The sequence below is a fragment of the Phormidium sp. FACHB-1136 genome (assembly GCF_014697375.1).
Taxonomy (GTDB): domain Bacteria; phylum Cyanobacteriota; class Cyanobacteriia; order Phormidesmidales; family Phormidesmidaceae; genus Nodosilinea.
In genome coordinates, this window is the sequence record NZ_JACJRS010000007.1 from 1 (window position 1) to 92,488 (window position 92,488).

A 92,488-nucleotide genomic window follows, 5' to 3' on the forward strand; every position below is an offset into this window, starting at 1 on the left:
TAGCCCAGGCATTGAACGCCTCCACCCACCCGTGGGAATCTACGGCCAACGACGTTCGGCGAAACGTAGAGTAGGACGGCATCGGTTGGGCCTCCGCTAACCCGAGACGTTCTCGCAGGTCATCGGCATACAACGCCGCAAAGTCTGCCAGGGGACGATAGCCCCGATAGCCGCACAAGAAGCCCACCACACTCACCATCAGGAGCATCCACAACGGATGACGCCGTCCCCGGAGATGGCGATGATCTGGAATTTGTTTTAATTGTTCTATGAGGGCCATGGGTTGAGGATCCGAATAACATCTCAACCCATCCTCATTTTTCTTTGCTGGTATGAAACCACCCTGCTTCTTAAGGGGGGCTAGGGGGGATCAGCCATCACTTCACCCAAACGGTTTTCGTATTGACAAACTCCAGGATGCCCTCGCGGCCCAGTTCGCGCCCATAGCCGGATCGTTTGATGCCGCCAAAGGGCAAACGCGGGTCGGATTTGACAAAGCTGTTGATGAACACCGCCCCCGCCTCTAGCTCGTTGATCAGGCGCTCCTGTTCGGTAGGATCTTGGCTCCAGCCGCTGGCTCCCAGCCCCAAAGGAGTAGAGTTGGCGATTTGGATGGCCTCGTCCAAGCTGGACACCCGGAACACCAAGGCCACGGGGCCAAAGAATTCCTCCTGATCTGCCGGAGTGCCGGAGGGAATGTGGGTCAAAATCGTGGGCGGGAACCAGTTGCCGCCTTGGAATTCGGCGGGTAGGGTGGCTTTCAAGGCCGCTACATTGCCGCCGATCAGCGCCGTTGCCCCCTGGTCTAGGCAAGCCTTCACCTGCTGCTCCAGTTCCTCGCAAATGGAGGGGGTCGCCAATGGCCCCACGGTGATGCCCTCGGCCATGGGGTCGCCCACGGTCAACGCCGCGAACTTGTCCCGCAGACCCGCTTCAAAGGCGTCAGCAATGGCTTCATGGACGAGGAACCGTTTGGCGGCAATGCAGGACTGGCCATTGTTCAACATCCGGGCGGTGGCGGCGGCGGCAATGGCTTCGTCTAAATTGGCGCTGGGCATCACCACAAAGGGATCGGTGCCCCCCAGTTCCAGCACGGTCTTTTTGATTTGCCGCCCACAGGCCGACGCCAAACTGGCTCCAGCGGGTTCGCTCCCGGTCAATGCCGCCGCTTTGATGCGGTCGTCAGCCACCAGTTTTTCAATGCGGGAGGCTCCCATCAGCAGAGTTTGGAACGCCCCCGTCGGAAAGCCCGCCTTTTGAAACACCTCCTCAATGGCCAAGGCGCACTGGGGCACATTGGAAGCGTGCTTCAGCAGCCCCACATTCCCCGCCATCAGTGCCGGAGCCGCAAAGCGAAACACCTGCCAAAAGGGGAAATTCCAGGGCATCACCGCCAGAATCGCCCCCAAGGGCTGGTAGCGTACCAAACTGCGGCTGGCGTCAGTACTAGCGGGCACATCGGCCAAAAAGGCTTCTGCGTGATCAGCGTAGAACCGACAGACCCAGGCGCTTTTTTCCACCTCGGCCACCGCTGCCGCTAGGGGCTTGCCCATTTCCAGGGTCATCAGCTTGGCGTAGGCTTGTTTGTTCGTCTCCAAAACCGTCGCCGCCCCCCGCATCCATTCGGCCCGCTGGCTGAAAGGGGTGTGGCGATAGGTCAAAAATGTTTCTGCCGCCTGGACGAGTTTGGAATCCAGGTCAACATCGCTAATTTCATCGAAAACTTGAATGGTGGCTCCGGTGGTTGGATTTGTGCTGGCAATTCCCATCCTTCGACCTCTGAAGTAGTGCGTGGTGAAGTCGGCAACCCGGCATTGAACGATTCCCCGGCAATCGGCGACCCATCGCAGCGCATCCAGACCCAAAAGACGACAGGGGAATCCCCCAAAGGCTTGGCCCCGGCAGCGCCACAGTTGGCGGGTTCTGCCTGGTAGGTTCAATGGTTAGCCGTCAACCTCTCGTGTGTCTCTCAAAAATAACTGTGCCTAAAGACACCGTTTTCCCCTATCCATCGTAGATCGGGACTTTACCAACTCGTGTTAAGCAATGATGACGGAAATTACGGAAAATCCACGAGATTTGGGCCGTTCAAAGTTTTGTATACAACCTGAGAACCCTTGCCAAGTACCCATTAGGCCCGTTGCCGCAGGGCTAACCCGGGCGATGGCCCTGGCTAAAATTAGTTCAGATCGAACGACCAAAAGCCAACGGCTCAGCCCTTTGGGTTACCTGGCCTAGGCTGAGGTAGAGGTGAGGCTGAGGTCGGGACGAAGGCTTTCGGCTCCGCGTAGGTAGGCGTGGGTGATGGCGGGGTGAACGATGGGCAACTGCACATGGAGCAGCACCCGAATGCAGTAGGGCAAGCTGCCTTCGACATACATATGTTGAACATCTAGGAGGGCCACACTATCCCAGCCCGGACGGCGACGGGCCACGGCGGCGGGGAAGATGGCGTCGAGGTCTCGCGTGACGGAAAAGGTGGCGCTGATGATGCAAGAGGGATCAAGCTGGTTGCGGGTTTCCAGGACATCCAGAAGCTCCGTTACCGCCTCTGCCATGGCTGCTTCGGTGTTCTCTGTTACGGTCACCGCTCCCCGAATTGCCCAGGTTCGCCAGTCCACGCCCTATCCTCCAGGATGTCAAAGTAAAGTCAATGTCAGTTTATTAAAGTCGCTGATTGCGCTGATTGCGCCGATGGGGCTGCGCCCCACCCACCCTAAGGGATGGAGTTGGTGCAGGCCCAGCGCTCATATTAGCGAATCTTTCTGTTCCCCATCCTACCAAGGGGCGTCCTCACTTAGGCTAGGGGCGGTAGAGCCACAGGGGTAGGCCGTTGGTGGACTGCTCAAAGGCGATCCAGTCGAGGGTGGCGCTGAGGGTGCTGGGGGCAATTCCGGCGGCAGCTAGGGCGGGGGGAATTTTCAGGGCTTGGCCTTCGCTGCTGCCAGGGAAAAACCTTCGCAGACCTCCCTTTTTCTCGCCGAGGGTGATGCATTCGGCCTTGTCGGGGTCGAGGCCCACCAGTTCGGCTGTCCAGCGGCGGGCCTCTTCTTCGCTGCCTAGGCGGTCTACCACCCCCAAGGCGAGGGCTTGTTCCCCGGTAAAAATTCGGCCATCGGCAAAGTTACGCACGGTCTCTTCGCTGAGGCGGCGGGCTTCGGCGACGGTTTTCACAAACTGGCCATAGCTCACGTCGATCAGATCTTGCAGGATGTTTTTTTCCTCGTCCGTGAGTTCTCGGTCGAAGGCCAGAATGTCTTTATACGGCCCCGACTTGATCACCTTAAACGACACCCCTATCCGTTCCAGCAGGCGTTCTAGGTTGTTGCCGCGCAAAATCACCCCAATGCTGCCCGTGATGGTACCGGGATTGGCCATGATGTGATTGGCTCCCATGCCGATGTAGACGCCCCCAGAGGCAGAGATATTGCCAAAGCTGGCGACGATTTTGACCTTTTCCTGTAAACGGCGCAGGGCGGTGTAGATTTCCTGGGAGTCGCCCACGGTGCCGCCCGGACTATCGATACGCAGTAGCAGGGCCGGAAACTTACGCTCCTCAACCATTTTTAGGGCTTCGAGCGCCCGCTTACGGGTAGCGGCACCAATCGCGCCGTTAACTTCCAGGCGGGCAATGGACTTGCGGGAACGGGGAGGAATCGGCCAAATCATAGCAGTGTAGAAGGAAGGGATGGAGGGACTGAACCCAGTCCGGAAGGTCGGAATTACGAGCCGGAAGGTCAAAAGACTACGATGTATTGTAGCTAACTTAACAATCCCCTGGGCGACGCTCTGAAAGGCTAGGAGCGGGTTACGGCATCCACCGCAGAACTGCGTTAAGCTTTGCTCCAGACACTTGGACACAATTCTACATAGTTTGTAACCCATAGTTTGTAACCAGTTGTCCAGCGCCATTTGTCCCCACTCTAAAAGATTCGCCTGATTTGCCCATGGACTCCTCCCCCTCCGCTCAGCCCGCCCCCCGCCATCCGATCCTGTTGATTGCCCCCTTCTTTCTGTGGGGCACCGCCATGGTGGCGATGAAGGGAGCCATGCCCCATACCACGCCCTTCTTCATGGCCGGAATGCGCATGGTGCCAGCGGGGCTGCTAGTGTTGCTGGTCAGTTTGTGGCTGGGGCGTCCCCAACGGCTGAGCGGCAAGGCTTGGCTGTGGATTGCCCTATTTGCCCTGGTGGATGGCACCCTGTTCCAGGGCTTTCTGGCGTCGGGGTTGCAGCGCACCGGGGCGGGGCTGGGGTCGGTGATGATCGACTCTCAACCCCTGGCGGTGGCGGTGATGGCGCGGGGGCTGTTTGGCGAACACATCGGTGCCCTGGGTTGGATTGGCCTGCTGTGGGGCATTGCGGGTATTAGCTTACTGGGTCTGCCCGATGAATGGATTTTCGCCCTCGTCCATGGCAATACCGACTGGCTGACGGCGGGCACGGCCCTAGATACTCTGCTGCAAGGGGGAGAATGGCTGATGCTGCTAGCGGCCCTCTCCATGGCCACGGGCACAATTTTAATTCGCTACATCTGTCGCCATGCCGATGCGGTGGTGGCTACGGGCTGGCACATGGTGCTGGGGGGCATTCCCCTCTTTGGTCTTTCCGCCTTCACCGAAACCCAGTCTTGGCAGGGGCTCACCGGAATGGACTGGGCCGCTATCGCCTATTCCACCCTCTTCGGCAGCGCCATCGCCTACGGTATTTTCTTTTTTCTGGCCTCCAAGGGCAACCTCACCAGCCTCAGTGCCCTCACCTTTTTAACCCCCGTGTTTGCCCTATGTTTTGGCAATCTGTTCTTGGGGGAAACGCTCTCCTTGTTACAATGGCTGGGGGTAAGCTTTACCCTGGTCAGCATCTATTTGATTAACCGCCGCGAATCCCTCACCCAGCGTCTTCGGCAGTGGCTCTTGGCCTGGGAAGCGAGTCCGACCGGCACCGCTGGATCGGATTAGGGGCTTGTTCAAAAAGCGGCACAGCAGCCAACTCAGTTGCACAGCAATGGGGCCACAATGGCTCAACTATCCCAGTCGTGGGTTAACTTAGGGTCATCTAGTTCCTTGGGGCATCTTCCTCAGTACGACGTTCCCCTAATCGCTGTTGAATATGGGCAGGGCAAAGGCCATCAAAATTCGCTGGATTAAGGGCCTGTTCTCCCTTGGGATGGGGCCTGCGGTGGTATTCGGGGGCACGGCCATAGATGCGGCCTGGGGTCAGGGTAGGGTTTTGATCCAAACCGCCCAAGCGGAGGCCCCCACCCCCGTGATCCCCCCTTCTAACCCGGTGCTCCTAGGGCCAGGGGCCAATTCTCCGGGGGTGAACCTTCTACAACAGCAGCTCACGCAGCTCGGGTTTTACTCTGGCCCCATAGACGGGAATTACAACACCGCCACCCAGGAGGCCGTGAAGGCCTTTCAAGCCAGTGCGGGGCTGACGATGACAGGCTGGCTCGATAACAACACCTGGGAGCGCATGAGTACGCCCAAGTTGTTGTCTGCCGCCACCCCCACCCCCACCCAGACGGAGGTACCCGCGCTGATTACCTCCAGTGCCCCTGTCCAACCATCGGCGGTAACCCCACCCCCCGCTGATCCATCCGGTGAAACTCCACCCGCCCCATCCCCCACGCCGGACGCCACCGATCCCGCCACCGATACGGAGACCAGCCCTAGACGACGATTCCGTCGGTTCTTGGCCTTGCCCTTGGCGGGAATCGCCCTAGTCGGGATCGGGTGGGGTATAAAGCGCCTAGGCCGTGGTACTTCAGCAGGTCAAGAGATCCCGGAGCCAGCGGTTTCCGGCACGGTTCTCGCCCCTGTTGATGGAGATGTTTATGGCGGAGGGAGGGCTGAGAATGACCATGTAGCCCACGACTCGGCGTTAGAGGCCATCCTAGATTTAGCTTCAGATTATCCATCCCCAGACCAGACCAATTTAGACCAGGTTGCCCCAGAGGACTTCCATGGGGCAAATTCGGGGGGTTTGGCCGACCGACCGACCGACTCCTTATCCCTGGCGGTGTCCCAGCGGGCAGCGGGTAATCTCTCAGCCTCCCAGCCCGAAGTGGCTCGTTTATCCCCGGTTAACATCGTCAGCACCCTAGTGGGCGAACTGAGTAGCACCGATGCCGCCGTGCGCCGACGGGCGATCTGGGAACTGGGCCAGCGGGGCAATTCCACCGCCATTCAGCCCCTAGTGAACGGCCTCATGGTGGCAGATTCCCAGGAAAAGAGCCTCATTTTTGCTGCCCTAGCAGAAATTGGGAACCGCAGCCTTCAGCCCATCCAGCGAGCCTGGGTGCTCGGTCTGCAAGACAGCAGCCCAGAGGTGCGAAAAAATGCCATCCGTGATCTCAGCCGACTCCACGATGCGCTAGGGCAGGTTCGCCCCCTGTTGATCCACGCGACCCAGGATCCCGACCCGGAGGTGCAGTCCACCGCTCAGTGGGCCTTAGGGCAGTGGGATCGTGCTATCCCCCCCTCCTTGGGCCCCTCCGCAGCAGAAAGACCTTACCCAAAAGATTCCCTGCACCCGTGAGAGCCTGAGATGAAAGCTATGGGAGTTCCTAGGTCAGTTCCTTGGGGTATCGCCTCTTTCTATGCCACCCTTGGGGCGGTTTGTCGGGTATCGTTTTCTCAGGCTGTGTTCATGGGAAGGAAGAGGCAATGTCTCGGTCTCGGCTACGTTTGTTGTTGATGTCTACCCCCGTGGGGCCATTAGGTTCGGGCTTGGGGGGTGGGGTAGAACTCAGGCTCTTAAACCTCAGCCAGGAACTACGGCGGCGCGGCCATGGGGTAACGGTGGTGGCCCCAGCGGGGTCGGTCTTGGCCGATGTGCCCGTGGTCGGTATCCCAGGCCAACCCCAGCCCACCGCCCACACCCGCGACCGGAGTGATCCCATGGTTCTCCCGCCGAACAGCGTGTTGGGAAATATGTGGGACTATGGACGACAACACCAGGGCCAGTTTGATTTAATCGTCAATTTTGCCTACGATTGGCTGCCCTTTTACCTCACCTCTTTTTTTAAGACCCCCGTGGCCCACTTCGTCACCATGGGTTCCCTCAGTGACGCTCTAGATGACGCAGTACAGCAGGTGGCAGATCGGTTTCCGGGTCGCCTAGGAGCCTCCACCCGCGCCCAGGTAGAGACCTTTGGCTGTGGCGATGCCTTTACGTTACTCAGCAGTGCCATCAACCTAGATCGCTACCAGTTTTGTCCCACCCCTGGCGAGGCGCTGGCTTGGTCAGGGCGCATTTCGCCAGAAAAGGGGCTGGAGGATGCCCTGGCGGCGGCGGAGATTGCCCAGGTTCCCCTCAAGATTCTGGGCAAGCTAGAGGACGAAGCCTATTGGCAGCACCTATGTCAGCGGTTTCCCCAGGCCGAAGCCAGCTATCTTGGCTTTTTGTCCACCCACGATCTTCAGACCGTCCTAGGCCAGTGCCGCGCCCTCGTGATGACTCACCGCTGGGTAGAAGCCTTTGGCAACGTGGCCATTGAGGCGCTAGCCTGCAGGGTGCCTGTGATCACCTATGACCGGGGTGGCCCCGCCGAAATTGTGCAGCCAGGATCCACGGGCTGGCTCGTTCCCCCCGACGATGTTGCCGCCCTCGCCGCCGCCATCCAGCGCATCGATGACCTGGATCGATCCGCCTGTCGCCGTCAGGCCGAGGCCGAATACTCCCTCCCCGCCCTAGGGGATCGCTTTGAAGCTTGGTTTAATCGCATTCTCCACCGCTCTTAAAGGAGTTTCGCTAACACCGCCGCCCAGATCAGCACCAGCACCTCCGTCCATTCCACCGTGGCTCCGTAGGTATCTCCGGTGTGGCCCCCCAATCGACGCTGGAACCAAGCCCCCACCAGGATGGCCAACGCCAACCCCCCACCCCAGACCCCCAACGCCAAGGCCATCTGATCAGGCCAGAGCCAACCCCACAGCGCCCCCGTCAGCAGACTTGCCCCCAGCCCACCTAGCAACGCCCAGGGTAGCCGTAGGTGAGGCTTATGGAAGGCTCCCTTTCCGGTGGCCTTGAGGTAGGGATAGCGGGCGATGGCCACCACCTGGCCCCACCGTCCCCACAGGGCCGCGAGGAGAATCCCCCCCGGACGCCCCACCGTTAACTCCGCCAGGGCCAGGGTTTTGAGCCCCAGAATGGCGATGGCCACCATCACCCCAAAGGCTCCACTGTGGCTATCGGCCATCACCGCCAGTCGCCGATCACGATCCTGCACCGCGAGACCATCGGCGGTATCCATCGCGCCATCCAAGTGCAGTCCCCCCGTCAGCCCCAGCCACAGCCCCACCACCAGGGCACTGCGGAACAAGGCCGTCAAACCCAATGTCTCTAGAGCCCAGTCCACCCCAGCCAGCCCCACGCCCAACCCCACGCCGACCCACGGAGCCAACGCCGCAATGCCCTCAAACTGCGGCACCCACCCACGAGGCAGGGGCAAGATGGTGTAGAACAAAATCGCCCCGCCCAACTGTGCCCACAGACGGGCTAGGGCCGTGGCCATTGAGCAAAACCAAGGCGACAAGGGCAACACTCCAATAGGACGGGGTGACCTAATAACGGGATGATCTACAACCGGGTGGCCAAGGATCCCCAACCACCCAAACCAGGGCACCCGATCCGCGATCCCCCGCCCTGGTATGACGAAATATTTCAGTACCACGATGGCCGTGCGGATCGTCTACCAGAATTCGCCTGGGATGCGGCTTTAGCCCCAGATTACCGCTTCCTGGCTCCAGGAAACGCCAGATTAGAACTGATCAGGACAGATCATTCCTAGGAATATCGAGTATCGTGGATGTAGAGCGTCGGGAGCAACCATTACTCGACCTGCTCCACGGATTGCCGTAGCGTGGTTAAAAATCTATGAATCACGAGCGTGTTAGAGACCTAGGCACCCTCGCACCCTGTCTAGTAGACACGGGCATGGTTGTGAATAAGGCGGATATGCTTAGGTTGCTGCAAGATCTTGGCCAAGTCAGCTATAGCCACCTGGAAGATGGCCTTGTCCTCTCCGCTGACCAAGGGCTGATCATGGAAGTCTTTGCCGATCCCCAGCAGGCCACGCTCGTCGCCAACCATACGCTCTACATCAACGTTCACAGCTTTGACTACCTCGAAATGGGGAAAACCAACGGCGATCAAAGCCATTTTGACCTTGTTCAGGACAACCGACGGCTGCGCCTAGTGCCCTTGTCCGACCCCATGAAGGATCATATGACCCGCACCGTCAACACCGCCGCCCTGGAAGCCATGGTGGCCGATGCGCTCTCAGCCAGTTGGGACGCCTGCCTAGACGACGACCGCAACTTTTTTGACTAATGTGAAACCCGATTTGTTTCCCTAACTCGTTTCCTAGGGTTTGCCTAGAAATTTAAGCGAACGGTGAAATGAAATCGTCCTCCCCAGAATCTTGATTGGCAATGCGGTTAGATTGTACCGAAGGTTTCAAAAAACGGATCACTTTTTTGCCGTTATTTTTGAACTGACATTTTTGACCTGATAGTTGAAGATGATCCACCTTGAGCCAGACGACCCGCCGTTGGATCTGGGATCTCTTATCCTAAATCCGGCTGGCTTACCCACGGTATCAGCGGACGAGGAGACCTCTGGCTTATTTGATGACACGCCCTATAGCAGTTTCCTAGTGGACGAGGTACGCCTCAATAAGCTCAACAGCCTGATAACAAGGGGCTTAAGCCCCTTGCCTGTACTTCGCTGGCATGAGAACCGCTAGAGGGCGAAGAAGTCAGCAAAAATTTTCTCGCCTACCTCATTGAGGCGCACTTCCAGGTTATCCAAGAATTCGTGGAGACCCTGTTGAGTAATTTCGTCGATGGTGAGATAGTCCAGCTCTGAACGCAGCCGACCTAGGGCACGGTCGCTATCGGTGCGCCAAGTGCCGGGGGGGGTGCCCGAAATTTCGTGGAGCGACCGCTCGGCCTGGAGCAGACAAAACAGGATGGATCGGGGAAATTCGCGGTTCAAAATCAGAAATTCCGTCACCCCACGGGGGGTAATGCGATACTGGCGCTTGCGATACATTTCGTAGGCGCTAGCGGACTTGAGCAGGGCAATCCATTGCAGGTCATCGAGGGAAGACCCCACATCGGTGACGGCGGGCAGCAGAATGTAATACTTCACATCGAGGATGCGCCCGGTTTTGTCGGCCCGCTCTAGCAATCGCCCCAACTGACCAAAGTGCCAACCTTCGGTGTGGGCCATGGTGGCCTCCATCACCCCGGCAAACAGGTGGCTGGCCATTTTCACCTGCGGAAAAAAGTGGTGCAGTTCTGAGATCAGCCCCCCATCGGCGGCTTCCGTCACCATCAGGTAAAAGTCGTTCACCTGCTCCCACATTTCCGAAGAAATCACCTCCCGCACCGAGCGAGCATTTTCTCGCGCCGACCGCAAACAGGAAATAATCGAGTTGGGATATTCCCGATCAAAGGTAAGAAATTTGAGGATATTCTCCGCCGTAGCCTCACCGTAGCGCTGCCGAAAGAACTCCTGATCCCCCGTGGTAATCACAATCGGCTCCCACTGCTGCTCCATACCGACGGGGGCATCCAACAGCAAATTTAGGTTCACATCCACGAAACGGGCCACATTTTCCGCCCGCTCCACGTAGCGGTTCATCCAGTAGATGGAATCGGCAACTCGACTGAGCATGGGCAGCAATCACCAGAACGCAGCAGCTTGACCATGGGGATCGATGCAGGGAAAGCCCCCGGCTAGCCTTCAGTATAGGGGCAGATCGGGCGGTGGCAATAGGGCATGGGATTGGGTTTTGGAGAAGGGCACTGGCAAGAGTTGCCCAGGCATGACCAAGACACCACCATGTTCTATTTTTCTAGCCACCCTCCATAATGACGATGACCCAGCAATACTAAGGACAACCACGATGATCGGTGTACGCACCATTACCACAGTCATGGCGAAGGACGGCCAGGAATCTGCCCTCAAAGCCCTAATGCTTGAGGTAGCGGAACTGGCTCGTCAAGAGCCTGGGTGTTTGCGCTACGACCTCTGGCAGGGCCACGCCAATCCTGCCGAGTTCACGGCCATTGGTGAATGGCAAGACGAGATAGCCTTCCAAACCTACTACCGATCCGCCTACCTAGAGGAACTAATGCGGGAAATTCCCGACATCATCGCCCATCCCCTGGATGTGCAGTGGTACGTTCCCGTGGGATAACCCCTAGGATCTAAAATAAGCCTGCCTCTAGGCGTTGGGCTTCTTCCAGTTTGTGTTGCAATCGGTCGCGGCCCGCTGGGGAATGATCGATGGGCACGGTTTCCAACAGGGCCGGAAAGGTGAGACCACCCCAGTCAGCGGAGAGGTAGCAGGAGACCTCTGCCCGCTGGAGCCAGACCCGTTGGCTGGGTTCGTGCCAGATGAACTGACTGCTGGGGCCAAGGGCAATGGCGGCGAGGGTGGGTTGGCTGGGGCAAGCGAGGGCGTCTGGCCCATGAAAGGAAGGGGCGAGGTAGCCGGGAAGGGGGACAGGCTGGAAGGGCACTCGGTAGTCGTGGGCCTGCACCCCTAGGCGAGTGGCCTCCACGGCAATACCCTCCACGCCAACGGCAAACAGCAAATGGTGCCTAAACTCGGCACTGGGAAAGCCCACCGAACGCAGGGCCGAGGGCAGATCATCGCGGTTCACCCCCGCCGCCAGCATCGCCCCTGTCAGCATCAACCGCTGAAAACCGGGCACGTCCCATTCGTCAATCAGTCGATGGGCGCGGGCTTCGGCATAGATCGCCGCCAGGGCTTGGGCACGGGGGGCGGCAGCGACATCAACGGCTAGGAGTTCCTGCACATTCAGAGTTTCCTGGGCATAGGCGCGGAGGGTGGCGGGAGCCCCCCCATAGACGGAAATATCGGGAGCTTCCCGGAGGTAAATAGCTAAACTGCGACGAAAGGCGATGTAGCGCGGATCGTAGGGGTCGGCGGGGGCCAGGGCTTGGTCTAAAATGTCGGCCAGTTGAGCTTGGAAGCCAATCGCCTGCTTGATAGTAGCGCTAACACTGATGTCCTCGTCGCTCTGCACCATGGCGGCATAGAGCGCCTCCTGGAGGACGGCTCCGGCGGTGGCTGCTTGGTGGTAATCCTGGACAAGGGCCAGGGCGTCCTCGGCTTGGGGTGCCAGAGGCGGAAGTTGCTGACCCAGCCAGTCCCAAAAGGCTGGACTGAGGCCGTAGTCGCGCAGGAGGGCAAACACCAGGGAATCGGCGGGCGTGGTTTGGCCTTCCCCCCGCAACCATTCCTTCAGCAGGGCGCGGGCATTGGTATAGGCGGCTGGTAGAGAGTAGCCCGCCTTTTCACTGCGTGACACCAACACCGATAAAATATTGCCGCCATTCAGGTGGGCTGCTGCCGAGGGCGTTAGGGTTTCGCCAAGACCCAAATCTCCGGTGGCGATGCCTTCGGCCAGAGCCAGGGCGAGGGGGCGAGGGTGCTGGGTAGCTAAGGCGCGAAGCTGATCGGTGAGGGCGGTGCGGAGGGTCTGCTTTTGGCGTTCATTGTCAACGATGCGTTCCGCCAGGGTGCGCACCTCCGGGCTATAGATGCCCTGGCTGGGAAACTGCACAATGCCGAGGGCGAGGGCAATGGCCCCTTCTTCGGCTCCGTAGGTAACGTTGGGCAATTTTGAGAGCACTTCCGGTGTACTGGCCAAGCGACGGCTGTCTAACTGTGTACTTTGCTCCAAATGTTTCACCACCCCAAACCGCAGCCATTGCCCCAATGGCCCTGTTTGGGCAAAGAAGGGCCGCAACACCATTTGCTTCATAGACAAATCCTGTTCGTCTTGCCAGAACGACCCCACAGTACCTGCCCCGCTGGTGATGGGGGTGGCCTGGGGAGTGCGCAGTAGCGGGTCATGGAGGGTACGCAGGGAGTGATCCAGCATCCACAGGGCCTCGCCCGGATCTAGCCCTGCCGCTCGACTGGACTCAATATAGATGGGCAGGAAATAGTCTAAAAAGAAGCGGTCGGTGTCAAAGCGTTGCCCCCGTCGAAAGTCTTCCAGCTTTCCCTTTTCCAAATCCGCTGCAATGGCAGTGACATACGGCCCCGTCTGCAAAAACCAGAAAAACTTGCGATCCAGCCCTGGGGAAAGGGTCGTGGCAAACCTAGCCCTAGCCCTGTTGTAGGCCGACTCCGACAGGGGCGGAACCACGGTACCATCCCGCAGGGTAAACCAAGCCCCATTGCCGCGAAAGTTGTAGCTAGCCCCCTCAATTAAGGAAATCCGCCGCCGCAGGGGCAGCCCCTGCATGGCCATACCCACTGCCGTTGCGATGAAGTTTGGATCCAGGGGCAGGGCCAAGGATCCCGCTGGAGGGTCGCCCGTCGTCCACAGTTCGAGGGCTGGGTCTTGCCATGGCCCCGTTAGGCGCAGGGCACCCTCAAAGGTTTGGCCCGGAGCCAGGGGCAGCGGTTGGCCGATCAACTGTTCTAGGGCGGCACTGTCGATAGTCGGCACCTGTGCCACTAAGTCGTAGCCCGTGGCCACTCCCGCCGTCCCATCCACCGAGAGGGACAACTCCCCCAGTTGCAGCTTAGTATCGTGGAGGGTGACTTGCTGCCCCTGAAACCAGAGGGTGCTACGCCAGTTCAGCGGTTCGGCCACCTGCCCCAGTTGCCCCTGGCCCGCCTGGGCAATCACCATCCCCTGCACTTCCAAATGCTTCATATCCGGCTGGTTTTGCACCGTTAGTGGCAGGGTAACGGCTAGATTACCGTTCAGCACCCCCGTTTTCAGGGTGAAGGGGGCAGGCAGGAGCCAGTTGGTGCCCGTCATCGGCAAATTTGCCCCCCTAGCCGTCAGGGACAGCCGCCGATGCCCCCGGCCATCAGCGGGATGAACACCGCCAGACAGTTCAACATAACCAGGGCCATGCTGTCCCGACAGATCCACAGCCAAGGGCTGATTTCCCCCAAACTCCCCCGCCTGTACCGCACCGTTAAGTCCCTCAAACACCAAGGGCGGATGGGCCATATCGGGCATCTGGCTGCTTACGGTCAGGCGACCATCCTCTACGCGCAGGGACGATACCCGCTGGGCGAGACTTGACGTTTCCCCTCTGTTCTGCACCGTCCATTCAGCCCATCCTTGCCGAGATAGGGTTGGCCATGCCCCATCCTGCCGCTGCACCACCGCCACTTGGGGCCGCACCAGCGTGACTGTCACCTGGGGCCATTGCCCCCGCCGTCCGGCTTGGCCATCAATACCCAAAATGATTCCGTCAATGACCACCGAAGAGGGATCGCGATCCGTGGGAGGAAGATGAACCTGGCCCCAATGCAACCCACGCTGGGAAATGCGTCGCACCCCAGCCAACTCCACAGGTCGTTGCAGTCGATCCGCCAGCCGTTGCTCTGTTTTAGACCGCAGATTTTCCAGTAGCCAAGATCCACCCACAATTCCCGACGCCAGCACCACAAGACCCAGCCACCCAGCCACGGTTTTAGTTCGCCGTGATCGCATTCGCTCCCAAAATCTAGGAGGGCTAGATCTTTTTGGTACTCTTGAACTATTTGTTTTTCGGGAGTCTGCTACCACCTGAGAGGGCGATGTCTGGTGGCTTGAAGGGGCCAAAGAATCGGTGGAGTCAGTCGGCTTAGGCATTATCGACGAGGCTGTTAAGTGGTGAAGTTCAGATTCTCTTAAGGACTTTTTGATGTCCTTTTCGTAATATTCTTATGCTAATTTGAAGGGTATTGATAATAATGGTAGTTGTAAACCGTATCAAAGTGGCAATGTTGACATTGTGGTCGCTAACTGGCAATTAGCTCACAGAGGAATGACACTTAGATTCACTCCTCTCGTCACAGGTCTTTTCGCCGATCTCCCTGAGGCAGACATCTATCCATTCCTGTCTCAAGGAAGGCGTCTCATCGGTTTTAGTATCGGCAATCATACCCGCTACATCTGGTCAGCGCTGCCGAACCTTGCGTAGCGACTATTGTATGGTTCCGTGCGTTCCTATGGTCGATTCCAACCATCTACTTCGCAAGATTCTTGGTCGGTCTTGCAAAAAAATGATGCGTTGTTTGTCGCGTAATTCTTGAAAAGGAACGGTTTTTATGGCTGCATTTACTCGGTCTACATCTACACGGTTCCAATCTGATCCTTGGCTTAAAAGAGGGTTGGCTGGGGTTGTGAGTTTAGTTGTTCTAAGTCCCATGGTTGGGGCTTTTGCACAATTGACCGCCCCTCCATCCCATGACGATCTTCGTGAGTACCAAGGCGAGGTAGGCAGTTGTCGGCGCGTTAACGCGGCGGAGGTGTTGGTCTATTCCACCTCAGACCTAGAGAGGGCACCCGGCACTCAAATCGGTGCATTGACTGGCGGAACCTATGTTCACCTAACTGGCATTGTGCGACAGGTCGGCAATGACAAAATTGTGCAGGTCTATCGAGCGGATGGTGGGAGGCTGTCTAACCAGCCCGTTGGCTGGGTGGCGGCGAATCGGCTGGCCCCATGCCCCTAAACAGGCGGAGTTCTCTTGCATCTATCGGTTGACAGGTTGAAATATGGGGCAAGGGATTGGGATGTATCGACCTTGCCCCCATGTTTCTACCGTGATTAGGAGAGCTTGAGGACGGCCATGAAGGCTTCCTGGGGTACATCCACGGTGCCGATGGCTTTGAGGCGTTTTTTACCCTTGGCTTGCTTTTGCAGTAGTTTCTTCTTGCGGGAAATATCGCCCCCGTAGCACTTGGCGAGTACGTCCTTGCGCAGGGCTGGGATGCTTTCGCTGGCCACCACTCGGCTACCAATGGCGGCCTGGATGGGAATTTTGAACTGGTGGCGGGGGATCAGTTCCTTGAGTTTTTCCACCAGGGCTTTGCCCACGTAGTAAGCCTTGTCGCGGTGGACGATGGAGGCGAGGGAATCCACCTGGTCGCCGTTGATCAGAATATCCAATCGCACCAGATGGTTTTCGCGGTAGCCAATTAGGTGGTACTCCATGCTGGCGTAGCCCTTGGTGCGGGATTTCATTTGGTCGAAGAAGTCCGTTACCACCTCAGCCAGGGGCACCTCATAGATCAGGGTGGTGCGGCCCTGGGCTAGGTATTTCATGTCTTTGAATTCGCCCCGGCGGCCTTGGCACAGTTCCATCAGCGTCCCCACGTACTCTTCGGGGGTAATCATGTCGAGCTGGACGTAGGGTTCTTCGATTTTTTCGCGGGCCTGGGGGTCGGGCAGGGTGCTGGGGTTGTCAATTTCGAGCACTTCGCCCTGGATGGTGGTGACTCGGTAAATTACCGAGGGGGCGGTGGTGATGAGATCTAGGTTGTATTCCCGCTCTAGGCGTTCCTGCACAATTTCCATGTGCAACAGGCCCAAGAAGCCGCAGCGGAAGCCAAACCCCATGGCGCTGGAGGTTTCGGGTTCGTATTGCAAGGCCGCATCGCTGAGACGTAGTTTTTCTAGGGCTTCCCGCAGTTCCTCAAACTGATCCGATGCCGTGGGAAAGAGGCCGCAGAACACCATAGGTTTAGCCTCGGCATAACCGGGCAGGGCTTCGGTGGCGGGGTTTTGCACCAGGGTGATGGTGTCGCCCACGCGGGCATCTTCCACGGCTTTAATCGAGGCGGCGAAATACCCCACTTCCCCGGCATGGAGTTGATCGACCTTGACTTGACCGGGGGCCAACACGCCTAGTTCATCAACTTCGTACTCCTTGCCGGAGGCCATCAGCCGCACTTTGTCCTTGTGGCGAATGGTGCCGTCCATCACCCGGAAGTAGACGATGACGCCGCGATAGGGGTCGTAGTAGCTGTCGAAGATTAGCGCCCGTAGGGGTTCTTCCACGGTGTCTTGGGGCGGCGGTACGAGGTAAACGATGGACTCCAAAATCTCATCAATGCCGATTCCCTCCTTGGCGGAGGCCAGGATCGCCCCACTGCAATCGAGGCCGATGATCTCTTCAATTTCGGCTTTGATGCGTTCTGGATCGGCACCGGGCAGGTCAATTTTGTTCAGCACCGGGATGATTTCCAGGTTGTTTTCCAAGGCCAGATAAACATTGGCTAGGGTTTGGGCCTCTACCCCCTGGGAGGCATCCACCACTAGCAGCGCCCCTTCGCAGGCGATTAGCGACCGGGACACTTCGTAGGAAAAATCGACGTGGCCCGGAGTGTCGATTAAATTCAGGATGTAGTCTTTGCCGTCCTGGGCCTTGTAGTTCATGCGGGCAGCCTGGAGCTTAATGGTGATGCCCCGTTCCCGCTCCAGATCCATGCTGTCGAGGAACTGCTCTTTCATTTCGCGGTCGCTGACGGTGCCCGTGCGCTGCAACAGCCGATCCGCCAGGGTCGATTTGCCGTGGTCAATGTGGGCAATAATCGAGAAATTACGAATCTGAGAGACGGGAACCTCTGTCATAAAAGGCGTACCAGGGGGATAAGGGATTCTGTAGGCTTTACCTATTGTAATGGTATCTTCCCGTCCTTCGTTGCCCCGGTTCGGACGAAGGACTTGTCCCGCAATAGGGCGACTAAACAGGGACACTAGACAGGGATACCAGAGACCATGGGGATCGTGGGAACATGGCCCTTCCTTTCGTCGCTAATTGTCAGCCCTTGCCTACTCAGGGCCATGGGATGCCGTTGCCTGTCCGGGGACGGATTAAACTAGAACCATGAGTGAACCCTTTATTGCCGCGATGGCAGCCCACGGAACTATGGAAGACGTTGCGTCCCCCGTTGCACCCAACCCCAACGATAAGGTTGAACTTTCAGTGCAGCTTGATCGAGAATTGTTGGATCAGGTGAAACACCTGACCTCCGACCCCGCTAAGGTGATTGAGGTGGCCCTACGTCAATGGCTCCGGGGCGACCGCCGTTCGGAAGACGACCTGGTGCGCACCCTGCCCCGCAACCCTACGGTGCCCCCCAAGGGTGAATGGAACGACTAGGCTGGAATCCCTAGGCCGGACTTTGTAGTCCGGAATGTCATGGCGTTGTATTGCCCCACCCTCAGTCCCCATGAGTGCTTCCCACGGTTCCCCCTTTCCGCCCGCCTCCGATCTCCCCGCCCATGCCCCGGTAGACAGGCCCACGGCCACCCTGGGGCCGATTTGGGTGGTGGTCTTAACGCCGGGGGGAACCGTGGTTTCGGTGCAGGCGCTAGGCCAGGAAACGGTGCCCAAGGGGCTAACGCAGCACTGGATAGGCTGCACTCTCACCGAAATGGTGGCTTTTAGCGAGGCCAACGCCCTCTCCCCTCTTCTTTCATACCCAGACCAACATTCATCCAGCCCCAAAACGCTGGTGGGACGCTGTCCCCTAGGAGCCTATAGCCTGGAGGCGACCTGGGTTTTTCAGCCCTTGCTCACCCCCGATGGCCAGGGGCAATGGATCATCGCCACCGCCTACTGGGCCGACTCTCCCCTATGGCAAGAGGCCATGGCCGAGGAATCGCCGCCCCTAGCGGAGGGGCTTGTCCCGGCCATGGATGTCTCCCAGGCTGGCCCCCTGGCCCAACTGCAATCCTACGCCCCTCGCCTCAACCAAATCACCCGCAACGTGCGCTGGACGCTGGATTTAGACACGATTCAGCGGCAGACCGTGGAGGGGTTGGGGGATCTCTTCCAGGCGGATCGCTGCCTGATTTGCACCGTGCCCGCTGCCGCCTCGGCTCTGGTGGCGGCGGAGTACCTTCTGCGGCCCGATTGGCCCCAGTGGCGAGGGCAACCCCTACCCCCCAGCGAACAGGGCCATCTAGAACGGGCGGCGCAGTATGCCGGGGCCATCCTCGACCCCGTTAGCCCGGAGGGCATGGCCCAGATGGCCGCCGAGGGGGAGGATATCGTCAGTGGGAATCAGGCGTCGGTGCTGGCGGTGGCCACCCGATACCAGAACCAAATCAACGGGTTTATTCTGATTTACGACGCGAACGGTCGCCCCTGGACGGGGGTGGAGCTGGGGTTGATCACTGATTTGGCCGATCAGGTGGGAACGGCCATCGCCCATGCCCAGCGGTTTGCCGAAAGCCATGCCCTCGCCATTAAGCTGCAACAGGCCAACGCCAGCCTGCTAGAGAAGCAGCGCGAATTTCAGGAGGCCCGTCGCCAAGCGGAGGAAGCTCGTCAGCAGGCCGAGGAAGCCTCCCGGCTGAAGAGCGAATTTCTGGCCAATACCTCTCACGAATTGAGAACGCCCCTAAATGGCATCATCGGCTTTTTGAAGCTGGTGCTCGATGGCATGGCCGATGACCCCGAAGAACAGCAGGACTTTTTACAAGAGGCCCACAAATCCGCCATTCACCTGCTGGAACTCATCAACGATGTGTTGGATATTGCCAAGATTGAAGCGGGCAAAATGCAGATTGATATGAGGCCCGTCAACCTCAAGGAACTGCTGGCCAACGTGGAAAACTTTGCCCGTCCTTTGGCGGAACAAAAGGGGCTGGAATTCAAGATGTTACTGCCCGCCACCCGCGACGAAATTACCCTCAACGGCAACTATCAACGGCTGCTGCAAGTCCTCCTCAATCTGGTGGGCAATGCTGTGAAATTCACCCACGAAGGCACCATCACCATCCAGGCCGAAGTAAAACCCCAGAAGGCCGAATATCAAGGCAACACCTGGCCCGGAACCGTTAAAATCAGCGTCATTGATACCGGAATTGGTGTCTCCCTCGAAAAGCAAGATCGCCTGTTTCAATCCTTTAGTCAGGTGGATGGCGAACGCACTCGCCAGTATGGCGGCACCGGGCTAGGGCTGGCTATTTCCCAGCGTTTAGTGGAAGCCATGGGCGGCACCGTTCACTTCATTAGCATGGGCGAAGGGCTGGGTTCTACGGTCACCTTCACCGCCCTGCTCTACCAAGCCCCCGTGATGATCGACAAAGACCCGGTGTATCCCGCCAACTAAGGGGATGTTTAGCCCCACCTTGCCCAGGCTCGCCGTTGTCTATACCTGCCTTGCCCATGCCCCTCTTATTCAGCGCCTCTCCGCCAGAGGCGACCACGACCGAACCCGACCCAACGGTTACCCAAGACGCGATGCAAACCGCCCTTGCCCTCGCCCAAGGTCTGGTGCAAGCCCTGGATGACGCCCTCGCCCAGGCCGGAAATGGGGTGATGGCCCCCTGCCAGCCCTGGCTAGAACCCCTCACCGCCAGCGTGGGGCAGGTGGTTGCCCCCGTGGCCAATCATCCGTTTATGCAGGGGTTAACGCTGGTGCCGGGATTGCGGTGGTTGCTGGCGGCCTTGGGCCAGGTGAATGTCAACCAGGTGCGCCAGGGGGTAGACGACCTGCGCCGCACCCAACCCCAGGCCGATAGACGCGCCCTGGCCCGCCAGGTGATGGCCGATACCACCCTCAAGGCGGCTGGAGTGGGCCTCGCCACTAACCTGGCCCCACCGTTGGCCATTCTCCTGTCCTGGGTGGATGTGGGAGCCGTGGCCGCCCTGCAAGCTACTATGATCTACCGCATCGCCGCCATCTATGGCTATTCCCCAGAGGACAGCGAGCGGCGGGGAGAGGTGTTTACCGTGTGGCTGCTTTCGGCCTCGGCGTCGGGGCTGGTGAAATCGGGCCTGGGGCTGGTTGAAACCCTGCCCTGGCTAGGGACTGCCGTGGGCGTGGCCACCGATGCCACCCTGATCTACAGCGTTGGCTATTGGGCCTGCCGCTACTACGAAACCAAACAGACTCAACCCACCGAAGTTACGGTTTATACCCAATCCGAGTGAGATCACCCCGATTCCTGACCCCAAACACCGTAGGGGTGAGGTCTCCTTGCCCCTATCCCTAAAACCGCCACTATGGCCCACCCGCCACGCTAATCCACCCATAAATATCCGCATTATCCGTTGGGGACTGGACCTCATCGGTAGCCCGATTGCGGCGAAAGGTGGGGGACTTGCCCACGGCCCACACCTGGGGGGACTGGCTGGCTTTGCTAGAACCGAGTTGACTAGAACCGAGTTGGCCAGTGTCGGGTTTGCCAAAGTTGAATGTTCTGGGGCTGGATGGGTCGGGGCTGGGTTTGATAAAGATAGCGCCCCCCTTACCCTGGCCTAGGTTGGCCCCGTCGCCGCCGATGGCTTCGTTGTGCTCAAAGACGGTGTTGTGCAGCATCAGCCGCCCCGCTTTGAGGAAGATAGCGCCGCCCAGCCCACCGCCACCACCGCCGAGGCCCACCGCGCCATCCCCACCACCAAAGCCGCCCAGCCCCGGAGTGCCTGGGGTTCCGGCCATGCCGAAGTAGCCACCCTCACCGCCGAACCCCCCGGCCCCGCCGCCACCGCCAAAGCCGCCGTTGCCGCCGTTGCCGCCCTGCCCGCCATTGCCACCGTTGGCCGTGGGAGCTTCGGCATTACCGCCCCGGCCACCGTTGCCCGCATTGCCCACGCCGCCTAAGCCACCACCACCGCTGAAGGCCGCTGTGCCCAGGGTGCCTAGGTCGCCCCAGGGGCCACTGCCGCCGAAGATGCCCACGCCGCCGTTGCCACCATCGCCACCGTTGCCACCATTGCCGCCCTCCGTGCCGCCGTTGCCGCCGTTGCCGCCGTTGCCCGCATTGCCCAACCCCCCAAAGCCGCCACCCCCCGCAAAGGCAATGGTGCCAATGCCGCCTACGCCAATGCCGTTTACCCCTGCCATTGCGCCCCGGTTGGCCTTCACCCGGTTGTCCAGGCTGTCGATACTGAGCCCCTTGGGGGCCACAGGCAGGGTATCCACCTGGTGAATGCCGATGCCGTTGACCCCGGCAATGGCCCCCCGGTTGAGGGTGTAGCGCTGCTTTTCCAAACGCAGGGCGGTGTCTTGGGCGTCTTGGCGGGGCAGGCTATTGCCGCCCACGGCCTGGTTATCGACAAATCGCACGGTGGACAGGGTGACGCTCCCGTCGTTGATCAGCAAGCCGCCCCCCAGCCCGGCACTGCCGCCCGCCCCATCCAGCCCGTCATCGCCGCTGGCCAGACCGTTGGCCACCGTCAAGTTTTGTAGGGTCACCTCACCCTGATTCACCACCAAAACTCGGTGGGCCTTTTCGCCGCTTAGTACATCGTCGTCGTTGCCCACTAGGAACAGATTTCCGGCAATGGGGGGCAGGGGGGCTTCGAGGGCGATGATGCCGCTGACGGTTTCTAGGGAAATACGGTCGTCTTCAGGGGTGCGGTTGGCCTGGAGGATGGCCTCCCTCAGGGTGCCGGGGCCATGGTCGGCGGTGGAGGTCACGGTAATCTGCTTCAGCAGCATGGGCCAGGTGTCCAATCCTGGGAGGGGAGGGGTGTCTACCGTGCCCCGGTGTCGTTCGAGCCCACCGTTGCCACCCAACAGCGCAGGGCCGATGGGGGTACTCGACGCCGCCACATCCACCGCCAACAGGTCGCGCCAGGTGTCTAGGAACGTCCCACCCGATGCCCCTAGGGCCACCTCGCAGCCGTAGATCAACAGGTCGGCCTGGGGTTGTAAGGCACTGCGCCAGGGTTGCAGGTCGGCTCGGTGTTGGCGCAACCAATCGCTATTGATGTCGGTATGGCTGAGATAGAGATGACCGGGCTGACCGTGGGCCATCAAGTGGAGGGCCGATAGATGATGGTAGGGGCGCAGGGCTTGGGCAATGGCCACCAAGGCTTGACCGGGGGGCGCATCCACCACCACCATCCGCTGATGGGGAGCTAGGGGTAATGCCATGGCAGCCTGGGCCAAAGCCGCATCCACAATCACCAGTTCAGCAATGGGCCGTTCAGAAGTCGCCGGATCCGACACGGGGCGTTCAGCCATGGCCGGACTAGCGAGCCCCAAGGTTCCCCCCAATAGCGTGCCCCCTAGAGCTAGCGCTAGGATCAGCCCTGGGAATAAGCGCACCAGCCCCCTCGCCGTAAAACCCGCCCACCACCGCCAGCCGGAGAAGATCCTAGGCTGAATGAGCGTTGCTTGCCTCCCCATAGCGGCCCCAATCCAAATCATGGCCTAGATAAAATCACGGCCTAAATCATAGTCGTTCCTGGCCTTGGTGTCTGCTCAGGTTGATCAATGGCCATCGATCCGTAGCGGTCGAACCATGACTAGAGCTATGGCCCAACGGGATCCCAAGGCTCCCATGACGGTGTAGTGTCAGCAATTCTTGCTGAATAGTGGCCATGCCTCCAGACTGCCCCATAGTGCGTTGTGCTACGGGATGCCGACTATCATAATCAAGATGGCTCTCGGATCGAATTACCCAGCCGCCCATGTCCCCATCGGTCTACATCCTTATTCCTGTCCACAACCGTAAGGCGGTCACACTAACCTGCCTAGAAACTCTCCAGCACCATGGCGATCTAGATCGCTACCATGCGGTGGTGATTGACGACGGTTCTACCGATGGCACCGCTGAGGCCATTCAGACCCAATTTCCCCAAGTCACGATTCTCAAGGGCGATGGCAATCTATGGTGGACGGGGGCTATTCGTATAGGCATGGAATATGCCTATGAACAAGGAGCCGACTATTTTATTTGGCTCAACGATGACACCTTACCCCTAGCAGGAACCTTGCCCCAACTTGTGAATCACTGCACCCAAGCCCCCAGACGGCTCGCCACCGCACAATGCTACGCCGACGATGCCCTCATTCAACCCACCTATGGCGGGCGACGGGTGCAGGGTAAATCAATTCAATTCCTCGCTGCCAACCTTACAGATGTGTTGGATTGCGATGTGTGTAGCGGGAACTTGGTCTGTCTGCCGCGATCTGTCGTTGATGTAGTGGGATATCCTCCCGGACAACAGGTACCCCAAACTTGGGGAGATGTGGTCTATATCTGGTGGGCCAAACAGGCAAAATTCCAGGTGCAGGTGCTAGGCTTTGCTGTTGCCCTTTGCCCGATAAATCTCCTCGAGGAAGGGTGGATCTCTAGTCCTATTCCCATGCCTCAGCGGTGGAAACAACTGCGATCACCCAAATCCAGCATTTATCCTCCGGCCTACTGGTTCTATTGCCGCCAAGTGTATGGATGGTGGGGGATAGTTCCCTTTGGGCAGGTTTACCTCAAACTTGTGTTGTTCACGCTACTGCAATGGATAATTCCCCAGGCATGGATGGCCCAGGCCAAACAAATTAAGGACAAGCGGTTCCAGCCCAATGCCCAGCCAGGGCCTTTTCACCCGTGAGCCTAGGGCAATTCATCATGATTTACTTTCTTACTGTTAATTACTACTCAACCGATTTGATCAAAAAACTCATTACTACTCTTCAGATAGGCATTGCTAGCCCCTACGAATTTTTGATTGTTAATAACTCACCAAAGGAGTCCACTATTCATCAACTAGGAAGAGATAACATCCGGGTCATTGAAGCAGGGGCTAATCTTGGTTTTGGTCAAGGCTGCAACCTCGGTATTCGTGATGTATGGGAACGAGATCGGCAGGGGCTTGTGTGGTTGATAAACCCCGATGCCACGCTAGACCAAGGCGCTGACAAGCACATTCAGAAGTGTTTTTTAGAAGATCCAACCATCGCCATTTTAGGAACCAAGATTCGATCTAGTGAGGATAAGATTTGGTTCGCTGAGGGTACATTCAATCCCTGGACAGGTTCTCTAAAGCACCGAAGTCGAGCTACTCATTCAGATCAGAATTCATCATTAACTAGATCTGTTCAGTGGGTGACAGGTTGTAGCTTAATTATTAATCTTGGTCAGTTTCAAAAAAAACCCGAATTTGATAAAGGCTATTTTCTCTATTCCGAAGACGCTGACTTTTGCCTGAGGTATGCCAAGCAGGGATACTCTATAAAAGTTACAAATAAGGTGTTAGTCAGTCACGATGTTTCTTCTATTATTAGACGCAATATTGTATTTATGTATAAAAACTATACGTTTGGACGATTATTGCTGATAAAAAAACATGGTACAACATTGGGATTGCTAGTCTATTTTGCATATAGCCTCATTGTCGCCATTATCTATTTACCTATTAAAAACGATCAAGCAAAGGGGCGTTTGCAAGGGATAGACCAGTTTTTGCAGTTAGAAAAACTGGTCGAATCTTAAGAACCTAGCACCCTGCCTTGCCTATGTACCTATCACAGGTTGAGTGAGGATACATCAAACCCCAAATACCCCCTGGGGGTGATCAGCCAATCCTGGTGTTGGCGGGTGCTTTGGTTGCCAATGAGCACTACGGTGAGCATGTCGATGGGGGCGCTGAGCAGGTCGCCTAGGGTGGTGAGGTGGATTTCCTGGTCGGGTCGATAGACCGATTTGACGACGGCCACCGGGGTTTGGGGGGAACGGTGGGCCATGAGAATCTGCTGGGCGGTGCCGATTTGGTGGGTGCGGGTTTTGGATTTGGGGTTGTAGAGGGCGATGACGAAATCTGCCTGGGCTGCGGCTTCCAGCCGTTTTACAATCATTTCCCAAGGGGTGAGCAGGTCGCTGAGGCTGATGGCGCAGAAATCGTGCATCAGGGGTGCCCCCACTTGGGCGGCGGCGGCTTGGAGCGCGGAAATGCCGGGGAATACCTCTACGGCGGGACTTTGGCCATCCCAGCCCGTGGCCCGTAACTGCTCGAACACCAGCCCCGCCATGCCATAGATGCCACAATCCCCAGAGGACACCACCGCCACCGATAACCCCCATCGCGCCAGGTCGATGGCCCGCTCGGCCCGCTGCCGTTCCTGGGTGATGGGCCAGGGTTCCACGATTTGCCCCGGACGACAAAGGGGCCGAATTTGGTCGATATACAGCCCATAGCCGATGATGGCATCTGCCCGCACGATGGCCTGTTTGGCGGCTGGGGTGATTTGGTCGAGCCGACCGGGGCCACTGCCGACGAGGAAAAGCTGTCCGTCCCGTCCGGTATATTCCCGTTCTGCCTGGGCCACAGCCACGGTGACGGCTCCCGGTTCGCCTTCTAGGCGCATCACCTGTTTAGGAACTCGCAACTGGCCCCGATCTGCGGCCACAATGGCCGCTGCCTCTGCCACGCTGGGGGTTTGCACCGCCGCATCCACCACTGCCGAAGGGTTCGGTACGGGGATGTCCTTCAGGTCATCGGCTGAAAAGCACCGTAAAGGCCAGCGCCGAGATTCGCACAGTTCCACTAATCCCACTTCATCGGCCTTCAAATCCAACGACGCGACCCCGGCGATGGCTTCCAAAACTAACCCATGGGCCTGAAAGACTTGCTCGATGGCGGTTGCAATCACCCGACGAGGGGTGCCCCGTTCGCAGCCGACCCCTACCCACAACACCCTGGGGTGCCACTGGGCCATAGGGCCGTTGTCGCTAGCCTCAAGGGAAGGCTGGTTGGGGCTGATCCACAGACGGGCAGGGGGGAGGGAAGACGCGGGGAGGGGGGAGGGGGAGAGGGGATCGGCGGGGTGGGTGAAGATAAAGGGGTGATCGGCGGGTAAATGATCGCGCCAGAGGGTGGTGCCGCTGTCTTGGCAGATTTCGATGGACTGGCCCTGGGCAAAGGCGGCGCTCACTGCTGTCCAGTCGCCGCAGCCTTTGGCCCATCCGAAGGGGATACCCAGTTGGTCGATACCCTGAAAGTGCTTGGCCTGGGAGGCTCCGGTAATGACGGCTTCGGCGTCTAGCAGTTGGCTAATTTGGCGAGTGAGGCCATCGGCTCCGCCCTGGTGCCCGCCGCAGAGGCTAATCACCTGTCGGCCCGTTTCCTCGACCACCACCACCGCCGGATCGGTGGCCTTGTCTTGCAAGAGGGGTGCAATCAGCCGCACCACCGCCCCCGTGGCTAGGGCAAAAATGAGGCCAGATTGGTTGGGCCAAAGGTGTTCTACCACATCCCGCAGTGGCCCCTCGTAGGTTTGTAGCTGGTGCTGAACCGGATCTAAATCCGCCGCCAGGGTTTCCGCTAGAGAGGTGGAGATCCACAGCTTGGCCGGGAGGGCTGCACAGATTGGCATGAGAGTTTTGACGCCCGCAGGGGTGGTGGCAATGGCGGCAATGCTAGACACAGTAAGCCCTCTCCAAAGCTACTGATTCTACCATTCCTCATTTCTTTGCGGATTCCTTAATCCTGCGCCCAGCCCTTGGCTCGGTCTACGGCCCGCAGCCATTGGTGGAAATGGTCTTGGGCCTGGGCCTGCCCCGCACCGGGTTCAAAGACGCGGTCGATGGGGCGGCTGTTGACCAGGGCATGGTAATCGTCCCAGAACCCCACGGCGAGGCCAGCGGCAAAGGCGGCTCCCTGGGCGGTCACGTCTAGCACCTGGGGCCGTTCCACGGGAATGCCCAGCACATCGGCCTGGAGTTGCATGAGGAAATCGTTGTTGCAGGCTCCGCCGTCTACCTTGAGCTGGCGAATGGGGGTACCGGAGTCTTGGTTGACTGCATCCACCACCTCTTTCACTTCGTAGGCAATGGCTTCCAGGACGGCCCGCACCAAATGTTCGCGCTTGGTGCCGCCCGTCAGCCCTAGGAAGGCTCCCCTGGCGCTCATGTCCCAGTGGGGGGCACCGAGGCCGCTGAGGGCAGGGACAAAATAAACGCCGCCGTTGTCGGGCACAGCCTGGGCCAGAATCTCGGTTTCTGTGGCGCTGGAAATGACCTGAATGCCGTCCCGAAGCCATTGAATACAGGCTCCGGCGGTGAACATGCTGCCTTCGATGGCATAGCCCAGATGGGGCTGTTTGGCATTAGGCTGGGTCGTTGACCAGGCCACGGTGGAGAGGAGTTGATGCTGGGAGCGGACGATGGTATCCCCGGTGTGGGCCACGAGGAACGCCCCGGTGCCGTAGGTGCATTTCAGCAGGCCAGGGCGGTCGCAGCCGTGGCCGTAGAGAGCCGCCTGTTGGTCGCCCAAAATGGCCGCTACGGGAATTTTCACCCCCAGCAGATCGGGATCGGTATAGCCAAACAGGCCAACGCTGGGGCCAATGCGCGGCATCAGGTGGGGCGGAATGCCGAAGAGATCCAATAGGGTGTCATCCCACTGGCCGCTGGTGATGTTGAGCAGCATGGTGCGGCTGGCGTTGCTGTGGTCGGTGGCATGAACTTGACGCCCGGTGAGGTTCCACAGCACCCAACTATCCACGGTTCCGGCCAGCACTTGGTCAAAGTCTACGGGGGGATCGGCCTCTTTTTTAGCCTGCTCTAGCATCCAAGCCAGTTTGGTGGCCGAAAAGTAGGCATCTAGCACCAGGCCCGTGCGCTCGTAAATCTCCTCGGCCTTACCCGCCTCTCGCAGGGCGTTGCACAGGGGGGCGGTGCGCCGATCCTGCCAGACAATGGCGTTGGATAGGGGTCGTCCGGTGGTGCTATCCCACAGCAGGCAGGTTTCCCGCTGCACGGTCAGGCCAATGGCAGCAATGTCCTTCGGGGTGAGTTCGGCCTTAGAAATGGCTGACCCCATGGCCCAGTCGATTTCGTCCCAAATTTCCCGCGCATTGTGCTCCACCCATCCGGGCTGCGGGTAGTACTGGGTCAATTCTCGGTAGGCTTGGCCCACAATGGTGCCGTCACGATCAAAGATAATCGCTCGGTTGCCCGTGGTTCCCAAGTCTAGGGCCATGATGTAGTTTGCGGTCATGGTTTCAGTATGGTGAGGGGTCGCTAGGGTGGCAGTGCATGGCGACGTTGATTACGCTACACAGGCCCATGGAGACGCCCAGAGAAGTGGGCCATCTCCGCACTGACTGTTAGGCCACTGTAGCAAACCACCCCCACCCTCACCCCTGCCCTAGGGGAGACATCCTACCCCTCTGGGGTTCGGTTAAAAAACTCAATGTCGGGCAGACGCGGATCTTGCACCATGCCTAACCCCTGGAAGTTCCAGCGACTGAGGAGGGGCTTGAGGTTGCTAGGGGTGATGGCTTCCACCGCGAACTGATCGCTCAGATCAGGGGCATGGGCACTGAGATAGCTCAAGGCGTCGTAGTCAGCGCTGAAGACCAGCAAAAAACCAGTCTGTGGGCCGATGGACGGCACTGCCGGATCGGGACTACGCAGACGAGCCGCCAGATAACGGCCATCGGCACGGGATCGAAGTAGGTAGTAGATCGGGGACACGGGGATAGGGGATAGGGACTAGGGGACAGGGACTAGAGGGGGGCTGGATAGAGGTGCAGGGCTTGGGAGACAAGGGCGGGCGGTAGGGCAACCGGATCGGCGGCGACAGGGGCATTCCCAGGGGTATCCCCACGGTGGCGAAACAGGGCCGTAAACCCTCCGGCCCCCACCCCCGATTGGGGCCACAGCCGATAGCAGGGAAAGTCTGCTAGGGGCGAGGCATGGTCAGCCAGACTGGGGACGGCCACCGCCTCAAACTGGGGGAAATGTTTGAGCAGCCATGCCCCTACCTGCTCGTTTTCTTCGGGGGAAAAGGTGCAGGTCATATAGGCTAGGTAGCCCCCGATGGCCACCGTTTGGGCCGCATGGCCGAGGATACGTTTCTGGCGGCTGGCGTTTTTCTTGATCGTCACTGGATGAAAACAGCCCAGTGCCCTATCGCCCTTGGCCAGCAACGACTGACCACTACAGGGGGCATCCACCAGCACCACCGAAGCCGATTGGGGCAGGTGTTCGGCCCAAACCTGGGGATCAACCTGGAACACCAGGCTATCCATCGCCCCACAGCGCTTGAGGTTGGCAATCAAAATCCTCACCCGCTTGCGAATTACCTCATTGCACCAAAGCTGCCGGGGTTGAAGTTGTTGCCAAGCCAGCAAACTTTTGCCCCCTGGTGCCGCACAGAAATCGAGCACTAACCCCACGGGGTGGGGAATGGCCTCCAACACCGCCGCCGCAAACACCGAAGCCATATCCAAACAGTAATAGGCTCCGGCCTGGTGAAGGGGATGCTGGCCAGGGCGCTGATCCGGCAGGAGGCGATCTACACCAGGGGGCTGCCAGGACAGGGCGGAGGCCAGGGCAAAGGGGAGGTCAGCAGGGCGGGGTTGCGTCCACAGAATCGCCTGGGGAAACGCCTGGGGTTGGGTGAGCGCGGCCACAAACTCAGCCTGCTGATCCGCTGGGTCAAACAGCCGCTGGCTGAGCTTGATCAGTAGCTTGGACGGGGACACCGATGGCGGCGGGGGCTGGGGAGACTTAGGCACGACATCACACACCGAGGGAAGGTTTACCCATCCTAACGCCTCCTCGAAATCCCTCTTCAGGCCCCCTCGAAATCCCTCCTTAACACCCCTTTCCCCGTTAGCAGCGGATACAATTTGGGCACCCTAGAACTAGTGTGCGCTTCGGCGACGCTGGCCCATCTATGCTTTTCCGATTGTTCTACTTTGGAGATCAAGGCTATGGTTGTGACCCATGCTCGGCATCGTTTGGTAACCCGCAGCGACTTTGACGGTCTCGTGTGTGCGGTGTTGATGAAGGAACTGGAGCTAATCGACGACATCCTGTTTGTCCATCCTAAGGATATGCAGGACGGCAAAGTGGCCGTCACCGCCAACGACATCACCACCAACCTGCCCTACGTGGAAGGGGTTCACCTCGCCTTCGACCACCACGCCAGCGAAACGGTGCGCAACCAAGGGCAGCGCGACAACCACATCATCGATCCCAATGCCCCCTCTGCCGCCCGTGTCGTCTACGACTACTATGGCGGGGCCGAGCGCTTTCCCACCCTCTCCCAGGACATGATGGTGGCGGTGGACAAGGCCGATTCTGCTCAGTTTTCGATGGAAGACGTGCTGGATCCCCAGGGCTGGAGTCTGCTGAACTTTTTGATGGATGCCCGCACGGGGTTGGGTCGCTTCCGGGACTTTCGGGTCTCCAACTACACCCTGATGATGGAACTGATCGACTACTGCAAAGCCCACACCATCGACGAAATTTTGGCCCTACCCGATGTGAAGGAACGGGTGGATTTGTATTTTGAGCAAGCACCCAAATTTAAGGATCAACTCCAGCGTTGCGCCACTGTCCACAACAACCTAGTGGTGCTCGACCTGCGCCAGGAGGAAGTGATCCATGCGGGCAATCGGTTTATGATCTATGCCCTCTTCCCCGACTGCAACATCTCCATCCATGTGATGTGGGGGCTGAAGCAGCAAAATACTGTCTTCGCCACGGGCAAATCCATCTTCAACCGCACCTCCAACACCAACATCGGCGAACTCATGCTGGAATACGGCGGCGGTGGCCATGTGAATGCGGGCACCTGCCAAGTCGCCAACGACCAAGCCGAAACCGTCCTGCAAGAACTGATCACCCGCATCACCACCGACGGCTAGGATTTCCGGCATCCCATTCCGTAGGGGCGAGGTCTCCTCGCCCTACCGAACGCCTCGCCCTGCCGAACTACTACAACTTCGCCCTCAATTCTGCCTTGATGCGACTCAGAATTGAGGCTTCGTCAAGACTATCCAGAATATGGCGTACCACGGCCTTTGGCCCCTCTGGCCCCCAGGAAGCTCCGTTGGTGAGGTAGGTTTTGGTCACCTGGCCCAGGCCGTAGGTAGACAATCCTGCCACGGCGGCCTGGGTGATGGCGACGGGGATGTAGGGCGCAAGGGACAGCCCCCCGGTGGCAATGGCGGATACCCCCAGCAATCCTTTCAACGAACTCAGTCCCACGGTCACCACCAGTTCGCTGAGGGTGATGCCGCCCAGGCCGATGGCGATTTGCTTGAGCAGTTGGAAGGCCGCCGTTTGGGTCATGGGCAGGCCGTAGATGCGGGAGAGGGTGAGAATCAGCGACACGTCGATAATTGCCCCGCTGATCAGGTCGGCCATGGTGATGGGGTTCAAGGCCACGGCCACGGCGGTAATCATCACCCCATTCCAGATGGTGTCGTCGGCGATGCGGTCGCAAATTTGCCGCTTGCGTTCCACAATCTCTGCGCTCACCGATTCCGCATAGAGCAGCGTATTCAGCGCCACTAGGGCTTTACCTTCGCGATGCAGAATGTCCAAAATCTTCAGCTTGAGGGCGTCCACCTGGGGCGTTCCCCGCACGGTTTCGTAGGTCACTTGGCCATCCGCTTGGGTCACCGCCTGCACCACCAGGGGCGAGGCCGCCGCCATCACGATCTCGTCGGGCGAAATCAAATCCTTCAGCCGTTGGTCGCAGAGGGTGTCGTAGATCTGCTGGCGATCCGTCTCCGGGTATTGATCCACCTTGTTAAACACCAGCAGGATGGGCTTGCTGGCCTGCCGCAGGGCATGGAGCGCTTCGTACTCCACCCGCGTAATGTCCCCAGCAATCACAAACAAAATTAAATCCACCTGCTCAGCGATGCGCTGGGCCAGAGCGGCGCGTTCCTTCCCCGCCACCTCATCCAGTCCCGGCGTGTCGATCAGCTCAATGCGCGACTGGCCGACGCTGTTCAGCGACACCCGTAGCAAATCCGGCGTGTCCTCGTCCAAACTATCCCATAGACTATCCCGACTCACCGACCACCGCGCCCCCTCCACCACCTGCGTCACCCCGTGGGTGGGGCCAGTGGTAAATACCTCCGCCCCCAGCAGCGCATTCAGCAACGACGACTTGCCCCGCCCCACCAAGCCAAACACCGCTATGTGAACGACGGTATTTTCCAGCTTATCCAGCAAGCCGCTGAGGCTGTTGATCGCCTCATCCAGCCCGGTACGCTCCCGCGAGGTCAGGTTCAGCCGCCGCACCAAATCCCGCAGCGCCACCTGGGCACGGCGATAGTTGAGGTCATCTTGCAGGTCTTGAAAGTCCCCCACAATCGTGCCCAATTCCTGCTCCACTTCCTCCCAGGTGGGAGGGGCGGCGGGTGGCGGCGGCAAGGGGCGACGGGGGGATTTGGGGGATGGGGGGGAGATGGGGGGATGGGGGGATGGGGCCGCAGGGGACGCTATCCAGGTGAGAGCGGCCTCTACGTCGTCCCAGGTTGAGTCATCTAAGTGGCTGTCGTCCCAGGGGTGGCTGTCGTCCCAGGGATGGAGATCGCTGGCTAGGACAATGGCCGAACTGGACTGGGTGTCGGCATTGGCGGCAGGGGCACTGGGGGATGATTCACTCCGAAACGCCTCACTCAGACATGGTTCGCTGGGGGACGATTCGCTCGAAGACGGTTGGCTAGGGGACAGTTCGCTGGAAGCCATGGGCCTATGGTGTGATAACCCGAACCTTCAGCATAGCGAAGGCTATCGGAGCCTAGCCGAGGAAATCTCTGGGGGATAACCGGAATTTATGGCTGTTCTGATGAATCCCTTAGCAATGGATGAGAGAATAGGTCAGAAAAGAGGGCTAGGGCGATCTTGGCCCCATCGTGCTTAATTTTCGCCAAAATCGTCTTTACGGGTCGGATTTAGCTGCAATATCAGGATAGTATGCGCACCATGGGCAGTATCGAGTTCAAAACACCGGGCCAACAGGCGGTCTACTACCGGATTTTGCCCTGGATGCACGATTTATTCGGGGAATCGCTGGTGGTGTTCGAGGATGAGCCCCTGTTCATCGTCAACTTAGGGTCGGCGGTGGCCTCCACGCGGGTCATCCCCTGGCACGAAGACGAAACCCTAATCACCACCCGCGCCTACGTGGTCACCGATATCCACCTCACCCCAGAACTGAGCTACTACCTAATGCGCGAAAACAACGGCATCTACTTTGGCCGATTCGCCTACGATGCCGAAAACGACATCGTGTTTGAACACAGCCTGGTAGGAGAGGGCTGTGATCGCACCGAACTCAACCATTCTGTCACCACCGTCATCCGCATTGCCGACAACTACGATGATGAAATTGTGGCCCGATGGGGTGGCAAACGCGCCCTCGACCGCTGGGCCTCCTGAGGTTGGATCAACGAGAACCGCCTATCCTTCGATTATCGCGCCCAATGGATGGTGCGCCTTTCCACCAGGGCAAAGCAGCCGTAGAGCAAAATCCCCATCGCCGCTAGGGACAAAATGGCTAAAAAGGCGAGGGCCACATTGAAGTTGGCGCTGGCAGACACAATCACATAGCCAATCCCCCGATCCGAGGCCACGGTTTCGGAAATCACCGACCCGATAAACGCCTGGGAAATCGCGACCTTGAGGGAGGCAAACAGATAGGGCAAGGAATGGGGAAAGCCTACTTTCTGGAAAATTTCCCAACGACTGGCCCCTAGGGATCGCAACACGTCCTGCATTTCGGGCTCCACAGTGGCCAACCCCGCCGCCACATTCACCACAATCGGGAAAAAGGCCAGGGTGAAGGCGGTGATGATGGCCGGAATGGCCCCAATGCCAAACCAAATGGCCAACAGCGGCACCAGGGCCACCTTGGGGATAGTGTTGAAGCCCACCAGCAGCGGATACAGTACCAGGTAGGCTAGTCGGGAGTAGCCAATTAAAAAGCCCAGGACCACGCCCAAGCCCAGACCCAGGAAAAATCCGGCCAGAGTCGTGCTGAGGGTGGTGAGGCTATGTTTCCAGATGGTGCCCCCATAGCTTTGGGCCGCTTCCCACACATCGCTGGGGGCGGGTAGTAAAAACTGAGGCACCTGAAAGATTCGGGTGATGGCTTCCCAAAGAATCAGCAGCAGCGCCGTGGCGACAGCGGGCAGCACGTAGGCGGCCTGTTTGCGCTGGAGATAGCGGTTAAAGGACTGGCTGAAGGACAACAGGAACGACGGCACGGACTTCAAACTCCCTTCTCCTGATCGGGTGATCAGCTACGATGTTAAGGGATGATAACCTCACGAAACCGCTCAGGGCGGACAATCCTTAACCAGGGGAATCAGTCGGCTGGTCGCCTCCTGCACGAAGGCTTTGAGGAGAACATCCCGCTGATTCAGGCGAAACTGATCCTCGATGACCGCCCCCATGCCGCCATCGCCCCAGGTTTGGTTGTGCCGAAAGTATTCCACAAAACTTTTGCCTGCAATGCGGGTGAGGTACGCGCCGCTAGCGCCCTTCAAGGCCCGTCCAGCGACAGCGGTGGCCAAGTTCAGTTGCAGTCCCAGGGACAGCAAATCCACCGTCCCTTTCACCAATCCCAGCCCAGTCAGGGTTTTGGCGAGGGAAAGGGCTAGGGTCTTGCCTTCCTCTAGGCTCACCTCACCGCCATAGACGCGGCTGAGGTCTACTACCATTTGGGCGTTGATGGCAGCGGTGGCTAAAAAGTCAAATCCCGGCAGGGGAGCGAGGGCAATGGCTCCAGCTCCTAGCCACTGGTAGCGGTCGATGATGGCGTCGGCCTGGGTTTGGCGCTGCTGTTCCAATAGGCGACGGGCCTGATCCCCCAGTTGCTGACTTTGCAGCAGCAGATTATCGGCCATCAGGGCATCCCCCTCCTGGCGCAACACGTCCGCTAAACGGGCGATTAAGGGAAACAGGTTAGGCCGCATTTGCACCAGGCCACCCCCCACCTGGGGCAAGGGTTGGGGCTGGGCGGCAATGGCCACCACGTCATCCTCGCTGAGGGGCGGCACCAAGCGAGCCTGCAACCTGTCCAGCAATGCCTCTAAATCCTGACGGGGGTAGCGATCTGCCTTGTTCAGTACCACCAGGGTACGCTTGCCCAGGGCCAGCAAATCTTGAAGAAGGACGTATTCGCTTTGGCGCAGGTCGTCATCGACTACGAATAGGATCAGGTCAGCACGGGCGGCGGTGGCGCGGGCGGCCTGTTCTCGCTCGGTTCCGGCCACTCCAGCTTCGGATAGGCCGGGGGTATCGATTAGTCGCAGACGACGAGGTACTTGGGGCAGTTGCCAGTCATAGGTTTGCTCCGTTTGGGTGGTGCCGAGGGTCGCACCGACTTCTCCCACAGGTTTGCCCATCAGGGCATTAATCAACGACGTTTTGCCCGCCGAACCCACCCCAAACACGGCTAGGGTCAAATCGCCCTGATAGAGGGACTCCTGAAGAGCTTGGGTTTGTTCTAAAATCGCTTGCCGTGCCACCTGGTCTTGGATGGATTCCACCTGTCGCTGCACCGCTTCTAGGTTAAGGCTGGCGGCTTCGGTGGCACTACGGGGGCGAGGTAGTGGAACAACTCGACGGCGAGGACGCAAAAAGGGCCACAGGGAATAGATAGCCAACCCCACGAAGGCAAGAACCGCCAACACAAAGACCCCAAGGGCCAGTTGCGCCAGCACAGGAGACACCGCCGCTAGGGTGATGTAAATCCGAGATAGGGAATCCAGCAGCACCAGGGTTGCCAACAGCAGCCCCAACAGCACGCCCCCCACCGCCAACCATCGCCATCGTTTCATGTAAATACAACAAAGCAGAGACGATTGAAAAACGCCTCCGAACACTCCAGAAAACGCGGATTGAAGTCTGCGTGGATGAGCCTAAAATTTGCCCGAAAACCCTGATTATCCACTCCGAAAGGCACTGTGGGCGAGAAAACCTCGCCCTTTTAACCGGGGTCAGCTAGCAGGGTTGAGGCTTAATTCCTGATCAGAACCCAGGGCTAGAGGGGGTTGTGGGAGAACCGATTGCTGCGACCAGGCCTATCCCCCCCGCTGCCACCATCATCGGTGCGGGGGCGGGCTTTGTTGACCCGCAGTTCCCGACCGAGCCATTCTGCCCCATCGAGTTCAGAGATAGCCTTGTCTTCATTTGCTTCGTCGGCCATGTCTACGAAGGCAAAGCCGCGCTTACGTCCGGTTTCCCGGTCGATGGGCAGGCTAATACGGGTTACTTCGCCGTATTCGGCAAATACGTCCTTGATGTCGTCCTCAGAAGCCTGAAAGGACAAGTTCCCAATGTAAATAGTCACGAGTCTCTCCGAACCAAAACGTTGCAGGTTGGTGAATGTTGCACGGCTTCCGGGGTAGAATACACCCCTTCCACAATCCTTGCAAAACATTTGCTGACATAATAGCCCATCACCTTTGAAATGGCAGTAGCCCAGTTCACACCTTGTCTTGAATCGGGTTTCTGGAGGCTTTGGCCCGAATTTGAGCCGCCTGGGAGAGCAGCGCTTCAGCAAAGGAAAGGGCGTCTTGATGGGTGGCTCCGCCTGCCAGTTGGGCCAGTTCCTCCCGCCGTTGATCGAGGCTGAGGGGCGAAATTCTCACCACCGTGCGGACGGAGGTTTCGTCGCTGGTTACATCTTGATTAATAGCTTTTGGATCCATGTTTGATTGATTTTGAGTGCTGATGGCGTCATGCTCCTGGGACTTTGTTGCCGCACTCCCCTTGGCTTTACCCTTGGGCTGACGAGACTTGCGGGATTTGCCGTTCTTGGCTTCTGATGCGGTTTCTGGGATAGCGTCTGACGCAGTTTCCCCGATCACCTGCTTGTTGACGCGCCAGTGGTCATCGGCGAGGGCGGCCACCATGGGCTGGTGGGTGACACACAAAACCTGGTGACGTTGGCCCAGTTGCAGCAGTTTTTCGGCAATGGCCTGGGCGACCCGACCCGACACGCCCACGTCGATTTCGTCAAAAATCAGCGTATCCACCGCATCCACCAGCGAAAAGCAGGCTTTCAGAGCCAGCAAAAAGCGGCTCATTTCACCCCCAGAGGCCGTTTCGGCCAGGGGTTGTAGGGGTTCGCCCGGATTGGGGCTAAACAAAAACTGAATGGCGTCGGCCCCGGTGGGGCCAGGGGCGGCGGGCTGGAGATCCACCCGAAACTGCACCCGCTCCATGGCCAGGGGCTTCAGTTCAGCGATCAGTTGGGCCTCCAATGTCTGGGCGGTGTTCTGGCGCAGATCGGTGAGCTTGGCGCAGGCTTTTGTCAGGGCTTCCTGACGTTTTCGGTAGTCCGCCTCCAGTTCCTCGATGGATTGTCCTTCGCCGGAGAGTTCCCCTAGTGCTTGGTTGACCTCGTCGCGGTAGGCGATCAGTTCCGGCAGGGTGCGGTGAAACCGACGACACAGCCCCTTTAGCTGACGGATGCGATCTTCCACCTCCCCTAGGCGCTGGGGATCGGCCTCTAGGCTGGCTCCGTAGACGTTGATGGCCCGTCCGGCTTCTTCTACTTGGGTGAGGGCCTCGCTGACCAGGGTCAAAATCGGGGTGATGGCGGGATCGTAGCGCTCCATGTCAATCAAAATGCCCTCGGCCTTGCCCAGCAGGTCGGCACAGGCTCCCCCGGCGTCGCTTTCGTAGAGGATTTGGTAGGTCTGGTAGCTGTTTTGTTGTAGGTCAACGCTGTGGGTGAGGCGCTGCTGTTCCTGGTGGAGGTGATCCAGTTCGGCAGGGTCATCCAGGGTGGCCTGGGTCAACTCTTGTTGATGCAGTTGCAACAGTTCTAGGCGGTCTTGGCGATCTTGGTCAGCCTTGCGGCGGGCCTCTAGGCGACGTTTGGCCTGGGTTGCCCCTTCGTGGGCCTGAATCACCCGCTGCCGCTGTTGGGCAATGGCCTCTCCGCCAAAGCCATCTAGCCATTCCCGCTGGCGGTCATTCGACCCAATCTGCACCGTTTGGCCCTGGGCGGTAATTTCCACCAAGCGCTGCCGCAGGGATTCGAGTTCAGCCTTTGTGACCGCCTGACCATTCAAAAACGAACGGCTGCGTACCGAGGTTTTGTTCAGGGTAATTTCCCGCCGACAGATGACATCCTGTTCTGGAGTCGGCAGGTCTTGCTGCTGGAACCAATCCCGCAACCCGGTTGACAGGGCAAACTGGGCTTCCAGAACGGCTTTATCACGGCCAGATCGCACTAGACGAGCATTAACCTTGCCCCCCAGCACGGCGTCGATAGCGTCCAAAATAATCGACTTTCCCGCCCCGGTTTCCCCCGTTAGCACCGTCAATCCCGCCTGGAGGGAAATGTCCAGGGAATCAATCAAGGCAAAGTTTTCAATGCGAAGGGCGGTCAGCATAGGGCCACAGGCAGGTCAAGCCTTGATTTTAGTACGAATACTTAGTGCGAATGTACTTTGGACGCTAACAACAGGACGGATATGCGCGGTTCAGAGTGGGGTACTCTACACTGTCCCTCCGCCAAGACACCGTTACAATAGTTTACGGGAAGACTTCGGGGTTCATGTGTCCCTGCATCTCCTGGCTCTAGCACTGGGTTAACTATGACTTCTAACGTGGCCGAAGAGACAACCCTATCGGGGAAGGCATCCATGACCGCAGACACCCTTGCGGTGGAGACGATCACGGTGGACAGTGAACCCATTATCGAGACGCTGTCCTTGGCCCAGCGATCCCAGAATGCCAGCTATGCCAACGCCGGACGGCCCAACCGCCAGGATCCCTTCGAGGGGGTGGGCTACGACCCCGATGCCATCGCCGCCTACTACCGCAAGCGTCCATTTCAGGTGATCTCGCGGTTTGTGGCGATTTTCTTGCCGTTGATTCGTTTTTTCGCCCAGCTTTGGCTAGATCGACGTGCCGGACGCAGTGAAGAACGCCAACAACAGCGGGCCACCCAACTGCGGGAAATGCTGACCCGCCTTGGCCCCGCCTACATCAAAATTGGTCAAGCCCTCTCCACCCGGCCCGACCTAGTGCCGCCCCTATTCCTCGAAGAACTCACCCGCCTGCAAGACCAACTGCCCCCCTTCCCCAACAACCTGGCCCTCCATTTTATTGAGATGGAACTGGGTGCCCCCGCCAACGAAGTCTATGCAGAACTCTCCCCCGATCCCGTCGCTGCGGCATCTTTAGGACAGGTCTATAAAGGTCGCCTAAAAACCGGGGAAGCCGTGGCTGTTAAGGTACAGCGCCCTGGTTTGGCGGGGCGGATTACGCTGGATCTTTTTATCCTGCGCCGCCTCGCCCAATTTGTCACCCGCCGTGTGTCCCGTGTGCGGAGCGATCTGGTCGCCATCATGGACGAATTTGGCGAACGCATCTTCGAGGAAATGGACTACACCCACGAAGGAGAAAACGCCCAGCGCTTCGGCCAACTCTACGGCCACCTGCCCGACATCTACGTGCCCCACATCTACCCCCAATACACCGGGCGGCGGGTGCTAACCATGGAATGGATCGACGGCATCAAGCTCACCCGCATTGACGAACTAAACCGCCTTGGCATCAGCGCCACCCATATGATCGACGTGGGGGTGCAGTGCTCTTTGCGGCAGTTGCTAGAGCACGGCTTTTTCCACGCCGATCCCCATCCCGGCAACCTGCTCGCCATGCCCGATGGCAAACTCGCCTACCTCGACTTCGGCATGATGAGCGAGGTGAAACCCCAACAGCGCTACGGCCTGATCGAAGCGGTAGTGCACATGGTCAACCGAGACTTTGAGGGGCTGGCGGGAGACTACGTGAAGCTCGAATTCCTCACCCCCGACACGGATTTAACACCGATCATCCCCGCCCTGTCTGAGGTGTTTAACAATGCCCTAGGGGCCAGCGTCGCCGAGCTGAACTTTAAGAGCATCACCGACGAATTTTCGGCCCTGATGTACGAGTACCCCTTCCGGGTGCCCGCCTACTATGCCCTGATTATCCGCTCCCTGGTGACGCTGGAGGGCATCGCCATCAACGTAGACCCGGAATTCAAAGTGCTCAGCAAAGCCTATCCCTACGTGGCCAAGCGCCTGCTGACGGATCCCTCCCCAGAACTGCGCTCATCGCTACAGGATCTTTTATTTAAAGACGGTAGCTTCCGCTGGAACCGCCTCGAAAACCTGCTCCGCAACGCCCGTGGCAACGACGACTACGACCTCGATCAAGTCCTCGACCAAACCCTAGAATTTCTGTTTTCTGAGCGGGGATCGTTCCTGCGGGATCGTATCGTGTCGGAGTTGGTCAACAGCCTTGACCTCCTGGGCCAAAACACCCTACAAACTGTCACCACGTCGGTACAACGCCGCCTGGGCCTCAAACCCAAGGAATCCGCCGTCAACCTCACCCCCAACACCGACAGCGACCTCAGCCACCTGCTGCGGATTCTCGACATTCTGAAAGACACCAAGGGCTTTGATGCCACCAAGGTCGTCACGCGCATTCCTACAATTCTGCTGAAAGCCGAAACCCAAACCATGGGTCAACAGGTGGTTTCTGGCTTGGCTCAACGCGCCCTGGCCCGATTTATCCGCACAGTCCTCATGGAGGAAAGCTCCGCACCTTTACCAATACCTGCGTCCGCCCCCCTAGCCACAACCCGCTAGTGATGAAAGTGTGTGTTGGCAGCAATAGCCCTAGCCCTGGTAGCCCTCACGGCACAGCGGCGTAGGCGATCAGTTGCAGGAGGCGCTGGCGTAGGGTATCTAGGCCCAGGCGTTCGGTGGCGGAGATGAACAGGGCGTGGGGGTATTCTTCCCTGGCTTTGATCAAGACATCGCTGCTAATTTCGTCGGATTTGTTGAACACCAGCAGCATTGGCCCCGGTGCGATGGGCATTTGGTTGAGGATCCGCATCACCCAGTGGATTTGGTCGGCCCAGGCGGGGTGGGAGATGTCTACCACATGGAGTAGGGCGTCGGCCTCGGTGACTTCCTCTAGGGTGGCCCGAAAGGCGTCCATCAACGAAGCAGGCAGTTCTTCGATGAAGCCCACGGTGTCGGTGAGTACCAGGTGGGTGGTGGTGTGGGTATCGGGGTCGGTGATGGCGAGGCGGCGGGTGGTGGGGTCTAGGGTGGCGAAAAGCTGGTCGGCGGCATAGACCTCGGAATTGGTGAGGGTGTTGACCAGGGTAGATTTTCCGGCGTTGGTGTAGCCCACCACGGCAATGGAGGGCAAGCTATCATCCTGGCGACGCTGGCGCAGGCGGGCACGGTGGGCCTGGAGTTGGTTCACCTCCTGCTGAAGTTTGTTGATGCGGCGCTGAATCGCCCGTCGCTCGGTTTCCAGCTTGGTTTCCCCAGGGCCACGGGTGCCAATGCCGCCCCCCAGTCGAGACATGGCCTTGCCCCGCCCGGTGAGGCGAGGCATCTGGTATTCCAACTGGGCCAGTTCCACTTGCAGCTTTCCAGCTCCGGTTTTGGCCCGCTGGGCGAAGATGTCGAGGATTAGTTCGGTACGATCCACCACCCGCAGGCCGACTTGGGCCTCCAGATTCCGCACCTGAACGGGGGATAGATCGCGGTCAAACACAACTAGGTTGGCCCCCACGGTCTGGGCGGCTAGGGCCACCTCATGCACCTTCCCCGAACCGAGCACCGTTTGCGGATGGGGCCGAGGTCGCCGCTGCACCAGGGTATCTAGCACTTCGCCCCCGGCACTGTCCACTAGGCGCTTGAGTTCTTGTAGACGTTGATGAAAGTGGTCGGCGTTGTGATCGTGGGTGTGCAGCCCCACCACCAGCACCCGATCCTGGTCGGTGTCTACCTGACGGGCGGTGAAGGCACGGCGGAAGTCTTCTTCCAGTTCCTCCACCCGCTCTAGAAAATGCTGACTGGCCAAATCCTCCACATCCAGCGCTTCCGACACCAGCCAGCGCTGCTCTGGATGGGGCACCAGATGGGCCAGGTAGGCCGATTGAATGTAGCCCGTAGACTGCCCACCCCGTCGCTTAAAGCCGCTGCCCGTCAACACCAGGGAGGCCAGCATATCCAGCCGTTGCAGGGCCATGGTGGTGAGGATGACATCCCCCGGTGGGTCGGCCTCGGTTTGGGTGGCAATGCAGCGAATACCGCAGAGGCGATCATCGCCGTAGCGGGGCAGTTCTGTCAGAGGAATTTGGGTCTGCCGCAGGGTACCCACCCCCACCCGGATCACCTGTCCGCGACGATTTACGTAGGCACAGACCGGGTTGCCCACCTCCGTACTCGCCGCCGCCAACCGCTGGGCAAACTCCGGCGTGACGATGCAATCCCCCGGTAGCCGCTGGTGATACAACCGCTGCAACTGCTTAAGCTGACTGGGTTTCAGACCCTTGAGATTTCCGTAAACCGTTTCGATAGCGCTAATCCTTTATGACAATTTGCAATGGTGAAACTGGGGATGGCCCTCACCCTAAATCCCTCTCCCTGTGGGAGAGGGACTTTGAAATCGACTGCCTCTAACTCCCCTCTCCCCATGGCAGAAGGGCCGGGGTGAGGGCTTCCTCTAACTCCCCTCTCCTCGTGGGAGAGGGGCCGGGGGTGAGGGCTCTAGATCTGGGGATATAAGGTATCATCCCTAATTATAAAAAACGCTCTAGCCCTGAGACACCCTTACCCCAAACGTGGCCACACCCGCGACGCCACCGCCGGACGCCCTAGATAAAGCGGACGCAACACCTGCCACACCGCCACAAACCAACGGTGGGCCGCTTCGCTGGATGGGCCTCGGTAGCGACAGAGCACACCCTTTTGCAGGCGAGAAACCCCGACATCTCCCGACTGGTCGCTGGGCCAGAGTTCCCGTAGGAGGGCAACCTGGTCGGGACTGGGCATCCAACCGACAACGGCTAGGCTACCCACCACGGCATGACCCGCTAATCCATTAGGACTGTCCAAGGCCATACTGCCCCCCGCTACCTGCTGCCGATCCACCCACAGCGGTACATCCCCCTGCCATACCTCTAGGTCAGAGCGCCAGTGGCCTTGGGTAAATCGCTCTCCGCCCGCGCTGCGGCCAAACCGGGTGATATCCCAGCCGCACCAGATCGCTCCTTCTGCCAGGTTCACCCGCACCCGCTGACGATACCGGGCACCGCTGAACACAATGGTGTCCTGGGGAAACCACTCCAGAGTGCTCCCAGTGTCTAGGGTCAATGTGACGGTCTGTTGGGTGAGGTCAATGGCTTTGGTGTGTGCCACCGCCGCCCCCAGTCCGGCCCCGGTGCCGTAGATTTTGTTGGCTGCTGCGGTGGTAATTAGGGCGTGGCTGTGGGGATAGGTTTGGGTGTCGATGGTGAGTTGGTCGCCGCCCACCATGCCCCCCGCCGTGTGGACGATCACGCTATGGCAGACCTCTGGCCCCTCTGGGTACAAGGGCCGCTGAACCTTGAGGGGCGCTTGGGTAAAGCTGCGGGCGGGGACAGTTTTTTGATCCCGCTGGCCGTAAATGAACTGAGCCTTGCCGTGCCAGCCCTGCCGCATGGCTGGTTCTGACGTTTCAATCTGTGTCACCATTTTCTCTTGACCCCGTTGTACTGCATCACACCGCCCAAGCCTAGACACCGCCCCAAGCTAGGTGAGGAGCCAATCAAAGAGAGTTTGCAGGGTCAGCCGCAATCCCTCTGCAAAGGTGGGCCGAGGCAGCATCGTGTCCGATGTATCCACCACCTCAGGGAGGCGGAGAACCCATCGACACCGAGGAAAACTCGGTCATCCGGGTTTGGGTGCGAAGGTTTTGGCAGCGCATCAGTTCTGTTTGGGTGGGCACCCGACGACCCTCTAGGGCAGGTACCGTTTCGATGGCGCGAATCAGGGCATTGGCGGCATCGGTTTGGCTATAGCCCCGCCGTTGGGCCACCTGCACCGCCCGATCATCGGCGGCGATCTCCGTTTGGGGGCCAGTCACGCCGCGCCACAGTTGCCAACCCGCCAGGGCCGTCACACCCCCCGCCGCCAAGAGGCCAACGGCGTCCCCCTGCATCAGTTCCAGCACTCCGCCAGCCACCCCAGCCCCCGCCAGCAATTGGTAGCCGTTGGGCTTCAGCAGGTTGGCCAGCATCACCCAGCTAATGGTGCGGAGAAACAGCAAATCCCGTTCCGCCACGCTGAGGTGTTGCCACAGATCCATATTGAGGGTGAGGGGGTGGCTAGGCTGCCAGGGGCGCGGAAATTTGGCCTTGATCACCGGAATTTGGCGATCATTGAGGATGATTTTAATTTTCATCCGGGCTGAAGCTGGCATGAGTTCCTTCAGCCGCGCAATTTCAGTGTTGGGGTTGACCACAGCAAGGACTATCCCGACAAATTATCTGAATGGAGGCTACCCTAGCCTACCATAGGTACTCAGTTCCCATGGCCAGGGCCAACTGCCGCACGATCAGCCACGATCAGCAATGCACCTAATGGCCTCAAGCCGTGGGATAACTCACGCCGCTGTGAGGGTTACTCAGGCCGCTGGGTTGTAGGCAACACCTATAAGCAAACCCATCGATATTCTATGGTTTTGATTACGAATCCCGTTCAGCCAGCCGGGAAAAAGACAAGACAGGCTTCAGGTTTTCCCGTAGTATCAGAAATGTGTTGGATCTGCCGTGGGCAATCCCTGGAACCACGATTCCTAGGACGTTTTCTCGGTAGACAGTCAATCTGTATTTGATGAAAGGATAGCATCATGGCAACCTACAAGGTTACGCTGATCAACGAAGCTGAAGGGCTGAATACCACCATCGACGTGGATGGGGACGTGTATATTCTTGAAGCCGCTGAAGAGCAAGGTATCGATCTGCCCTACTCCTGTCAGGCTGGGGCCTGCTCCACCTGCGCTGGCAAAATCACGGCGGGCACCGTTGATCAGTCTGATCAGTCCTTCCTGGATGACGATCAAATCAGCGCTGGCTTCGTGCTGACCTGTGTGGCCTACCCCACCTCTGATTGCACCATCCTCACCCACCAAGAAGAAGAGCTCTACTAAGCGTTCCCATCGGTTGACTGGTTGCCCCTGGCTAGCGGGTAACGGGTAACGAGTGCTCTGAATCGGTGAATGTCTGGCTTTGAGAATCCAAATCAACGAGCCAATCTAAAAAGGACGACGCTGAATGATCAGCATCGTCCTTTTTTAGTAAGCTGGGCCAGCATCGGCACCGACGGCTATACGCAACGCTACCAACCGCCTGAAAGGGTGGGCGGTCTAAAAGTCTTCCCGTTCGCGGATGGCTTGGGTGACGCGCTCAACCACCTCGCGGACGGGAGTGGCCCCTAGCTCACCCTGGGCGCGGGTGCGGATACTGAGGGTGTTGGTGTCCACTTCCTTGGCCCCAATCACCGCCATGATCGGCACTTTTGCCTTTTCGGCATTGCGTACCATTTTGCCGAGGCGGTCGCCACTGGCATCCACCACCACTCGCACACCCTGGGCCAAAAGCTGGTCGGCCACGGACTGGGCGAAGCTGGCCTGTTCCTCGGTAACGGGCAGCAGCCTCATCTGTTCGGGGGATAGCCACAGGGGGAAGTCTCCGGCGTATTCCTCAATCAAAATGCCGATCAACCGTTCCAGGGAGCCAAAGGGGGCGCGGTGGATCATCACTGGCCGTTGGCGGGATCCATCCTCGGCCACGTATTCCAGGTCAAAGCGTTCCGGCAGGTTGTAGTCTACCTGTACGGTGCCCAGTTGCCATTCCCGATCCAGGGCATCCCGCACGATGAAGTCTAGCTTGGGGCCGTAGAAGGCCGCTTCACCAATGCCCTCAAAGTGCTGCATTCCCAGGGTTTCCACGGCGCGGCGGATGGCGTTTTCGGCCTTGTTCCAGGCGTCCTCGGAACCAATGTACTTGTCGGAAGCGGGATCCCGGAAGCTCAGCCGCGCCCGGAAGGACGTATCCAGCTTCAGCGCCCGCAGGGTGGACTGGATCAAATCCACCACCTTGAGAAATTCGTCGTCCAACTGGTCGGGGGTAACAAACAGGTGGGCATCGTCCTGGGTAAAGCCTCGCACCCGTGTCAGTCCACCCAGTTCGCCGGATTGCTCGTAGCGGTAGACGGTGCCAAACTCCGCCAAGCGCAGGGGCAATTCCCGGTAGGAGCGCAGGGAGGACTTGTAGATCTGGATGTGGAAGGGGCAGTTCATCGCCTTTAGCACAAAGCCCTCGTCCTCGGTCTCGCCCATCATGGGGAACAGGTCGTCTTTGTATTTCTGCCAGTGGCCGGAGGTTTTGAACAAATCCACCCGGCCAATGTGGGGCGTTACCACGGGCAGATAGCCCCGCTTTACCTGCTCCTGCTTCAGGAAATTTTCCAGGGTTTCCCGCAGCACGGTTCCCTTGGGCGTCCACAGGGGCAACCCTGGCCCCACCTCGTCAGCAAAAATAAACAGACCCAATTCCTTGCCCAGCTTGCGGTGATCCCGCCGTTTGGCCTCCTCCCGCCGCCGCTGATACTCCTGCAACTGTTCTGGGGTTTCCCACGCGGTGCCGTAGATGCGCTGGAGTTGTGCCCGTTTCTCGTCGCCGCGCCAGTAGGCCCCGGCCACGCTCTCCAAGTCAAAGGCTTTAGGATTCAGGTCAGCCGTGGTGGCGACGTGCGGCCCCGCACAGAGATCCCACCAGTCCTCCCCCAGGTGATACAGGGTAATGGGTTCCTGAAGGTCTTGCAGAATTTCCAGCTTGTAGGGCTCCCCTAGGGCTTCGATGCGACGCTGAGCCTCCTCCCGCGTCACGGTTTCTGGCACCACGGGCAGCTTTTTGTTGATGATCTTGATCATCTCCTTCTTAATCGCCTTCAAATCCGCCTCGGTGAAGGGTTCCGGGCTATCGAAGTCGTAGTAGAAGCCGTAGTCGATCCAGGGGCCAATGGTGACCTGCGCCTTGGGGAACAACTTCTGCACCGCCATCGCCATCACATGGGAAAAGGTGTGGCGAATCCGCTTCAGTGCCTCTGATTCGCTGGTGCGGGGCAGCACCATAGGCTGGCTATCGGCGGGAACGGAGGGGGCGGAGGAAGCCATGGGTCAACAATTTGAAATATAAAAAGACTAGACCTAGTTTAGCGACTAATGTTGAGCGATTAAGCCTTCTGGACAGATGTTCTTGGGCTAAAGTACGGGTTTCCCTACCCAAACTGGACGGCTCCCTGATCCATTGCACCCAAAATGCGCTAGGGTAGGGCTATGCTCAAGCATCCCCCTAGGCAAAAGGTGGGTTAGGTGAGTATAGTGTGGACGGCGCAATAGGTAAGTAACCCTAGTATTTATTTCTAGAGCTTACCTCTAGCACTTGAAAGCAGATCGCACGAATCGGATTTTCTGTCATTCCAATCAACGTTTGACTGTTTTCCGTAATCTTGTGCTATCCTTGCTTCTCAGAGTGCAAGCTTAGACCTAGCGCAAGTTTCAAGTCTGTGCAGGCTAACGTTTTCACCGCAATATCGAAGAGCTTTTTTAACAGAAAATATGGTTGAACTAACTGCCGACGTAGCTGTCGTCCACCATCCCATGGTGAAATTTCAGCGACAAGTCGAGTCTTTGGTGAAAAAGTCCAAAATGGTTAAGCCCAGCGACCCCATTTGGAAAATTGCCCTCCTGTTTGGCGATGATTGGGCACATTGGAAAAAGGAACTGGAAGAGTTTGACTTTTCCACCCAAGACCCCATCGCCGACCTGCTAGCCGTCCAAACCTGGGAAGAAGATTAGTCTGTCCTCAAGGGGGACAGACACTTTATAGGATCAGCCGTAGGGTGCAAACGCTAAAACGAGGCTAGCGCCAACGCGACGCAATGCACCATCGAGAAATCCAACCCCAGCGGCCAAACCCAGTCAATTTGTGTGGACACACCACCACAGCCGGATCTAGCCCGATCCAATTGGGCCTAATCGAGACGCTGGGGAACCGCTCTCCAGCGTTTTTGTTATTAGGATGCGATGGGCTGAAGGCCACCCCTAGGTTCGGCATACTCGCCTTAGGGATCGGTAACGAAGGGGCTAGGATAGGGAAGCCGTATGGAGGCGACTTGTGTTTTTTAGCGTTGTCATTCCCACCTACAACCGTTTGCCGATTTTAGAGAAATGTCTGCGGGCGCTGGATCAGCAAACCTACGATTCCACCTTGATCGCAGGCTACGAGGTGGTGGTGGTAGACGATGGCTCCACCGATGGCACCGTGGCTTGGCTGCGGCAACACCAGGGGGAACTGCCCCATATGGTGCTGTTTGAGCAAGACCACAAAGGCCCCGCCGCCGCCCGCAACCTGGGGGTTGAAAAAGCCCAGGGCGACACGATTATCTTTATCGACAGCGATTTGGTGGTGTTGGAAGGCTTTTTGCAATCCCACGCCGCCGCCCTGCAAGTGGCCCAGGCCCAGGCGGGTCACGACCGCTTTTTTACCTACGGACGGGTGGTGAATACGGCCAATTTCGACAACCCCACTAGCGAACCCTACAAAATCACCGACTATTCCCAGGCCTTTTTTGCCACGGGCAACGTTGCCATTGCCAAGCGCTGGCTGATGGAAGCGGGCCTATTTGACACCCAGTTCACCCTCTACGGCTGGGAAGACTTGGAATTGGGGGTGCGGCTGAAAAACCTGGGCCTGTCTCTGATCAAAGTCCCGGAAGCGGTGGGCTACCACTGGCACCCGCCCTTTGCACTGGAAGACGTGCCCTCATTGATTGACAAGGAAATTCAGCGGGGTCGCATGGGGGTTCTGTTCTACCAAAAACACCCCACCCGCGAAGTGCGCATGATGATTCAAATGACCGGGCTGCACCGAATTCTATGGGGTGTGCTCTCCCTCGGCGGACGGCTGAACGAACACACCCTTGCCCCCCTATTGCGCTGGCTGATTGCCCAGGGGAAACCCCAACTCGCCCTGGAAGTGGCGCGAGTATTCCTCAACTGGTACAACGTCCAGGGGGTCTACGCCGCCTACGCCGAAATGCAGCAGGAAGGATAAAGGCAGCGGAAAGGATAGCCACACGAGAAGGGTGTGGAGCCTATAGGGTCGTCCAGCGATCCCTCAGGAGGGGATGGATGAACTGGTAGCGACGGCCCACCCGTTGCAGCAGATGATATTCGCAGCAGGTATCCAGAAAACGGGCATAGTTCCAGGGAATGGCGTTGGCTTTAAACAGCACTAGACGCAGGGCAAAATGCTGGGCACAGATGAGGGCGCTATCGAAAATAGTGGCCCAGAGGGTAATCGATCCAATGATTTTTAAGCTGTGAATGAAGGTAGTTATTTCAATCGGAATTGGCCCTGGTAGTGGGCTAAACCAAACCAGTGGAGCGACCTTGAGAAACAGCAAAAAGGGTAGAAAGATAACGGTGGTTCTGAGTAAATAAAGCAGAGCAGACTGAATGCCTTGATTAGGCTGGGCATGAACCAAAATATCCGACTCTAGATAGCGATTGACTTTGGCGACCAGGCTACCAAGCAACCAGCTTGGCAGGGCTACGGTAGCGCGAGCCAGGACAATCACAAGCATACCGATTAGGAAAACAAAAATCCCTCTCACAACGCCCTGCCCACCGAGGGCAGCCAGGAGTCCAATGATGAGGGCAAAAATCACGAGGTAGTTAATTTGCCGAACAAAAATAAACCGCATAAGACCAATGGTGTCGGCTTGGATATGGAGGGGATCAATGGCATCATCACCTCGCCTAAGAATGAACAGACTGGTAATACAACTCAGTGCAAAAATCCCAGATCCAGGGCCAATAAATAGCCCAAATACTAGGCCACCCATCCAACCAAAAAATAGCCCCCCTAGCACCGTGTATTGAATAGTCTGGCGGCGGTTTCTGAGTAGGTTAGGCTGCATTCTATCAATGGAAAATTCATGTTCGGCCTGCTCATTAATATGTCGGGCCAGCCAGCCCAGCCAGTGCCGCATATTCTGGGCAGAAATCGGGTATTTAGGGGGCGAACCTAGGGTTGTTGGATGATGCAATTGCTGCTGAATAAAGCGATCCAGCACCGTGTTTTGTTGGGCCTCGTTAGCGAGGTCGGTATCCCAGTCTGCGGGATCGAAGTGAGAATACGTCGCGATCAGTAGATTAAGCCAAAGGGGGATCTGCACTAGGGGTAGCCATGCGGGCCATCGCTGCACCTCAACCCAAAGGGCATCCTGTTGGAGAACCGTGAGGTAGGCTTCAACTTGAACGGGAGTGAGTGGCTCTAACCTGAGGTGGGTTGGGAGGGCGAGGGTGTTGGGGCTGGGGTCGGTATCGTGGCCACCGCAGCAAATCACCAAGGGACGGAGGGGCTGGCTGAGCCAAGCGTTGAGGGCGAGGATGGCGGCTTCGTGGCGATGGGGGGCCAGATCATCGAAGCCATCCAGCATCGGTAACAGACGGTTGGCCCCTAGCCAGTGATGGGCCAGGGATCGCGATACGCCATACTTCACCTGCAACTCCAGCCGCAGCCAGTCCTCCAGGGATTGGGCCTCGGCATCCCAGGAGGCGAGGTGAAAGAGGACGGGTAGGGGGCACGTGGAATCTTGCTGGGCTTGCTGAAGGAGATCTGCCGCCAGTTCCAGCAGTAGGGTGGTTTTGCCGATGCCCGCTGGGCCTGAAATCTGCAACCTGGGGTGGGTGACCTGGATCACCCCTTGGGCCAACGCCTTCCCGTCGATCTCGTCGATCTGGGTGGGCTGGGTATCGAGGAATAGGGATCCCCGGCGAGGCAGTACTAGAGGGGGATCGTCTGTGCCCAGGATTTGCCAAAGACGCTGGTGTAGGGATTGTTCTAGGCGATGGTGAACTTCTTGTCTGACCCCTGCCAGCAAAAGCCCCTCACAGGTCAACGGATCCCGCTGGGGAGCAAGGCGCTGGGGGACGGCGGCGATGAGGTTTGGCACTCTCATCCTTGCCTCAAGTCCAGCGGCAAGTTCACAAATTGACCGTTATTGGGAATTTCGGCCTGTTGACCAATGGCGTTACGATACACGTCGATTAAATGGTTGGGGGCAATATCCCCATGGTGAGACAGGAACGACCACTGTTCGCCCGCGTGCATAAAGTTGACAATCAGCAGATTACTGAGGGGCGTCATCGGCACCATGTCGGCCAGGTTCACCACCCGGTAGTGGTTGGGCAAGAGCTTGCTGTGGTTTTCCACAAAGGTGAGGTCGCCGACGCGGGGGGTGCCGTAGGTGTAGATATGCAGGTTGGGCTGAAAGTCGGGATAGTGCAATGCCATATCCATCGCCGCCAGGTTGGCCAGGGCACCGCCGAGACTGTGGCCCGAAATCACTAGGGGTTTGGCGGGATCTAGGGTTTGCACTGCCGCCCTAACGGCCTCGGCTAATTGCTTGAAGTACAGGGTGTGGAAGCCCAGATGCACCTGACCCAGGGGTTCATCCGTCAGCGGGTTCACATAGCTCCGTTGCAACGTCAGCAGGTCGCCCAGGATTTCCAGCCGCCGCTGGGTGCCCCGAAACATCAGCAGGTTAAACGCCTCGGAGGTCAGCAAAAACCCGTAATACACCGAAACGGTCTGGTCAATTTGCACCGCCTGTTCCACCTGTTGTTCGATGGCATGCTTGGTGCGCTCGAGCCGCCGTTGCAGACTGGGGGCATCCTCTGCCTCCGCCATTAGTTCTGCTAGGGGCACCTCAAAGCGAATCCGCTCCTGGGCCTGCTCCAACGCTTTGAACGAGGCCACCTGTTGAAAAGCCCCAAATCCCGCTTCAGGATAAAACAACAGTTGATCAATCTGGCCGTCATAATCCGCCTGGTATTTGCCCTGGAAATATTGCAGCGTGGCCAGCTTAGCCGCCACAATCAACTGCTTTGACCAATCGCGATTGTAGGGCTGCGTGGGTGACTGAAGGTTCACCGGGGTTTGCCCCGTAGCCAGCTTTTGCGTGGATTCTAAATCGGCCTGGTAGGCTTGCTGCACCAAATCTTGGGGGTCATACAACGCCTCTAGGGCCGCCTGTTCGGCCTCAGCCGCACGTTGTTTTAAGGTATTGCGGCCCATAATGGTTGCCACGGAAGCCCCCAACCCGCCCCAGAGAGCCTGTCGTCGCTTAAATTTCATGGGCATTTCCCCCCTCCTCGGCTAGCCCTGGGGTGGCCGAACAGCCTGGAGGTAGCGCACTCAGATAGCAATGGTTAACCGCCTGACCCACCGACCAAAACAGGGCAAAAAAGGCGAACCCTGGGGCCAACCCCGCCAGCTCCGGTACCCGCACCCCCAGAGCCATGCCGAAAAACAATGCCGCAACACTGAGCAACACCGCCCCAGTAAGACCCGCTAACACACTCAGTTTGGCCACCGCATCCGGGGTGTAGCCCCGCCACAGGCGCAGAATACCCCGCACCATCAGGCCCATCAACACAGGCAGCAGGATAATTTTGACGACGAAGCTGTAGGGGATGGGCAACAGCGCCACCAACGCCGCCCCCAGGGCATAGTCCACTATCAGCCCCCTCGCTCGGTGATTGAGGCTGGCGGCGGAGTGGGGCACTGTGGGTTAATCCTTTAGCGTCAAGGGCTCATGCTTAATATATATATCAGCGACCTCCCAAAATCCAATCCTTGCCTCGAATCCGATGATTTTGCCTCAGTGAATGAAGTGAAACCCTTACAGGGCAACCTGGGAGCGGTAGCGGCCTTTGGCATCGCTACCATTGCCGTTTACCATCGCCAATGATCTGTTGAGCTTTGCCACCGTTGTGGCTACCTCCCTCACCTACGGAGCCACTGCCGAAACCCTGACAACCTCGACCGTATGGGCCTTGTGACGGATAAATCTCAATGGCTTGGGTTAAGTTGGGAGGATTGGTGAGAATATACTAGGGCACTTTCGAGCCTTTCTGGAGGTATTGTCGCTTCCAGTCAGTCACCAGACTCAAGGATCCAAACCCTACGATGACCAAGCCCTGGGTGCAACTGAATACCTACGATCAGTCCTGGTATGACCCAGGTCGGTCTAAGGGGGTGATTTTGTGGTGGTGGCTGCTGCAAGGGGTGATCTTTCCCCTCACGCTCCACGGTCACCATGCCCCCCGACGGTGGCTATTGCGGCAGTTTGGGGCCACGGTGGGCAAGGGGGTGATGATCCGCCCCACGGCCCGATTTACCTATCCCTGGAAAATTACCATTGGCGACTATAGTTGGATTGGCGATGACGTGGTGCTCTACAGCCTAGGGCCAATCACCATTGGCGATCACTGTGTGGTGTCCCAAAATAGCTACCTCTGCACTGGAAGTCACGATGTGGGCGACCCCCAGTTTGGCCTTCAGGTGGCCCCCGTGGTGTTGGAAAATGGTGTCTGGGTGGCGGCGGATTGCTTCCTGGCCCCTGGGGTCACGGTGGGGGCCAATAGTGTCGTTGGCGTCCGCAGCACGGTGTTTCAGTCGCTGCCCCCTGGCCACATTTGCTACGGCAACCCCTGTCGCGCTGTGCAACCCAGAGTTATGAAAACCCCGCCTCAGCCATCGGAACCCTAACGCCAAGGCAAGGGCCAACTAACGCAGCAGCGATGCCACCAACGCGCTGGAAAACCCAGCCGCAGGGAGCATTCGCGTCAGCTAGACCACTTCATACCGATCATCTAGAAAAACCAACCGTAGCTATGTAGCCCCTTCCCGAGGATATTCACCCCTAGGTAGCACACCCAGACCACGGCAAACCCAGTAGCCGCCAGAATCGCAGGACGACGCCCCTGCCAGCCCTTGGTAATGCGAGCATGGAGGTAGGCCGCAAACACCAGCCAGGTGATCAGCGCCCAGGTTTCTTTGGGATCCCAGCTCCAGTAGGATCCCCAGGCTTCATTGGCCCACACCGCCCCGGCAATGATGCCGATGGTGATGAGGGGAAAGCCCAGGCCAATCATCCGGTAGCTGATGTTATCGAGGGTGTCGGCTAGGGTGAGGCGTTGGGGCGAAAGTTGGACAGTCTGGCGCGTCAGAACCGCAGGCTTTTCGATCACCGCCGTACCACCGCCGCCAAGGGTAAGTTCCCCAGCCGCGTCAGCGCTGGCTGGGACGGCCTGGGGCTGGTTGGCCCGTTGAACCTTAAGGTTGCGAAAACCGCCTGTGCCCACGGAACTGCCCTTGAGTTCCACGGCTTGGCCACGGGTGACGATCAAAAAGGCAATGGCCAGCAAAGACCCCACCAGCAGAGCCGCGTAGCTAATCAGCATGACGCTGACATGCATCATCAACCAGTTGGATTTGAGGGCGGGCACCAGCGGCTCGGCCCCCTGCATATGGTCGGGCAGGGAGAGGGCGGCAAAGGCGGTGATGGCCATGGCGATGGGGGCGGTGACGGCTCCCACCAGACGGCTGCGGCTCATGCGCTCGGCCACCAGATGCATGGCGGTGATGCCCCAGGACAGGGCAAACAGCGACTCGTAGAGATTGCTCATCGGGAAGTAGCCGGCTTCAATCCAGCGGGCGATGAGCAGGGCCGCGATGGTGAGGTTGCCCACGGCCATCCCGGCGGTACCGAGGCTGGGGAGAAGGCTGGCCTTGGGAAAAGCGACGCCACACCAGTAGAGCAACATGGTGGCAAACAGCACCGCAAAGGAGGCGTTGTCTAGCCAGCCCTGGAGCGCAATCAAATCCATAGCACACTATCTTTAAAGAAGGGTCTGCTTCTATCCTAGCGAGTTTTGCCCACCTCACGGCGTTGCGGGGGTGGGTTCTGGGGCTGGGGCTGGTTTGGCCTCGGGGCTGGGCTCCGATTCCGGGGCGGCGGGGGCGGATCCCCCAGGGGCGGGGAGTGGCCCTGGGCGGTTTCCCCGTTGCAGGGTGGCCATGATGTCGTAGCGCACCTGGCGATCATTCAGCACCGTGGCGGTAACGCCAATACTTTCTAGGGCGGCGGCACTAATCAGCCCCTCGGTGGGCACGGGGGGCAGCAGCAGGCTGTCCTCAACCGCAATCATGTCCTTTAGATTGATGTAAAAGTGGCCATTGTTGGGCCGAGGAGCCCTGCCCGTTGCCGCTTGAAAAGCAGAGGATGAGGCCAGGGTTCGGTTAGGGCGGGGGACGATCAAATCTGTTACCCCCCGTCCGGCAGTTAAAAAGACCACATCGCCCTCTAGCCAGCCGTGGGCCAGGGTGAGGGACTCGAAGGGAGCCACCCACTGGGTCATGGCGACACCGTTCTGATCCACCGTCTCCACCTGAAAACGGTAACGGTCGGCCATGACCGCATCTAGACGCGCTAGGGCCGTGGTGGCGGCTTCTCGGTTGCTAGCTTTCACCATCATCACCAGGGCCGGGTTGGGCAGGGTTTGGGTGCCTTCCTCCGCGCCCCCTGGGGATGGGGGGGCCAGGATACCCAAGGTCATTTCCCCCCCCATCCAGGGCAGCAGGTCTTCCTCTAGCACTAGCCCAGTGGTGGATTGAAGGCTAAGGGCTATATCCTCAGGGCGAAGGGGAAAGGTGGCCGACAGTTGTTGCCCCGCCTTAAAATCTTCCCAAAACTGCTGGAAATTGCCCGTAGAGAGCATGATTAAGGTGCTGGCGGGCAGCCGTTGGGGCATTTGATCCGCCTGGTTGCTGGTGTCAAAGGCGAGCGGCCCCTGATCTAGCCAGCTAATGGCCTGGATGGCTAACCCCTGATTTTCCACCAATACCGCCGCCACCAACGCCCTGGGGTTGCTGAGGGCACTCAGACGGTTGGCCGGAATCGGCGGGTCGGCGGTGTTGGCGAGGGTCTGCACCGCCGAGGGCATATCGACATAGAGGCGGGCCAGGGCGCGAGATTGTTCCACCTGCTCGAAGGCTTTGGTAAACCCAGGCCGCTCCACCACCGATTGATTGTCCCGAAAGGCATCAATGGATTGCCGCAGCAACGACACCTGGGCACTGACGAGGGCCAGGTTGGGGGTCAGCACCGCCCCGTAGATCGGTGCCCCCTCGGCCCCCTCAATCTGCTGGATAGACACCCCGCGATAGGGGTTTTCGCCAATGTCCTCGGCCTGTACCAAACGGTTGCCTAACCCCTGTTGCGCTTGCCCCACATTACTAATCGGCAAAGCTACCACCACATTCGATCCCAACGCCCCCTCCGGGTCATTTAAGGGCGATACACCGGGCCGATCCGAGGGCAACACCGCCAGGGTAATTTCGGAACCCACCCAAGGTTTAAGATCCGTCGCAAAATCCAGCCCCGCCTCCGTGAGCAGCCGATCCCGCCATTCCACCAGGGCTTGGTCGAACTGGGTCTGGGTTTCGGGGGTGCCAAATTGCCGCAGTCGTCGCCACTGGCCCTCATCGGTGGAGAGGGAGACCACCAGAACAGCATCGCTGGGGATGGCATTGGCCCCCGCTGGGAGCCCCTGAACCAGGCTACTGCGCCGCCCCATCGTCCAAAAGGCCAACGCTCCACCGCCCACCACCAGCGCCGCCCCAATCGCCACCACCAACGACGGTTTCGCCTTCAACCTCTGAAACACCATAGTCCAGCCAGAACGGGATTTTGCCCTGCCACTCTAGCAAACAACGGCCAGGATGGCGCAATCAACGGAGATCGATGGGATGCGGATTTGGTATGGTGCGAGGAAACCGAGATCTTCAGGAACCGCGATGGCCATCCCAATCCCCTTAACGCCCCTTTCTCCCTGGGCGGTCGGTGTACTTTTAAATACGGCCCTGCTGGGCATCGCTTGGGGTCTACCCAAAAAGCTGCTCACTCCGGCGGGATACCTCCATGCCTGGGGGTTGGGGGTGCTGGTCTGGGGGGCGCTGGGCTGGCGGGGCTATGCCGTGGTGATGATCTACTTCTTGCTGGGCTCGGCGGTGACGCGGGTAGGCATGGATCGCAAACTGGCGGCGGGCATTGCCGAAGGACGGTCGGGGGTGCGGGGGCCAGAGAATGTCTGGGGATCGGCCCTGGTGGGTGCCCTCTGTGCCTTGGCGTTGGTCGGGCTGTCCCTGGGGTTTGCCACGGGAGAGGCTGACCCCTGGCCCCCGTTGTTGGCCCTCGCCTACGTCAGCAGCTTTAGTACCAAACTGGCCGACACCACCGCTAGCGAAGTGGGCAAAGCCTACGGCAAACGTACTTTCTTAATCACGACCCTCCAGCCTGTGCCCCCCGGCACCGAGGGAGCCGTTAGCCTGGAGGGCACTTTGGCGGGGTTGGTCGGTGCCCTGGCCATTGCTCTCACAGGCTGGGGCGTTGGGCTAATCCCGATCTGGGGCATGGGGGTATGCCTCGTCGCCGCCTTCATCGCCACCAATCTGGAAAGCGTCATTGGCGCAACCCTGCAATCCCAACTTCCTTGGCTCACCAACGAGGTCGTCAACATCATCAACACCGCTATCGGAGCCCTGCTGGCGCTGATGCTGGGCTACGGCTGGCTACAATGGGCCTAGCCGTGGGGGCCAGAGACCTGGGGGAAAACCAGCCCCGGCGGACGATCTACCCCTTGTAAAGACTTTGATCCAAGGGTTTAGGAGGGGCTGCGTAAATCCACGAGCACTTTTTGCTTCCGTACCCCTTGTTCGTCCCCCCAAGAGGGCGAAAATAAATAGAGGTTTCGCCTTTCTCAGGAAACTTTACTAAAAAAATATGTCTTTCGTCCGGATTGCCGATGAAGGTCAGTGAATTTTCGTAACCTAAAATTCCGTAGGTCTGCTGTCGTTGATTTGACCTTTCATCAGCGTTAATAGAAGTATAAGGTTCCTGACTAGTTTGTAATTGTTGTCCATGTTGTTCAGGGGACGTCTACCCTCAAAAGCGATCACAACCCATGGCCGCTGACTGGGGTGTAACGATAGAAATCTATGAAAAATGAAACTTCGACAGCTCGGTTTTTCCGTTCCTACCGCCTTCTCACGGCCATTGGCATTCTATCACTAGGGGCGATGCTGACCTTCCAAGCCTTCGGTATTGAATCAGCGGCCAGCGCCAATAGCCGCGATGAGTTTCCAGGGCGGCGGCAGGGTGGTGGTACCCACTGGGTGCTACCCGCAGGCACCGATTACTAACGGAGCTATTGTCGTCAAAGCACTTCCTCTGGGCAATTGGTCAGGATAGTGCCCTGTGGGTCAGGGGTTGTGGAGAAGCGAGGAGGGGGAAAGAGCCTAGCCCCTAACGGTATTCCTAAAGCCAACCACTAGAAAAAAGGGTAAACGGTAGCAGATTTCGGTCTGCTGCCGTTTTTATCGTTGATCGCTTGTCCTAGACTACAGACCGACGATTAACCCCCATAAGCTGGCACCATAGACCAGGGTTGTTCCCTGCTGGCCCCAGCGTGAGAACCCCGCCTGACGGTGGAGTTTGGCGGACAAGCCGAGGGACAGCACTACCCCCAGCAACAGCGTCACCCCCTGGAGGAAGGCCACCACCGCCGGATCGGCCATCCAGAAGGGCCAGGGAAAATTAGCCAGCCCTACGGTTTCGCCCAGTACAGGCAGCACCCGTCCGCCTTCTAGCAAACCTAGCCGCAGGTAATGGGCCAGGTTTGCTGCCCAGACCAGGGGCAGATAGCCGTAGGCCAGTTTGACAAAGGATCGGTGAGCTAGACCAGGGTTGCGGAGTCGCCGCAGTTGATGGATCCCCGCTAGGATGAGGGGCAGACCAGCGGGGAGAGCCAACAGAAGCGCTGAGACCAAGCTATGTCCGGCGAGGGTATCCACGGGCAACGCCAGTCCCCATTGAGCCTGAATCTCCGGCAGTCGGTGCAGGTACACGGCTCCCAGTAGCAAAAACATCAGGGCCACTTCGTAGGATCGGGGCTGGTGAGTTGTCCAGAGTTCAATGCCGGGGGGGCGCAGGTTCAATTCCACCGAGCGATGGGGACAGGCTTTGAGGCAGGTCATACACAGCACGCAGTCGCGGTTGTCCTCAAGCTGGGCCGGGTGGGAATAGAGTGGACAACCGAGGGTTTCCTGACCTTCTCCCTTGGCGGGGCCGCCCTTGTAGCATTGGTAGGTGGTGCATTCCGCCGCACAAATGCCCTGCTGGGCGCGAAGTTCCGTCATCGAGAGCTTGGCAAAGAGGCCGTTCATGCCGCCGATGGGGCAGAGGTAGCGACACCAAAAGCGGCGTTCAAACAGGGCGGAGAAAATCATCGCTCCGGCGGTAATCAACAGCAGCAGACAGGCCGAAAGGTAGGCGGTGTCCTCCAAGTCCCAGACCTCTTCCCAAATCAAAATCAACGCAAAGAGACCAAACATAAACCAGCCGCCCCAGCGATCCGCCGCCTGCCGGGGCCAGCGTTTACTCAAGTCTGGAAACCATTGCTGGGTAAGCATTTGGGTGACTTCACCGTAGATCATAAACGGGCACACCGAACACCACAGCCGCCCCACCAAGGGGAAGCCCAGCAAAATCAGCGGCCACCACCAGGCCCAAAATACCGTTAGGGCCACGTTGCTCTGTCGCGGCTGGGGACCCAGGAACAGGACACCCACCACCACCGCAAACAGGGTGAGGGTGAGGCCGTAGTTAATCCGGTCGGGCCACCAAGGGCTGCGCAAAAATCGCCGCAGGGCCGGGTAGCGGTTGAGCAGATTCAGCCGCAGCAGCCGTTTTCTGCCTTGGTTAGGCCAAATTAGTTCTTCGGTGATGGTGCCCCCAGACACCCGTTGGGCGGCGGATCGCTCCACTAAGCCCTGGAGTTCGCGCAGGTTGTTGGGGAAGTAGTAGGCTTGGAGCCGCCGCAGGGCTTCGGGGGCCAGGGTGAGCCGCGTGAGGCGACGACGGCGACACCACAGCGCCAGGTAGTAAGTCACCCAGTCGTCAATATCCGCCTTCCGCACCCGCAGGGGCGGCACTTTGATACGGTGGGTGACCAGGCTATCCAGTTCCGCCACCGCCTGTTCGGAAATCAAAATGATGCGGGCGCTGGAGGTCTGGATTGGCACCACTTCCCCCGACCGACTCACCGGCTGGTATTGCCCCGTTTGAATCAGCCGCACCATAGCAACTTGCAGATCGGGGTCAAGTTCCCCCGGATTGTTGAGGACGAGGGTGCCTTCTCCCAATGCCGCCAACAGCCCCGGTTTGCCCCCGGAGCGACCAAACAAATCGGCCCCGCTGGCCTGAAGTTGGCCACAGTTCACCTGTACCATGGGGGTGCGCCGCTGGCTGGATCCGTAGTGAATCAAGGCCGCGAGGTTGTCCTTTTCTAGGCCCGGTTCGCCAAAAATCAGCACGGGTTGATGATCCGCTGAGGCTTCTCGTAATTGGCCCCGCAGCCGATCCGCATAGCGACTGCGACCAACGACGCCCCGTTTGGCCCGCGTCACCAGGTAGGGCCGCAAAATTGCCTGTCGCTCCTGCTCGTAGCTAAACTGGAAGGACAGTCGCCGCACCGCCTCCACCAGTTGCCGGGTAAAGGTTTGCAGAATGTCGGGATAGTCTTGCACTAGGCGCTGGAACTGATCCCGTTCCACAAACCAGAGGGTGCTGTCGGTGAGGGTCTGCACCGTTTGCTCCACGGGCTGATTCAGCAGCAGTGCCTCCAGGTTCAGCACCGATCCGGGCAAAAAGCTGATGCCCCCGATCCCAGTTTCTAGGGTTTCCAGCTTGCCCTGGCGCAGTAAATACAAGCCCTCCGGTGGCTGATCGGCCTCGACCACCAACCGCTGGGCGGGGAGGGTGATCACCGTGAGACAGCGGGCGATTTGGGCCAGGGTGTTGGGCGGCAGCAAGCCTAGGGGGGTTTGCTCCTGCAAAAAGGCAAGGCGGTCGGATACAGTCATAACGGATATCACGCCATCGAAACACCGGAGGTTAGCCCCATGATGACCGGAAATGCGCTCTGGGTGCCGCTGGCATTACTCAGCTTAATTATTGCCGCCGCTGTGTATTTTCGTCGGGCCGAGTCCTAGGGTTATTGTCCCAGCGTTACTCTTGGTAGAAGGTTTCTAGGCTGTCGCGATCTCCGGTGAAGCGCCAGTGCCAGGGTTCGAAGGCCACCTGCTGAAAGTTGTTGCGGGGGAAGGATAGCTCGAAGCCGTAGCGATTGGCGTTGGCGTCCATCCAGCGGTAGGCGTTGGTGTCTTCAAAGGCTTGATCGAGATGGGTGCTGGTTTGGTTCCCGTCGCCAACGTCGATGGCGTAGCCCGTATGGTGTTCGCTATAGCCGGGAGGAGCGCTGACTTCGGCGCGGGTTTGGGCATCCTGGCCACGGGCCGCCCGTACTCCAAAAAAGATCGCCTCCTGCTCGCTGTGGGAACGGAAGCCCGATAGGGGAATGATCTGTACGCCATCCCGCCGCGCCGCCCGCACCATGGCGTCAAACTGCTCGGCGGCACTGGTGCGCAGCCGAATGTCACGGTTTATGGCCAGAGACACGAGGTCGTCTTCCGGGGCTTCGTCATAGGCCCGATGACCGAGGAGGGTACGGCTGGTGGGGGTCAACTGAAGGGCACGATTGCGGGCGGCATTGGTGGCCACGCCCTCCGAGGCCATCCCCGACTGGGCGATCACACCTTGGATCGGTTGCACCTGGGGCTGGGCCTGCCACCCCCTTTGAGACCAAGCCGCCCAACTGCCCGCCACCAGAGCTAGAACAGCGGCCACGACCGCCAGCCCCACCCACCGAACCCACTTCGGCCAAGTTCCCGACGTGCCCCAACCCTGGGGACTGCGATACCCTAAAGGCTGGTCGCGGGTGGCTTCTGGGAGATCGTCCAAAGGTGACATAGGGATCGTGCAGAGTTCAATGCAGGTTTAACAAAAGTTGAAAGGTGCAGACGCAAGCATCAACGACGGGCCATCGCCTCATCATTATTACCCTTGAAATGGACGCCATGACAACCAGCCTTGATCACACCCAGCCCCCTCGGCCCCCTAGACAGCCCCCCTTGCTCCGCCCGCCCGTCTATGGGGCTAGCCATGTCTGGGCCAGCCATACCCTTCCGGGGAGAGGGTAAGATGCCACCGTTTGGGGTTTTGCTACGGCTCTATCTCCCCATTGCGTCGGGGGTGCTGGCGGGGGTGGGGGTAGGCTACCTGTTCGCCCAACTCCAGAAAGGACAAGATCCCAGCCAACGGCTCTACCAGCAGGTTCCCTTGGCCTTGGGCAAGTTTTTATTTTGGGTGGGCATTCCCATCAGCATTGTGGGGTTTATGCGGCGGGCCGATCTGGGCGGAGCAGTCTACCTTGCGCCCGTGGTGGCCTGGGTGGCCATGCTGCTGGGCCTGGGGTTGAGCCGCCTGTGGATTACCCTGCGCGGCCACACCTGGCCCCGATCCACCCAGGGCAGTTTCTCCCTGGCCTCCATGCTGGGCAACACGGGCTATATCGGCTTTCCGGTGGTGTTGCTGCTGCCCCAATTAGGGGTGAGTGTCTTTAGTTGGGCGCTGTTCTACGACGTTCTGGGGACGCTGCTAGGGGCCTATGGGCTAGGGGTGATTTTGGCCGCTAAATTCAGCGACCGTCCCCAGGCATTGTCTCGCCCAGCCTGGATCAACGGGCTGTTTGAGGTGTTGCGAAACCCGATTATCCTGGCCTTTTTGGCAGGGCTAGCCTTGAAGCCTGTGCCCCTGTCCCCTCGCCTAGAAGCCCTGTCCTACGGCCTCTCCTGGAGTGTGGTGATGCTCTGTTTGCTGTTGATGGGGCTCCGCATTCAGCAGATTCGCACCTGGCGACACCTCTCACGGGCGGGGGCCTCGACGGTGATTAAACTGCTGTTATTGCCCTTGGTTGTGGGGCTAGGGCTCACCGCCATCGGCATTGATGGCCCACCCCGGTTGGTGATGGTGATCCAGTCTGGAATGCCCAGCGCCTTTGCCAACCTGGTACTAGCCGAAGCCTACAACCTCGACCGAGACCTCTCCGTCACCTGCGTGGGCCTCAGTTCCGTCGGCTTGCTCTTCACCTTGCCCCTTTGGCTATGGGGGTTTGCCCCCACCTAGGCCGCGCCCCCTGCCTCTGGGCCTAGCCCTCTGCCCAGGTTCGCCCCCAATGCCACCAGAATCCGAAAATTTGTGGCATCGTGCTAAAGGCAGATCTACGACTTGAGATCGGATGGCCTCGGTGCCCGTCTGCCCCCGGTCTAACCCACCATTTGCCCCTGATCGCCCCACCGTCCCCTCACTTGATTATGTCTGGAGCCCGTTCTCTGCCCACGATCCCTTGGCTTCCGCTTCCCCCCACCCTCGCGCCGAGAGATGAAGGGGAACTTGTGCGGCAGCTTCAGATGGCCCTGGCCCAAGGAGGATGGTACCAAGGGGCCATTGACGGGCGCTTTGGCGCGAACACCACCCAGGCCGTCCAAGCCTTTCAACAACAGCGAAATCTGCCCGACCATGGCATCGTTGACTCCACCACCTGGCAACATTTGCTGATCAGCCTAGAACCCCAGGGTATCTGGGCTACCATTCCCTTCCCCACCGCCGAGATGATTACCTTTACCCCTCTCCTGGTGGCCCAGCCCACCCCACCACCGTCGCCCCTATGGCTGTTGCTGATGGCGCTCATCCCCCTGATGGGCGGTGGCCTCACCTACCTCCAACACCGCTGGCAAAGCCGCAAACCCCAGGGGTGAGATGCCCTGCTCCTACGGTTTGCTGGGCCGGGGAAGGGGATGGCTGTGGGTTTGGCATAGCGTGGGAAGGCTAAGGATATCTACCTGGCCTGGGGCGTTTTTCGTCCTGAGGTATCTGTTTTGACTTAAATGTCAGCCCCATACACCGTATTGATAGAGAGAAAGCATCGCCATGGCCCACTCCCAGAAACGTCCAAGGGTGTTTCAGACAACCCCCCATTCCCCCCACCAGAAGGAAGGCATTTCCGCCCAGAATCTGCCATCCTAGGCCATCGTTAACGTTGTCACCCCAGATCATCACCTCGTTGTTAAGCCAGTGTCCCACCAACTAAAGCCCCTACTCCAAAGAATCTACCCAGAGGATCTTGCTACCCGGTTAGCAACGGAGATCTTTGACCTCATTCAAGATACCCTTTGCCCCTCTGGCCAGGAGAATCTGAAAAAATGGAACCACAATAATGTGTTACTCATTACCTATGGTGATAGCGTTATTGATGGTCAACGTCCGCCCCTAGAGGTGTTAGCGGAATTTCTAGAAAAATACCTAGAGGGTACGGTGACAGGGGTTCACATTTTGCCCTTCTTTCCCTATAGCTCCGACGATGGCTTTGCGGTAATTGACTATCTCCAAGTCAACCCAGAACTGGGAAATTGGGAGCAAGTCAAACGCATCGCTCAGCATTTTAATTTAATGGTGGACTTGGTGATTAACCATGTCTCTAGTCAACACGAATGGTTTCAACAATTTAAAGCTGGAGAACTACCAGGACGTCATTATTTTGTCACGGGCGACCCCAGCGAAGACTTGTCTGAGGTAGTACGGCCTCGCAGTTCGCCGCTGCTAACCCCCGTCGAAACAGCAGAGGGTGTGCGCCATGTGTGGACGACCTTCAGCGCTGACCAGGTCGATGTGGATTTTAAAAACCCCGATGTGCTGATCGAATACGTCAAAATCATCGTGGCCTACGTGCAAGCCGGGGCGCGGTACATTCGCCTCGATGCGGTGGGTTTTCTGTGGAAAAAACAGGGCACCAACTGTATGCACCTACCCGAAACCCATGCCATGGTGCGCCTGTTTCGCGAAATCCTACAAATGATTGATCCTGGCATCGCGCTGATTACCGAAACCAACGTCCCTAACCGGGAAAATCTCAGCTATTTCGGCAACCGCAACGAAGCCCACATGATCTACAACTTCAGCCTGCCGCCGCTGTTGTTGAATGCCTTATTGCAGGGCCGTTCCGACCACCTCAAAACTTGGATGATGAGTATGCCCCCAGCCCCGATTGGCTGCGCCTACTTTAACTTCACCGCCTCCCACGACGGTATTGGAATGCGCCCCGCCGAAGGATTACTCACCGAGGACGAGTACGCGCAACTGATCGATACCATGCGGAAACACGGCGGTAAAATTAGTATGCGCACCCGCCCCGACGGTAGCCAGTCTCCCTACGAAATCAACATTTCTTTATTTGATGCCCTCAAGGGAACTGTCAAGGGCGAAGACCAATGGCAGGTTGAACGTTTCCTCTGTTCTCAAACCATTATGATGGCCCTAGAGGGTATCCCCGCTTTCTATATTCATAGCCTATTAGCTACCCACAACTATGCAGGGGGCGTCGAAAAAACGGGTCACAATCGCACGATTAACCGCTATAAATGGGATCTCAATACCCTAGAAGTGGCCTTAGCCGACCCCGCTACACCCCATGCCAAAGTGCTCAAAGAACTCACCCGACTGATCAAAATTCGCCGCCAACAAACCGCTTTTCATCCCAACGCCACCCAATACACCCTGCATCCGCTTAATCGTGCCCTATTTGCCTTCTGGCGACAAAGCCTCACCCGCGACCAAAGTATTTTTTCCGTCCACAATCTCAGCGATGAACCCCAGGAACTCCGCTTTAGTGACCTCAACCTTGTCAGTACCGACGACTGGTTTGACCTGATTAGCGGCGACAAATTTGCTGATTTAGATACGGTCTATATCCTCAAGCCCTACCAGTCGGTATGGATTACCAATAAGGTCAACTCCGCCCAGGATGAAACCATGCCGACGTTGCTGTAGGAATCCTCGCAAAACTAGGTAGCGACCAGTGCCTGCCCCCTTGGGTGGTCAGGTTATCCTGAAGGACAGCGAAACGTTGTCATGGGTGATGGGGAGGAGGACATGAATCGGTATGCAACGCTGCACGATATCGAAAGTCTGGATCCAGAACGGGATCACCAGCGCATTTGTCATCTGTTGGCGGGCTATGAGTTCCCTTGGGATATGACGCGGGCGCTGGAGGTGGCGCTGCTGCGGACGTTTTGTGTGCCCAGCATTGCCCAATTGCTAGACAGAACGGGCGAGTTTCAGCACCAGGCCCAAAAGCGCTACGACGATACGGGCATTGTGGTGGCTGAGGTCTTTAAGCAGGGCTATGACAGCCCTAGGGGCGACGCCTTTATTCAGCGGATGAATGCCATCCATGGCCACTATGCCATTGCCAACGAGGACTTTCTCTATGTGCTGTCTACGTTTATCTATGAGCCGATTCGCTGGATTGATCGCTTTGGCTGGCGACCCCTAGGCGAGACCGAAAAGCTGGCCTGCTACTACTTTTGGGTGGCGGTGGGGCAGCGTATGGGGCTGCGGGAGCTTCCCCCTAGCTACGCGGCCTTTGACCAGTTTAATCGGGACTATGAGGCGGAGCGATTTGCCTACCACCCCAGCAATCAGCGGGTTGCCAATGCCACGCGCCACATGCTGCTGTCTTGGTTTCCGGATCCCCTGCGGTGGGTGGTGAATGGGGGGGTTCCGGCGCTGTTGGATGAACCGTTGCTCCAGGCGTTGGGCTGGGCACCGTCCCCACCTTGGCTTCAGACCCTCGTTAAATCAGCCCTGGTCAGCCGCAGTTGCTGGCTTCGGCGGTTGCCTCCCCGCACCGAGGCCGATTTTTTTGTGGATCAGACCATTCGCACCTATCCCCAGGGGTATACGCTGCAAGACATTGGCCCCACCGCCCTCCAGGATCGACTGAATGCCCCTTAGCCAGTGCGTCTTAGTCAACACGCCTTAGCCAGTGCGCCCTAGTGGCCCGTGGCCCCGCTACAAACCGCCGCTGGGCGCTAAAATCGTATAGCCCATGGGCACATAGATACATTAGCCGTTCGTTCGAGAGTAACTCCATGTCACAAGGTCAAGGATTTGGGTTTGGGTTAGGCAAAATGAAGGAGCTAACCGAAGCCTTCAAAAAGGCCCAACAGATTCAGGAAGGGGCCAAACAACTCCAGGAAGAGCTAGAGCAGATGGAGATTGAAGGCGAAGCGGGCGGTGGCTTGGTGAAGGTGATCATGAGCGGCAACCAGGAACCCCGTGGGATCACCATTGCCCCCGAAGCCATGAATGAAGGCATTGAGGTGTTGTCGGATCTGATTACGGCGGCCATGAAGGATGCCTATCAAAAGTCCACCTCCACCATGCGGGATCGGATGGAAGACTTGACCGGGGGGCTCAATCTGCCCGGACTGTAGGCGACAGGCGGCCCCCTCGCCTTAAAACGACGAAAGACTGGGGCAACGTCTGGTGATACTGGGTGAGGGGTAGCCTCGCTGTCTACGAATTTTGCTGGGAATGGCTATGAGCACACGCCTTTTATTTGTTTGTCTTGGCAATATTTGCCGATCCCCCTCCGCCGAAAACATCATGAACCATCTGGTGCAGCAGCGGCAGTTGGGAGACCAAGTGGTTTGCGATTCGGCGGGGACGGCCAGCTACCATGTGGGGAGTCCACCGGATCGTCGAATGGCGGCGGCGGCTCAGGACTTTGGTATTACCTTGACGGGACAAGCGCGTCAGTTCTCCCCAGACGATTTTGACCGCTTTGACTGGATCTTGGCTATGGATCGCCACAACTATCGGGATATTTTGGCCCTAGATGGAGCCAAGGCCCATAGCCACAAGGTAAAAATGATGTGCGACTATTGCCGCACTCACCCCGACCAAGAGGTTCCCGACCCCTACTACGGTGGCCCAGAAGGGTTTACCTACGTCATTGAACTACTGATGGATGCCTGTGAGGGGTTTCTGGATCAGGTGATGGGCAATGCTACAACCCCTTAGCCGTCGGAGCTACATCCTTTTCGAGAAAAAGCGTTCCGCAAAAGGGCGTTCCGAAACAAGGCGTTCTGAGACAAGGCCCGCCGAGGACATCAGAACGCCACCATCTGGGCCATGGGGTGGGTGGCGACGATGGCGCTATGGGGTTTTATCCTTGGCTACCGTGGGGCTGAGCCTCCTGGCCACCCCTAGCCCAGCCGCTGAACGACTCATTATTACCTATGGCGTCCTTGAGCGCACTATTTCCATCCAAGACATTGAAACCTTTGCCGCCACGGGGCAGCTTACCCCCCAACTGCGGGCCTATAACCGCCATTTGCAATTTTCCCAGGCTCAACTCGATCAGGTGCAGCGGGTATTGACCACCCCGGTAGAGAGGATCACCCCGGTCGGCATAGCCCAGTTTCTCTATACCCAGCAGGGCGAACGGCTGCTGCGGGAATTGACCCGTGTGGTGCGCACCCCGGCGCGGGTGGGTGATTTTTCCGCCCTGCGGGCTGCGCTGATTCTAGGGGCTGTCAATGCTGAGGCAGGGATCACCCTTTTGGATGTGCTGCGGGCCTACCCCCTAGAGGCCATTCGTATTGATCTTTCCGCAGGGTTTGCGGTTGCGGAGGAAATTAACCGGGCAATTGTGCAATCGTCCCAGGCCGTGGCTCTGGTGCAAAATCTAGCCCAGCAAGAAGCAGAGGCGACCCCCCTGACCCCAGCGGAGGTCTCGGATTTGTTGCGCCTGCTTCAGGAATCGCGATCCTACGGGGTGCAGTCGATCAGCCGATCCCTTCCCGGCCTAGACCGCCCCGCCAACCTCTACCTCCCCCAACTGCGGGACGGCCAAACGGATCCAAGGGCAGGCTTTCCCCTGGTGATGATTTCCCACGGGCTAGGTAGTAATCGCCACAGCTATACCTATCTAGCCCAGGCCTTGGCCAGTGCGGGTTTTGCGGTCGTCGCCATCGAACATGCTGGCAGCAACGATGAACAACTGATGGCGCTGTTGGAGGGCCGCACCGCCGAAGTGGTGCCCGACGCCGAGTTTCTTCGCCGCCCCCAGGAGATTACTCAGGCAATTAACGCGCTCCAAAACCTCCAGAATGGCGAATCTCCCCTGCCGATCCGCCTGGACTTTAGCCGCATTGGCACCGTGGGCCAGTCCTTCGGGGGCTACACGGCCCTGGCCCTCGCTGGGGCCACCTTTGACCTAGAAACCCTGGCTACCGAATGCCCTCCGGCGGTGCTCACCTTTAACCCCTCACTGCTATTGCAGTGCCAAGCCACCAATCTGATCGATCCTCGCCAGCAACTTCAGGATCGGCGGATCAACTCCATTTTCATCATGAACCCGGTGGGTAGTGCGTTGTTCGGCCCAGGGGGTTATCACCGCATTACCGTCCCCGTCATGATGGTCGGCAGCGCCGTGGATACCGTAGCCCCTGCCTTCCCAGAACAAATCCAGCCCTTCACCTGGCTGTCTACCCCCGAACGCTACCTGGTCTTGCTGGATCGAGGTACCCATTTTTCCGTGATTGGCGACGTGCCCGCCGAGGAACAACCCCTGCCCATCCCCCCCGAAATTATCGGCCCTCGCCCCGATTTGGCCCAAGCCTACATGCAGGTGCTGGCCCTAGCCTACTTTCAGCTTACCCTCAACCGAGATGAGCGCTTTCGGCCCATGGTGCAAGCGGCCTTTGTCCAAGCCATCAGCCACAACGATTTCCCCATGCACCTCAGTACCACCCTGTCTGCCGAAGGGTTAGACGCGGTTCTGCAACCACAACCCTAGGGCCAGGGCATCACCCTAGGCCGGACGCTGGCGGCGGCAATACTGCACTAGGCCGATGAATAGGGCCATGCCTACCGCGTACTTAAGGCCATTGGGAATCCAGGGTTGGGGCGAAAAAAAGCCTTCGATGATACCTGCTATGACCAGCAGGGTGATGATGCCATAGAGCAGCCGCACTGCCTGGAGCCCGTAAATCCGCAGGGCATCGGCACGGCGATAGGCTCCGGGCAACAGAATGCTGCGGGCCAGCAGCAGCCCCGCTCCCCCCGCCATAAAAATAGCCGGAAGTTCCAACGACCCATGGGGAAATACAAAGGCCCATAGATCCCAGGCAAGCCCAGCCTGAGCTACCAACACGCCCACACAGCCAATCATCAACCCGTTGAACAGGAGCAGATAGACCGTAAAGGCTCCCGGCGGTGTGAGCAGGGGCACACTGGGCATAAACATGGCAATGCCGCCAATCATCGCCCACAGGGAAACGCCAATGTTGTTAATCATGATCTGGCTGGAGGCGACGGGTTCCACACCGAGGATCGACACCGTCCAGAGTTCTTGGCTGGTTTTCACTTCTTCTACAAACGCTTGGCCCAGCACCGACCTTAGAAAGGCCGGATCTTGCCAAGCAAACCACCAGCCCACCAGCCCACCCAAGCCAAACAGGGCGGTGGCGATGGCGATGTAGGGCCAGGTTTGCTGTACGGTTTCGGGGAAGCCGTAGCGGTAGAAGTCCAGAAGTTCTTGCCATTCCTGCCGCCGAGAGCCTTGGTAAATTTGGCGATACCCTCGGCTGGTAAGTTGTTGTAAATCCTTAATCACCGCCTGCCCCACGGCGTTGCTTTTGGCGCGGGCTAAATCCGCCGATACGGAACGATAGAGGCTGGCCATTTGCCGCACCTGTATCCCCGAAAGACTTTTCAATCCCTTTTTCTCGGCCCGCTGAAGTAGGGCATCCAACTGCCGCCAACTGGCCTCGCGGCGGGCCATCCAACGCTGAACATTCATGAAGTAAATCAGGAAAAACGGGAACCTCAACCGCAGTGTAGGCTACTCTCAAGGTCTAAGACTACCCCCAGTGGCCCTCGCTCTGGGCAACCACCGGGGACACTGTTCCATCGATGGCAGGTTTTTCCCATGGGTTTTTCCGATGCTCCTAGCGCCCCCCTTGGCCCCCTCAATCCTGGCGATGTGGTGAGTGCGGCCCTGCGGCTGTACCGGGATCGTTTCAAGACCTACCTGCAACTGTCGGCCCTAGCTACCCTGTGGATTTTTGGGGGCATTCTGGGGATGGCGGCGGTCACCGGCCTGTTAGCAGGTGTTCTGGGGGCCGTGGGTGGCGAGGGGCTGGCCATCGTTGGCGGATTGCTGGGGGCGCTGGTGGGCTTTGTGCCGTTGCTCTATGGCATGGCGAAATACACCATGATCTCTAGCGTCATCGGACGGCTGTCCTTTCGCGATCTCATCAACCAGCCCGAAACCTCCCTGGACGTGCGCCGTGACCTCAATCCGAAGCTGGGTCAGTTTCTTTCCCTGGGTTTTCTGCTGGCCCTGGCTTTTATGGCGGCCTATCTGGTCTCTGCCCTGGCGGCGGCGCTGGTGGGCGTTGGGGCAGGATTGGTAGTGGGCGGACTCCTGGGCGCTCTAACGAACAGCACCGTGGGCGGCATTGTGGGGTCGATTCTAGGGGTGTTGCTGGGCATCGCTATCTTCACCCTAGGGCTGATTTGGGTGGTGTCCCATTTGTTTATTCCCGAAGTGGTACTGGCGGTAGAGCCGAACCAAGACGCTGGCAGCAGCCTCAGCCGCAGTTGGGAACTCACCCAAAAATCCATTGGCCGTATCCAGATTGTCTTTTTGGCCACGTTCTTAATCCAGTTTCCTGTTCTTTCTGTCACGAGCTATTTGCCCAGCCTTTTCTTTGCCTTTTTGCCCGACAGCATTACAGTCATTGTCGTCAGCCAGGTGATCGGCTTTATCTTCAGCCTTGCAGGCAGCATTTTGATTCTGCCCATCTGGCAAGCGGTGAAAGGCGTTTTATACTACGACCTTCGCAGCCGCCGAGAAGGGCTCGATCTAGAACTGCGCTAGCCCCCCAAATCCCAGGGTTCTCCAAGAACCCTGGGATCTGTTCCCTGGAGGGTTCGGTAAGATTGTGGAGAAGCCCTTTCCCGAAAAAAGTTCCCGACCTGCCCTATGCTCACCTTTGCCCCCTGGGACTTTATGCTGCAAGCCTACGTGGACGACCAGGGCTTGGTGGACTATGGCCGCTGGCGGCAGGAATCGATGGCGATGCTAGCGGACTGGCTGACGGAATTGCAAACCGTGGCTGTGGCCGATCTTCCCCCGGAGGAGCACCTCGCCTTTTGGCTGAATCTCTACAATGCGCTGATGGTACAGGAGGTCTTGCTACGCTACCCCATCGCCTCCATTCGGCCCAAGATGTTGGGCATTCCCAACTGGCTGGGGTTGCTGGTGTTCCTCAGCCGCCCGGTCTATCGGCTGAACGGCCAGTTCCTCAGCCTCAACCACATCGAACACCGTAAATTACGAGCCACCTTTGCCGATCCGCGCATTCACTTCGCCCTCGTCTGTGCCTCCCTAGGTTGCCCCATTCTGCGCAACGAAGCCTATCTGCCCGGTATCGTCGAAGCCCAACTCGATACCGACGCCCAGCGCTTTCTCAATAACCCCGAAAAAGTCCGCTACGACGCCGACCAAGACATCCTCTATTGCAGCAAAATCTTTCAGTGGTACGAGGCCGACTTTCGGGTAGCGGCTCCCTCCATTGCGGCCTACATTGCCCAGTACAACCCCCAAGTGTCCAAAACCGCCACCGTCCGCTATCTCCCCTACAACTGGAGCCTCAACCAAATCACCCACTAAGTCCAAGTTCACAACCGCTCCCGAACCCCATGGGAGCGGTTGTGTGAGAATAATCGGTGTAGCCTCACGTTGCTCTATGTCTACTCGCCCTGCCTCCATCGAAAAACTGGTCAGCCGTTTTCAGCAAACCGCCGATCCCAAGCGCCGCTACGAGCAATTGTTGTTCCTGGCCAAAAAGCTGGAACCCCTGCCCGACGAGTACAAAACGCCGGAAAGCAAGGTGCAGGGCTGTGTGTCCCAAGTGTTTGTGGTGGCTGACCTGGTGGAAGGCAAAATGCAGTATCAGGCGGATTCCGACGCCCAAATTACCAAGGGTTTGGTGGCCTTTCTGGTGCGGGGGCTCAATGGCCTCACCCCCCAGGAAATTGTTGACCTCAGCCCCGATTTCATCAAAGACACCCAACTCGATGTCAGCCTCACCCCGTCGCGGGCCAATGGGTTCTACAACATCTTCAAAAAAATGCAGACCCTGGCTGCGGGGTTTCTAGCGGCCTCGGCCCAAGCCTAGGCGTGCTCACGGATACCGCTATGGTTCAAACCAACCACCCGCTTCAGGGCGAAACCATTGCCGCCATTGCCACCGCCATTGTGCCGCAGCAGGGCAGTGTGGGCATTGTGCGGCTGTCGGGGGCCACAGCGTTGACCATCGCCCAGGCGTTGTTTCGCGCTCCGGGTCGGCAACCCTGGGAGAGCCACCGCATTCTCTACGGCTATGTGGAAGACCCCACCACGGGGGAGACGGTGGATGAGGCACTATTGATGCTGATGCTGGCTCCCCGTTCCTACACCCGCGAGGATGTGGTGGAATTCCACTGCCACGGCGGGGTAATGGCGGTGCAGCAGGTGTTGCAGTTGTGCCTCAACCAGGGGGCGCGGCTGGCCCAGGCGGGGGAATTTACCCTGCGGGCATTTCTGAACGGACGGCTCGACCTCACCCAGGCGGAGGGGGTGGCGGATTTGGTGGCGGCGCAATCTACCCTGGCGGCAAGGACGGCCCTGGCGGGGGTGCAGGGCAAACTGACCCAGCCTATCCGCGCCCTGCGTTCCCGTTGTTTGGACATGTTGGCGGAGGTGGAAGCCCGCATTGACTTTGAGGACGACCTGCCGCCCCTGGATGAGGGTGCTATTCGGGATAACCTCAGCCTCGTTTTGGCGGAAGTCAACACCCTGCTAGCCACGGCAGAACAGGGGGAACGCCTGCGCACGGGGCTGAAGGTGGCCATTGTGGGACGGCCCAACGTGGGCAAATCGAGCCTGCTGAATGCCTGGAGCCGGACGGATCGGGCCATTGTCACTGACCTGCCGGGGACGACCCGCGATGTGGTGGAGTCGCATTTGGTGGTGGGCGGTATTCCGGTGCAGGTGTTGGATACGGCGGGCATTCGCGAAGCCACCGACCAGGTGGAGCAGATCGGCATTGAACGCTCCCGACGAGCAGCCCAGGCGGCGGATCTGGTGTTGCTGACCCTGGACGCCACAGCGGGCTGGACGGAGGCAGATCAAGCCCTCTACGACCTAGTGCAGGATCGGCCCCTGATTGTGGTGATCAACAAGCGGGACTTGGTGGATCAGGACATCGCCATTTCCCTACCCGCCGCCAACGTACCGACAGTCTACACCGCCGCCGCCCAAAATCAGGGCATCAACGCTTTAGAACAGGCGATTCTCCAAGCCATCCACGCCGACCAGATCGCCCTGAGTAATTTGGAATTTACCCTCAACCAACGCCAAGCCGCCGCCCTCACCGAGGCCCAAATTGCCCTGCGCCAGGTGCAGCAGACCATCGACGGTCAACTGCCCCTCGATTTTTGGACGATTGATCTACGCACTGCCATCCACGCCCTCGGATCCATCACCGGGGATGAACTCACGGAATCCATGCTAGACGACATTTTTAGCCGTTTCTGCATTGGCAAATGAGGTGATACCAAATCCGATTAGATAACCCCGATTCCCAGCCCAGCAAAGTGTAGGGGCGAGGTCTCCTCGCCCGCTAATACCGGGGGCAAACAAGCCGGATTTAGTATGACATCTTTGCCCCAGGGCAGAGTATATTCGGCCTGCTAAGGTTGGCGACTCGCCTGTAGCAGGTCGGTGGCGGTCTACCGACCAACGGTACGGAGTGGTGGTTGCCCTACTATCGCGACCTAGCTTTCGGCGGCCCCTAGCCAGGTGGTGCTAGCAGGCTGGGTTTGGGCCAAGAGCTTGCCCCTAGAAATGACATGGGTGACGGTGGCGCAGCGGCGGATGGCGTCGTAGGGGCTGTCGGCATCGAGGACGATCAGGTTAGCGGGTTTGCCGACTTCGATGCCGTACTGATCCTCCACCTTGAGGGTTTTCGCTCCGTGGTGGGTGGCCATGGCGTAGCAGGCATCGATTTCGGCCTGTCCGGTCATGTGGCAGGCGTGGACGGCCATGGAAGCCACGGCCAGCATATTGCCTGTGCCCAGGTTGTACCAAGGGTCTTGCACACAGTCGTTACCAAGGCTAACGTTGAGCCCCCGCTGCCACAGTTCCTTGACGCGGGTGATGCCCCGTCGTTTGGGATAGGTATCGGCGCGGCCCTGGAGGGTGATGTTGATCAGGGGGTTGGCGATGAAGTTGATTTGGGAACGCGCTAGCAGGCCCATGAGCTTGGTGGCGTAGGCATTGTTGTAGGAAGCGAAGGCGGTGGTGTGGCTAGCGGTGACGCGATCCCCCAGGCCGGATCGGAGGGCATAGGCGGCGACCACTTCTAAAAAACGGGATTGGTCGTCGTCGATTTCGTCGCAGTGGATGTCGATCAGGCGGTCATACTGCTGGGCCAGGTCAAAAATGCGGTGGACGGAGTTCACCCCGTCCTCGCGGGTGAGTTCGTAGTGGGGAATGCCCCCCACCACGTCGGCCCCCATCTCCATCGCTGTCTCGATCAGGGCATCGTTGCCGGGACTACCGTAGATACCGTCCTGGGGAAAGGCCACCACCTGCACGGTGATCCAGTCCTTCACCGCGTCTCGCACCTCCAACAGCGCCTTCAGGGCGGTGAGGCTCGGTTCGCTGACATCGGCATGGCTGCGGACAAATAGGGTACCCTGCTGGGCCAGTAACTTCAGGGTGGTCGTCGCCCGCTGCTTCACGTCCTCTAGGGTGATGGACTGCTTGCGTTCTCGCCAAATGTCGATGCCCTCAAACAGGGTGCCGCTTTGGTTCCAGCGGGGTTCCCCCACCGTGAGGGCAGAATCCAGGTGAATGTGGGACTCCACAAAGGGCGGACTGACCAGCTTGCTCTGCACCGACAACTCCTGAGCGGCCAAGACCTCTAGTCGGGGCGCAATGGCCTGAATGGTGCCCTCCTGAATGGCAATGTCTACCGCTTCGGCATGACCTAAAAGACGACATTGCCGTAGCACCATTTCCGGCGAGATCATAGCCACTTTTCCTACCTTGTGTCGATGGCTTGACGGGGTGAGGGCTATCGGGCAGACCCCACAAAGATCCCCGGCGCGTAGGCTTCAATCACCTTGCCGCTGCGGGTACAAGTAATCATAAGGTAATCGCAGGCATTACACTGGGTTCGCACCAACTGTTCTTTCTGCAAATGATGACGTTCGGCCAAGTGTCCACAGTTGGGGCAATGCACCTGTTGAGAGATAAAAATCATTTTTGTAATCCTGGCTACTTTAAAGTGTTGAAGCGGATGAACTCGCACACTGATTTTCTCCAAAAATAATCTCGCAACGAACGAAGCCCATTGCGAGGAATTCAGGAAAATGCAGTCTTGTATTTCATGACATTATGACCGTAGTTTTCGGAAGTGACAACGTTATTTTATAAATGCTTAATCTTGTAAACATCTACATATTGGCTGATCCCTATGAGGGAATACCCCTGATTTATCTAGCTAAGTGTCCGAGTTAGGGGTAGGCTAATGTTCATTTTTGTGCTACCTCGCAAGGCATAGCCAACAACCTGAATCAACGGTGCCCAACGGTGCGGCATTCGTGCAATTCTGCTTGGACCTGAGCGGGAGGAGTGGGGTCTGGGAGAGAGAGGAACAGACGAAAGGGGCCACTTGCGGTAAGGTAGGGTCGCCCCTTGGCCCTGAGGCTTGATCCGTAATGCGTTTTCAGATTCAGCACCAGACCACCTACCACTACCCAGAACCCGTTTTGCTTCAGCCCCACACCCTGCGGCTGCACCCCCGCACCGATGCGGCCCAGCGGGTGACGCACTTTCACCTGGCGGTGTCTCCTATCCCCACCCAACAGACGCCGCTGCTGGATACCGATGGCAACCATAGCCACCGCCTTTGGTTTGCCCCCACCCCCGTCCAGCAGTTCAGCCTTGCCGCCACGGTGGAGGTAGACACCTATCGCACCAACCCCTTCGACTATTTATTGGAGCCCTGGGCCACCACCCTGCCCATCGACTACCCCAGCAGTTTGGTCGCCATTCTCCAGCCCTACCTTCAGCCTATGCTCTACCCCGCCATCTCCCCCAGGGCCACCCAACTGGCGGCGGATCTGAACCACGAGGTAGACGGCAATGTCAGCTTTTTCCTCACCACCCTCACCCAGCGCATCTACGAAACCTGTGACTACACCACTCGCAGCACCGGAGACCCCTGGCCACCGGGTGTCACCTGGGAGAAGCGCCTAGGCAGTTGCCGCGATTTTACGGTGCTGTTTATGGAGGTGTGCCGCTCGGTGGGGCTGGCGGCGCGGTTTGTCAGCGGCTACGAAGCTGGAGACGATGCCGTTTCCCACCGCGACCTCCATGCCTGGGCCGAGGTCTATGTACCGGGCGGCGGTTGGCGCGGGTTTGACCCCACCCACGGGTTAGCCGTCGGTGAGCGCCATGTGGCCATTGCGGCCAGCCCGTTTCCGCCCTATACGGCCCCCGTGAGCGGTCAAACCTTGGCCACTACTCGGCCCGTCATCGGCCAGTTGGTCACCCAAGTGACGCTAACCGTGCAGGCGTAGGGCTAGGGCTGGGAATGCCGCCCTAGAGCAAGCCCGCGCTCCCTACAGTGCGGTAATAATCTCGGCCATTGTAGGTCAACACTACGGTGGGATCGGGGCTTGAGAGATCAATCGCTTTGATGCGCACCTGCCCCCCGGCCACGGTGTCGCCCTGGCTGACCCGCCGCCCAGAGGGATTCCCCGGCTCGGTAATAATGGCGTGAACCTGCTGGCCCACCTGGACAACCCCGCTCACGACCACCTGATCGACGGTACTCCTGAGGGCTACGGGGCTGGGGATCAGATCTGTCGTCGCCCCAGTCTCGGCGGCCATGGGGAGTCCACCCGGAATGGGGGGGACAGGTAAGCTCGGCATGGTGACGGTGGGCAGCGGAGGCAACGCCTGGGTCGCCGCTATGGATACCGCTGGCCGTGGCTGGGCGGTTGAGGGTCGGGCCACAGGGGTGGGCGCGGCGGTGGGCGCGGCCAGCGGCATGGGCGGCGGTGGCGGGGTAGGAATAGCCCCAGCGACGGGTCGGGATGGGATACGGACTGGGGTCACGAGGGGCGCAAAGGGGTCGGGTCGCCCAGCGGCAATGGCAGGCACCCGCGTCTGGGCGGAGGTCGATTGCAGAAGGTCTGGTTCAGCGAGGGTAAGGGATGGAGCCGCCGCCACAAAGGGTTCGGAAAAATCAGCCGTTTTTGCCAGTTCTGATCCCAGTACCCCATCGGCTATCGCGTCTGATGAAGGGCTATCGGCAGCACCGCTGCCTGAGCTAGACGATTGAGACTGCCACAGCCTCAACCCACCCCCCACTAGCAGCGCCACTAGCACTCCCCCACCTAGGGCAAAATACAGGTTCCGATTGGGCGACGACGCCTTGCCATCGGCACCGGAGAGAACGGTAATTTTAGGTGTACCTGAATAGCTCATGCGCCTTTTCCCCACAACTCCCCCATAGAATAGCGAATTCTCTGGAAGATGACCCATGGAGATGGTGCCCTAGGGGATGGCTACTAGGCTGGAGTGCCGCCGTTGGTTTGGCGCTGGTGATGCAGGGTCTGGAGCTGCAATAGGAGCGCGTCTGCCTCGGCCTGGAGATGGAGGAGCTCCACCTGGTGATCGGGGCCATAGGGAGACTGGCTGACTTCAATCCAGCAAATTTGGTCAGAGGCGGCGGGGGCCGTTTCGCGATCCACTTCCCCGAGGGCAGCGGGGGAGATGGAGACATTGGCGCGATCAGCGGGGGCATTCATCGGCAAGACCCTAGCGAAATATACTCAGTCATGTACTCAGTCAGAACGTTAAGCTATTTTAACCGTCCTGTCCAGAGGACTATCTTAAACTAACTGCCTCAGCCCGCAGGAGGTCTTCCAGGGCAGTTTTTCAACTGGATCCGCCAAGAACAGGTCAGACGTGGATCCGGCGACCCTAATCCCAGCGCTGAAAAATCGGGGTATCGCACACGGTAAACTGGTGAGACACCACCGACAGGGCCGGAAGGGCTAGGGGCGTCTCCCCAGGCCGGGGCCAGGTTGTTCCCATCCAGCGTTTGTTCGTTCAATCCTTGTTCTTTGCTTGATCCTACCGTGACGATTCGTTTAAACCCTTCTTCCCACGATGTCAGCGCCGTTTCGCCCCACAGCATCCCCAGCCCCGGCACCCAGCCTTGGCCAGGGTTGATCGAAGCCTACCGCCCCTACCTGCCTGTCTCCGAGCAAACTCCGGTGGTCACCCTCTGCGAAGGCAACACGCCGCTGATTGCCATGCCCGCCCTCAGTGAGCGCATTGGGCGGGGGGTGCAGGTTTGGGTCAAGTACGATGGCCTCAACCCCACGGGCAGCTTTAAAGATCGCGGCATGACCATGGCTCTCTCCAAGGCCAAGGAAGACGGGGCCGAAGCGGTGATCTGCGCCAGCACGGGCAATACCTCGGCGGCGGCAGCAGCCTATGCACGGCGCGGCGGAATGCGGGCCTTTGTGCTGATTCCCGATGGCTATGTAGCCCTGGGCAAGCTGGCCCAAGCCCTGCTCTACGGGGCCGAGGTGCTGGCCATTCAGGGCAACTTTGACGATGCGCTGCGGATGGTGCAGGAGCTTGCCAAGGACTACCCCGTTACCCTCGTGAATTCGGTGAACCCCTACCGCTTGCAGGGGCAAAAAACCGCCGCCTTTGAAATTGTGGACGTGATGGGGGATGCGCCGGATTGGCTGTGTATCCCGGTGGGCAACGCCGGAAACATCACCGCCTACTGGATGGGCTTTAGTGAATATCACCAGCAGGGTAAGTGTCGCCTGCCGCAAATGATGGGCTTCCAGGCCGCTGGAGCCGCCCCCCTAGTCAACGGCCATGTGGTCAGCGATCCCCACACCCTGGCCACCGCCATTCGTATTGGTAACCCCGCCAGTTGGAAACAGGCCGAAGCGGTTCGAGATGCCAGCGGCGGCAGTTTTCATGCCGTTACCGATGAGGAAATCCTCGACGCCTACCGCATTCTGGCCCTAGAGGGAGTTTTCTGCGAACCCGCCAGCGCCGCCTCCGTAGCCGGATTGCTGAAGGTGAAAGACCAAGTGCCCGCCGCCGCCAAGGTGGTCTGTGTGCTCACGGGTAACGGCCTCAAGGATCCTGACACCGCCATTGCCCACAGCAACAACCAAGTCAAAGGTGGCCTCGTCCCGGAATTAGGCGTCTTGGCCCAGGCGATGGGGTTCTAGGCCATGCCCACCCTCCTTAGGTTAGTGACTTTAGGCTAGTAACTTTAGGCTAGTAACTTTGGGCTAGTAACTTTGGGCTAGTGAACCTTGCTGTCCCGCACCATGACCACATCGTGGATGGGGCAGTGGGGAATGGCTTCATCCACGATGTGGCGGTACCAGGTTTGATGGCAACTAGCCACAGGGCATCGGTAGCGGGGGCTTTCAACCCTCGACTCGCTGCCCGCTAGGGGGGTGTAGCTATCGCTGGCGGGCTGGTCTGCGCCAGGGCGGCCTGAATCGAATGCGGAATCAATCGCCATCGTCATTATGGTTTCAACCCTTATCCCATGGAGATCTCAAGGCAGGAAGCATCGGTTCCTCTTGCCTGAATGGTTTGATCATAGCCCTTGGCGGGTCGGTGGCTTTGGCTTTTAACAAAACTCATCCCAGCGGATGGCATGACCGCCTAGTCCCTGGGTTGGTCCCGTCATCGGTTTATTTTTTACCCATCAATAATTTTCTTGGCGTTGCTGATTCCGAGGATGCAGCAACGCCGAGATGCCTTGGAAACTCGTTATGGAAGTCACCCATTCATACGGCTATTCAGCAGCGCCATTTTCTCAAATTTGCTGAGCCACATTTACGGATGCATCGATGGAGATTAAACTCAGGAAAATCTTTGCATCGGCCTAGGTGAGGTCAATTATGGGTAAGCGGTGGCTGGCAGGGTTGGGTGGGGCGGGGCTGACCGTAGCGGCGACCCTGGGGCTGGGGGGGGCACCTTCGGCCCAGGCCGCAGAAACCGTGGTCTTAGAATTCGGCCCCTTTGGGCGTTCGGTGCCTGTGTCGGCCCTAGAGGCGTTTGCCCAGGGTGCCCCCCCTAGTCGGGAGTTGGATCCGCTTCTGCGCCGCCTTACCCCCAACCAACAGGAAGGGTTTAGGGCTGGGCTGAACGCCCGCCGCGAGGCCGATTTAGTTCCCCTCAGCCAGTGGTTCTACGACCCGATGGGAGAGCAGTCCCTGGCCTTTTTAGGCAAGGTGATTCGCACCGATGCCCGGTTGAACGGCCAGCGAGCGCTACGGGCCGCGTTGATTCGGTCGGCAGCGGAGGACAGTAGCGTCTCTCTGATGGGCGTGATTCGCCATTTTCCCACCAGAACCATCAACCTAGATCTGGCCCAACTGCTGCGCAATGCCCAGCAGACCCTAGGCGAAGCAGAGGCTACCCAGGTCGTGGTGGAGGCGGTGCGGGCCAAGTCGAGCCAGGAAGCCGCCACCCAATCCCTCGACCTCACCACGCTGCCCGACCTCACCCAACCCGGCCCCCACGGTAGTCGCCAAATTTCCCTCCAAATCACCGATCCAGCCCGCCAGCGCACCTATCCGGTGGAACTGGTGGTGCCCCAAGATTTAGCCCGCGTCCCCGGCCCGATTCCGGTGGTGGTGATTTCCCACGGTTTGGGCGACAGTCCCCAAAGCTTTTTAGATGTCGCAGCCCATGCGGCCTCCCATGGCGTCCTGGTGGCCCTGCCGGAGCACATTGGCAGTAACTTTGTCCAGCAGCAGGCCATGCTCAACGGGCTGGCCCAGGAAAGCTTTCTGCCCCAGGAGTTCCTTGATCGCCCCCTGGATATTCGGTTTTTGTTAGATGAACTCAGCCGCCGCAATGGGGCCGACTTTGGCGGGCGTCTGGCCCTGGATCGGGTGGTGGTGGCGGGCCATTCCTTTGGGGGCTATACAGCCCTCGCCTTGGCTGGGGCCACCATTGACTTCGAGCGTTTGGCCCAGCGCTGCGATGTCAGTGCCAATATTTTGGCCGATGCGGCGCTTCTCTTAGAATGTCGCGCCCTGGCACTACAGTCTCAGCCCGCCGTGGTGGAGCAGCTTGGGGAAACGGGTGTCCGGGATGATCGGGTGGCGCTGGTGATGGCCTTTGCCCCGGTTTCTAACCTGTTTGGCCCCCAGGGGATGGCCGCCATTCAGCGTCCGGTGATGATTTTGGGCGGTGTCTTGGATGTGGTGGCTCCGGTGGTGCCACAGCAGGTATCGGCCTTTCACTGGCTGACCACTCCCGACCGCTATCTCTACCTGGCAGACAATACCTCCCATGGCCCCGAATTCACCCGATCCATCAGCCAATTGCTCGACTTTGACCAAGACCTAGCCCAGGGTATTGACGAAGCGCTTGGTATCACGCGGGGGGTCAACAAGTCCTTGGTGGTAGCGTTCACCCAGGTCTATGCTGCCAATCGTCAGGAGTTTAGGCCATTCCTCCAGGCGAGCTATGTGGAAGCCGTCAGCGCCGATCCTTTCCGCCTGCACCTTGTCAGGACCCTCCCCCCTGGACTGGAGGACTTCCTCGGATCGGACGAGCCCTAGCGTACCTCGGGACTGGCCAATAAAAATAAGACTCAATATCCCCATCACAGTTTGGTAGCGCTCCTCATATAGATGTCTCTTTTAGATGTGTCCCTCAAGATCAGAAGGGGACAAATCAAGCGATAGAATCGAAGATGCAGTGATCCCCGCGTGAGGTATGGCAGGTCATAGTAAATGGGCCAACATTAAGCGACAGAAGGCCCGGGTGGATGCGGTGAAGGGCAAGGTGTTTGCCAAGATGTCGCGGGAAATTATTGTGTCGGCACGGATAGGAGGGCCAGATCCGGCGGGCAATTTCCAGTTGCGGACGGCCATCGACAAGGCCAAGGCGGCGGGGGTGCCCAACGATAATATTGACCGCGCCATTGCCAAGGGGGCGGGCCAACTGGGGGCCGACGATAGCTATGAGTCGATCCGCTATGAGGGCTATGGCCCTGGGGGGGTGGCCGTGCTGATCGAAGCCCTGACCGACAACCGCAACCGCACCGCCGCCGACCTGCGAGCCGCCTTTAGCAAGCGCAACGGCAACCTGGGGGAAACGGGCTGCGTGGGCTGGATGTTTGACCAAAAGGGTGTGGTGACTATTGCCGAGCCAGGGAACGAGGAAACCCTGCTGGAGGCGGCCATGGAGGGCGGGGCCGAAACCTACGAGTTGATCGATCTGGATGAAGGCACCCCCGGAGCCGAGGTGTTCTGTGCCCCAGCGGATTTGGAACCCCTCGACACGGCCCTCAAGTCCCACGGCTACGCCGTGCAGCAAAGTGAACTGCGCTGGATGCCCAGCAACACGGTGGTCGTCACCGATCCGGATCAGGCCCGGTTGTTGATGAAACTAATGGATGCCCTGGAAGACCTCGATGATGTGCAATCGGTAACCGCCAATTTTGACCTAGACGAAGCCGTCATTGCCGACCTAGTCGCCTAGGACAACAGGGGATTCGCCTAGCCCTGGACACACCTCGTCCAGGGCTAGGCGGGGCAAAATGCAGTGGATATAAGGATCACCATGGCAGAACCCGTTGACCTTGGCCCTCTCCTCACCCTTTCCTTCCCCGGTGGCCACAATGCCCAGGGGCTCTGGCTTGCGCCCCACCACACCAGCCAACAAGCCCTGGATAACTTGGCCCTGGATCGGCCTCGGCCCACCCTTGTGATTGTGGGCGGAGCAGGGCTGATGGCGGAGGACAGCCAACAACAACTTCAGGGGGTCTTTCAGGAGGTCATTGCTCCCCTGGCCCAGGAACATCATTTGACGGTGATCGACGGGGGCACCGATACTGGAGTGATGCGCCTGATGGGGCAAGCCCGCCATCGAATGGGGGGCTGTTTTCCCTTGGTTGGGGTGTTGCCCCAAGGCCAGGTTAAGGCTCTCGGTACCCGCGTTTTAGACAGGACAGAAGCATCTCGTCCGGGGCTATTCTCAGCGGTGGTCGATAGCCTTGGTCAAGGTCTAGAGCCCCACCATAGCCACTTTCTGTTTACCCCCGGTTGGGAGTGGGGCAGTGAGTCGGCCTGGATTGCTGACCTGGCCACCACCCTGTCCACCCCTAAGCCCGCCCTCACGCTACTCATCAACGGTGGCACCATTGCGGCGGTGGATCTACACCTCAACCTAGCCACGGGACGGCCCCTGCTGGTGCTGGCGGGTAGTGGTCGCCTTGCGGATCAGGTCGCTACGGCCCTAGCCGGAGCCGAGGACGATATTCCCCCCAACCTGCGCGAGGTGATCCAGCGATACCACCCTAGCGGTGCCCTACTTAGCCTAGATATCGCCCTCCCCGCCGCCGATCTACGCCGCCAACTAGCGGCTTACTTTACCCATTAGCCCGTATTTTCATCACCACTAACGCCTTGTCTACCGATCTGGCATACCAAAGGTATGCCACCATGCTCTAGAAATGACGCTTTTCTGGTCACTTTGCACTAAAAATAAAAGAATATTAAATTACAAGACCGCTCATCTACCGGGCATTTATACTAAAGCTTGTTATCTAACAATACCTTCGCCAAAATGAGGAAGGGCATCTGCCATAGAGTGGAGTAACCAAACAACCGCTCACCACAGAAGCCCATGCTAGAAATCTTAGCGCTCTTAACTGGCTTGGAACCGCATTGGAATAAGACGGGTCTTCGGCGATTGAGTCGGATTGCGCAGGCGATGTTGGCGATGAGTGGACGGGTGACTATGTTAGGGATCTCCCGGTGGACGGAAGCGGGGGGAAGTTATCGGAGCGTCCAACGGTTTTTCAACACCGTCATCCCGTGGGCCAGTTTACTGTGGGTATTTTTCTGTCAGCAGTGCTACCGCCGCGAGGAAACGTACCTGTTGGTGGGGGACGAAGTGGTGGTGACCAAATCGGGGACACAGACCCATGGGCTAGACCGATTTTTCAGTAGTTTGTACGACAAGCCGGTACCGGGCTTAGCCTTTTTCACCTTGTCACTGGTCGCGGTCACGGAGGGACAGGCCTACCCGGTGAGCGTTGAGCAGGTGGTGCGTACCGCCGAGGAAAAGGCGGCTATGGCCACCGCTAAAGCCGCCAAAGCGGCCAAGAAAGGGACGAACGATGCGCCAAGGTCTCGCGGGGGTCGCCCGAAAGGACGAAAGACTCAGCCCAAAGACCAGGTCACCCTCACCGCTGAGTTGCAGCGGATTAGCGCGACCCTCACGGCACTCTTGGCACGGATGGCGGGCTGGGTAACGGTGAAGTACCTAGTTCTGGATGGTCACTTTGGCAACAACAAGACCCTCTGCATGGTGCGTCAGCACCACTTGCACCTGATTTCTAAGTTACGCGCTGACTCGGCCTTGCATCAGCCCTATACCGGAGCCCATCCCCGGGGCAAGTATGGGGCGAGGCTCGACTACCACGCTTTGCCCGCCGACTGGTTGATCCAGCAGACCACCACCCGTCAGCGCGAGGGCACGATTCAAACCCATTGGTACCACGGCACGGCGGTTCATGCGCAATTCGCTCACCCCCTCAATGTCGTCATCCTCGAAAAAATCAACCTCCGCACCCAAGCCCGGGCCCATGTCATTCTCTTCAGCAGCGACTTAACCTTGGCCGCCACCGACCTCGTGGACGATTACCGCTTACGCTTTCAGATTGAATTTAATTTCCGCGATGCCAAGCAATTCTGGGGTCTCGAAGACTTCATGAGCGTCAAGCCCACCCCCGTCACCAATGCCGCCAATCTCGCCTTCTTTATGGTTAGCCTTTCCCATTCCCTCCTCAAACCCCGACGCCTCTCCCAGCCCGACGCCTCTATCCTCGACCTCAAAGCCTACGCTCGCGGCTACCGCTATGTCACCGAACTCATCGATCTCCTTCCGCAAAAACCCACACCCGGTTTCTGGACGCAAGCCCTCAACCGCTTTGCCAACTTAGGGCGTATTCATCCACCTCCTAGCCACCCTAACTCTGCCTAATCTGGCGAAGGTATTGATCTAAGATAACAGGTTCAGCGTTAAGACTAGATATTTTCCGCATAAGAGCACCTCGAAAAATACAGATCTTCTTGAGGCTGGATACGAAGTTCCATGGGTTTTAGGCTCTTCGAGTTCGCAATAAGGTAATTAATCGAGGTGCCCATAAGATTCCCATCAAGATATTTAGGTAAAAATTTTCTAATTAACGTTCCTGGATAAAAGTAGTGATCCGGAAGGTTTAAAGTAGTGATCCGGAAGGTTTCTGGCTAATTCAAAGTTATTTTGCTTCGGCTATTTGTGTTGATAATTGTCGTCAGACCCTTCGATACAATCAACCCTAATGGTTAGGCGATATATCCTAGCGATTTAGGTAGATACTCACAATTTACGACTCCTGAATTGCCTATGATGATACTCGCTGTCTGTCAGGTTAGAGGATTTTTGCTCAGGCCATGGCTTCCCCTCATGCAAGTGCAGCCCTCCCTCACTCGTAATACCTTAATTCGGCTATTGTTCCGGTTGACAGTTATCTTCATCGCTTTTGCCCTGTTGACCTATGGGCATATCATCGGACAAGCGCAGATTAGCACCCAAGAACAGCTTCAAAAATATGTTACTGAACGGGGAAAGCGCGAGGAATTCATTTTTCAGCTCGCCCTTGATCGCCACAGTTTGCTCAAGCAAACCTTTACCACCGCCACCAACCAATCTCAGCCTTCTGAACCCCTAACCCCCCTATTTGCTTGGTCAGATGGCACCCATCGCAATTTCCCAGAACACCAGGATATAAACCAATTTGAGGGTAAGTTACAGGCATCTGTCTTTGTGGGGCGAGATATCCCTCTGACCGCAACACTTTATCGCCAGATTCGACAGTTTGAACAGTTGCTCTTACAGTATGCCCCGGCATGGCGTGATCGCTTCGTCAATACTTGGATTGTCTCGCCAGAAAACATTGCCGTGATTTACTGGCCTGAACTACCGGGGCCGCTGATGGTTCCAGGTGATTTTGATGTCCGTAAGGAAAAGTTTTTCTACGTGGCTGACCTCGACCATGACCCACAACGGCAAACCGTCTGGACTGATGCGTATCAAGATCCAGCCAGCCCGGATTGGATTATTTCGGTGGTCACCCCCATTGACGATGCGACAGGACGACACGTCGCCAGCATTGGTAACGATATTGTATTGAACAGTTTAATTGATCGCACCAACACCGATCCTTTATCTGGAACCTATAACTTCATTGTGCGGCAAGACGGTATTTTGATTGCCCATCCCAACCTTGCCTCTCAAATTGCGGCCCAGCACAGAACATTGAGGGTTCAAGATTTAGATGACCCCCATCTCAACCGAATTTTTGCCTTGATTCAATCCACTGAACTGACCCATGAATCGCAGCCCATCTCCAAGGGAAATGATACTAGCGGATCGGCGAACGGGGCACGCGTGATTGAGAACGATAGGGATCATGAGTACATCACGGTTACCCAGCTAGCAGGGCCTAACTGGTATTTTGTGTCGGTCTACCCCCAATCACTGATGCAAAGTAGCGCATGGAGTGCGGCAAAATTTGTCCTACTGTCTGGGGGCGTTGCGTTACTCATAGAAATGGGACTGATCTACCGTACCTTGAGCACTCAAGTTATCCAACCGTTGGCTCAACTGCTGCAATCGACTCAACAGCTCACTCAGGGCGATTTTGATGTGCAGGTGACCGCCCTGAAGCAGGACGAAATAGGGCAACTGTCGAATGCCTTTATGCGCATGTCAGACAAGCTCAAAAATCTGGTCACTACCCTGGAGGATCGGGTAGCCCAACGAACCGTAGAGCTAGAAGTAGCCAATCAGGAGCTTCAGCGACTATCCCATCTGGACGGTTTAACTCAGATTGCAAACCGACGACATTTTGATGAGTACCTTGCCCAGGAATGGCTGCGGCTACAGTGGGAACAGCAACCGTTAGGACTTATTCTTTGCGATGTTGACTTTTTCAAGCAATACAATGACTGCTATGGACACCTGATGGGAGATGCCTGTTTGCAGCGTGTGGCACAGCAAATTCAGTTCGCCGTTGCTCATCCTGCCGATTTGGTCGCCCGCTACGGTGGTGAGGAGTTTGCCGTGATTTTACCTGGCACCTCGCTCGATGGCGTGATTACCGTGGCCAAAAAGATTCAAGCTCATCTTGGGCAAGCTCAGATTCCCCATGCTGACTCTAACGTTAGCCCGTTTGTCACCTTGAGCCTGGGGGTTGTCAGTCTGATTCCTAGTCCATCAACAACCATGGCGGCCCTGATTCAGCAGGCAGACGAAGCCCTCTATCGGGCTAAACAACAGGGGCGAAACAGGCTACAGACAGACTATAGCGTAGCCCTGTCTAGCTAGTCCCATTACCAGGTGGTGCGGAGCCCCCGCTGGGTCATGTAGGCTTGCAGGGCGGGCATATAGCCATTGGGGACGATTTCGGCTGGATGATTGGGGGTATCGGGTTGCAGTAGCCAAGCCGCTGTAACGCCCGCCGCCGATCCGGCCTGCCATTCGCCATAGTGGACGCGGGTGGAGGCATTGGCGATGTGGGTTGCGGCTAGGGCTTTGCCGCCAATCAGCAGGTTTTCGACCCCCTGGGGAATGAGACTTTCTAGGGGCAACTGAATGGGGTTGACCTTGGGTTCCTGGGCGGGGGCGCTGACGGAATCCCCCGATGGCCCCCAGTTGCGGTAGCGGCAACCGTGGATATCAATGGCGTAGTGACTGACGCCGATGGCGGTGGGGGCAAAGCTGCGCTGTTCCGGGAAGCCCACCCGCATATCATTTTCGCGGATCATGAACGCCTCCTGGCCGTAGGCGGCTCGACCGAGGATGCGGCGACCTTCTCGGAAATAGGGCACCATGCTGAGGCCAGATTGGGTGCCCATCGCGCTGTCGGGGCCGTAGAGGTAGGTGAGGGGTACGTCGGGGCCAGAGTGGTTTTCCAGGATCCAGCGGGCAAACACTAGGGCGTGCTCTTCGCCAAATTTGAGGGCGGATTGGGACAGCCCCCCCATCCAGTTCTGGTACTGCCCAGAGGCTTCTAGTTCGTGATCCTTGAGAATGAGCGGCGGATCCATCCAGTTCCAGTCGTTGCCCCGGTTCCAGTTGATCATGGCAATATCCCCAGGGGCGGGGGTGCCTGTGTGGGGGCTGTTGCGGGTGTGGCTCACAATGCGGCGATAGTGGAAAAAGCTCTTGCCGCTGAAGAAGGGGAAGTCCTCTAGGTCGTAGACGGATTTGTGTTCGTGGAGGCCGTAGGCGGGTTCGATGCGAGATAGGGCGGCGAGGCTGCTACCGCCATCGTTGTGGACGGCGATACCAAAGGGGTAGGTGAAGGCTTGGGTGCAGTCGGGGTTGTCGAAGGCGGCGGCATTGGGTTCCCCAGTCGTGGCTTTGGATTCTGACCCCAGGCGGTAGGGCACCCTAGCCCAAGCGACCAATTCTCCGGTGTCGGTGGCGTCGATCACCATCAGGGGCCGTCCGGCGGGGGCTTGTAGGCGCAGGGGCACTCGGTCGTAGGTGTCGGTGGGAGACCAGCTATACCATTCCGCCAGTTCCTCCGAGAGCCGTCCCCTAGGCACATAGTTGGGATCCCTAGGAATCCGCTGCACCGCATAAATCGCCGTAATTTCCTGTCCGGTGGCGTTAAACTCGGCCCCTTTGAAGGCGGTCATTGTAGCCCAGCGACCATTGCCAGCGGTGTCCTTTTCCTGGAGGAACTGCTCGGAGGCCAAGGCTCCGGCTTCGGGCATGAAGCACAGTGCCCCCACCCAGCAGCTATTCAAATCCGCCACCCTTCGCTGGGTGCCGCCGGGACTCCAGACAGGCAACGTCACCACCTGATTTTTGATCAGTTGCCGAAACCGCACCCAACTGGGGGCGAAGTTATCCCGCAGGCGCATCCGCAGGGATTCATCAATGGCCGAAACCCCCTGGGAACTAATCTGCCCGCCCAGCCAAGGGGCCGCTTCAATTAGGCAGGTTTGGGCACCGCTGGCCATGGCGTGCCCCGCCGCCGCGACGCCACCGAGGGAACCCCCCACCACCACCACCTCACATTCCCACACCTCTTTAAAGTTCGGCAGCGGCACCGGGCGAGGGCGTCCGTTAAACACAGCGGGTTCTGGCAACTGCGACACCCGTAACCGGGGCGACAAATCCGTGAGGTTCGTTGCGGCGGGGGAAAGGCGAGAGGCCATTAACCCGGTCAAGGCTCCGACCCCAAACATACCAAGGGCCAGCCCCGCCACATGCTTCCACTTAATTCGCCGCCATCGATTCGTCACGGGTTGATCCTGTCGTTTACTGGGCACAGCCGGGAGGATTGACCTAGGCCATGGACGGCACATTGATCAGAAAAGATGCATGCCGTCCATGGCAAAGCTGTCAAGGTTGTAGCACACCCTAGCGGTCTTAGCGCCTCGGTGCGGCATCAAGCCAAGCTCACCCACCACTGACTTAATGGAAATCTCACGTTCGATACATCTTAATCTATCGATGGCCCCTCTCCACCCACCCCGTTGCGCCAGCGCCATGGGGTGAGATCATCCGGTGAATGAGTCACTAGCCTGCTGTTGTTTGACGAGATCTGGCCCCCATGACGTACCGATGCGGGTGGCTCCAGCCTGGACGAGGGCGAGGGCTTGTTCGGCAGTGCGGATGCCCCCGGAGGCTTTGACCCCGACGCGGCCCTGGGCCATTTCTGCCAACTGCTGTACGGCGGCCACGGTGGCTCCGCCCTGCCATCCGGTGCTGGTTTTGAGGAAGGCCACTCCGGCATCCATGCAGATTTCGGCGGCGAGGGAAATTTCTGAGGGGGTGAGCACCGCCGTTTCCAGGATGGCCTTGACAGGTTGTCCGGTTTCTTCGCAGATCGTGGCGATTTCTTTGTGGATGGCATCGTGCTGGCCGGATTTTAGCCAGCCGAGGTTAATCACTACATCTAGCTCCGTCGCGCCGTTTTCCACCGCTTCCTGGGCTTCGTAGAGTTTGGTCGCCGCCGTGGTTGCGCCTGTGGGGAAGCCAATCACCGTACAGATTTGCACCGGGCGCTGGTGGAGCCGTTCCCTGGCCTGCCGCACGTAGGCTGGAGCAATGCAGACCGCAGCAAACCCAAAGCGGTCGGCCTCATCGCACCACTGGGCGATTTGGTCGGGGGTGGCGGTGGGCACCAGCAGCGTATGGTCGATCAGGGGGGCCAGGTCGATGGTTTCTGCGGTAGAAAAGAGTCCTTGAACCATGGGGATGTCTCCGTGGGGTGATACGCGCCTACTTGGGTGATCCTACATGGACACGGAGAGCCGCCCATGGACATCGTGCAGATTGCGACTGAATTATGATAGAGGTCAATGCTGCGATATTTCTTGGCAAGTTTGCGAAGGTTTCGGTTAAAGGTAGGCGAGGCTTCAACTTGAACGCTGGGCTGGTCAGTCATTTTCTAGACCTTCCCATAGTTGTGAGACAGGAATGGTTTGGCCTGTCATGGCTTCGTGCCAAGCTTGCTTGAAGTCTCCCAATAGGTCTGCTTGCGAAGGTTCGTCATCATCGGTTGTCTCTGGAATTAAGACGATAACCTCTACACGACTATTTCTGTCGAGAACGAGAGGTTGATCTAAAGTGAGCTGTCCTTGCTCGTCAATTGTTCCCATAACTTTTTAATGCTTTCATATTTACTCCGCTATGGTTTTAGTTGTTATTTTCAATCAGAGCCCAAGCCAGTTTTAGCTTTTCAATAATTGAGACAGTGATGAATAGATGGAAGGAAAACAGATAAGGCCGCATGGATTTCCAGGTATCATTATACCTGTCTAAGTTATTCTTCAAATTGAGACATCAACCTGATTTCCTCGTCAGTTATATCGTCTCTACCAACTAACCCGTAATGGCGCTCATCAACGACTGACAGATGAAAAATATCATCACTTTCTTCGATTTCTAACTCTAAAATAGCTACCTCATGTTCAGATAGAAATTGTAATGCAACAGGTTTACAAATTGCATTCGGATAGCGATGCTTGCAAAACTCTACGTCTTGCATGACTTGCACTAGGGCACCTCGAAAAATACTGAAGACACTGTCTCACAATGAGACTCACGCCGAAATCCAGACTCCTGAAATATTTGCTAATAGTCCAATATTTGATCATTAGTATTTTGATTCTTAAAGAGATAGTCGATAGACACAAAAAGATGAGATCATAGACAGTATAAATTACTCACTTCTCATCAGGGCTAAGCTGTTAGTCATCTAGACTGCGTATAATACATTAAAATTATGGAATAAGCCATGGGAGTCAGAAACTATCTAACGTCAGAGGAAAAGCAAGAGCTTCAGAAGCAGTTGAAGTTCCATGAACACCCTGACATTCGAGAGCGCATTCTAATACTACTACTGCGCAATGACGGCAGGACTCAACAAGAGATCGCGAACTTAATCGGATGCTCCTTGCGGAAGGTGGCC

At 58.3% G+C, this 92,488-nt stretch carries 79 protein-coding genes; 40 read left to right on the forward strand and 39 right to left on the reverse strand.

The window, feature by feature from the left end; genetic code table 11:
* The 4 genes from H6G62_RS03570 to sppA all read right to left on the reverse strand — a co-directional run.
* Positions 1-280: transposase family protein (locus tag H6G62_RS03570; RefSeq protein WP_190492743.1), on the reverse strand; the 280-nt coding region annotated here is incomplete at its 3' end.
* 97 nt (positions 281-377) lie between these two features.
* Positions 378-1,769, reverse strand: a complete 1,392-nt coding sequence (locus H6G62_RS03575) for an NAD-dependent succinate-semialdehyde dehydrogenase (protein WP_190492744.1) — start codon at positions 1,767-1,769, stop codon at positions 378-380.
* A 465-nt stretch (positions 1,770-2,234) separates the two neighbouring features.
* Positions 2,235-2,621: a chorismate mutase gene (gene aroH, locus H6G62_RS03580; protein WP_190492745.1), complete on the reverse strand. Its 387-nt coding sequence runs from the start codon at positions 2,619-2,621 to the stop codon at positions 2,235-2,237.
* A 181-nt stretch (positions 2,622-2,802) separates the two neighbouring features.
* On the reverse strand, positions 2,803-3,669 hold the full coding sequence (sppA, locus tag H6G62_RS03585) for a signal peptide peptidase SppA (RefSeq protein ID WP_190492746.1): 867 nt from the start codon (positions 3,667-3,669) through the stop codon (positions 2,803-2,805).
* A gap of 278 nt (positions 3,670-3,947) precedes the next feature.
* Here sppA and H6G62_RS03590 point away from each other — a divergent pair, with 278 nt between their 5' ends.
* The 3 genes from H6G62_RS03590 (at position 3,948) to H6G62_RS03600 (ending at position 7,745) form a co-directional block, all read left to right on the forward strand.
* Entirely contained in the window at positions 3,948-4,958 is a 1,011-nt protein-coding gene (locus tag H6G62_RS03590) for a DMT family transporter (RefSeq protein ID WP_190492747.1), read from the forward strand.
* 151 nt (positions 4,959-5,109) lie between these two features.
* Positions 5,110-6,540, forward strand: a complete 1,431-nt coding sequence (locus H6G62_RS03595) for a peptidoglycan-binding protein (RefSeq protein WP_190492748.1) — start codon at positions 5,110-5,112, stop codon at positions 6,538-6,540.
* Positions 6,541-6,668: 128 nt separating this feature from the next.
* The gene (locus H6G62_RS03600; protein ID WP_190492749.1) at positions 6,669-7,745 is read left to right on the forward strand and encodes a glycosyltransferase family 4 protein; all 1,077 of its coding nucleotides are present in this window, start codon (positions 6,669-6,671) and stop codon (positions 7,743-7,745) included.
* Here the strand turns inward: H6G62_RS03600 and cobS are convergent.
* The gene (cobS, locus tag H6G62_RS03605; RefSeq protein WP_190492750.1) at positions 7,742-8,518 is read right to left on the reverse strand and encodes an adenosylcobinamide-GDP ribazoletransferase; all 777 of its coding nucleotides are present in this window, start codon (positions 8,516-8,518) and stop codon (positions 7,742-7,744) included. The genes H6G62_RS03600 and cobS overlap by 4 nt on opposite strands.
* A gap of 362 nt (positions 8,519-8,880) precedes the next feature.
* Between cobS and H6G62_RS03610 the strand changes: the two genes are divergently transcribed.
* Positions 8,881-9,336: a hypothetical protein gene (locus tag H6G62_RS03610; protein ID WP_190492751.1), complete on the forward strand. Its 456-nt coding sequence runs from the start codon at positions 8,881-8,883 to the stop codon at positions 9,334-9,336.
* Between the two features lie 411 nt (positions 9,337-9,747).
* Here H6G62_RS03610 and H6G62_RS03615 read toward each other — a convergent pair whose 3' ends face one another.
* Positions 9,748-10,686, reverse strand: coding sequence for an alpha-E domain-containing protein (locus tag H6G62_RS03615; protein ID WP_190492752.1), 939 nt, complete (start codon positions 10,684-10,686; stop codon positions 9,748-9,750).
* A 232-nt stretch (positions 10,687-10,918) separates the two neighbouring features.
* On the opposite strand from H6G62_RS03615, the gene H6G62_RS03620 reads away from it, so the two are divergent.
* Complete coding sequence (locus H6G62_RS03620) at positions 10,919-11,212, forward strand: putative quinol monooxygenase (RefSeq protein WP_190492753.1); 294 nt, start codon at positions 10,919-10,921, stop codon at positions 11,210-11,212.
* Positions 11,213-11,222: 10 nt separating this feature from the next.
* Here the strand turns inward: H6G62_RS03620 and H6G62_RS03625 are convergent, their stop codons facing one another.
* Positions 11,223-14,510 carry a hypothetical protein gene (locus tag H6G62_RS03625; protein ID WP_190492754.1) on the reverse strand — a complete coding sequence of 1,096 codons (3,288 nt, stop codon included), beginning with the start codon at positions 14,508-14,510 and terminating at the stop codon, positions 11,223-11,225.
* A gap of 719 nt (positions 14,511-15,229) precedes the next feature.
* On the opposite strand from H6G62_RS03625, the gene H6G62_RS03630 reads away from it, so the two are divergent.
* Complete coding sequence (locus H6G62_RS03630) at positions 15,230-15,517, forward strand: hypothetical protein (RefSeq protein ID WP_190492755.1); 288 nt, start codon at positions 15,230-15,232, stop codon at positions 15,515-15,517.
* A 95-nt stretch (positions 15,518-15,612) separates the two neighbouring features.
* Here H6G62_RS03630 and lepA read toward each other — a convergent pair whose 3' ends face one another.
* A complete protein-coding gene (lepA, locus tag H6G62_RS03635) occupies positions 15,613-17,418 on the reverse strand; it encodes a translation elongation factor 4 (protein WP_190492756.1) in 1,806 nt (601 codons plus the stop codon).
* A gap of 298 nt (positions 17,419-17,716) precedes the next feature.
* Here lepA and H6G62_RS03640 point away from each other — a divergent pair, with 298 nt between their 5' ends.
* From H6G62_RS03640 to H6G62_RS03650, 3 genes are all read left to right on the forward strand, one after another.
* Positions 17,717-17,950 carry a hypothetical protein gene (locus H6G62_RS03640; protein WP_190492809.1) on the forward strand — a complete coding sequence of 78 codons (234 nt, stop codon included), beginning with the start codon at positions 17,717-17,719 and terminating at the stop codon, positions 17,948-17,950.
* Positions 17,951-18,020: 70 nt separating this feature from the next.
* Positions 18,021-19,910, forward strand: a complete 1,890-nt coding sequence (locus H6G62_RS03645) for an ATP-binding protein (RefSeq protein WP_190492757.1) — start codon at positions 18,021-18,023, stop codon at positions 19,908-19,910.
* A 56-nt stretch (positions 19,911-19,966) separates the two neighbouring features.
* Complete coding sequence (locus tag H6G62_RS03650) at positions 19,967-20,734, forward strand: EcsC family protein (protein WP_190492758.1); 768 nt, start codon at positions 19,967-19,969, stop codon at positions 20,732-20,734.
* A gap of 70 nt (positions 20,735-20,804) precedes the next feature.
* Here the strand turns inward: H6G62_RS03650 and H6G62_RS03655 are convergent, their stop codons facing one another.
* Positions 20,805-22,772 (reverse strand): DUF4347 domain-containing protein, encoded by a 1,968-nt coding sequence (locus H6G62_RS03655; protein ID WP_190492759.1) that lies wholly within the window; start codon positions 22,770-22,772, stop codon positions 20,805-20,807.
* A gap of 449 nt (positions 22,773-23,221) precedes the next feature.
* Here H6G62_RS03655 and H6G62_RS03660 point away from each other — a divergent pair, with 449 nt between their 5' ends.
* Both H6G62_RS03660 and H6G62_RS03665 read left to right on the forward strand, forming a co-directional pair.
* Positions 23,222-24,142, forward strand: coding sequence for a glycosyltransferase family 2 protein (locus tag H6G62_RS03660; protein ID WP_190492760.1), 921 nt, complete (start codon positions 23,222-23,224; stop codon positions 24,140-24,142).
* A 17-nt stretch (positions 24,143-24,159) separates the two neighbouring features.
* A complete protein-coding gene (locus H6G62_RS03665) occupies positions 24,160-25,023 on the forward strand; it encodes a glycosyltransferase family 2 protein (protein WP_190492761.1) in 864 nt (287 codons plus the stop codon).
* Between the two features lie 32 nt (positions 25,024-25,055).
* On the opposite strand, the gene cobJ is transcribed toward H6G62_RS03665, so the two are convergent.
* The 4 genes from cobJ to H6G62_RS03685 form a co-directional block, all read right to left on the reverse strand.
* On the reverse strand, positions 25,056-26,954 hold the full coding sequence (cobJ, locus tag H6G62_RS03670) for a precorrin-3B C(17)-methyltransferase (protein WP_347239282.1): 1,899 nt from the start codon (positions 26,952-26,954) through the stop codon (positions 25,056-25,058).
* A gap of 56 nt (positions 26,955-27,010) precedes the next feature.
* Entirely contained in the window at positions 27,011-28,528 is a 1,518-nt protein-coding gene (gene glpK / locus H6G62_RS03675) for a glycerol kinase GlpK (protein ID WP_190492762.1), read from the reverse strand.
* A 164-nt stretch (positions 28,529-28,692) separates the two neighbouring features.
* Positions 28,693-29,007 (reverse strand): hypothetical protein, encoded by a 315-nt coding sequence (locus H6G62_RS03680; protein ID WP_190492763.1) that lies wholly within the window; start codon positions 29,005-29,007, stop codon positions 28,693-28,695.
* A gap of 32 nt (positions 29,008-29,039) precedes the next feature.
* Complete coding sequence (locus H6G62_RS03685; RefSeq protein WP_347239283.1) at positions 29,040-30,053, reverse strand: RsmB/NOP family class I SAM-dependent RNA methyltransferase; 1,014 nt, start codon at positions 30,051-30,053, stop codon at positions 29,040-29,042.
* 198 nt (positions 30,054-30,251) lie between these two features.
* Between H6G62_RS03685 and H6G62_RS03690 the strand changes: the two genes are divergently transcribed.
* Positions 30,252-31,190 (forward strand): exopolyphosphatase, encoded by a 939-nt coding sequence (locus tag H6G62_RS03690; protein ID WP_190492764.1) that lies wholly within the window; start codon positions 30,252-30,254, stop codon positions 31,188-31,190.
* A 70-nt stretch (positions 31,191-31,260) separates the two neighbouring features.
* Here the strand turns inward: H6G62_RS03690 and H6G62_RS03695 are convergent, their stop codons facing one another.
* A complete protein-coding gene (locus H6G62_RS03695) occupies positions 31,261-33,030 on the reverse strand; it encodes a GTP-binding protein (protein WP_190492765.1) in 1,770 nt (589 codons plus the stop codon).
* A 237-nt stretch (positions 33,031-33,267) separates the two neighbouring features.
* Between H6G62_RS03695 and H6G62_RS03700 the strand changes: the two genes are divergently transcribed.
* The gene (locus H6G62_RS03700; protein WP_199324719.1) at positions 33,268-33,723 is read left to right on the forward strand and encodes a YbjN domain-containing protein; all 456 of its coding nucleotides are present in this window, start codon (positions 33,268-33,270) and stop codon (positions 33,721-33,723) included.
* Between the two features lie 32 nt (positions 33,724-33,755).
* Here the strand turns inward: H6G62_RS03700 and H6G62_RS03705 are convergent, their stop codons facing one another.
* The 4 genes from H6G62_RS03705 to recN form a co-directional block, all read right to left on the reverse strand.
* Complete coding sequence (locus tag H6G62_RS03705; RefSeq protein ID WP_347239286.1) at positions 33,756-34,550, reverse strand: ABC transporter permease; 795 nt, start codon at positions 34,548-34,550, stop codon at positions 33,756-33,758.
* A gap of 72 nt (positions 34,551-34,622) precedes the next feature.
* Positions 34,623-36,128 carry a GTP-binding protein gene (locus H6G62_RS03710; RefSeq protein WP_190492766.1) on the reverse strand — a complete coding sequence of 502 codons (1,506 nt, stop codon included), beginning with the start codon at positions 36,126-36,128 and terminating at the stop codon, positions 34,623-34,625.
* A 203-nt stretch (positions 36,129-36,331) separates the two neighbouring features.
* Positions 36,332-36,640, reverse strand: coding sequence for an RNA-binding protein (locus H6G62_RS03715; protein ID WP_190492767.1), 309 nt, complete (start codon positions 36,638-36,640; stop codon positions 36,332-36,334).
* Positions 36,641-36,776: 136 nt separating this feature from the next.
* Entirely contained in the window at positions 36,777-38,696 is a 1,920-nt protein-coding gene (gene recN, locus H6G62_RS03720; RefSeq protein WP_190492768.1) for a DNA repair protein RecN, read from the reverse strand.
* Between the two features lie 204 nt (positions 38,697-38,900).
* Between recN and H6G62_RS03725 the strand changes: the two genes are divergently transcribed.
* Entirely contained in the window at positions 38,901-40,949 is a 2,049-nt protein-coding gene (locus tag H6G62_RS03725; protein WP_242051808.1) for an AarF/ABC1/UbiB kinase family protein, read from the forward strand.
* 46 nt (positions 40,950-40,995) lie between these two features.
* On the opposite strand, the gene hflX is transcribed toward H6G62_RS03725, so the two are convergent.
* From hflX to H6G62_RS03740, 3 genes are all read right to left on the reverse strand, one after another.
* The gene (hflX, locus tag H6G62_RS03730; protein WP_199324721.1) at positions 40,996-42,627 is read right to left on the reverse strand and encodes a GTPase HflX; all 1,632 of its coding nucleotides are present in this window, start codon (positions 42,625-42,627) and stop codon (positions 40,996-40,998) included.
* A gap of 308 nt (positions 42,628-42,935) precedes the next feature.
* Positions 42,936-43,838, reverse strand: a complete 903-nt coding sequence (locus tag H6G62_RS03735; RefSeq protein ID WP_199324722.1) for an urease accessory protein UreD — start codon at positions 43,836-43,838, stop codon at positions 42,936-42,938.
* Between the two features lie 154 nt (positions 43,839-43,992).
* On the reverse strand, positions 43,993-44,607 hold the full coding sequence (locus tag H6G62_RS03740) for a DUF3318 domain-containing protein (protein WP_347239284.1): 615 nt from the start codon (positions 44,605-44,607) through the stop codon (positions 43,993-43,995).
* 387 nt (positions 44,608-44,994) lie between these two features.
* On the opposite strand from H6G62_RS03740, the gene H6G62_RS03745 reads away from it, so the two are divergent.
* Positions 44,995-45,294, forward strand: coding sequence for a ferredoxin (locus tag H6G62_RS03745; RefSeq protein WP_190492770.1), 300 nt, complete (start codon positions 44,995-44,997; stop codon positions 45,292-45,294).
* A 216-nt stretch (positions 45,295-45,510) separates the two neighbouring features.
* Here the strand turns inward: H6G62_RS03745 and thrS are convergent, their stop codons facing one another.
* Positions 45,511-47,322, reverse strand: a complete 1,812-nt coding sequence (thrS, locus tag H6G62_RS03750) for a threonine--tRNA ligase (protein ID WP_190492771.1) — start codon at positions 47,320-47,322, stop codon at positions 45,511-45,513.
* A 444-nt stretch (positions 47,323-47,766) separates the two neighbouring features.
* Here thrS and H6G62_RS03755 point away from each other — a divergent pair, with 444 nt between their 5' ends.
* Both H6G62_RS03755 and H6G62_RS03760 read left to right on the forward strand, forming a co-directional pair.
* Entirely contained in the window at positions 47,767-48,006 is a 240-nt protein-coding gene (locus H6G62_RS03755) for a DUF4327 family protein (RefSeq protein ID WP_190492772.1), read from the forward strand.
* 319 nt (positions 48,007-48,325) lie between these two features.
* Positions 48,326-49,264, forward strand: coding sequence for a glycosyltransferase (locus H6G62_RS03760; RefSeq protein ID WP_190492773.1), 939 nt, complete (start codon positions 48,326-48,328; stop codon positions 49,262-49,264).
* 40 nt (positions 49,265-49,304) lie between these two features.
* Here H6G62_RS03760 and H6G62_RS03765 read toward each other — a convergent pair whose 3' ends face one another.
* Genes H6G62_RS03765 through H6G62_RS03775 form a run of 3 tightly spaced genes read right to left on the reverse strand, consistent with a single transcriptional unit; the run spans position 49,305 to position 52,784 of the window.
* A complete protein-coding gene (locus tag H6G62_RS03765; RefSeq protein ID WP_190492774.1) occupies positions 49,305-51,176 on the reverse strand; it encodes an NACHT domain-containing protein in 1,872 nt (623 codons plus the stop codon).
* Positions 51,173-52,360 (reverse strand): lipase family protein, encoded by a 1,188-nt coding sequence (locus H6G62_RS03770; RefSeq protein ID WP_190492775.1) that lies wholly within the window; start codon positions 52,358-52,360, stop codon positions 51,173-51,175. Before H6G62_RS03770 ends, H6G62_RS03765 begins: the two co-directional genes overlap by 4 nt.
* Positions 52,344-52,784 carry a hypothetical protein gene (locus tag H6G62_RS03775; RefSeq protein ID WP_190492776.1) on the reverse strand — a complete coding sequence of 147 codons (441 nt, stop codon included), beginning with the start codon at positions 52,782-52,784 and terminating at the stop codon, positions 52,344-52,346. Before H6G62_RS03775 ends, H6G62_RS03770 begins: the two co-directional genes overlap by 17 nt.
* Positions 52,785-52,932: 148 nt before the next feature.
* Here H6G62_RS03775 and H6G62_RS28230 point away from each other — a divergent pair, with 148 nt between their 5' ends.
* Together H6G62_RS28230 and H6G62_RS03780 are read left to right on the forward strand one after the other, a co-directional pair.
* Positions 52,933-53,061: a hypothetical protein gene (locus H6G62_RS28230; protein WP_277882993.1), complete on the forward strand. Its 129-nt coding sequence runs from the start codon at positions 52,933-52,935 to the stop codon at positions 53,059-53,061.
* Between the two features lie 127 nt (positions 53,062-53,188).
* Positions 53,189-53,770 (forward strand): WcaF family extracellular polysaccharide biosynthesis acetyltransferase, encoded by a 582-nt coding sequence (locus tag H6G62_RS03780; RefSeq protein ID WP_190492777.1) that lies wholly within the window; start codon positions 53,189-53,191, stop codon positions 53,768-53,770.
* Between the two features lie 104 nt (positions 53,771-53,874).
* On the opposite strand, the gene ccsB is transcribed toward H6G62_RS03780, so the two are convergent.
* Positions 53,875-54,891, reverse strand: a complete 1,017-nt coding sequence (gene ccsB / locus H6G62_RS03785) for a c-type cytochrome biogenesis protein CcsB (protein ID WP_190492778.1) — start codon at positions 54,889-54,891, stop codon at positions 53,875-53,877.
* A 54-nt stretch (positions 54,892-54,945) separates the two neighbouring features.
* Entirely contained in the window at positions 54,946-56,733 is a 1,788-nt protein-coding gene (locus H6G62_RS03790; protein WP_190492779.1) for a DUF3352 domain-containing protein, read from the reverse strand.
* A gap of 127 nt (positions 56,734-56,860) precedes the next feature.
* On the opposite strand from H6G62_RS03790, the gene H6G62_RS03795 reads away from it, so the two are divergent.
* Positions 56,861-57,649 (forward strand): TIGR00297 family protein, encoded by a 789-nt coding sequence (locus H6G62_RS03795; protein WP_190492780.1) that lies wholly within the window; start codon positions 56,861-56,863, stop codon positions 57,647-57,649.
* 411 nt (positions 57,650-58,060) lie between these two features.
* On the forward strand, positions 58,061-58,264 hold the full coding sequence (locus tag H6G62_RS03800; protein ID WP_190492781.1) for a hypothetical protein: 204 nt from the start codon (positions 58,061-58,063) through the stop codon (positions 58,262-58,264).
* Positions 58,265-58,462: 198 nt separating this feature from the next.
* Here the strand turns inward: H6G62_RS03800 and H6G62_RS03805 are convergent, their stop codons facing one another.
* Positions 58,463-60,985 (reverse strand): sigma 54-interacting transcriptional regulator, encoded by a 2,523-nt coding sequence (locus H6G62_RS03805; protein ID WP_190492782.1) that lies wholly within the window; start codon positions 60,983-60,985, stop codon positions 58,463-58,465.
* 145 nt (positions 60,986-61,130) lie between these two features.
* Entirely contained in the window at positions 61,131-61,931 is an 801-nt protein-coding gene (locus H6G62_RS03810; protein WP_190492783.1) for a M15 family metallopeptidase, read from the reverse strand.
* A gap of 231 nt (positions 61,932-62,162) precedes the next feature.
* Here H6G62_RS03810 and H6G62_RS03815 point away from each other — a divergent pair, with 231 nt between their 5' ends.
* From H6G62_RS03815 to H6G62_RS03845, 7 genes are all read left to right on the forward strand, one after another.
* A complete protein-coding gene (locus H6G62_RS03815; RefSeq protein ID WP_190492784.1) occupies positions 62,163-63,146 on the forward strand; it encodes an AEC family transporter in 984 nt (327 codons plus the stop codon).
* A gap of 269 nt (positions 63,147-63,415) precedes the next feature.
* Positions 63,416-63,778, forward strand: coding sequence for a peptidoglycan-binding domain-containing protein (locus H6G62_RS03820; RefSeq protein WP_190492785.1), 363 nt, complete (start codon positions 63,416-63,418; stop codon positions 63,776-63,778).
* Positions 63,779-64,238: 460 nt separating this feature from the next.
* Positions 64,239-65,846: a sugar phosphorylase gene (locus tag H6G62_RS03825; protein WP_347239285.1), complete on the forward strand. Its 1,608-nt coding sequence runs from the start codon at positions 64,239-64,241 to the stop codon at positions 65,844-65,846.
* 102 nt (positions 65,847-65,948) lie between these two features.
* Positions 65,949-66,812: an oxygenase MpaB family protein gene (locus tag H6G62_RS03830; protein ID WP_190492787.1), complete on the forward strand. Its 864-nt coding sequence runs from the start codon at positions 65,949-65,951 to the stop codon at positions 66,810-66,812.
* A gap of 137 nt (positions 66,813-66,949) precedes the next feature.
* Entirely contained in the window at positions 66,950-67,294 is a 345-nt protein-coding gene (locus H6G62_RS03835) for a YbaB/EbfC family nucleoid-associated protein (RefSeq protein WP_190492788.1), read from the forward strand.
* Positions 67,295-67,400: 106 nt separating this feature from the next.
* Entirely contained in the window at positions 67,401-67,883 is a 483-nt protein-coding gene (locus H6G62_RS03840; RefSeq protein ID WP_190492789.1) for a low molecular weight protein-tyrosine-phosphatase, read from the forward strand.
* A complete protein-coding gene (locus tag H6G62_RS03845; protein WP_190492790.1) occupies positions 67,867-69,663 on the forward strand; it encodes an alpha/beta hydrolase in 1,797 nt (598 codons plus the stop codon). Before H6G62_RS03840 ends, H6G62_RS03845 begins: the two co-directional genes overlap by 17 nt.
* A 15-nt stretch (positions 69,664-69,678) precedes the next feature.
* On the opposite strand, the gene H6G62_RS03850 is transcribed toward H6G62_RS03845, so the two are convergent.
* Positions 69,679-70,668, reverse strand: a complete 990-nt coding sequence (locus tag H6G62_RS03850) for a stage II sporulation protein M (RefSeq protein WP_190492791.1) — start codon at positions 70,666-70,668, stop codon at positions 69,679-69,681.
* A gap of 129 nt (positions 70,669-70,797) precedes the next feature.
* Here H6G62_RS03850 and H6G62_RS03855 point away from each other — a divergent pair, with 129 nt between their 5' ends.
* The 4 genes from H6G62_RS03855 (at position 70,798) to mnmE (ending at position 74,466) form a co-directional block, all read left to right on the forward strand.
* Complete coding sequence (locus H6G62_RS03855; protein WP_190492792.1) at positions 70,798-71,751, forward strand: hypothetical protein; 954 nt, start codon at positions 70,798-70,800, stop codon at positions 71,749-71,751.
* A 105-nt stretch (positions 71,752-71,856) separates the two neighbouring features.
* A complete protein-coding gene (locus H6G62_RS03860; protein WP_190492793.1) occupies positions 71,857-72,546 on the forward strand; it encodes a DUF547 domain-containing protein in 690 nt (229 codons plus the stop codon).
* 76 nt (positions 72,547-72,622) lie between these two features.
* Positions 72,623-73,054, forward strand: coding sequence for a SufE family protein (locus H6G62_RS03865; RefSeq protein WP_190492794.1), 432 nt, complete (start codon positions 72,623-72,625; stop codon positions 73,052-73,054).
* Positions 73,055-73,074: 20 nt separating this feature from the next.
* The gene (gene mnmE / locus H6G62_RS03870; protein WP_190492795.1) at positions 73,075-74,466 is read left to right on the forward strand and encodes a tRNA uridine-5-carboxymethylaminomethyl(34) synthesis GTPase MnmE; all 1,392 of its coding nucleotides are present in this window, start codon (positions 73,075-73,077) and stop codon (positions 74,464-74,466) included.
* Positions 74,467-74,693: 227 nt separating this feature from the next.
* On the opposite strand, the gene codA is transcribed toward mnmE, so the two are convergent.
* Both codA and H6G62_RS03880 read right to left on the reverse strand, forming a co-directional pair.
* Positions 74,694-75,953: a cytosine deaminase gene (gene codA, locus H6G62_RS03875; RefSeq protein WP_190492796.1), complete on the reverse strand. Its 1,260-nt coding sequence runs from the start codon at positions 75,951-75,953 to the stop codon at positions 74,694-74,696.
* A 44-nt stretch (positions 75,954-75,997) separates the two neighbouring features.
* Positions 75,998-76,186 (reverse strand): replication restart DNA helicase PriA, encoded by a 189-nt coding sequence (locus H6G62_RS03880; protein ID WP_190492797.1) that lies wholly within the window; start codon positions 76,184-76,186, stop codon positions 75,998-76,000.
* A gap of 457 nt (positions 76,187-76,643) precedes the next feature.
* On the opposite strand from H6G62_RS03880, the gene H6G62_RS03885 reads away from it, so the two are divergent.
* Positions 76,644-77,507 carry a transglutaminase family protein gene (locus tag H6G62_RS03885; RefSeq protein ID WP_190492798.1) on the forward strand — a complete coding sequence of 288 codons (864 nt, stop codon included), beginning with the start codon at positions 76,644-76,646 and terminating at the stop codon, positions 77,505-77,507.
* Positions 77,508-77,529: 22 nt separating this feature from the next.
* Here H6G62_RS03885 and H6G62_RS03890 read toward each other — a convergent pair whose 3' ends face one another.
* Both H6G62_RS03890 and H6G62_RS03895 read right to left on the reverse strand, forming a co-directional pair.
* Positions 77,530-78,420 (reverse strand): hypothetical protein, encoded by an 891-nt coding sequence (locus H6G62_RS03890; protein ID WP_190492799.1) that lies wholly within the window; start codon positions 78,418-78,420, stop codon positions 77,530-77,532.
* Between the two features lie 83 nt (positions 78,421-78,503).
* Positions 78,504-78,743, reverse strand: coding sequence for a hypothetical protein (locus H6G62_RS03895; protein ID WP_190492819.1), 240 nt, complete (start codon positions 78,741-78,743; stop codon positions 78,504-78,506).
* A 390-nt stretch (positions 78,744-79,133) separates the two neighbouring features.
* Between H6G62_RS03895 and thrC the strand changes: the two genes are divergently transcribed.
* Positions 79,134-80,201, forward strand: a complete 1,068-nt coding sequence (gene thrC / locus H6G62_RS03900; RefSeq protein ID WP_190492817.1) for a threonine synthase — start codon at positions 79,134-79,136, stop codon at positions 80,199-80,201.
* Positions 80,202-80,278: 77 nt separating this feature from the next.
* Here thrC and H6G62_RS03905 read toward each other — a convergent pair whose 3' ends face one another.
* The gene (locus H6G62_RS03905; RefSeq protein WP_190492800.1) at positions 80,279-80,509 is read right to left on the reverse strand and encodes a hypothetical protein; all 231 of its coding nucleotides are present in this window, start codon (positions 80,507-80,509) and stop codon (positions 80,279-80,281) included.
* Positions 80,510-80,888: 379 nt separating this feature from the next.
* Between H6G62_RS03905 and H6G62_RS03910 the strand changes: the two genes are divergently transcribed.
* The 5 genes from H6G62_RS03910 (at position 80,889) to H6G62_RS03930 (ending at position 88,383) form a co-directional block, all read left to right on the forward strand.
* A complete protein-coding gene (locus tag H6G62_RS03910) occupies positions 80,889-82,562 on the forward strand; it encodes an alpha/beta hydrolase (RefSeq protein ID WP_190492801.1) in 1,674 nt (557 codons plus the stop codon).
* A 157-nt stretch (positions 82,563-82,719) separates the two neighbouring features.
* Positions 82,720-83,487: a YebC/PmpR family DNA-binding transcriptional regulator gene (locus H6G62_RS03915; RefSeq protein WP_190492802.1), complete on the forward strand. Its 768-nt coding sequence runs from the start codon at positions 82,720-82,722 to the stop codon at positions 83,485-83,487.
* Between the two features lie 81 nt (positions 83,488-83,568).
* Positions 83,569-84,387, forward strand: coding sequence for a hypothetical protein (locus H6G62_RS03920; protein WP_190492803.1), 819 nt, complete (start codon positions 83,569-83,571; stop codon positions 84,385-84,387).
* A 246-nt stretch (positions 84,388-84,633) separates the two neighbouring features.
* Positions 84,634-85,995, forward strand: coding sequence for a transposase (locus H6G62_RS03925; protein ID WP_190492804.1), 1,362 nt, complete (start codon positions 84,634-84,636; stop codon positions 85,993-85,995).
* Positions 85,996-86,460: 465 nt separating this feature from the next.
* Positions 86,461-88,383: a diguanylate cyclase gene (locus H6G62_RS03930; protein ID WP_190492805.1), complete on the forward strand. Its 1,923-nt coding sequence runs from the start codon at positions 86,461-86,463 to the stop codon at positions 88,381-88,383.
* A 5-nt stretch (positions 88,384-88,388) separates the two neighbouring features.
* Here H6G62_RS03930 and H6G62_RS03935 read toward each other — a convergent pair whose 3' ends face one another.
* The 4 genes from H6G62_RS03935 to H6G62_RS03950 all read right to left on the reverse strand — a co-directional run bounded on the left by H6G62_RS03935 (position 88,389) and on the right by H6G62_RS03950 (position 92,065).
* Positions 88,389-90,314, reverse strand: a complete 1,926-nt coding sequence (locus tag H6G62_RS03935) for an FAD-dependent oxidoreductase (protein WP_199324725.1) — start codon at positions 90,312-90,314, stop codon at positions 88,389-88,391.
* 258 nt (positions 90,315-90,572) lie between these two features.
* Entirely contained in the window at positions 90,573-91,268 is a 696-nt protein-coding gene (gene deoC / locus H6G62_RS03940) for a deoxyribose-phosphate aldolase (protein WP_190492806.1), read from the reverse strand.
* 186 nt (positions 91,269-91,454) lie between these two features.
* Positions 91,455-91,676: a hypothetical protein gene (locus H6G62_RS03945; protein ID WP_190492807.1), complete on the reverse strand. Its 222-nt coding sequence runs from the start codon at positions 91,674-91,676 to the stop codon at positions 91,455-91,457.
* Positions 91,677-91,840: 164 nt separating this feature from the next.
* Positions 91,841-92,065, reverse strand: a complete 225-nt coding sequence (locus tag H6G62_RS03950) for a hypothetical protein (RefSeq protein ID WP_190492808.1) — start codon at positions 92,063-92,065, stop codon at positions 91,841-91,843.
* Between the two features lie 249 nt (positions 92,066-92,314).
* Here H6G62_RS03950 and H6G62_RS28520 point away from each other — a divergent pair.
* The coding region (locus tag H6G62_RS28520) for a helix-turn-helix domain-containing protein (RefSeq protein ID WP_347239287.1) at positions 92,315-92,488 on the forward strand (174 nt) is incomplete at its 3' end.

Bases quoted from the DNA above. Each gene is read 5' to 3' on its own strand.
- H6G62_RS03575 (WP_190492744.1), bottom strand. From the start codon at position 1,769: ATGGGAATTGCCAGCACAAATCCAACCACCGGAGCCACCATTCAAGTT.
- sppA (WP_190492746.1), bottom strand. From the start codon at position 3,669: ATGATTTGGCCGATTCCTCCCCGTTCCCGCAAGTCCATTGCCCGCCTG.
- H6G62_RS03590 (WP_190492747.1), top strand. From the start codon at position 3,948: ATGGACTCCTCCCCCTCCGCTCAGCCCGCCCCCCGCCATCCGATCCTG.
- H6G62_RS03595 (WP_190492748.1), top strand. From the start codon at position 5,110: ATGGGCAGGGCAAAGGCCATCAAAATTCGCTGGATTAAGGGCCTGTTC.
- H6G62_RS03600 (WP_190492749.1), top strand. From the start codon at position 6,669: ATGTCTCGGTCTCGGCTACGTTTGTTGTTGATGTCTACCCCCGTGGGG.
- cobS (WP_190492750.1), bottom strand. From the start codon at position 8,518: ATGGCCACGGCCCTAGCCCGTCTGTGGGCACAGTTGGGCGGGGCGATT.
- H6G62_RS03610 (WP_190492751.1), top strand. From the start codon at position 8,881: ATGAATCACGAGCGTGTTAGAGACCTAGGCACCCTCGCACCCTGTCTA.
- H6G62_RS03615 (WP_190492752.1), bottom strand. From the start codon at position 10,686: ATGCTCAGTCGAGTTGCCGATTCCATCTACTGGATGAACCGCTACGTG.
- H6G62_RS03620 (WP_190492753.1), top strand. From the start codon at position 10,919: ATGATCGGTGTACGCACCATTACCACAGTCATGGCGAAGGACGGCCAG.
- H6G62_RS03625 (WP_190492754.1), bottom strand. From the start codon at position 14,510: ATGCGATCACGGCGAACTAAAACCGTGGCTGGGTGGCTGGGTCTTGTG.
- lepA (WP_190492756.1), bottom strand. From the start codon at position 17,418: ATGACAGAGGTTCCCGTCTCTCAGATTCGTAATTTCTCGATTATTGCC.
- H6G62_RS03640 (WP_190492809.1), top strand. From the start codon at position 17,717: ATGGAAGACGTTGCGTCCCCCGTTGCACCCAACCCCAACGATAAGGTT.
- H6G62_RS03645 (WP_190492757.1), top strand. From the start codon at position 18,021: ATGAGTGCTTCCCACGGTTCCCCCTTTCCGCCCGCCTCCGATCTCCCC.
- H6G62_RS03650 (WP_190492758.1), top strand. From the start codon at position 19,967: ATGCCCCTCTTATTCAGCGCCTCTCCGCCAGAGGCGACCACGACCGAA.
- H6G62_RS03655 (WP_190492759.1), bottom strand. From the start codon at position 22,772: ATGGCTGAACGCCCCGTGTCGGATCCGGCGACTTCTGAACGGCCCATT.
- H6G62_RS03660 (WP_190492760.1), top strand. From the start codon at position 23,222: ATGTCCCCATCGGTCTACATCCTTATTCCTGTCCACAACCGTAAGGCG.
- H6G62_RS03665 (WP_190492761.1), top strand. From the start codon at position 24,160: ATGATTTACTTTCTTACTGTTAATTACTACTCAACCGATTTGATCAAA.
- glpK (WP_190492762.1), bottom strand. From the start codon at position 28,528: ATGACCGCAAACTACATCATGGCCCTAGACTTGGGAACCACGGGCAAC.
- H6G62_RS03690 (WP_190492764.1), top strand. From the start codon at position 30,252: ATGGTTGTGACCCATGCTCGGCATCGTTTGGTAACCCGCAGCGACTTT.
- H6G62_RS03695 (WP_190492765.1), bottom strand. From the start codon at position 33,030: ATGGCTTCCAGCGAACTGTCCCCTAGCCAACCGTCTTCGAGCGAATCG.
- H6G62_RS03700 (WP_199324719.1), top strand. From the start codon at position 33,268: ATGGGCAGTATCGAGTTCAAAACACCGGGCCAACAGGCGGTCTACTAC.
- H6G62_RS03710 (WP_190492766.1), bottom strand. From the start codon at position 36,128: ATGAAACGATGGCGATGGTTGGCGGTGGGGGGCGTGCTGTTGGGGCTG.
- recN (WP_190492768.1), bottom strand. From the start codon at position 38,696: ATGCTGACCGCCCTTCGCATTGAAAACTTTGCCTTGATTGATTCCCTG.
- H6G62_RS03725 (WP_242051808.1), top strand. From the start codon at position 38,901: ATGACTTCTAACGTGGCCGAAGAGACAACCCTATCGGGGAAGGCATCC.
- H6G62_RS03735 (WP_199324722.1), bottom strand. From the start codon at position 43,838: ATGGTGACACAGATTGAAACGTCAGAACCAGCCATGCGGCAGGGCTGG.
- H6G62_RS03745 (WP_190492770.1), top strand. From the start codon at position 44,995: ATGGCAACCTACAAGGTTACGCTGATCAACGAAGCTGAAGGGCTGAAT.
- thrS (WP_190492771.1), bottom strand. From the start codon at position 47,322: ATGGCTTCCTCCGCCCCCTCCGTTCCCGCCGATAGCCAGCCTATGGTG.
- H6G62_RS03755 (WP_190492772.1), top strand. From the start codon at position 47,767: ATGGTTGAACTAACTGCCGACGTAGCTGTCGTCCACCATCCCATGGTG.
- H6G62_RS03765 (WP_190492774.1), bottom strand. From the start codon at position 51,176: ATGAGAGTGCCAAACCTCATCGCCGCCGTCCCCCAGCGCCTTGCTCCC.
- H6G62_RS03770 (WP_190492775.1), bottom strand. From the start codon at position 52,360: ATGCCCATGAAATTTAAGCGACGACAGGCTCTCTGGGGCGGGTTGGGG.
- H6G62_RS03780 (WP_190492777.1), top strand. From the start codon at position 53,189: ATGACCAAGCCCTGGGTGCAACTGAATACCTACGATCAGTCCTGGTAT.
- ccsB (WP_190492778.1), bottom strand. From the start codon at position 54,891: ATGGATTTGATTGCGCTCCAGGGCTGGCTAGACAACGCCTCCTTTGCG.
- H6G62_RS03790 (WP_190492779.1), bottom strand. From the start codon at position 56,733: ATGGTGTTTCAGAGGTTGAAGGCGAAACCGTCGTTGGTGGTGGCGATT.
- H6G62_RS03795 (WP_190492780.1), top strand. From the start codon at position 56,861: ATGGCCATCCCAATCCCCTTAACGCCCCTTTCTCCCTGGGCGGTCGGT.
- H6G62_RS03800 (WP_190492781.1), top strand. From the start codon at position 58,061: ATGAAAAATGAAACTTCGACAGCTCGGTTTTTCCGTTCCTACCGCCTT.
- H6G62_RS03805 (WP_190492782.1), bottom strand. From the start codon at position 60,985: ATGACTGTATCCGACCGCCTTGCCTTTTTGCAGGAGCAAACCCCCCTA.
- H6G62_RS03810 (WP_190492783.1), bottom strand. From the start codon at position 61,931: ATGTCACCTTTGGACGATCTCCCAGAAGCCACCCGCGACCAGCCTTTA.
- H6G62_RS03815 (WP_190492784.1), top strand. From the start codon at position 62,163: ATGCCACCGTTTGGGGTTTTGCTACGGCTCTATCTCCCCATTGCGTCG.
- H6G62_RS03830 (WP_190492787.1), top strand. From the start codon at position 65,949: ATGAATCGGTATGCAACGCTGCACGATATCGAAAGTCTGGATCCAGAA.
- H6G62_RS03835 (WP_190492788.1), top strand. From the start codon at position 66,950: ATGTCACAAGGTCAAGGATTTGGGTTTGGGTTAGGCAAAATGAAGGAG.
- H6G62_RS03840 (WP_190492789.1), top strand. From the start codon at position 67,401: ATGAGCACACGCCTTTTATTTGTTTGTCTTGGCAATATTTGCCGATCC.
- H6G62_RS03845 (WP_190492790.1), top strand. From the start codon at position 67,867: ATGCTACAACCCCTTAGCCGTCGGAGCTACATCCTTTTCGAGAAAAAG.
- H6G62_RS03850 (WP_190492791.1), bottom strand. From the start codon at position 70,668: ATGAATGTTCAGCGTTGGATGGCCCGCCGCGAGGCCAGTTGGCGGCAG.
- H6G62_RS03855 (WP_190492792.1), top strand. From the start codon at position 70,798: ATGGGTTTTTCCGATGCTCCTAGCGCCCCCCTTGGCCCCCTCAATCCT.
- H6G62_RS03860 (WP_190492793.1), top strand. From the start codon at position 71,857: ATGCTCACCTTTGCCCCCTGGGACTTTATGCTGCAAGCCTACGTGGAC.
- H6G62_RS03865 (WP_190492794.1), top strand. From the start codon at position 72,623: ATGTCTACTCGCCCTGCCTCCATCGAAAAACTGGTCAGCCGTTTTCAG.
- mnmE (WP_190492795.1), top strand. From the start codon at position 73,075: ATGGTTCAAACCAACCACCCGCTTCAGGGCGAAACCATTGCCGCCATT.
- codA (WP_190492796.1), bottom strand. From the start codon at position 75,953: ATGATCTCGCCGGAAATGGTGCTACGGCAATGTCGTCTTTTAGGTCAT.
- H6G62_RS03880 (WP_190492797.1), bottom strand. From the start codon at position 76,186: ATGATTTTTATCTCTCAACAGGTGCATTGCCCCAACTGTGGACACTTG.
- H6G62_RS03885 (WP_190492798.1), top strand. From the start codon at position 76,644: ATGCGTTTTCAGATTCAGCACCAGACCACCTACCACTACCCAGAACCC.
- H6G62_RS03890 (WP_190492799.1), bottom strand. From the start codon at position 78,420: ATGAGCTATTCAGGTACACCTAAAATTACCGTTCTCTCCGGTGCCGAT.
- H6G62_RS03895 (WP_190492819.1), bottom strand. From the start codon at position 78,743: ATGAATGCCCCCGCTGATCGCGCCAATGTCTCCATCTCCCCCGCTGCC.
- H6G62_RS03905 (WP_190492800.1), bottom strand. From the start codon at position 80,509: ATGACGATGGCGATTGATTCCGCATTCGATTCAGGCCGCCCTGGCGCA.
- H6G62_RS03910 (WP_190492801.1), top strand. From the start codon at position 80,889: ATGGGTAAGCGGTGGCTGGCAGGGTTGGGTGGGGCGGGGCTGACCGTA.
- H6G62_RS03915 (WP_190492802.1), top strand. From the start codon at position 82,720: ATGGCAGGTCATAGTAAATGGGCCAACATTAAGCGACAGAAGGCCCGG.
- H6G62_RS03920 (WP_190492803.1), top strand. From the start codon at position 83,569: ATGGCAGAACCCGTTGACCTTGGCCCTCTCCTCACCCTTTCCTTCCCC.
- H6G62_RS03925 (WP_190492804.1), top strand. From the start codon at position 84,634: ATGCTAGAAATCTTAGCGCTCTTAACTGGCTTGGAACCGCATTGGAAT.
- H6G62_RS03930 (WP_190492805.1), top strand. From the start codon at position 86,461: ATGCAAGTGCAGCCCTCCCTCACTCGTAATACCTTAATTCGGCTATTG.
- deoC (WP_190492806.1), bottom strand. From the start codon at position 91,268: ATGGTTCAAGGACTCTTTTCTACCGCAGAAACCATCGACCTGGCCCCC.
- H6G62_RS03945 (WP_190492807.1), bottom strand. From the start codon at position 91,676: ATGGGAACAATTGACGAGCAAGGACAGCTCACTTTAGATCAACCTCTC.
- H6G62_RS03950 (WP_190492808.1), bottom strand. From the start codon at position 92,065: ATGCAAGACGTAGAGTTTTGCAAGCATCGCTATCCGAATGCAATTTGT.